Below are 109,991 nucleotides of genomic sequence, written 5' to 3'. Positions count from 1 at the left end.
CCGCGCCGTCATAGCGGGGCGCATATTTGTAGCGGTCGAGGTGGTGCTTGAACGGCCCGTCATTCACCGCAACCAGCTCTTCATCCACGCGACCGAGCCAGCTTTCCGGGTCATTCTGCTGCAAGGCCCAGCGCATGATGTCGAGGCTTTCCTCCAGCACCGTGCCATCCGAGAGAAGCAGAACCGGCACCGTTCCTTTCGGCGAGATTTCAAGCATATGCTGCGGCTTGTCGCGCAGCACGATCTCACGATGCTCATAGCTCGCGCCGCTCACCCGCAAGGCCAGCCGCGCGCGCATCGCATAGGGGCAGCGGCGGAAGCTGTAGAGGATCGGGTCAGCCATCGTCCTGTTCGGCGGCCGCCTTCCGCGCAGCCTCTTTCGCCGCCAGTTTCTCGGCGCGCCTGCGTTCCCTCAGGTCTTCATGGGAATCGCCGACATGCTGCTCCCCACGCTTCCTTGCCAGTCGCGCCTGCTTCTGCCGCTCGGCATAGCGGACGCGCTGCTCCGGGGTCCGGTCTGCAATGCAATGCGGGCAGGAGACGCCGTCCTCATATTCGGGCGATGCCAGCTCCTCCGGCCCCAGCGGATAGCGGCAGGCGCGGCACAGCACATAGGGGCCCTGCTTGAGGCCGTGGCCCACGCTCACCCGTTCATCGAAGACGAAGCATTCGCCGCGCCACAGGCTTTCCTCCTCGGGAATATCCTCGAGATATTTCAGGATGCCGCCCTTCAGGTGATAGACATCCTCGATCCCCTCGGCCTTCAAAAAGGCGGTCGATTTCTCGCAGCGAATGCCGCCGGTGCAATACATCGCGACCTTGGGCTTGTTGGTGCGCCCGAGCAGCTTCGCACGCTGCCCGCGGAACCAGGCGGGAAAGTCGCGGAAGCTGGGCGTTTCGGGATCGATGGCGCCTTCGAACTGGCCGATCGCCACTTCGTAATCGTTGCGCGTGTCGATCACGATCGTGTCGGGATCGGCGATCAGCGCGTTCCATTCCGCCGGATCGACATAGGTGCCGACATCCTGCGTCGGATCGACGCCCGGCTCGCCCAAGGTCACGATCTCCTTCTTCAGCCGCACCTTGAGACGGTAGAAGGGCATTTCCGCCGCGCCGGAGAACTTCACCTCGATATCGGCGCATCCGGGCAGGGCGCGGATATGCGCCAGCACTGCGTCGATAGCCTCAGGCGTCCCGGCGATGGTGCCGTTGATGCCTTCCTCCGCCAGCAGCAGCGTGCCGGCGATCCCCTGCGCCTCGCACAGCGCCAGAAGCGGCCCCCGGATCGCGGCGGGATCGTCGAAACGCGTGAACTTGTAGAGCGCGGCAACGCGGATGGGCAGGGCAGTCATGATGCCCGCGCCCTTAGCATGATAAGCGGCGATTCCCAGCCGGGCACTTCCTAGCGGCGGAAGACCCGCGCCAGGAAGCTGTCCACCATGGCCGTGCCCGCATAGTCGGGATCGCCCATGTCATGGTTGATCTGGCGATGGCCGCGCAATCCGCGTCCCGGCAGGTCGCGCACCTCCGCAGGTGTGCCGGCGCGGTTGAGGCCCTCGGCCAGTTCGTTGCTCTGCCGCCGCGCATCCTCGCGCTGGACATGCAAGATCAGGAAGGCGGGCGCATTGGGCGCGGCGGTGTGGAGATTGGGCGACAGGCGGCGCTGGCGCGCGGGATCGGTGCCGAAGGCCTGCTCGTAAGTCTTGCCCATCAATATGGCATTCTCGCCCATCTGGTCGGGCACGTTATAGGCCGCACCGTCGAGCGGGACCACGCCGACCACATCATCCATCGCCAGCCCCGCCGCGCGGAAATAGGCGGGATCGGTGCCGACAAGGGCTACCAGATGCGCGCCCGCGCTATGGCCGACCAGCGCGATCCGCTGCCGGTCGAAACCGAGCCGTGAGGCATTGTCGCGCAGCCATGCGACCGCATTGGCGACGTCGGCGCCTTGCTGCTCCACCGTATTGTCGGGGACGAGGCGGTAATCCACCGCTGCCACCGCATAGCCCAGCGCCTGCCAGTGCTCGAGCTTGCTGGAATCTCTCACCATTCGCTTGCTGCCGCGCTTCCACCCGCCGCCATGCACGAAAACCACCAGAGGCGCATCGCGGGTGGCGCCCGGCCAGAAGTCGAGCGTCTGCAGCCGGTCGCTGCCATAGGCATGGGTTTCGTATCCGCCACGCTGCTGTGCGGCGAGCGGGGCGGCCATGGGGAAGGTGGCCAGCGTGACGGGTGCGGCCAGCAGGGCCAGAGCGGCCAGGCGAACGGATCGGCGCATCGGAATACTCCTCATCTGAACCTTGCGACCCTGCATCCGCCTTCTTCCGACCATTTGCCAGTCGCGAATTGGCGCAAATTGTCACCTGCCGGTGCAATGATTGCGAGGTGGTGAACCGGCGCGGCAAGCGTGGTTCAGGCGATTGGCGGCGGTGACTTTCCTACAGCTGCCGGAAGGCGGCAGTGGTGCAGGGATGAACGCGCTGATTTCGCCTCTCTTTCCCCGTCAATCGGCCATCTCCCGGGCGTCCAGCGATTCTTGTATCAGGACAGTGTTCCATGTGTTCCATCGCCCCGCTTGACTCACCCGCCCACGCCGCTCTAACCCGCGCCGCGCAATCGGGAGCGCATGCGCACTCCCCCGTTCCCATCCCGGCGTCGAGTCCTGTCGAAGGACGCCTGCGGATCCGCCTGGCAGGTGGAGGAGTATACCCATGGCCAACGTAACCGTGATCGGCGCCCAGTGGGGCGATGAAGGCAAAGGCAAGATCGTCGACTGGCTTGCGAGCCGCGCCGATGTGGTCGTGCGATTCCAGGGCGGGCACAATGCCGGCCATACGCTGGTTGTGGGGGACAAGACCTACAAGCTGAGCCTGCTGCCTTCGGGCATCGTCACCGGCACGCTGTCGCTGATCGGCAATGGCGTGGTGCTCGACCCTTGGGCGCTGCGTGAGGAGATCGAGCGGATCGAGGGGCAGGGCGTCTCGATCAGCCCGGCGAACTTCGGTATTGCCGACAACTGCCCGCTGATCCTGCCGCTCCACCGCGAACTGGACGGCATGCGCGAGGCTGCGGCGGGCAAGGGCAAGATCGGCACCACCGGCCGCGGCATCGGCCCCGCCTATGAGGACAAGGTGGGCCGCCGCGCGATCCGCGTATGCGACCTTGCCCATCTCGACGAGCTGGAGCCGCAGTTGGACCGCCTGTGCGCGCATCACGATGCGCTGCGTGCGGGCTTTGGCGAGGAGCCGGTCGATCGCGCCGCGCTGCTGGAAGAACTGCGCGGCATCGCGCCCTTCGTGCAGCAATATGCCCAGCCCGTGTGGAAGCGCCTCAACGAACGCAAGAAGGCGGGTGACCGCATCCTGTTCGAAGGCGCGCAGGGCGTGCTTCTCGATGTCGATCACGGCACCTATCCCTTCGTCACCAGCTCCAACACGGTGAGCGGCACGGTCGCTTCGGGCTCGGGCCTCGGCCCCGGCTCGGCGGGCTTCGTGCTGGGGATCGTCAAGGCCTACACCACCCGCGTCGGCAGCGGCCCCTTCCCGACAGAGCTTGAGGACGAGGTCGGCCAGAAGCTGGGTGAGCGCGGCCATGAGTTCGGCACGGTGACTGCGCGCAAGCGCCGCTGCGGCTGGTTCGATGCCACGCTGGTGCGGCAGACCTGCGCCATCTCCGGCGTCACCGGTATTGCGCTCACCAAGATCGACGTGCTCGACGGGTTCGAGACGATCAGGATCTGCACCGGCTACACGCTCGATGGCGAACCGATCGACTACCTGCCCGCCAATGCGCAGGAGCAGGCGCGCTGCGTCCCCGTCTATGAAGAGATGGACGGCTGGGAAGGCACCACGGTCGGCGCACGCAGCTGGGCGGAGCTGCCCGCACAGGCGATCAAGTACATCCGCCGCATCGAGGAGCTGATCGAGTGCCCGGTGGCGAGCGTCTCGACCAGCCCCGAACGCGAGGACACGATCCTGGTGCGTGATCCCTTCGCGGATTGAGGCGGGCTAGAATCAGCTCATCGAGTATTGAATTCTTGACATAGTCCCTATTTGTTCTCATCCTGTTCGCATTCGAATCAGGAGTGGTTGGGGACATGGGGCACGTCGATTTCGCTTATGACACGCTGGCGGTTGCAGTGGGTGCTGCACCGTCGGTCTCGATCTTTGCCGATCGTGACGACTTGCGCGAACAGATGCGCGAGGATGCCGAAGCAGCAGGCATGATCCTGCGCGAGGCGGGCGACATGGAAACGTTGCTGGGCGACAATCCGCGCCCGCTCGGCGATGCGGTGTTGATCGATTGTCCTGCGCCCGATGGGGCAACGCTGGCGGCGCTCTCGCGGATTGACGAGCGGGCGGTGAATGCGGGCGCGCATCTGGTTGTATCGACCACCATGGGCGGGTTGGAGGAAGTGTTCGGCTGCCTGACGCAAAGCGATCCCCTGATCCTCGTTAACGCAAGCCGCGCGGACCGCGCAATCGCGATGGGCCAGATGCTGGCGCAAGTACCCAATATGCGCGTGCGCGAACTGTCCGACGAAGACCGGCTCTCGCTGTTGCGGCTGACCGAACAGGTGAACAGCCTTGCGGAGAAGCTGGAACGGCTGGGCGATGATGACGGGCAAGTGCGCAGCCCGGCCCTGGCCTTCCGTTTCGAGGAACAGGCTGGGGGAACGCTGCGCCAGCCGGGGGATCGGCTGGTCAAGTCGGCACGTCCGCCGCTGCCCGATCCGCGGCTCATTCGCCGGATCATCCACCAGCGCCAACTGCGCGCGCGCTTCTTCGATGGCGACCTGTTTGCCGATCCCGCGTGGGACATGCTGCTCGACCTGACTGCCGCGCAGGTGGAACATACGCGCGTATCGGTAACGTCGCTGTGTATCGCCTCGGGCGTTCCGCCCACCACCGCGCTGCGCTGGATCAGCCAGATGACCGATGCCGGCCTGTTGCAGCGCGTGGAGGACGAGACCGACCGCCGCCGCGCCTTCATCCAGCTCACCGACAAGGCGATGGATGCGATGGCGCGCTATTTCGACGAGATGGGCAAGAGCGCGGCCGCACTGGTGTAAGGCGCGCAGGTCTTGCCTCCGGCCGTCAGCCCTCTCCGTGGGAGGAGACGACGGCGGCCACGTCCTGCTTGACGCAGTGGGCGAGGTCCTTGTCGATCTCGCCGATCAGCCGGGCCTTGGTCTGGTTGCCGTAATATTTGCGCAGCGTGCCCAGCGTGCGGGGCGCGGCGGCGATGACGACATCCGATCCGGAACTGCCCGCCGCGCATTTCTCCAGCGCGCCTGCGGCCGCGCGGGCGAACTCGTCCTCCGCCTGCTGCTGCCAATCGGTTTCCTCATAGCTGCTGCGCCGTTCACCGGCGCTTGCCTGCGTCCGGCCCGGCGTATCGCTGCCCTGTTCGTGCGTGGCGAGCTTTTCGGCCTCGCCATGTTCCAGCACCTTCAGGTCCAGATCGTCGACGCCGCCATCATTGCGATAGACCAGCATCTTCGCACCATCGGCCACCAATATCAGGGTTCCGTTCTTGATCCTCATGTCCACGCTCCTTCTTGCTTGTCCTTTCTACCATGCTCCCGATCGCAAAGCATTGTTGTGATCCAGATCAAGAATCCCGCGCATATGAATGGTAAACTTTATTAATCGCGACTCCGGTGCCGGGTTTTCACTGGCAAGCTGATCTTGCCTCCCCGCGCCGGTGCTGGGAGACTGATCATGAGTACGACCGGACTCGAAGTATTCGACAAGACGCTGCACACCACCCATGTCTGGCTGGACGAGATAAACGGCAAGATCGGCCCCGACCGGGCCGTGGCCTGGAAGGTCCTGTCCGTCGTCCTCCACACACTGCGGGACAGGTTGCCCTTACAGGTCGCCGCGCATCTGGGCGCGCAATTGCCGCTGCTCGTGCGCGGCATCTATTACTACCAGTTCGAGCCGGAGAAGCTGCCGGGCGACATGCAACAGCCGGAGGAATTCATCCACGCGGTCCAGGCAGGCTTGCAGAACACAAGGACGGTCGATGCCAAGGATGCTATCGCCGCGGTATTCGGAGTGCTTTCCAACCACGTTTCCGATGGGCAGGTGGAGAAGGTCCGCCATGCCTTGCCCAAGAGTTTGCGGGCCCTCTGGCCTGAGGAGATCGGGGCCTGATCGCCAATGTGCGCCATTTCGCGCTTTCACTCGCCTGCGAAATCGTCTAGGCGCGCGCCCTCGCAATGCAGCTTGCAACGCATTGGGGCGGTTAGCTCAGTTGGTAGAGCATCTCGTTTACACCGAGAGGGTCGGCGGTTCGAGCCCGTCACCGCCCACCATTTTTCCGGCGCAGGCCATCTCACAGGCTGAGTGCGATCCGCCCGGTCCCGAAATAGCCGTTCGCGCCATTGTCGCTCAGCGCCAGCACCTGCATCGCGCGGACTTCCGCATCGCCATCGCGAAAGACGAAGTCACGCGCGATCGGCCAGCGCTCAAGATTGGCGAGACTGTCGCCATAGCGCGCATCGCTTTCATAGACCGCGCGACAGGCTTCCTCGGGAAATGCGAATTGGGAGGTGAGCAGGCTTTCCTCGCCCGATAGCGCCGCCTCCTCGCTGGCAAAGACCTCGAAATGGCAATGCGGGCTGCGGCCGCCATAGCAGCCGGGCAGGATGCTGGTGAAACGCACCATGCCTTCCGAATCGCTCACCTGCAGGCCGCGCAGATAGTTCACGTCGCGCCGGTTATAGAGCGAGTAATCGCCAGCGGCATCGTTCTGCCACAGATAGATCGCATGACCCGCGAGCGGCATGGAGCAATCGAAGCGCGCCTCGACCAGCTGCAATTCCAGTTCCAGCAGAACGCCTTCAGCTTCGCCTTCCATTCCCGCGAAGCACGGGCGGATATCGCGGCGAACAACGTCGCGGCTGGAGAGTACATTGATCCGGCGATCGCGCCCGCCGCGGCCATCGGCGGGGAAGGGGCCGTCGGTTTCCCACGGGCTCGCCCGGCAATTGGAATCCCCCGCAGCCTGCGCATCCGCCCGGCTGCCGCAACCTGCCAGCGCCAGCGATCCGATCCCTCCGGCCATGCCCAGCAGGAAGCGCCGCCGCGCCATATCGCGGGCGAATTGCGAGGGGAGGGGGTCAGCCATCTTCCTCTTCCAGCACCTCGCCCACCAGCGCACGCGCGTCATCGCTCGCCCAGTCATAGGCGCCGATCACGCGCCAGACTTCCTTGCCGTCCGCATCATAAAGTACGGTCAGCGGCAGGCCAGCCCCGCCGCCAAAGGCGAAGCCGAGCTCGTTTTCCGGGTCCATCCAGGCCGGCAGGTGGCGGAAATCATGCGCGGAGAAGAAAGGTACGACCTTCTCTGCGCCTTCCAGGTCCTCGCTCACGGTCAGCACGCGAACGTCATCGCCCAGTTCCCCGGCCAGTTCGTCGAGCAGCGGCATTTCGACCACGCAGGGCGCACACCATGTGGCCCAGAGGTTGAGCAGCACCGGTTTGTTGCCCGTCTCGCCCAGCCACAGCGTGATGCCCTGCGGATCGACCAGCCGTGCCTCGGGAATGTCCCCGCCGGCGAATTGCCGGTCCACGAAGCCGGTGAATTCGTGGGTTTCGGTTTCCGAAGAGACTTCTTCCCCGCCTTGCGCGGTGTCATCCGCGCCGGTATCGCACGCGGCGAGAGCGGCAGCCATGACGGCGGCCGCGAGGAAGGAACGGTAGGGCGGTTTGAGCAAGGGTAGTGCCTCCAACGCGATGTGGGGCGGGCGGTTCGCAGAAGGACCGTCTGCCATCATGCGCGAGATTAACGCATCGATCCCGTTCGACAAAGCCCTGTGGCGTCAGGATATTGCGGCTTCGCGCGCGCATGTGGCGATGCTGGCCGCCTGCGATATCGTGAGCGCCGGGGATGCCGAGGCTATCCTTGGCGGGCTCGAGACCATTGCCGCCGAGTATGAGAAGGACGGTGTGCCCGAGGACTGGGACCTCGAGGACATCCACATGACCACCGAAAGCCGCCTTGCCGAACTGATCGGCGCGGCGGCTGGCCGCCTCCACACGGCGCGCAGCCGCAATGACCAGGTGGCGACCGATTTCCGCCTGTGGGTGCGCGATGCGATCGACCAGACCGACGCCGGGCTGGAAGCGCTGCAGCACGCCCTCGTCACACAGGCAGACGCGCATGCCGGATCGATCATGCCCGGCTTCACCCATTTGCAGACCGCGCAGCCGGTGACGCTGGGCCACCACCTGATGGCCTATTACGAGATGGTCGCGCGCGACCGCTCGCGTTTCCATGATGCGCGGGAGCGGATGAACCTGTCCCCGCTGGGCAGCGCGGCGCTGGCCGGGACGGGGTTTCCGATCGACCGCAAGATGACCGCGCAGGCATTGGGTTTCGACGGGCCGACAAAGAACAGCCTCGATGCCGTGTCCGACCGCGACTTCGCGCTCGATTATTTGCAGGCGGCGGCGCAATGCTCGCTGCACCTCTCGCGCCTGGCCGAGGAATTCGTGATCTGGGCCAGCCAGCCCTTCGGCTTCGTGCGCATGGCGGACAGCCTTTCCACCGGCTCCTCCATCATGCCGCAGAAGAAGAACCCCGATGCCGCCGAACTGGTGCGCGGCCACTCGGGCCGCATCGTCGGCTGCCTCACCAGCCTGATGGTGACGATGAAAGGCCTGCCGCTCGCCTATTCGAAGGACATGCAGGACGACAAGCCGCCGGTGTTCGAAGCGGCGAACCTGCTCGGCCTTTCCATCGCCGCGATGACGGGCATGGTGGCGGACAGCACGTTCAAGACCGAACGCATGCGCGAGGCGGCCGAACTGGGCTATGCCACCGCGACCGACCTGGCCGACTGGCTGGTGCGGCAGGCGAACATCCCTTTCCGCGAGGCGCATCACATCACCGGCGCCGCCGTGAAGCTGGCCGAGAGCCGCGGTGTCGCGCTTGACGAATTGCCGCTGGCGGACCTGCAAGAGATCGACAGCCGGATCGACGAGCGCGTGTTCGAAGCACTCTCGGTCGAAGCCTCTGTTGCCGCGCGCTGCTCATTCGGGGGCACCGCGCCGGAGGAAGTGCGAAAACGCGTGGCCGAGGCTAAGGCGAGCCTGGATAGCGCGGCATGATGCGGCGTTCTGTCCCCCTTGCCCTGGCCTTGGCCCTGTCTCTGGCAGCTTGTGGGCGCGTGGGTGACCTCGAGCCTGCAGCCGGAGCCGGCCTGCCGCCTGCGCCCTATGGCGCGGACGATCCGCTGACCCCTGACGAGCTGCTGGAGACCGATCCGCTTGCCGCGCCAGAGCGCAGCGTGGAGCTGCGGCGCGAATCCGAAGAACGCGAGGACGATCCCTTCGATCTCCCGCCCGAAAGTTAGATTCGAAACACACTATGGACCATTTCCAACTCCGTAACGGCGAGCTTTACGCCGAAGACGTGCCCATGGCCCGCATTGCCGAGCAATATGGCACGCCAGTCTACATCTATTCGCGCGCGACGCTGGAACGCCACGCGCGCGTCTTCCGTGAGGCCTTGCAGCCGCTCGGCAAGATCCACCTGGCCTTTGCGGTCAAGTCGAACCCCAACCTTGCCGTGCTGCGCGTGATGCAGCGCGAAGGCTTCGGCGCGGACGTCGTTTCCGGCGGTGAGCTGGCACGTGCGATGGCGGCTGGCATGCCCGCTGAGGACATCGTCTTTTCGGGCGTCGGCAAGACTGCGCGCGAAATGATGCAGGGTCTCGATGCCGGGATCGGCCAGTTCAATATCGAGAGCGAGGAGGAAGGCGTCGAGCTCGCCCGCATCGCCGATGCCGCTGGCCGCACCGCCCATTGCGCGCTGCGCGTGAACCCGGACATCGATGCCGGCACGCATGAGAAGATCTCTACCGGCAAGAGCGACAACAAGTTCGGCGTGCCGATCGACCAGGCAGTGGCGATGTATATGCGCCTTGCCGAATTGCCCGGCCTCGATATGCGCGGCTTTGCCGTTCATATCGGCAGCCAGCTGTCCGACCTGAAGCCGCTCGAGCTTGCCTTCGAGAAGGTCGGCGCCATCGTGTCGCAGGTGCGCAGTCATGGCGGCACGGTGACGCATGTCGATCTCGGCGGCGGCCTTGGCGTGCCCTACAAGGCGGGCGAAAAGCTGCCGAGCCCGGCGGATTACGGCCATATGGTCGCGCGCGTAACCAAGGGCTGGGACGTGACCTTGATGTTTGAGCCGGGCCGCGTGATCGCGGGCAATGCCGGCGTGCTGCTGACCGAGGTGATCCGCGTGAAGCGCAATTCCAATCGTACCCCCTTCGTGGTGGTCGATGCGGCGATGAACGATCTGGCGCGCCCGGCACTTTATGGCGCGTGGCACGATTTCGATGCGGTGAAGCCCACGGGCGAAAAGATGACCGCCAATATCGTCGGCCCGATTTGCGAGACCGGTGACACCTTCGCCATGGAACGGAATATCGACGCGCTGGAAGCGGGCGACCTCGCCGTGTTCCGCACGGCCGGTGCCTATGGCGCGACCATGGCCAGCTCCTACAATTCGCGCGGCTTCGTGGCCGAGGTGATGGTGGACGGGGACAAGGTGGCGAGCGTTGCCGACCGCATCCTGCCCGAGGATATCTACGCCGCCGAACGCGTGCCCGAATGGCTCGACTGAGAAGCGCATGAAGTCACTCCCCCTCTTCCATCGCCTGGCCGGTCAACCCGTGATCGTACTGGGAGAGGGGGGCATGGCTGAGCCGAAGCGGCGGCTGATCGAGCGCGCCGGAGCGGAGGTGATCGCCGATTTGCAGGAGGGCGTCGACAAGGGCGCCCGGCTTGCCTTCATCGCGCATGAGGACGCGGCGATGTGCGAGGCCGACGCGATCCGCGCGCGCTGCGCCGGGCTGCTGGTCAATGTCGTCGACCGTCCGGACCTGTGCGATTTCACTACGCCCAGCATATTGGAGCGCGACCCGGTGCTGATCGCGATCGGCACCAGTGGCGCATCGGCGGGGCTGGCCAAGCAGGTGCGGCTGCGGCTGGAGCAATTGCTCCCCACCGATCTCGGCACTCTAGCGCAGCGCCTTTCCGACCTGCGCGACAAGGTGAAAGCTAAATGGCCTGCGATGGCCGACCGGCGACAGGCGCTTGATCGCGCGCTGTCGCCCGGCGGGCCGCTCGATCCGCTGGCGGAAGGCTCCGCCGACCGGATCGACGCATGGCTGGAAGGCGAGGGCGGAGATGCTGAGTCGGGGCGGATCGAACTTATTCTTGCCAGCAACGACCCGGAAGACCTCACTTTGCGGCAGGCGCGCCTGCTCGGCAGCGCGGATGTGGTGCTGCACGATCCGGCGGTGCCGCAGGCGATTCTCGATCGCTCCCGCGCCGACGCCTTGCGCTTTCCCTTGCCGTTCGAAGGCCGCGAGCCGGAGGGACTTGTGTTGGTAATCTCGCTCACAAGTCATTGATATAGAACACATTACAATCCTTTAATTTCTCCTCTCGCACACCTCTAGGCAGGTAGGCGGCAGCGGGGCGCGATGCCTCGCCTGCACAAGGAGAAAACTGGATGAAACTTCCCAAGATCGACCTGGCGAGCCTGCCCGATCTCAACACGCTGACCGGCATGTTCGGTTCCATGCGTACGCCCAATCCGGGGCATGACGACACCATCGTGGTGATCGCCACCATCGTCTATGAAACCCAGCCTCCGGGCAGCGGCATCATCTGACGGCCGGGTTGTAGCGATGCGTGTCGATCCATCCATCGCGGCGCTGCGGAGCGATCGTGCTCCGCAGCGCCAGGCCCAGGCCGCCATGGAAGCGGCGATGAATGCGTGGCGGGCGGAAACCGATGCCGCCAACGCGCTGGGCGAGTTCGAACGATTCGGCGAAGGGGCCGCGCTGGAGGATTGTCCTTCGCTCGAAGCGATCTTCACCGGGCAGGGGCAGGCAGAGGCGCTGATGCAGGCGCTGGTGCGGCATTTCTGCGCTGCCATCGCCGCCAACCCGCTGGGCCATCCGCCCTTCCGCAACAGTTTCGATGGCCGCGCTTCCACCTTGCAGCTGGCCAAGAGCGGGCGCGCGCAGATCCTGCTGCAATCGCGTGAGCCGGGACATTATGACTGTCCCACCGCCAGCTTCAGCGAGAACCTGCGCTACGACGCCCATCTTGCGGGTCACGCCAAGGGCCGCATCGTCCGGATCAGCGGTCCGCGTGAGCAGGTGCATTTCGGCGAGGAGGAAGTGGCGCTGCAAGGCGGCGCGCGCCTCGCCTTCGATTGCATGAGCGAGATGCTGCTGGTGGAGGAGGTGGAGACCCGCCTCGTCACATTGCGCCTGCTGCAAAGCGCCGAACGGCCGCAGCCGGTGCGCGAATATTGCCGCGATACGGGCAGACTGATCCATCAGGCTGCCGGCACACTGGCGAGTAGCCGCTGCGAGCTGATGGTGGCGATGCTCGGCCGCATGGATCGCGCCGATGCCGCGCCGGTGCTCGCCCAGGTGGCGCGGCGCGAGGGCGAGGATGGCCTCCGCTGGCAAGCCATGCGCGAATGCCTCGCGCTCGACACAGCAGAGGGCTTCGCTGCCCTGTGCGCAGTGGCGCGCGATCCCAACGATTCGCTGTCCGATACTGCCGGGGCGCTGCGCGCGCAGCTGGTCGAACAGCATCCGCAACTTGCCCGCTTGGAGAATGCCTGATGCCCCGCGTGATCGATTATCAGGACGATGCCGCCTGCTCGCTCGACGAATGCCTCTCGGCGCTGGAGCGCGACGGATTCAACCCGCTCGACGAAGACAGCCTGATGTCCGCCGCCCGCTGGCTGCGGCGGCTGCACAACAATCGCGGTTTCCTGGCCGATGTGATGATCGACCAGCTGAAGGATGCGGTCGATGGCGGCAGCGATGTCAGCGCCTACGGCGCGCAGGTCATCACCCTCTCGCCCATGGGCCGCGACCATTTCATGCGCGCCAATTTCTGGCCGGGCCGGGGCGACCACTCCTTCCGCGCCTCGGGCAATGCGGCCTTCAGCTACGAATTGCCGCATGACCACAATTTCGACTTCCTGACCGTCGGATATTTCGGGCCGGGCTACGCCTCGGACTATTACGAGTATGATTATGAGGCGGTCGACGGGGCGATTGGCGAGAAGGCGAATTTGCGTTTCGTCGAGCGCTCCACGCTCGATCCCGGCAAGCTGATGCATTACCGCGCGCATCGCGACGTGCATTCGCAATTGCCGCCCGAAAGCCTCTCCGTCTCGATCAACATCATGCATTCGAGCGGGGCGCAGGGCTGGCTCGACCAATATCGCTTCGATCCGGAGAAGGACGAGATTTCGGGCATCATCAGCGCCGGGGGGAGCGAGATCTTCCTGCGCGTGGCGGTGGGCCTCGATTGCCCCGAAGCGCATGACCTTGCCGAGAATTTCGCCCGGACTCATGTCAGCGAGCGGATGCGGCTGGTGGCGATGGAAGCGCAGGCGGGCGCGCTGGGGATCGAGGAGCGTGATGCGCTATGGCGGCGCGCGGAGAGTAATGGCAGCCGCCTTGTTGCCGGCGAAGCGAAGCGGCGGCGGGCGGAGCTTGAACTCGCCTAGAGAATCCCGCCAGCCAGCCGGTCGATCGCACCTTGCAGGATCACGGCGGCGGCATGGCTGTCGATCCGCTCGGCGCGTTTGCGGCGGCTGGTGTCCTGCGCAATCATGTCGCGTTCGGCGCTGGCGGTGGACCAGCGTTCGTCCCACAGCAGTACCGGCAGGCCCATCACGGCAAGATTGCGGGCAAAGGCGCGGCTTGCCTGCGCGCGCGGCCCCGCGGTTCCGTCCATGTTGAGTGGCAGGCCGATCACCACGCCCTTCACACTGCGTTCGGCGACCAGCGCCTCGATCGCGGCCTTGTCTTTGGAGAACTTCCCCTTGGGCAGCGTCTTGCCCGCCGTGGCGAAGCTCCAGCCCGCATCGCAGAAGGCGGTGCCGATGGTCTTGCTGCCGAGGTCGAGCCCGATCAGCGCGCCGCCCTCGGGCAGCGCGTCGCGGAATTCGCCCGCATTTTCGGTGATCAGTGGTTGGTCTGCCATGCGCTCACCCGGCGGACGACGTCCGCCTGCAAATTGGCCCAGAACAGGGGGATGTCGTAAACGTGGTAATTGTCTTGCGGCAGAACATGCGCGCCCATTTCGGGTGAATCGCCGATCAGCAGCAGGCCTTGCCCGTTGCAGCGCGCCGGCACCGCGCCGCGCACCAGTTCGCCGCTCGTCAAGTCCTCGTTCGGAACCAGTGTGCCGAGATTCGCTTCCATCGGGGCCGAGCCGCCTGCCGTGCCGGTCAGCGGATTGACGCAGAGGATCGGGCTATCGCCTCGCATTTCGCCGTCGAAGCCGTTGCTCTGCCGGTACTTCGTCAGCATCAGCGCGGGATCGCCATTGTCGGCAAAGCTCGCCCAGCTGACGATGCAGGCGGACTGGTCGGCTGCTTCGCAGGCGGGGAGGGGCAGGCCGGGCAGGTCGTGCTCGATCGAGATCGGCCAGCCTATCGGATAGGCCATGGCGATCCGCCCCTGCAGCTCTGTCCCCGCCACCTTCTCGCGCAGCAGGCGCAGCACGTGGAGCGCGCCCTGGCTGTGCCCGGCGAGCACGATCGGCGTATCGGCATCCACGGCGGCGAGGAAATAGTCGAAGGCAAGCGCGACATCGGCATAGGCCGCATCGCTCGCCTGCTGCGCTTCTTCCGATCCGGAAAGGAAAGCGCCGAAAGTCGCCTGGCGATAGCGCGGCGCCCAGATCTCGCTCGCCTGGTTGAAGGCGCTGCCGAGCCCCCTCACGAACAGGCGCGCAAATTCCTGCGATTCGCCGTCGTCGAGCGGCGCGTTCCAGCGCTGGCTGTCGAAGAAGCTGGTCGGGTGGACGAAGAACACCGCGAATTTGGGCGGCGCGGCGATGTCCGGCGTCGCCTGTGCCTCGGGTGTCTCGGCCCCCTCGACCTCGCGATAGGCCGGCTGCCAGCGTGCGGGATCGTTCGGCGCACCCATGCCGGGGCGCGAGAACCACATGGCGGGATCGGCATAGGCGCTGTCGGCCAGCTGCTCCTGCTCCACGAAAGCGGTGCTGGGCACCAGCGCGAGCTGCGTCAGCTCCTCGCTATAAAGCCGCATCGTGAAGAGCACGGCGGCCACCAGCAATATGCCGCCGACGATAATATAGAGGAACTTACGCATTGCCTGCCGCCGCGGCGGCCGCCTCCACTTCTTCGCGCGCGCGCCGGTCCGCTTCTTCCAGCGCGGCGCGATCGCCTGCCTCGTTCTGTTCGGAGCGCCGCTCCAGCGCGACCTTGATCATCGCCAGCAGCGGATCGGCCAGGAACAGGCCGAGTATGCCGAACAGTATGCCCATGATCAGCTGTGCGCCCAGCACCAGGGCGGGGGCGAGATCGACCGTCTTCTTGGCGATCATCGGGATCACGATATAGCCGTCGATATTCTGCACCAGCAGATAAACGATGATGGTGTAGATTCCCATCTCCGTGCCGCCGGAAAAGCCCACCATCACCATCAGCACGCCCGAAACCACCGCGCCGATATTGGGCACGAAGGCGAGCAGGCCGGTAAGGATGGCCAGCAATGCAGGCATCGGGATCGGATCGCCGGTCACCACGCCATAACCGATCAGCATGAAGTAGGTGAACACACCTTCCACCACCATGCCCACGATCCGCCCGGCCATCAGCCGGCGCATCGTATAGGCCATACGGACGGAGAGCAGGTGGAAATCGCGGCGCTTGCCCTTGGGCAGCATCCACGCGACGCCGCGTTCGTAGAGGCGCGGCTCGATCGCGATATAAACGCCGATAATGGTGATCAGCAACAGTGTGGTCAGCCCGCCCAGCAAGCCGCCCAGCGCGCGGGTAACGGTGCCGAAACCGCTGATCGCCTGGCTTATCATGCCCTGCAGGTCGGTAATCTCCACCGAAAACCCCAGGGAGCGCAGCCAGGCGAAGAACTTCGTTCCCTGTTCCTCGACGATTTCGGGCAATTGCGCAGCCTCGCGCGAAATCTGCGATCCGGCGAAATAGCCCAGCCAGACGAGGAACAGCACCGCACCGACCAGCACGATGGCGATCCGCCAGCCGCGCCCGATATTGAGCGCGCGTCCCAGCAGGCGCGCGCCGCCATCGATCATCGCGGCAAAGACCATGGCGCCGAAGATCACCAGCAGGCTCTGCGAGATATAAACGGCGAGCATGACCAGCCCGGCCATCGCGATCCAAACCGCCGCACGGTTCACCTCATGCCGCAATTCGGCGCTGGTGATGCGCGTGGGGCTGGCTGCCATCGACTCCATGTCGTCGGCGTCGGTCTCGCTATTCATCGGCGCTCTCTTCCCCTGTGCCGGCCCCGTCCAGCGGCGGCCTGAGGCTGGTCCATGCCCGATCAGGCCTGAGAGCGGGTATCCAAGTCAAGGGATTGAGCGTCGCCTGCCCGTCGAGCGAGAAGGTGATGAACTCCGCCCGGCCGCCGATATCGGCGATGGGAACCGGGCCGCCCAGGCCCTTACGGTCGACGGTGGCGCGGCTGTCCGCCGAATGGTCGCGATTGTCGCCCATCAGGAAGACATGGCCATCTGGCACCGTCAGCTCGTCGAAATTGTCGAGATACTGATCCATGTGGTCGATGATGAGGTAGCTCGCCCCATTGGGCAGCGTTTCGCGATAGGTGGGCGGTTCATATACCTCGCTGCCATCCTCCAGCCGCACGCGATAGGGTTCGAATACGTCGAGGCAGGGAGAGACGTAGAAGCCGTCATTGCTGCACATGTTCTGGTTTTCGGTCGGCAGCCGCACCGCCGGCTCGACGGCTTGCGGCACCGGCTCGCCATTGAGGATGATCTGCCCGTCGACCATCGCAATCCGGTCACCCGGCAGCGCGACCACGCGCTTGATGTAATCCTCCGCCCGGTTCGGCGGCACGGCAATGACGATATCGCCATATTCGGGCGTGGCAGGGGCAATCCGCCAGTCGTCGCGCGGCAGGATATGGAAGCTCGCGGAAACCCAGCTCCAGCCATAGGGATATTTGGAGACCACCAGCCGGTCTCCCACCATCAGTCCCGGAACCATGGAGCCCGAGGGGATGTAGAAGGGCTTGGCGATAAAGGTATGGAAGGCCAGCACCCCCAGCAGCATCAGCACCAGGCCGCGCGCTTCCGCCCACCAGTTGACGCCCTTCTTCTCGTTTCCGTCGTCCTCGCTCACAGCCGATGCGCCTCGATTATGACGAAGGCCTGCGCCCATGGGTGATCGTCGGTGAGGGTGAGATGAATGGTGACCCCATGGCCCTCAGGCGTCAGCTCCACCAGCCGCGCTGCCGCGCCGCCTTCAAGGCGGAGAGTCGGCGCGCCGGAGGGGGCGTTGATAACGCCAATATCCCGCATGAACACACCGCGCTTGAAGCCCGTGCCCACTGCCTTGCTGAACGCCTCCTTGGCGGCGAAGCGCTTGGCATAGGTGCCTGCGCGCGTATGCGGCCGACGCGCGGCCTTGGCATTCTCGATCTCGGTGAAGACGCGATTCGTGAACCGCTCACCGAAACGGTCGAGCGAATTCTGGATTCGCTCGATATTGCAGAGGTCGCTGCCCATGCCGATGATCATCGCGCGGCGTCCATCAGTTCGCGCATCCGCAGCACGGCAGCTTCCAGCCCGACGAACACCGCCTCGCCGACGAGGTAGTGGCCGATATTGAGCTCCGCCAGCTGGGGAATCGCCGCGATCGGCTGGACATTCTCATAGGTGAGGCCGTGCCCGGCATGCGGCTCGATCCCGTTCTTGGCGGCGAGCGCGGCCATATCCGCCACGCGCTTCAGCTCGCGTTCCATCCGTGCCGGATCACCGTCGAGATGGGCATGGGCATATTCGCCGGTGTGGAATTCCACCACCGGCGCGCCCAGGCGCAATGCGGCATCGAGCTGGCGCTCGCTCGCCTCGATGAACAGTGAGACGCGGATACCCGCGTCGGTGAGCCGGGTGACGATGGGCGCCAGCTGGTTGTCCTGGCCTGCCGCGTCGAGTCCGCCCTCGGTCGTGCGCTCCTCGCGCTTTTCGGGGACGATGCAGGCGGCATGCGGCTTATGGGCGAGGGCGATGGCCAGCATTTCCTCGGTCGCGGCCATTTCCAGGTTGAGCGGCAGGTCGGTCGCTTCCTGGATTCGCTTCAGGTCGTCGTCGCGGATATGGCGGCGATCCTCGCGCAGATGCGCCGTGATGCCGTCGCCGCCCACGCGGGCGACGATCTCCGCCGCGCGCACAGGATCGGGATGGTCCCCGCCGCGCGCATTACGGATGGTGGCGACGTGATCGATATTCACGCCCAGCCTGAGCTTTTCGGGGCGGAGAGTGCTGCTCATGTCACTTCTTTTCGGAGCGGCTGCCCGGCTTGGTGACGGGAATCGCGGCCAGATCTTCCGGCAATTCGTCCTCGGCATAGGTGGGGAAATTGATCGCCACCAGCGGGAAGAAGGGCACACCGAGATCGACCGATCCTGCTGAACGATCGACCAGCGCCGCCTCGGCGATCACCTCGCCGCCTTCGGCGCGCACGCATTCCATCGCCTCGCGGCTGGAAAGGCCGGTGGTCACCACGTCTTCCACCATCAGCACCTTGGCGCCTTCGGGAATCGCGAATCCCCGGCGCAGCTCGAAAGTGCCTGTGGGGCGTTCGACGAAAATGGCATCCTTGTTCAGCGCACGGCCCATTTCATGGCCGATGATGAGGCCACCCATGGCGGGCGACACGACAAGGTCGATCTTGCTCTTCACCTCGCGCGGGATCTTCTGCGCGATGGCGAGCGCCAGCCTGGAGGCACGCTCCGGATTCATCAGCACGCGCGCGCATTGCAGGTAATGCGCCGAGTGGCGGCCGGAGGAAAGTTTGAAGTGGCCTTCGAGCAGCGCCTGGCTGCTGCGGAATTCGGCAAGAACCTCGTCTTCGGTCATCGGTGTTCAACGGGCCTTTCGGTGATTTGTCGGGTGGCCGGACCTAAGCCCGCATCGCCAATCGTGAAAAATCTCCCTAGAAGCGCTTGAGGCATGGGGCAAGCGGGCGTATAGGCGCGCCCGGATTGCCCTTTTGAAGGGTTGATGGGCCATGTCTTGTGCCCGCAACAGAACGGAAAGCGTTGGACAGATGAATTTCGGCGAGATCGCCCGCAAGCGGCTGCATATCCTGACAATCCTTGCCGCGGCCTTCACCCTTGTGTTCGCTCCGCAAGCCGCCATGGCTCAGGATGCGGAATCGGCTGAAGCCGTGGTGGAAGAGGCTGCTGCAGAGGCGCCCGCATTCGAGCATTTTGGTGCCGACATGATCAAGGGCCAGCCCGAACCGGGCGGCCTGACCTTCCAGCAGCAATATTCGCCCAATGGCGAATATGCGCTGTGGATGCATGATGCGATCCTGATGCCGATCATCACCGTGATCAGCATCTTTGTGCTGTTCCTGCTGCTGTGGGTGGTGGTGCGTTATCGTCGTGGCGCCAATCCCGTTCCGTCCAAGACCAGCCACAACACGCTGATCGAAGTCGTCTGGACGGTGATTCCCGTGATCATCCTGCTGGTGATTGCCGTTCCCTCGATCCGCCTGCTGGCAGCGCAGTACGAAGCGCCGCCGGAAGATGCGATCACGATCAAGGCCAATGGCTACCAGTGGTACTGGACCTACGAATATGTCGACAATGGCGGGTTCGAGGTCATCTCGAACATGATGCCTGAGGCTGATGCGCTGGCAGCCAACCTGCCGGTCCAGCTTGCCGTGGACAACCGCATGGTCGTTCCGGTGAACACGCCGCTGCGCATCCAGACCTTCGGCGCGGATGTGATCCACGCCTTCGGCATCCCCTCGCTGTGGTTCAAGATGGACGCCGTTCCCGGCCGCATCAACGAGAAGATGCTGACCATCGAGGAAGAGGGCATCTATTACGGCCAGTGCATGGAACTGTGCGGCGCGCGTCACGGCTATATGCCGATCGCGATCGAGGCGCGGTCCATGGAAGACTACCAGGCATGGGTGCTGGCCCAGGGCGGCACCATCAGCGGCGAGGAAGAGCCCGCGGTCGAGGTTGAAGTGCCCGCCGAGGAAGCTGCCGAAACCGAAGAGGCTGCCGCGGAAGCCTGATTTCCGCCAGCGCAAGTGTAACGATACGAATTAGAGCAAGGTTGCGAGACGAACATGGCCACTACCGCAGAAGGTTTTGACGCCCACCACGACGAACACGCGCACGATCATGCCGATCACAAGCCCGGCTTCTTCGCGCGCTGGTTCATGTCGACCAACCACAAGGACATCGGTACGCTGTACCTGATCTTCGCGATTATCGCGGGTGTGATCGGCGGCGGCATTTCCGGCCTGATGCGCTGGGAACTGGCCGAACCGGGCCTGCAGATCATGGGTCAGATCGTCGAATTCCTCGGCGGTGAAGGCACGTTCGACCAGCAGGGCCACATGTGGAACGTGCTGATCACCGCGCACGGCCTGATCATGGTCTTCTTCATGGTCATGCCCGCCATGATCGGCGGTTTCGGCAACTGGTTCGTGCCGCTGATGATCGGCGCGCCGGACATGGCCTTCCCGCGCATGAACAACATCTCCTTCTGGCTGACCGTGGCCGGCTTCCTCTCGCTGATGTTCTCGGCCTTCGTGCCGGGCGGCGTGGGACTGGGCGCGGGCACGGGCTGGACGGTCTATGCGCCGCTGTCGACGACCGGGTCCGTGGGTCCCGCGGTCGACTTCGCGATCTTCTCGCTGCACCTTGCCGGTGCCGGCTCGATCCTGGGCGCGACAAACTTCATCACCACCATCTTCAACATGCGTGCCCCGGGCATGACGCTGCACAAAATGCCGCTGTTCGTGTGGTCGGTGCTGGTCACCGCATTCCTGCTGCTGCTGGCGCTGCCGGTGCTGGCTGCTGCCATCACCATGCTGCTGACGGACCGCAACTTCGGCACGACCTTCTTCGATCCGGCCGGTGGCGGTGATCCGGTGCTCTACCAGCACCTGTTCTGGTTCTTCGGCCATCCGGAAGTCTACATCATGATCCTGCCGGGCTTCGGCATGATCAGCCAGATCGTGGCGACCTTCTCCAAGAAGCCGGTCTTCGGCTATCTCGGCATGGCCTATGCCATGGTTGCGATCGGTGTGGTCGGCTTCATCGTCTGGGCACACCACATGTACACCGTGGGCCTCGACGTGAACACGAAGATGTACTTCACCGCGGCCACCATGGTCATCGCAGTGCCTACCGGCATCAAGATCTTCAGCTGGATCGCCACGATGTGGGGCGGTTCGATCGAGTTCAAGAGCCCGATGGTCTGGGCGATGGGCTTCATCTTCCTGTTCACCGTGGGCGGCGTGACCGGCGTGGTGCTGGCCAATGGCGGCATCGACGATAACCTGCACGACACCTATTACGTGGTGGCGCACTTCCACTACGTGCTGTCGCTCGGTGCGGTCACCTCGATGTTCGCGGGCTGGTACTACTGGTTCCCGAAGATGTTCGGCCGCATGCACAGCGAATTCCTGTCGCACCTGCAGTTCTGGATCTTCTTCATCGGCGTCAACATGGTCTTCTTCCCGATGCACTTCCTGGGCCTGCAGGGCATGGCGCGCCGCTATCCGGACTACACCCCGGCTTTCGAGCAGTGGAACCATGTTGCCAGCCTTGGCTATGTAATCACGCTCATCTCGGTCGCGGTGTTCTTCATCAACATCATCTACGCTTTCGTGGCCGGTAAGAAGGCTGCACCCAACTACTGGGGCGAAGGCGCGACGACGCTGGAATGGTCGCTGTCGAGCCCGCCGCCGTTCCACCAGTTCGAAACGCTGCCGGTGATCGAGGACCATCATTCGGCCGACGATCACATCAGCCCGGCCCCGGCCAAGGCCTGATGACAGCGCGCCCCGCACCTGCGGGGATGACAGTCAAGGGGTGGGGGCGCGCCGGCAACGGTTGCGCCCCTGCCACATGAACAGGATGGAAGACGAACAAGCCAGCATGGCCAGCACAGCTGCCCCAATTGCCACGATGCCCGCCGAATGGCGCGACTTCTACGCGCTGACCAAGCCGCGCGTGATGAGCCTGGTGGTCTTTACCGGCCTCGCCGGACTGCTCGCCGCGCCCGGCAGCATCCACCCGGTGATCGGTTTTACGGCCATTCTCTGCATCGCGCTGGGCGCGGGCGGAGCTGCTGCGCTCAACCAGTGGTGGGAAGCCGATATCGATGCCGGAATGAAGCGCACCGCCAAGCGTCCGCTGCCCATGGGCAAGCTGCGGCGCGAGGATGCACGCGATTTCGGCATGATCCTTTCGGGCGTCTCGGTGATGGTGATGGGGCTGGCCGTGCACTGGCTCGCCGCGATCATCCTTGCCGCCTCGATCATCTACTATGCGGTGATCTACACGATCTGGCTGAAGCCGCGCACGCCCCAGAACATCGTCATCGGTGGCGGCGCGGGTGCATTCCCGCCGCTGATCGGCTGGGTGGCGGTGACGGGCGAGATCACGCTGATGCCGGTGCTGCTCTTCGCCATCATCTTCATCTGGACCCCGCCGCACTTCTGGGCGCTCGCCCTGTTCGTGAAGACCGATTACGCCAAGGTCGGCATCCCGATGATGCCGGTGGTCGCGGGTGAGACGGCGACCCGCCGCCAGATTTTCGCCTATTCGATTGCCCTTCTGCTTATCAGCCTTGTCCCTTGGGCCATCGGCGGCACGGGCGCGATCTACGGCATTTCCGCGCTGTTGCTTTCTGGCTTGTTCCTGGCGCTGTCCGTCCCCGTCGCCTTTCGCGAGGCGGAGGAAGGCGATGCGATGAAGCCCGAAAAGCGCCTCTTCGCCTTCTCGGTCCTCTATCTCTTTGCCCTGTTTACTGCCCTCGTCGTGGATAGGATGGTGCTGTCATGACGCCCGAAGAGGAAAAGGAATTCACCCGCCGCCGCAAGGCACGTAACCTTGCGCTGGGCCTGCTGCTGCTGGGCTTTGTCGTGTTGTTCTACATGATCACGATCGTGCGGATGACCGACTGATGAGCGCCGCCACGCTGGACCATCGCAACCGCCGCACCATGCTGATCGCTTTCGGCATCGCGCTGGCAATGCTTGGTCTGGGCTATGCTGCGGTGCCGCTTTACGACCTCTTCTGCCGCGTCACCGGTTTTGGCGGCACCACGCAGGTGGCGACGGAGGCGGAAGCCGACCTCGCCGAACGGCTTGCGGCGAGCGCGGGCGGACGCAGCTTCTCGATCCGGTTCGACGCCAATACCGCCACCGACATGCCCTGGACCTTCCGTCCGGTGCAGGTGACCGACACGGTATCCATCGGACAGCGCGACATGGCGACCTATACCGCCCGCAACAATTCCAGCGTGCCCGTGACCGGGACCGCCACCTTCAATGTCGAGCCCGAACAGGCCGGCCGTTATTTCAACAAGATCCAGTGCTTCTGCTTCACCGAACAGACGCTCCAGCCGGGCCAGGAAGTCCGCATGCCGGTGCTCTATTACGTGGATCCGGCGGTGCTGGACGATCCCAATATGGAAGGCGTGGAACAGATCACCCTGTCCTATACCTTCCACCGTGCAAAACCCGAGTGATAGGCTCTGGACCCTTGGGGCATCGCGCTCTAAGGGCAGGGGCCTGAACGACTAACCAGGACTGAGACCATGGCTGGCGCCAAGAACCACGATTATCATATTCTCGATCCCGATATCTGGCCGATCATCGGCGCCTTCTCGGGCCTCACCTTCACCAGCGGCATGGTGCTGCTCATGCATGACATGGCCAGTGCGCACCTGGTACTGGGCCTCGGCATTGCCGGCCTGATCGCCACTTTCTTTGGCTGGTTCTCCAAGATCGTGAAAGAAGCGCAGCGCGGCGATCATACGCCGATCGTGCAGCTGCACATGCGCTACGGCATGATCCTGTTCATCGCCTCGGAAGTCATGTTCTTCGTCGGCTGGTTCTGGAGCTGGTTCGATTTCGCCCTGTTCCCCGCACCGCTGGAAGTGGTGGACGGGATCACCTTCAACCGCCTTGGCGCAGATGGCGAATCCGCGCTGCGGACCTTCCCGTCACAGGGCATCCACGTACTGGACGCCTTCGACCTGCCGTTGCTCAACACGCTGATCCTGCTGTGCTCGGGCACCACGGTCACCTGGGCGCATCACTCGCTGATCCATGGCGATCGCGAGGGCCTTAAGAAGGGCCTGTGGCTCACCGTCCTGCTGGGTGCGCTGTTCACCACCATCCAGGCCTATGAGTATGGCCATGCGCCGTTCCCCTTCGGCACCAATACCTACGGCTCGGCCTTCTACATGGCGACCGGCTTCCACGGCTTCCACGTGCTGGTCGGCACCATCTTCCTCGCCGTGTGCCTGTTCCGTACCTACAAGGGCCACTTCACGCCGAAGCAGCATTTCGGTTTCGAGGCGGCTGCCTGGTACTGGCACTTCGTCGACGTCGTGTGGCTGTTCCTCTTCGTCGTCGTCTATGTCTGGGGCGGCTGGGGCGCGCCGATCCATTGATCGCGTGACCGATAGTTCCGACACTTCAAAAGGGCAGCCTTCCTTCGCGGAGGCTGCCCTTTTCGGTCTCTGCCCCCGCTGCGGTGGGCGGACGCTGTTTATCGGTCCCGTGAAATTCGCCGACCGCTGCCGCGCCTGCGGGCTCGACTACGGGAAGTTCAATGTCGGTGACGGACCTGCGGCTTTCCTGACGCTGGGCATTGGCGCGCTTGTAGTGATCCTCGCGGTGTGGCTGGAGCTGGCGGTGGAACCGCCTTTCTGGGTGCATATCGTGTTGTGGCTGCCGCTGGTGGTGCTGGGCACTTTGGGCGGATTGCGGCTCGCAAAGGGCGCGCTGCTGGTGCGCGAATACACAGCGCGCGCCGAAGAGCATCGCCATGACGGGAGCGATTTGTCATGAGTGAGCGCAAAATCCCGCTCATCCCCACGATCATCGTCGCCGCGGCCATCGCGACCATGATCGGCCTCGGCATCTGGCAGCTTGGACGGCTGGAGGAGAAGGAGGCGCTGCTCGCCCGCTACGAGGCGGCGGCGAGCAATGCGCAGCCTCTCTATGAATTGCCGGAAGAGCCGCTCGATGCGCTCTATCGCCAAAGCGCCTTTACCTGCACCCAGCCGGGCGAATGGAACGCCATCGCGGGGCGCAATGATCGTGACCAGTCGGGCTATGTCCATATCATCTCCTGCCCCGGCGCGGATGTGGTGCTGGGCTGGGCGCGCGGACCGGACCGCGTGGAATGGGCAGGCGGCGAAGTCACCGGCATTATCGCCCCGGGCGGAGAGGCTGGTTGGCGGCTCGTCGCGGACCCGCCGCTGGCAGGCCTGCAGCCCAATGCCACTCCGGATCCGGCCGCCACGCCCAATAACCACCTCGCCTATGCCGGCCAGTGGTTCTTCTTCGCGCTGAGCGCTTTGGTGATCTACGTCCTCGCCTTGCGTCGGCGTTCGCGCGAGCAGGCCTGAACTATTTGTACAGGCCCTCGCGCAAGTTGATCCCGTGCTCGAGCCACGCCTTCATGGCCAGCAGCATGCCCGTCCAGCCCTCGCAATTGCCATAAGATCCGCGCAGTCCGCCGGGCGTTTCCTTCCAGCCTTCCTCGACGATCTGGACCAGCGTGCGGCCGTCATCGGTGGGCGTGAACAGTATGGTGACTGTGGTCTTGTAGTCAGCGCCACTCATCTTGGCACCGATTTCGCCACTTTCACCTTCATACGCATCCCATTGGAGAACGATCTTCTTGTTGGGGATCACCTCGACAACTTCGACCGGGAAGGCACCGGGGAAATCGTGGAAATCCCACATGACCGTTGCGCCCGTTTCCATGCGACCCTTGGCGCCGCCGGTAGTGAAGTAGCAGGACAGCTTGGCGGGATCGGCGACGGCTTCGAATACCTCTTCGACCGGTTTATCGATCCGGCCGGAAACGCGGAAATTGATCTCCATGAAACGCCTCCCTCTTGAGTCGCTCTCAATTATGTTATAAAAACATAACATGTCAAACGAAGATGATCTCGACCGTGTTTTCAAGGCGCTGGCCAACAAGCTGCGCCGTGCCATGTGCGATGAGTTGCGGCTGCGTCCACTGACGACGAAGCAGCTTTGCGAAGTGTTCCCCGAGATCGACCGCACCACGGTCATGATGCATTTGCGCGTGCTGGAAGAGGCGGGGCTGGTGGTCCCCGTGCGCAAGGGGAGGGAGCGCTTCAATCACCTCGACGCCATGCCAATACAGGCCATTCACGAACGCTGGATCGGCCCGCATGCGGCGCACGCGGCATCCGGGCTCCTCGCGCTCAAGCAGGAATTGGAAAGGGCGCCCGCAAAGGCGAAGCAACAGGACGCATAGCGCGCTTTGCTTGCCCTGCGGCACGGCTGCGGCTAACCGCGCTGGCCATGGAATATATCTCGACCAGGGGTGGCGCATCGGCGCTCGATTTCGAAGGTGTCACGCTGGCAGGGCTTGCCAGCGATGGCGGGCTCTACGTGCCGCGCGAGTGGCCGCGCTTTTCCGAAGCGGAGATCGCTGCGATGCGCGGGCTCTCCTATGTGGAGCTGGCGGTGCGGGTCATGCTGCCCTTCGTCACGCCCAGCCTGACCGAGGACGATCTGCGCGACCTGTGCACCCGCGCCTATGGCCGCTTCGCGCATGAGGGGGTGACGCCGCTGACGCAGTTCGACCAGCAGCAATGGCTGCTCGAGCTGTTCCACGGCCCCACACTAGCCTTCAAGGACGTGGCGTTGCAATTGCTGGGCCGGCTGTTCGAACACTTCCTGAAGCAACGCGACGATCACCTGACCATTGTCGGCGCGACCAGCGGCGATACTGGCTCTGCCGCCATCGACGCGGTGGCGGGGCGCGAGCGGGTGGACATCTTCATGCTCCACCCCAAGGGCCGCGTCTCCGACGTGCAGCGTCGGCAGATGACGACGGTGCGCGCGCCCAACGTGCACAATATCGCCATCGAGGGCAGCTTTGACGATGCGCAAGCGATGGTGAAGCGCATGTTCGTGGACGATGCCATGACCGGTCGCTTCCGCATCAGCGCGGTCAACTCCATCAACTGGGCGCGGCTGATGGCGCAGGTGGTCTATTACTTCGCCGCCGCGCTGCAGCTGGGCGCTCCGGAGCGCAAGGTCGCATTCAGCGTGCCGACGGGCAACTTCGGCGATGTCTTCGCAGGCTATGTCGCGGCAAAGATGGGCCTGCCCGTCGAACGGCTGATCGTCGCCACCAATGTGAACGACATCCTCCACCGTGCGCTCAGCACTGGCGACTATTCGGCGGGCACCGTCACGCCCACTGCCGCGCCGAGCATGGATATCCAGGTCTCGAGCAATTTCGAGCGGCTGCTGTTCGATTGCGGCGGACGCGACGGGTTGGCGCTGGCCGAACAGATGCACGGCTTCGAAGCAACCAAGGCGATGCAGCTGACCAATGCCCAGCGCGAGGGTGCTGCGGCGCTGTTCACCTCCGCGCGCGCCGATGCCGATGCGATGATCAATGCAATGAGCTGGGCGGCACAGAAATGTGGCGAAGTGATCGACCCGCATACGGCTATTGGCCTCCACGCCGCGCGTGAGGCAGGGATCGATCCTGCCGTTCCCGTCGTCACGCTCGCCACTGCCCATCCGGCCAAGTTCCCAGATGCGGTGGAACGCGCCACCGGTACCCGCCCGCCGTTGCCCAGCCGCGTAGGCGATTTGTTCCAGCGCGAGGAAAGCTATGCCGAGCTGCCCGGCGATTACGATGCCGTGGCGGCCTATGTGGCGGAGCATGCTACCGAGAGCGCCTGATGGCTGACCTCGCCCGCGAACCCGTCGTCATGGAAGGCGCGGCCTGGCCGGATTATGGCCTGGTCGATAGCGGGCATGGCCGCAAGCTGGAACGCTATGGCCCATACCGCTTCATCCGCCCCGAACCGCAGGCCATGTGGAGCCCGCGCATTGCCGACTGGGATGCGCATGGCGAATTCGTACCCGGCTCGGACGAGGATGGCGGCGGGCGTTGGCAGTTCACCGGCGATGTCCCGCAAGAGGGCTGGCCCCTGAGCTGGAATGAGGTGCGCTTCACCGCGCAATGCACGCCGTTCCGCCATCTCGGCTTCTTCCCCGACATGGCGCCGGTGTGGGAATGGATGCGCGCGCAGCTGGAAGGCAAGGCGGACGCGCAGACGATGAACCTGTTCGGCTATACGGGCGTCGGTAGCCTCGCGCTCAGCCAGTGCGGCCCGGTCACCCATGTCGATGCGAGCAAGAAGTCGGTCGCGCAGGCGCGCGAGAATGCGGCACTGTCCGACATGGAGGATCGTCCGATCCGCTGGATGATCGACGATGCGGCCAAGTTCACAGCGCGCGAAGTGCGGCGCGAGAAGCGCTATGATGGCATCATCCTTGACCCTCCCAAATTCGGGCGCGGGCCGAAGAACGAGACATGGCGGCTGGAAGAAAGCCTGCCTGGCCTGATCGGCGATTGTCGCCAGCTGCTCGATGCCGACAGCCGCTTCCTGTTCCTCACCGTCTATGCCGTGCGCATGTCATCGCTCGCCATTGGCGGCTTGCTGGCGGAGGCCTTTGCCGACTTGCCCGGCACGGTCGAACATGGCGAGCTCGCCGTGCGCGAGGAGGGCGAGGGCGGCAGGCTGCTTCCCACCGCGATCTTCGCCCGTTGGCGTAACGACTAGATACCGGATCTCTCACCGACGAATCCCGCTTTTCCCCGCATCGCGACTCGACTATATCGCTTGCACCAAACTTGGTGAGCGATGCATCCGGGCGCGCACGCTCCCTGCTTAAGGGGGTTTTGTCATGGGTTCGAAGTATCGCATTGTCGCGAGGGTTTCGCTCGCGTCCATTGCCGCCGTGCTGGCGATTGCGCCTGCCGTCTCGCAACAATCCGATCCGCCGATTGCACGTTACACGATGGATGCCGGGACCCTGTCGGGCATGGCTGCCATGGCTGGCGGCCGTGGCGGCGGGATCGGCGGGATCATGTCGATGATGAATGGCGGGGGTGGATCCGTGGCGCACGAGCTGGTGTTGCGGCTGGGCTCCAGCCGCACACCGGCTGGCGGCGATCCCGACGCCGATCATTTCATGCCGCAGGGCGCACGGCTGGGAACCTCGGTTCCGCTCACCTACCGGCGCACGCAGGGCAGGGAGGGGAGCGCTCCGCAGGGCGAGCTGCCGCGTGGCCGCCTGCTGCTGTTCTGGGGCTGTGGCGAACATGCCCCTGCAGGCCAGCCGGTCATCCTCGACTTCTCACGACTGGCGCGCGGCGAGATTCCGCCCGACCTCTATGCGCAGGGCCTCAACCTGCCCAGCGACTGGACCGTCCGGCCCGACAATTCAACGACCTATGGCGATTGGCCCAATAGCGAGGATGCGCAGGTCGTGCAGGGCAATGCCTCGCTGCTCGGCCAGCACCGCGTCGCGAGCAATTACGCGCCCGAGATCAGCTTCAACCTGGCGCAGGATTTCATGCCCGCGTTGCAGCCAACGGGCAGCGACCTGGCCAGCGGCGCGGTTGCGATGCGCTGGAACTCCATCGACGTGGCGACCGGATATTACGCCTGGGCCGTCGGCGCTGGCGGCAATGAGCGCGACATGGTGTGGTGGACCTCGGCCTCGACCCAGCAATTTGGCGGGCCATTTGCAGATTGGGTGTCCCCCGCCAGTGCGCGCCGTTACATCGAGGCGGGCACGGTGATGCCGCCGACGCAGACCAGCTGCACCATACCCGCCGAAGTGCGGGAGGCTGCGGGCGAGGGCATGATGAGCAGTCTTTATGCCTTCGGGCCGGAAGTCGATTTCGCCTATCCGCCGCGGCCGGAAGACAGCCGCACGCCATGGCGGCCCGAATGGATCGCGCGGGTCCGCTACCGCTCAATGGCGATGGTGATCCCGGGAATGGAAATGCCCGGCATGGATGGCAGCGACTTCGACAGCGCCGATTCCTCTGAGCCTGACGAGCCAGCCGGCCTTCCGCGGTGCCGTGGCGGCCTGCGCGGGATTGCCGAACGCGCCGCCGGACTTTGCAGCTGAAGCGTTAGATAGCCTGGCTCAGGCGGCCTGCAGGTCGGCGAGGAATTTGCGAATGCGGGCGGCGTTGTAGCCGAGGTCCGACACGCCCACACGGCTGACAGAGCGCATGTCTACGCGGCTCGAACCATCGGCAACCGGGGTCACCTCCACGACCACGTCGTCGCGGAAACGCAGGTAACCAGCATAGGCGGTTCCTTCGATATGGCCACGTTCGGTATCCACCAGCGCCACGTCCCAGCCGCGCTGTTCCATCAGCGCGCGGGCATCGCCCAGAACCTGCGCCGGGTCCTTGTCGACGATGATCGGCTGGACGTCGCCATAGGCTTCCGAATGGAAGGCGCGCCATTCCTCGATGGTGAAGGGGCCGGTGCTGGTGGTGGGGCGATCGAGCACGGCGAATTGCGGCGGATCGTCCATGTCGGTGGTGATGTCGTGGATCGGCGGCACCGATCCGCCGGGCAGCATCACCTGCGTATACATCACCAGCAGCAGGCCGAGCGAGAGGACCAGCGCGACAATGGCCTTCATCCGCCCCTTGGTCTTGCGCCAGAAGGTCAGCGCCAGCGCCAGTGCCGCGAGTAGCGCGATCACGGCGGCCGGCTGGAACATTCGCATGAAGGCCATGAAGCCGTCGATTTTCGCGATCACGTCGTAGCGAGCGAGTGTCAGTCCGCCCAAGGCGACCAGCACCGCGAGGATTGCCCCGCCAAGCGCGAAGTTGCTGAGCCATCCGATCCAGCGCGCTGCGGTCGCGCTCTCGGCAGATTCTGCTTCAGGTGTCGTCGCCATCGTCTTGCCTCCTCTTCGTGCGCGAAGTGGTCACAAACCGGCCCTCGCGTCAACACCGGCTATTGGCGGGGAAGGCGATGCTTGCTTGCCAAGCGGGCAGGGCTTTGCCAGTGGGGCGGGCATGGCAGACAGCCTCATTCTCGAACTGGCGGACTTCGTGCACGATATCCATACGGGTATCTATTCGGAGGAGACCGGCCAGCCGCAGCCCTTGCAGTTCACTGTCGAGGTGAAGCTGCGCGTGGAGGATCATTACGATCCCGACACGCCGCTTGATGCGTCCAAGAACTACATGGACCTCAAATTCGCCTGCTCGGAAGCGCTGGGGGACACGCATTACAAGCTGATCGAGGCGGTGGCCGATCACGTTTGCGAAACGCTGTTCCTGCAGGATGAGCGGGTGGAGCGGGTGAGCGTGAAGATCGTCAAGCTGGCGCTCAGCGAAGCGGATGAGAAGATCGGCATAACGCTGACGCGGGACCGGCGGTGATGGCGCAGGCGGTCTTCACGGTAGAGGGCCTGCCGGAAGCTCCGCTGGATGCAGCGGCCCATTTTCATGCAGAGATCGCTCCGAGACTGCGTGAGAATCTTGCCGAGGACATAGTCCTGCTCTTCGCACCCGCCGATCACACACATGACGGCTGGCGGCTCGCGGCGGTGCAGGAACTGGCGCGAGAGGCCGCCCCCGCGCGCGTCAATGCGGTGACGGGCGATGATCCCGACTCCATCGAGAAGCTGGTTACCTATCTGGCGCAGGCCCCCGGCGTGACCGGGCAAATCCTGCAAGCCAGTGCAATTCCAGCTGAAACGCACTAGATAGGCCGGCGCATGTCCTGTTCCGAACCCCTTGTCGACGCGTTCAACCGGCGCATTTCCTATCTCCGCCTGTCGGTGACCGACCGGTGCGACCTGCGCTGCAGCTATTGCATGCCGGAAATGATGACCTTCCTGCCCAAGAAGGACGTGCTGAGCCTGGAAGAGCTCCACAAGCTCAGCCTCGCCTTCATCGAACGCGGGATTACCAAGATCCGCTTGACGGGCGGCGAACCGCTGGTGCGGCGCGACGTGGTGGAGCTGATCGCGGCGCTTGGCCGCAAGCTGGGTGACGGGCTGGAAGAGCTGACGCTCACCACCAACGGCACGCAGCTGGAGAAATTCGCCGAGCCGATCGCGGCGGCGGGCGTGAAGCGGATCAATGTCAGCCTCGATACGATGGATGGCGAACTGTTCCAGCAACTCTCACGCCGTGACCGGCTGGTGCAGGTGCTGAAAGGCATTGCTGCCGCCAAGGATGCAGGGCTGAAGGTCAAGATCAACACCGTGGCGCTGAAGGGCGTCAATGAGGAGGAGATTCCCTTCCTCGTCGAATGGGCACATGCCAACGACCACGACATGACGCTGATCGAGGTGATGCCGCTAGGCGAGGTCGATGGCGAGCGTGTCGATCACTACCTCCCGCTCACCGCCATTCGCGACGAGCTGGAGCAGCGCTGGACGCTGGAGGAGAGCGATTATCGCACCGGCGGCCCCTCGCGCTATGTCACCGTGCGGGAGACGGGCGGGCGGCTCGGCTTCATTACGCCGCTTACGAACAATTTCTGCGCCAGCTGCAACCGCATCCGCGTTACCGCGACGGGTGAGCTCTATGCCTGCCTGGGCGGGGCGGAGAAGGTGGACCTGCGCGCCGCCTTGCGCTCCGATGCGCCCGACGCCAACCTCGCCGCCGCCTTGGACGAGGCGATGCGCATCAAGCCCGAGCGCCACCACTTCCGCATTGGCGAAGGTGAAGCGCCAGCGCAGCCGCGCCACATGTCGGTGACGGGAGGATAGGCGATGCCGATTACCGTCGTCTTCCTCGGCAAGCTGGCCGACCTTGCCGGGACGCCTGAGAAAGAGGTCGAAGCCCCGCTCGACTGGGAAGGGCTGCTGGACGAATTGCAGGGCCCGCTGGGCGATGCCGCCATGGCCGATCGCACGCGTGTGGCGGTGAATGGCGAGTTGCTGGCGGACAAGACCGCGCTTTCCGCACAGGATGGAGACGAAGTGGCGCTGCTGCCGCCCGTCAGCGGCGGATAGCATGGCGCGATTCGTCGAGCTGCTCACCGAACCGTTCAATCCCGGACAATTCGTCGGGCCCTTCACCAATGCCCATCCCGGCCTTGGCGGCGTGTGCACCTTCGTGGGCGAAGTGCGCTGCGACGCGGGGGTCGAGGCGCTGGAGCTGATCCATTACGAGCGTATGACTCTTAAAGGCATGCAGGAGCTTGCCGATACGGCCATCGCCCGTTTCGACCTGATGGGGCTGCTGGTCGTCCACCGTACGGGCGTGATGCGCGTGGGCGAGCCCATTGTGCTGGTCTCTGCCGCCGCGAAGCACAGGCGCGAGGCGATCGAGGCGGTCGACTTCGCCATGGACCACCTCAAATCCGACAGCTGGTTCTGGAAGCGCGAGAAGCGCGCCGATGGCTGGCACTGGATCGAACCGCGCGAGCGCGACCACAGCGATCTCGCCCGCTGGGCCTGACCTGACATACCTCGCCGCTTTTCCGCCGTTTTGACCTGCATCAAGGCGTCGCGGGGCGATTCGCACCATTCATGACCTCACTGGAATGGAGGTCCCGAAATGGTCGAGAAACTCAATCGCGAAACGATCGCCGCACAGGCAACCCTGCATGCAGAGGCGCCGGTCGCCCGCAAGCCGCATATTGTCGAGCGCACATTCGAGCTGCCGCCCGCGCTCTATGGCGCAACGGTTGCCTGCTATCTTGGCTTCCTTGCCATCACCGGGCTGGCCTTTGCCACGCCCGGCCTGATCCTGCCGATGGCGCTGTTTGCCTTCATCATCGTCGCCGGTTTCGCGCTGCCCACGATCTGGACCAGAATGGCTCCCGATGCGCCGATGAAGGCCAAGAGCTGGGCGAAGTTCCAGCGCGACGGAATCACCACCCTTACGGGACATAACTCCGCAGGCGGAGCAACAGTGCAGGTACTGATCCTCCCTGTACTGATCGTCGTCTGGGGTCTGGCGGTTGTGACCATTGCCGCCGTGGTGCGCTGAGGCTGGCCACGCGACCTGACTCTCACACATCACTGTCCCGTTTGCGCGGGGCCGGTCCAGGCCGGTCCCGCGCAATCCTTTTTCGGGAGAGCGCGGATCAGCTGCCGATCTGGCCGAGCAATTCGGCAATCAGCCGGTCTTCATCCGCAACCATCGCGGAGACATCCGACCGGGCCTGCTCCAGCTGCGCAACTTCCCCGCCGGAGACGGCCGCCTCGGCATAGAGGCTGTCGATTTCAGCCAAAGCCATGAGCGCTTCGCTGCGGACCGATTCCAGCGCGGCCACCTGCACCTGCGCCCGGGCCCAGCTATCAGATCCCACGGGCGATCCTGCAGCGGCGCGCACCGGGGCGCGGGCGTTGCCGGCTGCTTCCTGGAAGCGGGCATGGGCCGCGCGGGAATTGCCGACGAGCTCATCCAGCTGCGCCAAGGTCGCTGGGCTTGTTGGAGCGGGCGTGAAGATCGGCGCCGGCGGGGTGTCCATCGTCCCCGAAACACGCTCCGAATCGCGAATTGCGAGACTGGGATAGTCGTCCGGTGTTGCGCATCCGGCCAATGCGAGCATGCCTGACAAGGCGAGCGCAGTGAAACGTATGGGAGGCGGAAAAGCGCGCGGTTTCATGTTATGAGGCCTTAGCGATGGTTTTTCGCGCGTTCCAGCGCCAAAAAGGGTGCCGCGCTTGTTGACAGGGCGGGCGAGCTGGCTTATCGGGCGCCCCACTTGGCGGTGCCCTTGCTAGGGCGCCCTTTTTTGTCATTGCCGCGGGTTTTACCCTCGTCACTGGCACCATACGAAACGAAAAGAGAGCACCATGTTCGCAGTAGTGCGCACGGGCGGCAAGCAGTATCGCGTCGCCGAAGGAGACAAGATCGCAGTCGAGAAGCTGGCGGGTGACGCCGGTGAAACGATCGTGCTGGGCGATGTCCTGCTGGCAGGCGAAGGCGGCGATCTCGCCGACGCTTCGAAGGTCACCGTCTCGGCCGAAATCATCGCCCAGGCGAAGAGCGAGAAGGTCACGGTGTTCAAGAAGCGCCGTCGCCACAACTATCGCCGCAAGAACGGCCACCGCCAGCAGATGACCCTGCTGCGCATCGTGGGTGTTGGCGAGGGCAAGAAGGTTGCTGCCAAGAAGGCCGCTCCGGTGAAGGATACTTCCGAAGAGAAGGCCTCGCCTGACGTGCACAAGGCTGCCCCGGTGAAGGACGCTGCAGGCGAAAAGCCCGCGGCGAAGAAGCCGGCCGCGAAAAAGGCGGCAGCCAAGAAGCCCGCTGCCAAGAAGCCGGCAGCGAAGAAGGCAGCGGCCAAGAAGCCCGCCGCCAAGAAGACAGACAAGTAATCCGGCACGACCGGACGGATACGGAGTAAGACGAGATGGCACATAAGAAAGCTGGCGGTTCATCGCGTAACGGTCGCGACTCAGCTGGTCGTCGCCTCGGTGTGAAGAAGTTCGGCGGTCAGGAAGTGATCGGCGGCAACATTATCGTGCGTCAGCGCGGCACGAAGTTCTACCCGGGCACCAATGTGGGCATGGGCAAGGACCACACGCTGTTTGCGCTGGATGCCGGCCGCGTGCGTTTCCACGAGGGCAAGCTCGGCCGCAAATATGTATCGGTCGACGCCATGGCGGAAGCTGCCGAATAACCGGATGACTCGGTAAAGGGGTCATCCACCGGGATGGCCCCACCGGTCGCTACAGTACCGGAGCGTGGAAGGAGATGGGGCCGCCCCGTCTCCTTTTTTTGTTCTCCTTCGCAATACCACCGTCACGCGCCGCAGCTACGAAGCGGCTGGGGACGGGGGGTGGAGGAGAGATCCCATGTTCATGCGTACCGAACGCCTGTTTCTCAGGCCATCATTCCCCGAAGACTGGCGCGAGATCTATCGCGGCATCAACGATGCGGGTGTGGTGCGCATGCTGGCGAGCGCGCCCTGGCCCTATCGCGAGGAAGATGCGCAGGCCTTCTGCTCGGCCCGGCGTGATCCGCTGGACGTGCGGTTGGGAATCGCCTTGCCCGGCGCCGATGGCGCGCCGCTGATCGGCCAGATCGGCATGGATGCGACCGCGGACGTGCCGGAAGTCGGCTACTGGATCGCGCGCGGCTATCGCGGCAAGGGCTATGCCGCGGAAGCCTTGCGCGGGCTGGTCGATATCGCCCGCATGCTGGGCGTGAAGCGGCTGCAGGCCGGGCACTATCTCGACAATCCGGCAAGCGGCGGAGTGCTGCGGAAGGTAGGCTTTCGCGCGACTGGTGAGGTTACACCCACCCACGCCCTTGGCCGCGGCGGGCAGATGGTGCTGGGGCGCCGCTATGCGCTCGACCTCGGGGGTTCGGATGGCGAAAGCTGCTGCGACATGCGCGCCGACAATGGCTACAAGCCTGCCTGACAGGCAGGGAAGGGCAAGCCCGGTAACCCCCGCCGGGCTTGCCCGCCCGCCCTTCCGGCGATAATCCGCTGCCCCGAGGCGTTCGACGCCACAAAAATCGGCCGGGGAGACTGCCGAACATGGTTACGAGGAAGAGGCTCTCGCCTGAAGAGAGCCGGGCCGCTGCGCTTGCCGCAGCGCGCGTGTTGCTGATGGAAGCTGGACCGCAAGCGGTGACGCTGAAGGCGGTCGCCAGCAGGATCGGTCGGACGCATGCGAACCTGCTCCATCACTTCGGCTCCGCCGCCGGGCTGCAAAAGGCACTGGCGGGCCATCTTGCCGGAACGGTCTGCGATGCGATCGGCGATGCGGTGCTGGCTGCGCGCGCGGGAACGGCGACGCCGCGTGACGTGGTCAACATGACTTTCGATTCCTTCGACGAGCAAGGCGGTGGTGCGCTCGCCAGCTGGATGCTCGCTTCGGGGAATGAGGATGCGCTCGATCCCATCGTCGGGGCGATCCAGGAACTGATGGTCGATCTCCACCCGCACAAGCGCAAGCCTGGGGTGGAGAAGCTGATGCATGAAGCGACCTATTCGCTCGTCCTGCTGGCGCTGGGCGATGCGCTGATGGGGCCGCCTCTGGCGGAATCATTGGGCGTGGAACGGCGCACCGCGCGCGATGCGGCGACCGAGATCGTCGCCGCCTCCTTCCTGAAACCCGAGCGCTGAGCGCAGGCGGTCAGTCCGCCGGGTTTTCGCTCAGCTCCATCCAGTCAGGGATGAGATCGGCAGGAATGTCGTCTACCCGCAGGTGATCCACCGCATTGCCCAGCGCGGGATAGGCAACGCGCTGGCGCTTGGGATCGGATTGCTCGATCGGGACGACGACCAGCCGCCGGTTGACCTTCTGCCGCCAGTTCATCCGCGCGGTGTTTTCCTGCCCGACATAGCAGCCCTTGGTGAAGCTGACGCCGTTCAGTTCCGCAGCATTGGTCTCCAGCCACAGGATATCGCCCAGTTCCGCGCGCCCCTCGGGCACGCCCAGCGCCAAGCGATGCGCCAGCCAGGCGTCGTCCACGGCAGGCAGGTCCTCGCAACCCGAAGTCTCCACCGCGCGATGGCCGAGCGCGGATAGGCGCGGGTCATTGCCTTCCTCACCATCGGGCGCGGACCAGGTGACGCAGCAATCCGGATCCACCGCAATGTCGATCTTGCGGCGAAGGCGATAGAGCGAAAGGCGCTTCACCAACTCCTCCGCCACCTCGGCCTCGCAATCGAGCAGCAGCGAATCGCCATCGCGCCACACGATCATGTCGAACAGCGCCTTGCCCTGTGCGCTCAGCAGCGCGGCATAGGCGGGCAGGTCGCCGGTCACGTTGTTGGTCAGCAAGCCCTGCAGGAAGTCGGCAACGTCCTCGCCAGCCTCGCGGGGGGAGATGCGCACCACGGCGCGACTAGCCAGTCGTCCTTTAACCATGGGTGACAGATAGGTGCAGGCGCGGCATAGGCAATCCCATGACGACAACGCTTACGATTCCGCGCCCTGATGACTGGCACCTGCACTTGCGTGACGGGGCCATGCTCGAAGGCGTGACGCGCTATACCGCCCGCCAGTTCGCCCGCGCCATCGTGATGCCCAACCTCACCCCGCCGGTGACCACGGTCGATGCCGCGCGGGCCTATCGCGAGCGAATCCTGGCCGCCGTGCCGGAGGGGATGGACTTCACCCCGCTGATGACCGCCTATCTCACCGACAATTCCGATCCGGCGGAGCTGGTGCGCGGGCATGAAGAAGGCGTGTTCACCGCCGCCAAGCTCTATCCCGCGGGCGCCACCACCAATTCGGATAGCGGCGTGACTGATGTGGCCAATATCATGGGCGCGCTGGAGGCGATGGCGGAGGCCGGCATGCCGCTTTGCGTGCATGGCGAAGTGACCAGCGCCGATGTCGATATCTTCGACCGCGAGGCGGTGTTCATCGAACGCATCCTCGCCCCGCTGATCGACCGCTTGCCAGAATTGAAAGTGATCTTCGAGCATCTCACCAGTGCGGAGGGCGTGCAATTCGTGACCGGTGCGGGCGACAATGTTGCCGCCACGATCACACCGCAGCACCTCCACATCAACCGCAATGCCATGCTGGTGGGCGGGATGCGTCCGCATGCCTATTGCCTGCCTGTCGCCAAGCGCGAAAAGCACCGGCTGGCGCTGCGCCGCGCGGCGACGTCAGGCAGCGACAGGTTCTTCCTCGGCACCGACAGCGCCCCGCATGCGCGTGAAGCGAAGGAGAGCGCTTGCGGCTGTGCGGGCATTTTCAACGCGCCTTATGCGCTGGAAAGCTATCTCGCCGTGTTCGATGCGGAAGGCGCGCTCGACAAGTTCGAAGGCTTTGCATCGCGCCATGGCCCGGCCTTCTATGGCCTGCCGGTCAATGAGCAGACGATCACGCTGGAAAAGAAGCCTTGCACGGTGCCCGATGAAATCGATGTCGGTGCTGCCAGGCTGGTGCCTTTCCACGCGGGAGAGACGCTGGAGTGGTCGCTGGCAGGTTAGTCGCCCGCGCCGCGTGAGGCCGCTTCATCGGCAGGAGCGGGCTTTTCTCCGCGAAACAGGCCCCAGGTGAACAAGCTCGCCGCAGCCCAGATCGCCACGAAACAGGCGAGCTGCGCGGGCTTCAGCTCCTGTCCGAAAATGAACAGCCCCATCAGGAAAACGATGGTGGGCGAGATGAACTGCAGGAAGCCGATCACCGTATAGGGCATGCGCCGCGCGGCGGTGGCGAACAGCAGCAAAGGCACTGCGGTCATCGGCCCGCTACCCGCGACGGCAAGTGATGTGCCGAGGCTCTGCGCCATGGCGGTGCCTTGGGGGCCACTCCAGAACCAGCCGACGATCCCCAGCGCCACCGGCAGCAGGATCATCGATTCGACCGTCAGCCCCACCAGCGGCCCGGCGGCGACGGTTTTGCGCAGCAGGCCGTAAATGCCGAAAGTCGTCGCCATGGAAAGGCTCAGCCACATGGTGGTGAGCGCGCCCGCCGCCAGCGCCGATACGCCCACGCTTGCCAGTGCCACCGCGCCCCATTGCAGCCGCGTCAGCCGTTCCTTCAGGAAGACGAGGCCGAGCAGCATCATCGTCAGCGGCAGGATGTAATAGCCGAGGCTGGCGGCATAGACGTTGCCCGACTGGATCGCGAAGACATAGAGATACCAGTTGATGCCGATCATCGCCGAACTGCCGAGCAGCGTGAGCATGGCGCGGCCGTCCCGCAGCACGGTGCCGAGCTCGGCAAAGCTCGACCGCCAGGCGATGATGGCAAGGCACAGGGGCAGGGTGAAGACCAGCCGCCAGGCGACAAATTCCAGCGCCGGGACGCTGTGAACCAATATCAGGTAAAGCGGCATCGAGCCCCAAACGGCGTGCGCGCCAAGTGCATGGGCGAGGCCGCTGCCCCAGATCCCCTGCGTGGATGTCTCCCCATTCATCCCGTCACAGCTACGCGTTGTGGTGCTTCACGGCAAACCTTTCGGCGCGATTGTGCGTCATTCGTTAATTTCCCTTTACAGACAATGACATCGGATCAAGAGAGCCGACATCTCCAATTTCACGATTCGTGCCGGTCACCCCTGTTGGACCGGCAACGACGCGTGGCCCTCGGGTCGTATCCAGAAATGGGTCGCGCCAAGGCGTCCGGATGGCTCTGCTGTCCGGACGCCTTGAAGCCTTGCGGCACCGGATCGGCGGGGTGCATGATGGGGAAAATATTCACCCTTTCGTTAAACCGTCTTTGCGCGTCAGCACGCTATGCCTCGCCCCATGATCCACCTCCCGCGCCCTCTCCTGCACCACCCGGCAATGCTGTGCGTCAGCGCGGTGTTGCTGGCATCCTGCGCGGACCAGTCGTCCGAACAGCTGCCGGTGCAGCGTAATGCCGGCGATCCGGTGATGGATGCGGCATTGGCGGACCAGATCATGGTCGATCCCGACATGGTCAATCGCAACGGCGCGAACCAGCTGGCGAGCTATGGGACCATGAGCGGAGCGCTGCCGCAGACCGATCGCGGTGCGCAAGCCGCCCGCGCCGCGCGTGATGAGGCGTTGGCCCTGGTCGGCGGCACAGGTGCCATGCGCCGCGCGCCGCAGCCGCAGCGCATGGATGGTGAATTGCCGCCCGAGGCACGCCTGAGCGTCGCGGCGCGCGCTGCCTCTGCCGGAGAAGGGTCGGGTGATTGCGCCGCCAGCGCGCAATTCTCCGCCACATGGGCTGCGCGCCTGCCGCAAGCCTTTCCCGTCTATCCGCGCGGCGCGGTGCAGGAAGCGGCGGGAAGCGATGCGGGGGGGTGCTCGCTGCGAGTCGTCAATTTCACCACGCCGGTGGCGCTGGGTGACGTGATGGACTTCTACTACACCCGTGCCACGGTCGAGGGCTTCGAGGTGGAACGCATCCACCAGGATGGCGAGGATATCCTTGGCGGGACCAATGCGGGGCGCAGCTTCATGGTCTTCGCCCGCCTGCTCGATGACGGCATGACCTCAGTCGACCTGGTGACGACCGGCGGCGTCTGAGCCGCCAGCGCGCCGCTCTATCAGTTGTCCTTGAAACCCACACCCACGCTGGCGCGCGGCTGCTCCATCTCGGTGCTGGTGACCGGATAGGCGCAATAGTCTGCAGCATAGAAGGCCGCCGGGCGGTGATTGCCCGACAGGCCGATGCCGCCAAAGGGCGCGGCGGAAGAGGCGCCATTGGTGGGCCGGTTCCAGTTGACGATTCCGGCGCGGATATTGGCCCAGAAGCGGTTGTAATCCGCAGGCGTTCCGCCCACCAGCGATGCGGACAGGCCGAAGCGTGTATTGTTCGCCTCGGCAATCGCTTCGTCCAGCTCGTCCACCTTGACCACCTGCAGCAGCGGGCCGAACAGCTCGACATCGGGCCTCTCTTCCATCGCGGTGACATCGACGATGCCCGGCGTCAGGAAGGGCTTCGTATCGTCCGGCCTGCTCATATGCATGATCGGCTTGCCGCCATGCGAGAGGAAATAGAGGAAGCTCTCGGTCAGCTGGTCGGCGGCGGCATTGTCGATCACCGGGCCCATGAAGGGCTGCGGATCGTCGAACGGGCTGCCGATGATGATGCGCTTCGCCAGCGCCTTCACCTCGTTCACCACATCGTCATAGAGGTCCGACTTCACGATCAGCCGCCGCGCGGCGGTGCAGCGCTGGCCGGCTGTGGTAAAAGCGGACTGGATCACCAGCGCGGCGGCATCGCGGATCTTGGGTGTATTCCACACGACCAGCGGGTTGTTCCCGCCCATTTCCAGCGCGAGGATCTTGCCCGGATCGGTGGCGAGCTTCTTGTTGATGGCGATGCCGACCTGCGCCGAACCGGTGAACAGCACGCCGTCGATGCCGGGATGGGCGACCAGCGCCTTGCCTTCGTCGGGTCCGCCGATCAGCAGCTGGACCAGGTCTGCCGGGATGCCCGCGCGCTTGAGATACTCCAGCAGCCTTTCGCCCACGGCAGGAGTCTTTTCGCTGGGCTTGAGGATGATGGCGTTGCCCGCGATCAGTGCAGGGATGATATGGCCATTGGGCAGGTGCGCGGGGAAGTTGTACGGTCCCAGCACAGCCATCACGCCATGCGGCTTGTGCCGCAGCGAGGCGGAGCCCTGCAGCGCGCTGTCCAGCTTGCGCTGCCCGGTCCGCTCCGCATAGGCGCGGATGGAGATTTCGACCTTGGCGATGACAGCTTCGACCTCGGTCCGGGCTTCCCACAGGGGCTTGCCCGTCTCGCGCGAGATCAGCTCGGCGAATTCGTCCTGCTCCTTGCGCACTTCATTGGCGAAGCGGCGCACCAGTTCCATGCGATTGGCGAGCGGCTTGGCCGCCCATTGCGGCCAGGCAGCGCGTGCGCGGGCGACGATCCCGTCCACGTCACCGTGCTCGCCGCGCCACAATTCCTCGCCGCTGGCCGGTTCAAAGGATACCAGTTCAGATTTGCTCAAGGAATGCAGCCTTTTGATCGATCGATTTTGCGCGCCAGGCGCCTTGCGCGTCCCTTACGCGCAGATGCCGTTATTGCCAAATGCGGTTACGTGAGAAACCGCTCCCTCTCGGCACTGACAATAGAGTGTCCCGCATCCCTTCGCGGTGAACGGATATGGTAAATTTCTTATCTTTTCCGCCTAATAGCTTCAGGCGCGATCAGCTGCAATCGCCAGTGCGTTCCCCGCTGATGGTGGCGCTCATCTGCATCGAACCCATCGGTCCTTCCATCTGCATTTCCATGTTCATGTTCATGGTCATGTTATAGGTCGTGTCGGTGTAGGTCCCGGACATGGCCATATCCATCATGCCCTGCCCGGTATCGCACTGTGCCACCGCGTCCAGCTTTCCGCCGGACATATCGAACTGCGAATATTCGCATTGCCCGCCGGTCTGGTCGAACATCTGCTGCGGCGCATTGTCGATATCGGCCTGGGTCAGACAGGTGGTTGCTCTCTGCACGTTCTGCCCCATCTGCGTGCGGATCATGTCGGCAATTTCGGGCTGCAAGTTGCCCGGCAGCTGGATATCGGTGACGCGCATGTTCGATTGCCATTCGCCCGGCTCGATAGCGGCGGCGGCGCTGGCAGTGGCAAGGGCGATGACGGAACAGATCGCGATACGGCGCATGTTTTCCTCCCTGTGGTTCGGCGGGGAAGGTAACGCAGGCTGGCCGCTACGTCACCCTCCGCTTCCCAGCCCCGCAGGCGCGGGCGCCGGGCCGAGCGCCTCGCTCATATTGCGCAGTGCGGAGACCTTGGTCTGGAGGACGGACCAGTCGTCCTTCTTGTCGATCGCGTCCCAGATCGCCTCGACCTCCTCGATCAGCATGCTTTCGGGCTCCTCGCGGTCCCAGTAATCATGCGGGTCGCCAGCGGGCTGGTAACCTTCCAGAGCCTCTGCCAGCGCACCGGTGGCGTTGCGCCCAAAGCGGTAGGCGTGGAAGAAGGCGTCCGGCCCGATCCCACCTTCGCGCATCGTCACTTCGGCAGCGGCGATAAGCGCACCGTCGTTCTCCACCCCGCGGCTTTCGACGCCCAGCCGCCAGCAGAAGCGGCGCACCATGTTCGCCTCGTAGCACGGGCCATAGCGGTCGAGCGCGGCGATCAGCGGTTCGGCCTCCACCAGCGGGCGCAATGCGATGGCAAGCTGGCCGAGGTTCCAGCGCAGCGCCTCCGGCTGTCGGCCGAAGGCGTAGAGGCCGCTCTCGTCGAAATAGGCGGCGGTGAAGGAGGGATCCCAGTGCGGCAGCCAGCGCCACGGGCCGTAATCGAAGCTCTCCCCGCTCACATTCATGTTGTCGGTATTGAGCACGCCGTGGACGAAGCCCGCGACCATGTAGCTGGCGGCAAGGTCCGCCAGCCGCTCGACCACGAGGTGCATCAGCCGGATGGCAGGTTCGTCGCGCCCGGGCGCATCCTCGGGCGGCGGCGGGCCGGGAAATTGGGTGAGGGTGTAGTCCACCAGCGCGGCCAGCTGCTCATGCTCTCCCAAAGCGGCGAGGCGCTGGAAGCTGCCGATACGGATATGGCCGTGCGAGAGGCGCGTCAGCACGGCGGAGCGGGTCGGCGATGGCTCGTCATTGCGCCACAGTTCCTCGCCCGTTTCCACGACGCTGAAGGTCTTGGAGGTATAGACGCCCTGCGCCTCCAGCATCTCGGTGGCGAGGATCTCGCGCACAGCGCCTTTCAGCGTCAGCCGCCCGTCGGCCGTGCGGCTATAGGGCGTGGTGCCGCTGCCCTTGGTGCCGAGGTCGAGCAGGCGGTCCTCCCCGTCGCGCAATTGGGCGAAGAGGAAGCCGCGTCCGTCGCCAATCTCCGGATTGTACACGCGGAACTGGTGGCCGTGATATTTGAGCGCGAGCGGTTGCGGGAGATTGTCCGGTAACGGCTCGAACGCACCGAAATGGCGGGTCCAGTCCGCATCGGACAGGTCGTTCAGCCCCACCGCCTTGGCCCAGCGGTCATTGCGAAAGCGCAATTGCTGGCGCGGGAAACCGGCCGGCTCCACCGCATCGCCGATCCATTCGGCAATAGCGGTGATTTGCGGGTCGGGGCGATAGGCTGCTGCTTGCGGTTCGGCGCGCATCTGGCATTAGTGGCGATCGAAACGGCGCCGCGCAAGGCGGTGTCCGGCCAGCCACGCATAAAGCTCGAAGGGGCGCAATGACCGATCAGCCATGGCAGGACGGCAGCTGGGAAAGCGCCGACGGGCTTTCGCTGCACTACCGCGACTATCCCGGCGATGCCGCGCGCCCGGCGATATTGTGCCTTCCGGGCCTCACCCGCAATGCCCGCGATTTTGAGCCGGTGGCAGAGGGCTTCGCAGGCAAGCATCGCGTAATCTGCGCGGAGTTCCGCGGGCGCGGGGAAAGCGATTATTCGAAGGAACCCGCCACCTATATCCCCGCGCAATATGTGGCGGACATGCTGGCCTTTTTCGACCAGGTGCAGCCGGGCCGCGTGGTGGTGCTTGGCACATCGCTCGGTGGCATCGTTGCTACCTTGCTGGCGGCACAAACGCCCGAGCATTTTGCCGCGATCGGCATCAACGATATCGGCCCGGTGATCGATCCTGCGGGCCTCGCGCGCATTCGCGACCAGGTCGGGCAGGGGCGCAGCTATCCGACATGGATGCATGCCGCTCGCGCGCTGCGGGAGAGCATGGGCATGATCTATCCCGACTTCACCATTTCCGAGTGGCTGCGGCTGACCAAGCGGTTGATGGTATTGGGGCAGAGTGGACGCATCGCCTACGACTACGACATGCGCATTGCCGAGCCTTTCGACGAGGCCGGGGACGATCCTGCGGGCGATCTGTGGCCGGCCTTCCGCGCCCTGCCGCCCGTGCCCAAGCTGGTGTTGCGCGGCGAATTGTCGGACATCCTCTCCACCGCCACTCTGGGCGAGATGGAGCGCGAGATCGACGGCCTCGAGGCCGTGACCATTGCCCGCACGGGACATACGCCGACGCTCGACGAAGCCGAATCGCAGGCCGCCATCGCCCGCCTTCTGGAGCGCGCCGGATGAGCCGCTCCAAGCCGCGCATACTGCACCTGCATTCGACCTTCGATCCGGGCGGCAAGGAAGTACGCTCGGTCCGGCTGATGAATGTCTGGGGCAAGGATGCCGAGCATGCGATCGTCTCCGGCGACCTTGAGCGGCGCGGCGCGGCGAAGCTGATCGCGCCGCAGGTCAAGGTGAGCTGGCCCAAATTCCCGCCGCTTTCCGGGAAGCCCACGCCGGGCAGGCTGAAGCGGCTGGCGGCGGCGATGGCGGGTTACGACCTCATCTGCACCTATAATTGGGGCGCGATCGATGCGGTGATGGCGCACACCCTCTTCGCCGATGTCTTCGCCGTCCCTCCGCTCGTCCATCATGAAGACGGGTTCAACGAGGATGAAGCGAAGCGATTGAAAATGCGGCGCAACTGGTACCGCCGTATCGCGCTCGGCCGCACGGCCGCGCTTGTGGTGCCGTCGAAGAAGCTGGAGACGATTGCGCTCGATACCTGGGGGCAGCCGCGCAGCCGCGTGCGCCGGATCGCCAACGGCATCGACACGCGCGCCTTCTCCGCCTCGCCGAAGCGCGACTTCCTGCCCGGCCTTATCAAGCGCAAGGACGAATACTGGATCGGCACGCTTGCCGGCCTGCGCGCGGTGAAGAACCTGCCCGTGCTGGTTCGCGCGATGCAGAAGCTGGGAGACGACTGGCAGCTGGTGATTGCGGGCGAGGGGCCGGAGCGTGCCGCGCTGGAGCAGCTGGCGATCGATCTGGGTGTGGAGGACCGGGTCCACCTGCCCGGCTTTATCGAGAACCCTGAGAAGATCATGGGCCTGTTCGATATTTTCGCGCTCTCCAGCCATTCGGAGCAATTCCCGATCTCGGTGGTCGAGGCGATGGCGGCGGGCCTGCCGGTGGTGGCGCCGCGTGTGGGCGACATCCCAGAGATGGTCTCTACCGATAACGGCCCATGGCTCACCGCGCCAGGAGACGAGGAGGCGCTGGTGGACGCGCTGTGGCATCTCACGGCCAAGCCGGAGGATCGCAAGCGCATCGGCAAGGCCAATCGCGATCGCGCGCGCGCCGAATATGACGCGCGGGCCATGACCGACCGCTATCGCGCGCTCTATTGGGGCCTGATGGACCGCAATCGCCCGGACTGAGGGGCGCAGCAGCACTTCATCCAGCATTCACCCATTGGGGGACAGGCTGAATCAAACAATTGAATTGGTCAGCCCCAACGCCTAACAGCGCGGGCTCAACGGTTAACGCAATCCAGCAGACGAACGTGGCAACTACACCCAACGATCCCGACAAGAAGCGCGATCTTGAGCAGGAAATGCTCATGCGCGAAGTGGACGAAGCAGTCCGCACCGACGATGTCACCAATGCCGTGCGCCGTTTCGGCCTGCCCGTCGGCATCGCGCTGGTGCTGGGGCTTGCAGCCTTTGGCGGCTGGCTGTGGTGGGATCGCCAACAGGAAGGCGCGCTGGAAGGCCAGTCCGAACTGATCATCCAGGCGATGGACGAATTGCAGGGCGGCAATCTCTCCCAGGCGGATGAGGAACTGGCCATGGTGGATGGCGAGACCAGCCCCGGCGCGCTCGCTTCCGCCAACATGATCCGCGCCGCCATCGCGCTCGACGAAGGGCGTACGGATGATGCCGTGGCTTTCTACGAGCAGGTCGTGCGCAATGAAGGCGCGCCGCCGCCGATGCGCGATGCAGCGCTGGTGCGGCTGGTGGGCGCCAATTATGACAATATGGACCCGCAGGAAGTGATCGACCGCCTGGGCCCGCTTGCGGTTGCCGGCAATCCGTGGTTCGGCAGTGCGGGCGAGCTTGTCGTCCATGCCTATCTGGATCAGGACAAGGTGGACCAGGCCGGTCCGCTGATGATCGAAATCGCCCAGAACGAAGACGTGCCCGCCACGATCGCCGCGCGTATCCGCCAGCTCGCAGGCCGCTATGGCTTCGACGCTATCGACGATGTCGAAGAACTGCTGGCTGCGACTGCCTATACCGGCGCGGCAGAAGGCGCCGCTGCGGCGCAATGACACAGGAAAACCGCATGACCCGTTCCGTCCTTTCCCGCCGTCCGGCTGCATGGATGATTGCCGGCCTTGCCGCGCTTGCCCTCGGCGGCTGCAGCATTATTGGCGGTGGCGGCGATGACGAGCCGGATACGCCGACCATCGGCAACCGCACGCCGATCCTCTCGCGCATTGCGACCGAGATCGTGGCCGATCCTGCGCTGGCAGGCGTTTCCGTGGTTCTGCCTGCTGCGGAGGCCAATGCCGACTGGCCGCAGGGCGGCCGCAATGCCGCCAAGGTCACCGGCCATGTGACGCTGGGCAATGCGCCCGCGCGCGCCTGGACCGCTGCGATTGCCGGCACCACCAAGACCCGCCGTCTCGCTGCCGCGCCTGTGATCGGTGGCGGCATGCTGTTCGCGGTCGATGGCGAGGGTGTGATCCATGCTTTCGACGCGACGACAGGCGCGCGCCGCTGGACGCACCGAATCCAGGTGTCGGGCGATCTGCGCGATGCCACTTTCGGTGGCGGAGCAACCTACGATTCGGGCAATATCTATGCCACCAGCGGCACGGGTGACGTGGTGGCGCTCAATGCCGAGACCGGAGCCGAGCGGTGGCGCAAGAAGCCCGCCGGGCCGCTGCGCGGTTCGCCCACGGTGGCCTTCAATGCCGTCTACGTGATGACGCAGGACAACCAGATCCACGCGCTCAATTCCGCCAATGGCGAGCCGGTATGGCAGGATGCCGCAGCCTCCGGCCAGCAGGGCGTCTTCGGTGTGGCCGCTCCCGCCGTTGGGCAGGGTTCGGTGATTGCCGGCTATTCCTCCGGCGAAGTCGTCGCCTATCGTTATGAGAACGGCCGCGTGCTGTGGTCCGACGCCTTGGCGCGCACCTCGATCTCGACCGCGGTCGGGTCGCTGACGGACGTCGATGCCGATCCGATCATTGCCAATGGCCAGGTCTTCGCGCTGGGGCAGGGCGGGCGCATGGCCGCTTACGAACTGACCACCGGCCAGCGCATCTGGGAGCTGACGCTTGCCGGCATTTCCACTCCGGCGCTGTCGGGCGAATGGGTCTTCACCCTGACCGACGATGCGCGCCTGCTGGCCATCCAGCGCGGCACCGGCCGCGTGCGCTGGGTGACGCAGCTGGAAGCATTCCGCGATCCCGAGGATCGTGAAGGTCCGATCTTCTGGACCGGCCCGGTGCTCGCCAGCAACCGCCTGTGGGTCGCCAGCAGCGAAGGCGAGGTGCACTCGGTCGACGTGATGACCGGCGTCAACACGCTGTTCACCGAGCTTAGCGACGGCGTTTCGCTGCCGCCGGTGGTGGCGGGCAATACGCTCTATATCCTCGATGACGGGGGTCGGATCACCGCCTTCCGCTGAGTCAGGCTCGCGCCGGGCGTTAAGCCTTGCGCGAGTGCCTGTCCTGAATCGGGAAGCGGTAAATCCGTTGCCAGCGCCTTAACCTCTGTCACGCTAGGCAGCGGCGCATGAGCGCGACTTCGTCCCCATCGCCAACCACTTTGCGACTGCCCGCCAGCGACGTTTCACCGTGGGTCGGATTTGTCGGCCTGGCGGTGCTGCTGGCCTATATCCTTGTCTGCCGCAGCTGGCCGGAGATCGTGGCGACGCTCGGCATGCCCGGTCCGCAAATGCGCCTGTCCGGCCCCTTCTCCGCGCTTGCTGCCATGGCGTTGACCGGGCTGGCGATGGCCGCATGGTCCCTCTTTGTCGACAAGGTGCATCGCAATCCCTCGACCGGGATCGACTGGGACAATCGCCGCCCCGTGCGCGAGATCATCGATATCTCCGCCACCAAGCTTGCCGGGCTATGGGCGACATGGGCGATCATCGGCGGGCTCTATTGCATCGGTCGCTGGTACTGGGACGGGCAATATCTCTTCGCCATGGAAGTGATCGGCACGGCGGCCGTGCCGATGTTCCTGCTCTCCGTCCCCTATGTCATCTGGCTTGACCGGGTGATGGAGCGCCCGCGCGATGCCAGCTGGCATTTCGGCGCGCTGCTGCTGGGCCGTGAGGCCTGGGACATGGAGCAGGTGAAGAAGCACTGGCGCAGCTGGATCATCAAGGGCTTCTTCTCCGCCTTTATGATCTCCATCCTGCCCGCCGGTTTCCGCGGTATCGTGGAAGCGGACTTGGCCCAGATCGCGGGCAATCCGGTGGCCGTGGGCATGCATCTGTTCGAGCTGCTGTTCGTGGTGGACGTGCAGATCGGAACGGTCGGCTACCTCCTCACCTTCCGCCCGCTCGATTCGCATATCCGCAGCGGCAATCCCTTCCTCGCAGGCTGGCTGGCGGCGCTGATCTGCTATCCGCCGGTGGTCTATGGTTTCATGGGCAATGGCGGGATCATCCAGTACGAATACAACACCGCCGGGTGGAACCACTGGCTGGCAGGCTCCGACCTCGTGCTGTGGATATGGGCTGGCTGGCTGGCCTTCCTCACCGCTATCTATGCCTGGGCGACGGTGGCTTTCGGCATCCGCTTTTCGAACCTCACCTATCGCGGCGTCCTGACCAACGGGCCGTATCGCTTCACGCGGCACCCGGCTTACCTGTCGAAGAACCTGTTCTGGTGGTGCTCGGCCATGCCGTTCCTCGTCACCAGTGGCAGCCTGGTGGATGTGATCCGCAACACCTTCTTCCTGGGCGTGGTGAGCGCGATCTATTATTGGCGCGCGCGGACCGAGGAAGCGCACCTCTTGGGCGAAGATGAGAAGTACCGCGCCTATTACGACTGGATGCAGGAGAACGGAGCGATCACGTCCCGGCTGGCGAAGCTGATTCGCCGCTTCAACCCGCGTCCCGCGAGTCCGGCAACGCTTCAACCCGCCGAATAACCCTAGGCATTCCCCACCACGAAACAGGCCGCGGCGACCAGCGCGCCAGCCCAGCGGTTGGAACGGAAACGTTCGAGCGGGTTCGCCCCGTCCGCCGGATCGAGCGTTCCCACTTGCCATGCGAAATGCAGCGTGACGGGGATCAGCGCCAGTAGCGCGATCCAGTCTGCCCGCAGCAGCCAGAAGGCGAGGGCGAAACAGGCAATGGCGGCGGTGTAGAACAGGCCCACGCCCGCCTTCACACTCTCGCCCAGCCGCAGGGCGGAGGACTTGATGCCCACCAGCGCATCGTCCTCGCGGTCCTGCAGCGCGTAGATCGTGTCATAGGCCATGCACCAGAAGAAGGCCCCGGCGTAGAGGGCCAGCATCACGCCGAGGAGGTCGTCGCGCATCGCGATCCAGCCCACCGGCGCTCCCCATGTGAAGACGAGGCCGAGCCAAGCCTGCGGCCACCACGTGATCCGCTTCATGAAGGGATAGGCGGCCACCAGCAGCAGGCTCGCCAGCGCCACCAGCTGCGCTTCAAGCCGCAACTGGAACAGCACCAGCAGCCCCACGCCGCACAGGGCGAACAGCCAGATCCACGCGGCCTTCAGGCTTACCCTTCCACTCGCCACGGGACGAACGGCGGTGCGCGCCACCTGCCGGTCGAGATCGGCATCGACGATATCGTTATAGACGCAGCCCGCGCCGCGCATGGCGATGGAACCCAGCAGCAGCCACAGCACCAGCTGCCATTGCACGCCGGAACCGCTGAGCCACACGCCCCATGCACAGGGCCAGAACAGCAGCCACCAGCCGATCGGCCGATCGAATCGGGCCAGCAGGGCGAAATCGCGCAGCGAGGCGGGCAGCAGGCCCACAAACCCGCGATGTTCGCTGTCGGGCGTGATCTGGTCGCTCGTCATGGCTTGCCTCCTAGCGTGCAGCACAGCTAGTGCCTAGCCATGCCCGCTACTCCTGCATGGCCGCCGCGAAGCGCACCCCGTCTCTTCGTCGAGGCTCCCCTGGCCGAGGGCCAGGCGGTCGCGCTCGACGGGCCGCAGGCGCACTATCTCTCGCGCGTCATGCGCGTAAGCGAAGGCGATGCGGTGATCCTGTGCGACAATGTCACTGGCGAATGGGCCGCTAAGGTGGCTGAGGCAGGCAAGCGTAACTGTGTTCTCGAACCGGTCGAATTGCTCCGCAAGCGTGAGGAGGTGCCGGATTTCTGGCTCTGCCCCGCCTTGCTGAAGAAGGACCGTTTCGACATGGTGCTGGAAAAGGCGAGCGAGCTGGGCGTGCGCCGCATCGTCCCCGTGCTCACCCGCCGCTGCGTGGCCGACAAGCTCAATCCCGACCGGGCACGCACCATTGTGACCGAGGCGGCGGAACAGTGCGCGCGCACCGCGTTGCCCGAACTGGCCGAGGTGACGAAGCTCGATGTCCTGCTGCGCGAATGGCCGGCTGACCGTGCGCTGTTCTTCGCCGACGAACTGGGCGGGGAAAGCGCAGCGCATGCGCTGGCCAACCATCGCGGGCCGACCGGCTTCGTAATTGGCCCGGAAGGTGGCTTCGACGATGGCGAGCGCGAAGCGATCCGCGCCCATCCACAGGCACGTCCGATTTCTCTCGGTCCACGCATCCTGCGGGGGGAAACGGCGGCGCTTGCGGCCACCGCATTGTGGATGGCGATTGCCGGCGATTGGAGTGATGCAAATTGACGCAAATTGGCACTGGCGCGCAGGCCGTTAACATCCTAACGGCCTTGCCATGAGCACGCGCAAGGCGTCCGAGGGGGAAGAGCGGCCGATTGAGGGCCGCGATGCGCTGGTCGCGCCGATGCAGGCCGGCGAGAAGGCCCCTGACGCATGGAAGATCGGCACCGAGCACGAAAAGCTCGTCTTCAACAAGCAGGACAAGCACGCCCCGTCTTATGACGAGCCCGGCGGCATCCGCGACATATTGATGGCCATGCGCCAGTTCGGCTGGGAGCCGGTGGAGGAGAACGGCAAGGTCATCGCCATGAGCGGCGATGACGGCACGATCAGCCTCGAACCCGCCGGCCAGTTCGAACTGTCGGGCGCGCCTCTCGACAATCTCCACCAGACCTGCGCCGAAACCGGCCGCCACCTGAAGCAATGCAAGATCGTGGGCGAGGAATGCGGCGTCGGCTTCCTCGGCCTCGGCATGTGGCCGGACAAGACGCGCGAAGAACTGCCGGTCATGCCCAAGGGCCGCTATGATATCATGATGCGGCACATGCCGCGCGTGGGCGATCTGGGCCTCGACATGATGCTGCGGACCTGCACGATCCAGGTGAATCTCGACTATGCGAGCGAGTCTTGCATGGCGCAGAAGTTCCGCACCTCGCTGGCGCTGCAACCGCTGGCGACCGCGCTCTTTGCAAATTCGCCTTTCACCGAGGGCAAGCCTAACGGCTTCCTCTCCTTCCGCAGCCATATCTGGAGCGATACCGACCCGCATCGCACCGGCATGCTGCCCTTCGTGTTCGAGGACGGCTTTGGGTACGAACGCTATGTCGACTACATGCTCGACGTGCCGATGTATTTCGTCTTCCGCGACGGGAAATATATCGACGCCGCGGGGCAGAGCTTCCGCGACTTCCTGAAAGGCGAGCTGCCCGCGCTGCCCGGCGAATTGCCGACGGCGAGCGACTGGACCGACCACCTTTCCACCGCCTTCCCCGAAGTACGGCTGAAGAGCTTCCTCGAAATGCGCGGCGCCGATGGCGGCCCGTGGAACCGCATCTGCGCGCTGCCGGCGCTGTGGGTGGGCATTCTTTATGGCGAGGGCGGCGCGCTCGATGCCGCATGGGACCTCGTCAAGGACTGGTCGATGGAAGAGCGTGAGGCGTTGCGCAATGCGGTGCCGAAGCAAGCGCTCGACGCACCGATCCCCGGCGGCCGCAAGCTGCGCGACCTTGCCGGGGAAGTGCTGGATATCGCCCATGCGGGCCTCGCCGCCCGCGCGCGCCACGATGCCAGCGGTAATGACGAGACCGGCTTCCTCGAACCGCTGCGCGAGATCGTCGATAGCGGCAAGGTTCCCGCCCAGCTGCTGCTGGAGAAGTTCCATGGCGAATGGGGCGGGGATATCGGCCGGGTCTACGAAGAGGCGTTCTAGGCCAACCCAAGATCATCGTTATTGCGAGCGTAGCGCGGCAATCCACGGTGGCTTGGTGCGGCCTTGGATTGCCGCGCCGGCTTCGCCTCCTCGCAATGACGATCGGGAGGCCGGGCAAAGCGCTCCTCCGGCCTGCGCATCGGTTCAAACATAGCTCACCACTTCGAACTCGATGCCGTCCCAGTCGAAGAAGTAGAAACGGCGGCCGGGCTCGTAATCGTCATGGCCCCACGGCTCCAGCCCGTGTTCCATCACCACGCGTTCCGCCGCGTCGAGATCGTCGACCAGCAGACCGACATGGTTCATCGGCTTGCCCTTCTGCTGGCCCGCATGATCCTTGCGGTCGGTGTAGAGCGCCAGATAGGTCGCATCCTCGCCGACATGGATGGTCTCCCCACCATTCATCGCCTCTCCACGCCAGCGCTGGTGCCAGCCGAGCAGCTGTTCGAAGAAGGCGGCCGATCGCTCGATATCGGTCACGGTCAGGTTCACATGTTCGATACGTCCTTTGGTCATGTCACAAATCCTTGCGGTAAATCGTTGAAACGAAACCGTCATCACGCAGTCCGATGAGGGCGGTGCGAATCAGGATTTGCGCAATCTGCAACCTCAAGCTAAGTTGAGGTCAAGTATTTGGGGATAATTTTTCGTGGCAGCTACTCGCTTCATCACCATCGGCCAGCTGGCCAAGCGCACGGGCGTGGCCGTATCGGCCATCCGTTTTTACGAGGAGAAGGGGCTGCTCCATGCCCTGCGCACCAGCGGCAATCAGCGGCGCTTCATGAACGGCGATATCCGCCGCGTCAGCTTCATCCTGATCGCCCAGCGCCTCGGCCTGTCGCTGGAGGATATCGAGAAACAGCTCGCCGGCCTTCCAGAAGGCCGCAATCCCACGCTGGCGGACTGGCAGAAGATCAGCCGTTCGATGCGCGCGCAAATCGATGAGCGCATCCGCCTGCTCACCCGCACGCGCAGCCAGCTGGACCAGTGCATCGGCTGCGGCTGCCTCAGCCTGACAAGGTGCGAGCTTTACAACAAGGATGACCGGCTGGGCCTGAAGGGCTCGGGACCGAGGGCTGTGCTGGATTAGGCGGGCGATCCTGCTGGCCATGCGCAGGCGCAAGGTGCATATGGCCGCGCATGATACCCCTTGAACATCTGGCAAGTGCGCGCGTCCCCGGCGGCGAGGAATTGCGGCTGATGCGGCGCGGCGCGGATTTCATGATCGTGCTCGACCGCAACGAGCTGATGAACAGCCGGATGAGCGGTTCGGAAGAGGCGCTGGCGGAGCTTACTGCCGCGCGGCTGGGTGACCGGCCCAAACAGCGTTGGCTGATCGGCGGCTATGGCATGGGCTTCACCCTGCGCAAGGCTTTGGCCGTGCTCGGACCCGAGGCGCAGGTGGAGATTGCCGAGCTGGTGCCCGAAATCATCGAATGGGCGCGCGGCCCGATGGCGGAACTGACCGCCGGGTGCCTCGACGATCCGCGCGTCACCTTGCGGCAGAGCGATGTGGCATTCCCCATCGTGCGGGCGCGCGGCAGCTACGATGCGATCCTGCTCGATGTCGATAATGGCCCCGACGGGCTGGTGCGGGCGGACAATAACCGCCTCTATTCTCGCGAAGGCCTCGCCGCGGCGCGCAATGCGCTGACGCCCGGCGGCGTGCTGGCGATCTGGTCGGCCGCGCCCGATCCGGTCTTTGCCGGGCGGCTGCGCAAGGCAGGCTTCACGGTTGACGAGGTGGTGGTGCGGGCGCGCAGCAACGGCAAGGGGCCGCGCCACGTGATCTGGTTCGCCACGCGCCGCTGAGCGAGCGCGCTACTATTCCGCCGCCAGCGCTTCCGCTTCGCCAAGGTCCACGCTGACGAGGCGCGAGACGCCCTTTTCGACCATGGTCACGCCGAACAGGCGGTGCATGCGGCTCATGGTCACGGCGTTGTGGGTGACGATCAGGTAGCGGGTGTTCGTCTCGCGGACCATGGAGTCCAGCAGATCGCAGAAACGGTCGATATTGGCATCGTCGAGCGGCGCGTCGACCTCGTCCAACACGCAGATCGGCGCCGGATTGGTGAGGAAGAGCGCGAAGATCAGCGCGGTGGCGGTCAGCGCCTGTTCGCCGCCCGACAGCAGGCTCAATGATTGCAAGCGCTTGCCTGGCGGCTGGGCGTAGATCTCAAGGCCCGCTTCGAGCGGATCGTCGCTGTCCACCAGCGCGAGGTGGGCCTGACCGCCTTCGAACAAGCGGCTGAACAGCACGCGGAAATGGCCGTCCACCGCTTCGAATGCGGCGCGCAACCGTTCGCGTCCCTCGCGGTTGAGATTGCCGATGGAGCCGCGCAGCCTGCTGACCGCTTCGCGCAGTTCCTCCTGCTCGGCGGCATTGCTGCCATGCTCTTCCTCGATCCGCGACAGTTCATCGGCGGCGACGAGGTTGACCGGGCCGATGCGGTCGCGGCTGGCAGTGAGGCGGTCCATCTCCTCGCTCTCGGCGCCGGAGTCCTTCACCTGCGCTTCTTCGAAGGCGAACTTGCCGGCCAGCATGCGCGGCGGGCACTGGAAGCGCTCGCCCGAAATGCGCGCCATTTCCTCGCGCCGCTGCTCTTCATTCTCGGCGCGGGTGGCAAGGGTGGCGCGGTTTTCGCGCGCGGTTGAAAGCGCTTCGTTTGCCGTGTGCAAAGCGGTTTCGGCCTCGCGCATCTCTTCGTTGGCGGCATTGACCGCCGCTTCGGCCTTGGCGAGTTCTGCGGTGAGGCGTTCGCGCACCTGCTCGCCGCCCTCGATCTCCTTCATCAGCCCTTCGGGCTTGGCGGCGGTGACGGCGCGTTCCTGCTCGATTTCCTCGAAACGGGCGGACATGCCGGCAAGGCGCTGCGCTGCTTCGCCCGCGCGCGCTTGCCAGTTCGCCTTGTCCGAGCGCTGGGACGCGACGCGCTCGCGCGCCACGGCCAGCGCCTGGTCATGCGCGGCGAGCGTGGCCATCGCCGCCTGCGCCCCGTCGCGCGCCGCCTCGTTCTTCGCCCGCGCGGCATCGAGCTTCGCGCGCCCGCTTTCGGGATCCGGCAGGGCGGAGCGCTTGTCCTCGGCGGCTTTCACTTCGGCTTCGGCTGCCTTGCGCTGGTCGGCGAGGTCCTTTTCGCTTTCGTCCAGCTCGGCAAGGCGGGTGGCGAGGCGTTCGCGCCGGGCTTCGGCCTGGTCGAGTGCGCGCAGGGCCTGCCGCTCATCTTCCGCCGCCTCGTTCACTTCGCGCTCGGTGGCGATGAGGTTGCGCTGGAGATCGGAAGCTTCGGTGGAGAGGCGATCGTGCTGGCCTTGCGCGCTGGACACCGCATCTCGCAGGGCTGGAAGCTGGCTTTCGAGTTCTGCAAAGCGGTTGTCGGCTTCCAGCCGCGCGGCTTCCGCCGCCCCTTCGCCGCGTGCGACGAACCCGTCCCAGCGGCGCAGGAAACCGTCCTTGGTCACCAGCCATTCGCCGGGGCCGAGGTCGCGGCCATCATCGGCATCGGCGACATGCACCAGGGCGAGGCGGGCGGCGAGTTCGTCCGGGCATTTGGTGACATGGTCGGCGAGGCTGTCCGCCACCTTCTGGGGAGCTTTCGCGCCGGTCCAGTAGCGGCCATCTGCTCCCGCGGCAGGTGTGCCGAGTGGCGATTTGCCGTCGCGCCCCAGCACTGCGGCGAGCGCGCGCTCATAGCCCTTTTCCGCCGCCAGCCGGTCGAGCGCGGCAGGCATCCCGCCCCGGCTCTGCGCCTGCTTGGCGCGCGCATCGCGATCGCGCTGCATGGCGGTGAATTCGCGTTCCACGCCGGTCAGTTCGGCGCGGGCGGAGGAGAGGGCGCTTGCCGCCTGGTCCCGCGCGGTGGTGAGCTCGTCCTTGCGCGCGCGGCTGGCTTCCAGCTTCTCGCGCAATTCCTCGCGGGCGGTGGCGGCCTGTTCGGCGGCGGCCTTGGCTTCTGCCACCGCAGCATCCGGATCGCCTTCGCCGGTCAGGCTCTCGCGTTGCTGGACAAGGCGCGCGGCTTCATTCGCCAGCCTTTCAAGCCGCGACTTTGCCTGCGCCACCTCGGCCTCGGCCACGCGCCACTCGGCCTCGACGCCCGCATGGTCGGCGGTCGCCTTGGCCAATGCCAGCTCGGCTGCGCGGCCCGCGCGTTCCGCATCCTCGCTCTTGGCGACGAGGGTGGGGCGCTTGGCCTCATCCTCTTCCAGCGCCTTCGCCGCCGTGGTGAGCGACTTTTCGAGATCCTTCATCGCCTGCGCTGCATCGCGCGTCATGCGGTCGGCTTCGAACTTGTCCTCTTCCAGCCGCGCCTTCTGCCGGTCGAGATCGGCAAGGCGCTGCTGCGCTGCTTCGAGCTGGCTGGCGAGCGCGGCCATGCGGTGGCCATGGGCGCTGGCATCGTCGCGCCGGTCGGCCAGCTCGTCACGCAATTCGGCCAGCTTTTCGGCCAGCGCGTGCTGCGCCTTTTGGGCCGCCTTTGCCGCCTCCTGAGCCGTCGTCACCCTCTCGTCGGCCTGCTTTGCCTGCCCTCGGGCCGCTTCCGCCGCCTCCGCCGCATCGCGCCAGCGGGCGAAGAGCAGCCGCGCCTCGGCGACGTGGATCTTGTCGGTGAGTTCCTTGTAGCGCTCCGCCTGCTTCGCCTGCCGCCTGAGCGAAGCGATCTGGCCGTCGAGGCTGGACATGATGTCTTCCAGCCGCTCGAGGTTCTTTTCGGTCGAGCGCAGCTTGCTCTCGGCATCCCGGCGGCGGACGTGGAGGCCAGCGATACCCGCTGCCTCTTCCAGCATCATGCGCCGTTCGGCGGGCTTGGCGGCGATCACCTGTGCGATCTTGCCCTGGCTGACGAGCGCGGGCGAATGCGCGCCGGTAGCGGCATCGGCGAAGGTCAGCGCCACGTCTTTGGCGCGCACGTCATTGCCGTTTACGCGATAGGCGCTGCCCGCGCCGCGCTCGATCCTTCGGGTGACGTCGAGCGCCTCGCCCTCGTCATCGGCGGCGTGAAGCACGACCTCGGCAAAATCGCGCGGCGGGCGGCTGGCCGTGCCCGCGAAGATCACGTCCTCCATCCCGCCCGATCGCATGCTCTTGGGCGAGTTTTCGCCCATAACCCAGCGGATCGCTTCGAGAAGGTTGGACTTGCCGCAGCCATTGGGGCCGACGACGCCCGTCAGCCCCGGCTCGATCCTCAATTCCGCAGGCTCGACGAAGCTCTTGAAGCCCGACAGCTTGAGCTTCCTGATCTCCATCGTGCGAGCCTGACCCGCCGTGCCCTAGCGGGCGCCGGCGCCCTGCAGCGCGGTTTCCACCACGCTCCAGCTGGTGCCATCGAGGCGACGGTCGTTGAGGAAGAAGGTCGGCGTGCCGGTCACGCCCAACTCGTCGGACTGGGTTTGCGAATTCGAGATGATCGTATCGACCGCTTCGCTATCGGCGAGGCAGGCCAGGCCCTGGTCGCGGCTGATCCCGCGCGAGGAGAACCAGTCGAGCAGACCGGTCACTTCGCCAATCGCCTGCATGCGCGTTTCCGGCGGCTGGCTGGAAGCGGCCTGGAATGCCGCCTGGTCACCCAGCGCGCGGTCGCGAATGGCGTTGAGATCGGCCCATCCCTGCTTTGCCAGCGGAACGCCGGTGGCCGGATCGCCGCAACGCACCAGCGTGGCGAAGGTCAGGTCGAGCGGGTCATGTACCTGGTTGCGCAGCTCGAAGCTCACCACGCCCGAGGCGACATATTCGTCAAGCGCGCTGCCCGCCTGGTTGGCGAAATTGGCGCAGGCGGGGCAGGTGTGGCTGGCATATTCCACCAGCTTGAGCGGGGCATCGGGATTGCCCATCAGGATGCCGCCCATCTCGGTCATCGTGGCGGTCTGCGTCCAGCTTGTCCCTTCGGGCGCGGCGATCGGGTCGATCGGCTCACCGTTCAGCGACCCGCCGTCTTCTCCGGAAGCGCATGCGGCCAGCCCCAGCGCGAGCGGGGCTGCGAGGGCGGCAAGGGCGAGGCGGTTGATCTGTCTCATCACGAAAATCCTGTCTTTGATCGAGTGGAAGGCTAGCCCAAGGGGCTTGGGGGTGCAAAACGCGTCGACCACTAGGGGTGGTGTTTTTGCACAGGGATATACCCGGTTATTGTCCAGCGGTTGCGAGTCTCGGCCGCAGGCTGGCCCAGTCATGGACGCCCTCCTGCAAGGTGCCATTGACCACGAAGCTTGGCGTGCCGGAGATTGCCCACTGCTCTCTGTCGGCTTCCATCTGCGCCACCAAGGCGCGCGCCGTCGTCTCGTCGTTCAGGCACCGGTCGAGTTCGGGGCGCGAATAGCCGCGCCTTTCCAGAAGGTCGTAGAAATCGAGGTCGGAGGCGATGGCGCGCATCCGGCTGCCAAAAGTGCCGGTGGTCCAGCGCGCCCTCTGAGCAGGGGAGGCGTTGACCGCCACTTCCATCCACTCCTCCTGCGCGCGCAGCAGGGCGCGGTGATTGCCCCAGAAGCGATTTTCCGGACCGCATTGGGCAGCAAGCGCGGCGGCAATGTCCAGCGGATTACGGATCACGTTGCGCACTTCCATGTTGACCGTGCCGGGCTGGATATATTGTAGCCGCAGGGGCGCGTCCGACTGGACTTCGAATTGCGCGCAATGCGGACAGGAATAGCTGACGAAAGCGATCAGCTTCGTCGCCGCATCGGGATTGCCGAGCCGGTGGCCGGTCGGCGTTTCGACAAAGGTGGCGTCCCAGTTTTGTGCTGCCAGCCCTGCCAATGGTGCAACGGCGAGCAAGAACCCCGCCATCAGCGCCTTTCTCATTTTGTCTCGTCCTCTCTTGAACCCAGTGAACGGGCCAGCTTTTCCAGCACCGTGCGCAATTCCGGATCACCAATATCGCGCAGGCTTTCGCCAAGCTCCATCGGAATGGGCTTGAGCGAAGGCGGCGCGGTCCGCTCTACCTTGGCTGCATCCGGCTTAACCGCGCCTTGCCGCATCTTCACGCGAGCGACGGCCTTGTAGCCGAAGAAGCGGTTCACCCGCTCCATGATTTCGGGGATCACATGCTGGATCAGCGGGGCATGGGCGGGCAGCACCACCAGCTGGAGGATACCCTCGCTCTTCTCCCCCGGCGGGAAGCGGATCGATTCAGGCTGGCAGACCTTGGCATGCGCCTCACCCACGATTTCCGGCCAGCGGGTGACCACGCTCGCCTGCACGAAGCCGAATCGGCGGAAGGCCGCGCGGCCGATTTGCGGCACCAGGTCCGCCACCGGACGCGCCTCGCCCCCGCGCGGACGCTCATATGGCTTCGCTTTGGGGGCGGATTTGCGCTTGGCCGTGGAAGGCTTGCGTCTCTGGTCGTCATCGCGTGGCATTGCGCGGCGGGCTATGCCATGGGCAGACGGTAATGGATAGGGTCGCTGCTCTCCTTCTCGATTGGTATGATGGCCATGCGCGCAGCCTTCCATGGCGGGTGAGAGATGGCGCACGTCCCGATCCCTATCGCGTGTGGCTGTCCGAAGTGATGCTGCAGCAGACCACCACTGCCGCCGTCGCCCCCTATTTCGCGAAGTTTACCGAGACCTGGCCCACGGTCGAAGCGCTCGCCGCCGCGCCGGAGGAGGAGGTGATGGCCGCCTGGGCGGGGCTGGGCTATTACTCGCGGGCGCGCAACCTGGTGAAATGCGCGAAGCAAGTCGTGGAAATGGGCGGCTTTCCAGAGGCTGAGGCGGAGCTGCGCGAGCTGCCGGGGCTGGGTGATTACACTGCCGCCGCCATTGCAGCGATCGCCTTTGGCCAGCGCGCTGTGGTCATTGATGCCAATGTCGAGCGGGTCGTCGCGCGGCTCTTCGCCATCGAGGACCCGCTGCCGGGCGCGCGCCGCTTGATCCGCGCGCATGCGGACCGGATCACGCCTGACGAACGCGCGGGAGACTTCGCGCAGGCGATGATGGATCTGGGCGCCACTATCTGCACAGCGCGCAGTGCCAGCTGCCTGCTTTGCCCGGTGCAAGGCTTGTGCGAGGGGCGGGCGAGCGGCGATCCTTTGCGCCTGCCGGTAAAGGCGGAGAAAAAGGCCAAGCCGCGCCGCACCGGCACCGCCTTCTGGATCGCGCGCGAGGATGCGGTGTGGCTGGTCACGCGGCCGGGTAAGGGCATGCTGGGCGGCATGCGCGCGCTTCCCGACGATGACTGGTCATCGAAAGCGGACGGCCATGGCGAACCGCCGGTCAAGGGCGCATGGAAGGCTGCGGGCGTGGTGCGCCACTCCTTCACCCATTTCGACCTGGAGCTGGGCGTGGTGGTTCATGCGGGCGATGATCCCGTCGCGCTGGAAGGCGGCGAGTGGTGGCCGCTCGAACGGCTGGCGGATGCGGGATTGCCCACCCTTTTCGCCAAGGCGGCCGAACGCGTGCTGGCGGGGCGTTAGATTCCGCCCAGAAGTGTCAGCCTGAGCAGCGCGATCACGAAGATAACCAGGCACAAATTGCGCCCGGTATCCTTGCTCGACAGTGCGCCCAACACGATGCCCACCACTACCAGCGGCAGGGCAAAGATATTGGCCCAGCCGAGGAAAGGGATCTGCGCCGGAATAACGATGACCAGCGAGAGCAGGCCGATGAGGATGGAAGCGATGTTCAACATGTGTATTACATAGGTAATGCACCTGCGGTCTGCAAGACCCCGCACCGCCCCAGCGCGCACTTGAAGGTCGGTTGCGTCCTGCTACTCTCCGCGCCGTTCTTGGTGGGAGACGATGCGTGCGTTCCAGCGAATACCGGGCCAGCGAATATCGCGGCCTTGCCTTCAACCGTCGCCAGCTGCTGGGAGGCGGGGCTGCTGCGCTCGGCATGCTGTCCATGCCCATGGCGCTGCGTGCGCAGGGCGCTGCATCCGCGCATCCGGACTGGCCGGGTGTCTCCCGCTTCATCTCCGGTTTCGTCGATAGCGGGCAGGTGGCCAACATGGTCGCCACGCTCGGCTATGGGGAGGCGGAGGCCGCCGTGCTGGCGCGCGGCACCACCAGCTTCACCAGTTCCACCTCCGCGGATGCCGATACGCTCTACCGGATCTATTCGATGACCAAGCCCGTCACCGGCATGGCGACGGTGATTTGCATCGATGATGGCCTCATCTCCCTCGACCAGCCGATTGCCGAGATCCTGCCCGCCTTCGCCAAGATGCAGGTGCAAAGGGAATATGACGGCGCGATCACGCCCGGCAATCTGGAACCGGCGGTGCGGCCGATCACCATCCGCCATTGCCTGACGCATACGGCGGGGCTGGGCTATTCGATCGTCCAGCAGGGCCCGATCTCCACGGCCTATGCAGAAGCCGGGCTGGTGCCGGGGCAAGTCACGCGGCTGGATGTGCCGGGCGCGCTCAATGGCAAGCCGGTGAACAGCCTGGAGCTGTTCGCCGACAGGCTCGCCACCATGCCGCTGGTCTACCAGCCGGGCACCAAGTGGTCCTATTCGGTCGGGCTCGACCTGCTGGGCCGGGTGATCGAAGTGGTCACGGGCAAGAGCTTCGATGCTTTCCTGAAGGAGCGGATATTCGATCCGGTGGGTATGTCCTCCACCTGGTTCCGTGTGCCGCACGAAGAGGCGCATCGCTTAACCGCCAATTACTTCCTCGCCGATGGCACCTTGTTGCCGGTCGACCTGCCCGACAGCTCGATCTATCTTGATGAGCCGCCCTTTCCCTTCGGCGGGGCGGGCCTTGTCTCCAGCTCGCGCGATTATGACCGCTTCCTGCAGATGATCGCCAATTACGGCGAGATCGACGGGGTGCGGGTGATGAGCGAACCGGCGGTGCGCCTCGCCACCTCCGACCTTTTCGCCGATACCGTTCCCTATGAAGGGCGCTTCCAGTTCGGCGAGCGCCCATTGGGCTATGGCGCGGGCGGGCTGGTCGGTTCGGGCGATGCGGCGGGCCTGTTCGGCTGGTTCGGTGCGGCGGGTACATGCGGCCTCGTCAATATGAGGCGGAGCCTGCGGCATAATCTGATGACGCAATATATGCCCAGCACCGCCTATCCGGTGCAGAATGAATTTCCCGTGGTGGTTGAGGTCGACGCGCTGGCGCAGGACGCACGCGGCTGATGGCCAGCCTTGCCTTTACCGGGCACGGCATCGACCGTGCCGACCATGTGCGCGCCGATCCCGAACGGCTGGCGGAGTGCCGCGCTTCTCCGCAGGCGCTCGTGCTCGATAGCGACGGGCTGGCCCCCAAGCTTGGCAAGGATCGCCACCTCCTCTGGCGCAGCCTCGATGGACTAGGCGAAAAAGCGGAACTGGTCTTCCTCGGCATCCGCGAAGGCGCGCCGCTTTTCGCCGAAGTGCCGACTTCGGGCGACGATCGTCCCGCCTACCAGCAGCGCCCCGTCTGGCGCGAGATCGCGCTGCTGCCTGCACAGGACCTCGCCATCTATGGCGGCGCGCGCAGCCTGATGGACTGGCATGCGCGCCACCGTTTCTGTTCTCGCTGCGGTAAACCGACGCAGATCGCCAAGGGTGGCTGGCAGCGCAATTGCCCTGCTTGCGAGGCGCAGCATTTCCCGCGCACCGATCCCGTCACCATCATGCTGGTCGAGCACGAGGACGCACTATTGCTCGGTCGCGGCCTCAACTTTCCCGAGCGCCGCTATTCCGCGCTGGCCGGTTTCGTCGAGCCGGGGGAGAGCATGGAGGAAGCCGTCGTGCGCGAGGTGCTGGAGGAGGCGGGCGTCACGGTGCGCGATGTCTCCTATATCGCCAGCCAGCCATGGCCCTTTCCCAGCCAGCTGATGATCGGCTGCCACGCCATGGCCGAGGGTCGCGAACTGACGGTCGACACGACCGAACTCGCCGATGCCGACTGGTTCAGTCGCGCGGAAGTCGCCGCCGCCATGGGGGGAGACGAGAAGGACGAAAGCCTGCGTTTCCTTCCGCCGCCCGAAACGGCTATTGCCCACCACCTCTTGAAATGGTGGCTGGAACGAGGACGAGACTGATGGCGGATGAATTGCAGGTCGATGTGTGGTCGGACATTGTCTGTCCCTGGTGCGCGATCGGCATCACCCAGTTCCTGAAGGCGCGCGAGCAGCTGAAGGGGGAGGTCGACTTGACGATCCGCTTCATGCCGTTCGAGCTCAACCCCGACATGGGCCCCGAAGGCCACAACCAGATCGATCTGCTTGCCAAGGCATACAACAAGACGCCCGCAGACGTGCTCGAAATGCGCCGCACGGTGGAAGCGACAGGCGCGGATGTCGGCTTTCCGATGACATGGCAGGGCGAGGGCGAGGAGCCGGTGCTGATGGTGTGGAACACGCACAAGGCGCATATGCTGCTGCGCTGGGTGCTGACCGTTTCCGACACCGAAGCGCAATTGCGGCTGAAGCTCGCTTTTCTGCGCGCCTATTTCCAGCTGCGGCAAAATGTCTCGGACGACGCGGTGCTGCTTGATATCGCCGAGGCCGAGGGCTTCGATCGGGCCGGGGCAGAGGCCGCGCTCAAGGACGAGGCGCTCTCCACCGCGATCACAATGGAAGAACAGCGCGCCCGCCAGAACAATATTTCCAGCGTTCCGACTTTCGTGGTCGCGGGCAAATATATCCTGCAAGGTGCTGCAAAGCCTGAGGAATATTCGGCCGCGCTGGTGAAGCTCGCCAGCATGGAGGCGATGGCCTGACGCTCGTTGCGCCGGGTCAATGCGCGGCGTGCCGCCTGCGTCCACATAGTGTATGAGCGACAGAGCGGAGGCCTGAGGGTTTCGCACTGTCTCCCGCTATGCAGGATCGGGAGTTCCGGTCATGGCTGAAGGTAAAGGCACAGGAGGGATTTCGCGCCGCGCCGTCGTGATCGGCGGGGCCGGTGTCGCGGCCGCGCTGGGCGGTGTGGCGGCGGTCAGCTTCCTCACAACCGGTTCGGCCGAAGACTATGACCGCGCCATGCAGGCGCTGCGCGCCCCGCTTCCCTCGGGTGCCACCCGCCGCGACCTGGTGCGTTTTGCCACGCTCGCCGCCAACAGCCACAACACGCAGCCATGGCGCTTTCGGCTCGGTGAGGGGATGATATCGGTCGCCCCCGACTGGACGCGCCGCACCCCCGTCGTCGATCCCGATGACCACCACCTCTATGCCAGCCTCGGCTGCGCGGCGGAGAACCTGGCGATCGCGGCGGCATCGGCGGGCCTGCCCGGTGAGCTGCAGCATGACAGGCAGGATGGCACGCTGGCTTTCGTCCATTCGCAAGGGGAGCCGCTGCGCTCGCCCTTGCTCGATGCGATCCCGCGCCGCCAGACCACCCGAGCGCCTTTCAACGGCGCTCCCGTTTCGGCGGAGGACCTTGCCTTGCTGGAAGAGGCGGCACGGATCGAAGGGGTGAACCTCGCGCTCCTCACCGAAAGACGCGATATCGACCGGGTTCGCGACCTCGTGATCGCGGGCAATACGGCGCAGGTGGAGGACGAAGCCTTCGTGCGCGAATTGCGTGACTGGATTCGCTTCAATCCGAAGGAGGCGCTGGAACGTGGCGATGGCCTGCCTGCGGCCGCCAACGGCAACCCGGCCATTCCGCGTTGGTTCGGCAGGACGATCTTCGACATGGTCTTCACCGCCGAGGCCGAGAACGCCAAATATCTCGAGCAGATGGATACAAGCGCGGGCGTGGCCGTCTTCGCAGCAGACCGCGCCAATCCGTCGCACTGGGTGAGGGCGGGGCGCGCGTGCCAGCGCTTTGCGCTGCAGGCGACCGCGCTGGGCATCAAGACCTCCTTCATCAACCAGCCGATCGAGGTGGCAGAGTTTCGCGGAGAACTGGCAGGTATCGCGGGCTTTGGAGCGCTGCGGCCCGATATCGTGATGCGGTTCGGCTATGGCGATCCCATGCCCATGTCCCCACGCCGCCCGGTGGAGGCGGTGATCGACGTCTAGGCGTCAGACGAGGCCCAGCTTGGAGAGCTCGCTTACCAGCTTGCCGGGCATCGCATCGCCCGCGACTTCGCCTTCTTCGAGGTCCTTCGGCGCATCCTCGTCCTTCAGGTAACGCCAGCCCTGATGCGCCCGCTTGGCCTTGGGGTGGACGAGGTGGAGGCGGTTCTCAAGCAGGATATCCCAATGCCCGTCTGGCCGCTGCTCGAAGCCGAGAATGGCGGCGCGGGCGACCATCGCATGCTCATGAATCCAGTAGAGCGAGCCGCCTGTCATCTCCTCATGCCGCTTGGGCAGATACCGCGTGCGCAGGCGCCTCTCCGGCGACTTGCCGTCGAACCAGTCCTGCAATTCGCGCAAGCTGGAGGCGCGATAGGCGATCTTGGTCATGTGCAGCGGCATGGCGATAATGTAGGTCCTCGGACGGGGATTGCGAAGGAGGGGGATCATGCATTTGTGGAAACGCGCCTGGACGCTGGCGGCATTGGCGCTGGCAGTCGTGGCCAGCCTGCCGGCGCGCGCGCAGGTTCCGGAGATCGAGCAATTCCTCGAAACGGCGCTGCCGCAATCCGGCGCTCCGGGCGTGGCCTATGCCGTGGTCGAACAGGGCGCGATCCGCTCCGGCGCGCGGGGGGAGGCGCTGAAGGGCAGCGGGCGCGAGGTGACGCCGGATACGCCTTTTCTGCTGGGATCGATTTCCAAGAGCTTCACTGCGCTCGGCATCATGCAATTGGTGGAAGCGGGCGAGGTCGAACTCGATGCGCCCGCCTCCCGCTATCTCGGCGAATACAGTGACCGACCCTCGGGCGCGGTGACGATCCGCCAATTGCTGACCCATACCAGCGGCTATTCGACCAATCAGGGCAATCGCAGGCATGTCGATGCGGAGGGAGATTCGAGCGAGGTCGAACGCGACCTTGAGGAAGGACCGTCCTTCGCCCCCGGCACCATGTTTGACTACTCCAACGCCAATTACCGCATCCTCGGCCGCGTGATCGAGGCGGTGAGCGGCAGCGATTACCCGACTTTCATCGAGACGCGCATTCTCCAGCCGCTGGGCATGGAGAGCAGCTTCGTCTCCGATGGCGAAACCTATCCGCAGATGGCGGTGGGACACCGGCCGTGGTTCCTCACCAAGCGCCCGTGGGAGCCGGGCCGCACGCACCGGGTCAACGCACCGGCGGGCGGGATCGTCGCCAGCGCCAATGACGTAGCGCTCTACCTCGCCATGATGATGAACGGGGAGGACGATATCCTCAGCGCCGAGGGCAAGACCGCGATGATGCGCGCCTCGAGCGAGGCCGCGCCCGGCTACGGCTTTGGCTGGAACCTCGTGAACGGTGGCGAGACGGTCTATCACACCGGCACCACTCCCGGCGTGGAGACACAGGCGACGCTGATCCCGGAAGAGGGGATCGCCGCCGTGGTGCTGGTCAATGCGGGCAGCGGCATGGGGTTCGGCGAGACCGGAGCGCTGATCGGCGGTGTGACTGCGAGGGCCCTGGGCTACGAGCACCAGCCGGCGAGTGGCAGCCTGTTGCGCCAGTCGATGATGGCCCTGGTGGTGCTCTCGCCTGTCCTGTTTGTGATCTGCATCCTCTGGGCCTGGAAACACCGCGAGGTGCTGCGCGCCAAGTCCGGCGTGGCGGGTAGCTTCAGCCTGTGGTTCCCGCTGGTGATGACGCTGGTGCTGGCATGGTCGCTGCTGTGGCTGGTGCCCTATCTGTTCGGCACGAGCTTCACGACGCTCCACCTCTACCTGCCCGACATGGTGATCGCGATGATCGCCAGCTCCGTTACGGGCGTGACATGGGCCGTGCTCAGACTGGCGATTGCCTTTGGCGGCAAGCGGGGCGGAGCCTGATCAGCCCACCAGCCCGGTTGCGACGGCAAGGCCGAGGAAGGCGAAGAAGCCCATCGAATCGGTGATCATGGTCACGAATACGCTGCTGGCGACCGCCGGGTCCTGGTCCAGCCGGTCGAAGACCACCGGCACCAATACGCCTGCCATTCCCGACACGATGATGTTGATCACCATGGCTGCGGCAATCACCCCGCCCAGCTGCGGCGTGAAGATCAGCGCGGTCGCGATGCCGATGAGCACGGCGATGGTCGCCCCGTTCATCATCGCCACCTTCAGCTCACGCAGCACGAGCCGCCTGGTGTTCGAACGGGTGAGCTGGTTCATCGCAATTGCGCGCACCGTCACCGCCATGGTCTGGGTGCCCGCATTGCCGCCGATGCTGGCGACGATCGGCATCAGCACGGCCAGGGCCACAAGCTGTTCGATGGCGGCGCCGAACATCGCGATGATCGCACTGGCGACCACGGCAGTGCCGAGATTGGCGACCAGCCAGCGCACGCGCGCCGAATAGGCATCGCGCAGCGGCTCGTTGATGTCGCCTTCGCCGGCGCCCGACATCAGCAGCGCGTCCTCGCCCGCTTCTTCCTGGATGATGTGGACGATGTCGTCGACGGTCAGCTGGCCGACCAGCCGCCCGCTTTCGTCCACCACGGCGGCGGAGATCAGCGCGTATTTCTGGAAGCGAAGGGCGACTTCCTCCTGGTCCATGTCGACCGGGATCAGCGTCTGGTCGCGCTTCATCACGTCGAGCAGCGGGATATGGCGCGGGCAGCGCAGGATCCACGAAAGCTGGCAAGTGCCGATCGGATGGTGGCGGTGATCGACGATGAAGACTTCCCAGAACTCCGTGGTCATGTCGTCATTGTCGCGCAGGTAGTCGATCAGGTCGCCGACCGTCATGTTTTCCGGCACGGCGACCAGCTCGCGCTGCATCAGGCGGCCGGCGGTCTCTTCCGGATAGGAGAGCGCGCTTTCGATAATGGCGCGGTCATCCGCGTCCATTTCGGCAAGGATGGCCTTCTGGTCCTCGTCGTCCAGATCCTCGATCAGCTGGACGGCATCATCGGTGTCAAGCTGTTCGGCGATTTCCGCCACGGCGGCGGCGGGCAGTGCCTCGACCATGCTTTCGCGGACATAGTCGTTGAGCTCGGCGATCACCTCGCTCGTCATCAGGTCGGAGATGGCGGCGGCCAGCTCGCGCCGTTCCGTCTCGCTCAGCAGTTCGAGCAGGTCGGCAATGTCCGCCGGGTGCAGCGGCTCGACCAGCTCATAAGCGCGCGAATCGTCTTCGGCTTCCAGCGCCTCGCGGACCGAATCGACGAAGGCCGGTTTGAGCCGGTTGTCCTCGTCGAACTCCTCGCCCTCCTCGCGGACGGCGTCCTCATCCTCGCGGGGCTGGAGTTCGGTTTCGGCCATGGGGAGGGGTCTATTGTGCTGCGGCGCAAAAGCAAGCGGCGGGTGACATTGCCGCCAATCCGCTTATATCCGCCACACATTATTCAAAGGAGAACGATCCATGGCCGACGAAAAGCTGACCTTCACTCTCGACACCGGAAACGGGGAAGGCGGCGATGTCGTCATCAAGCTGCGCCCGGACCTCGCGCCCGGCCATGTCGAGCGGATCAAGGAACTGGTCGGCGAAGGCTTCTATGACGGCGTGGTGTTCCACCGCGTGATCCCCGGCTTCATGGCGCAGGGCGGCGACCCGACGGGCACCGGCATGGGCGGTTCGGACAAGCCGGACCTGAAGGCCGAATTCAACGACCAGCCGCATGTGCGCGGCGTGTGCTCCATGGCCCGCACGCAGGTGCCGGACAGCGCCAACTCGCAGTTCTTCATCTGCTTCGACGATGCCCGTTTCCTCGATCGCCAGTACACCGTCTGGGGCGAGGTCGAGAGCGGCATGGAGCTGATCGACGCGCTGCCCAAGGGCGAGCCGCCGGCAGAGCCGGGCAAGATCGTGAAAGCGACCGTCTCCTGATGAAGCGGCTGCGCCCCTTGTTGGGTGCGGCAATGCTGGCGGCATGCGCGCTGGGCGGGGTGACCGCCTGCGCACTGCCGCCAGATGCGCCCACGGTGCTTGCCAGCGCCAATGGGACCGGGCCGGGCGATGCCTATGTCGTTTACAGCCCGCAGCAGCGCGACGAGGTGTTCGCGCTGCTCGGCCTCGCGAGTGCGGGGCGCGAACTGCATGTGATCGACGGGCGGGCCTTCGATGTGCTGCGCGCGGTCGATCCAGAAACGAAAGAAGCGCGAGAGGTCTGGTTCGACATCTCGCGCTTCTTCAATCGCTCCTAGGCGGAGACAGGCTTAGTCGGGCGTCACGTCCCGGCTGCGGATCAGCCAGCTGCCGTCCGTCTGTTTCACCACCATGTCGCGGCCGCGGCCCTGTGCCAGCAGGACAGGCGTTGCCGCGCCGGGCGATCCGCCGGAAACGGTCTGCCAGTAATAGTTCACCACCGCCACGCTGGGCGAGAGGAACGAGATGTTCTGGTTGGACATCACGTGGAACAGCTCGGGCGATTCGTCATTCCGGTTGGCGGCGAGGTCCACCACCATCTGGCGCAGATTGTCGCGGCCCTGCGTGCCCAGGAACGATCCGTCCTCGGTAAAGACGGCTGCATAGGCATCGGGGTTCCAGCCGTCGATGGCGCGGACATAGCGCCACATCAGGTCCTCGATCTGCGCGCGGTCATGCGCTTCCTGCAGCGTCTTGTTGACGTCCAGCGCCTGTGACGGAACGGCGGTGGGCAGCGTGGCCGGGTCCCAGTGCTCGTCGGCCTTGCCGTCCACGAAGCGCCAGGTGTCGAACCAGGTAGTGGTGTAGGTCTGCGTCGGATCGTCGGCATAGGGCACGATGCGGCGGGTGAGGATGGTGACATAGTCGCCTTCCGCCATCACCGCGACCACGCCGTTCCCGTCTTCCGCGCTCAGCGCCGGGCAGGGATTGAGCGGCTGCACATTGGCAATCTGCGTGAAGTAGTAGATCACGCCTTCCAGCCCCGATGCGGCGACCGGGTTGTGCTGGATATAGGCGTCTGTCAGCCAGTTGCCGGCATCGGCCCAGTGCCCGCATTTGAGCAGGTCACGCTGGATGCGGAGCGCTGCCTGTTTGTTGCGATGAAGCACCGGGTCAGAGCTGGTGAACAGGCTCTCCGGGTCCGGATGCGGCACCACGGGATCGCTCAGCGCGCGCATTTGCGCCTGCGCGGCACCGGGCATGGCAAGGGCGGTGGTGGCCACCAGCGCGGCGGCCAGTGCGGTCTTGGCGAATTTCATATCTCTCCCCTCGAGTATCGAATGATTCCTCGGGGAAGGGTTCTGCCGCAATTGCCGCAGGTTGGCTAGAGTCGGAACCCTAAAGCCCGGCGGAGACCAGCCAGTCATGGAAGATGCGCACCGGCCGCGCTTCCAGGTCCACCGGCTTGCACAGGAACCAGTAGCTATAGGGGCTCTCCACCGTCACATCGAACAACTTGGCAAGGCGCGGATCATTGTTCCGGTCCATGTGATCGTCATGCATGATGGCGATGCCGAGGCCCTGCGCGGCCGCTTCCAGGATCAGCTGGCCCGAATCGTAATGGTCCACCGCCTGCGGCTGCAGCTTCTCAAAGCCCAGCGCCTTCTTCCACGCCTCGTAGCTCAGCTGCATGTCGGTGTGGACGAGGAAGGTCTGCTTCTCCAGCTCCTCGATCCCCGGATCGGGGCCGAGCTTTTCCGCCACGTCCTTGCTGCAGATTGCGTGCACCGTGTTCTGGTCCAGCTGCACCGCGTGGAAGCTGGGATCGGGCTGGGTTGTCAGCGTGATCGCCGCATCCAGCGTATCGCCCACCCGGTCGATCAGATGCGGGCCGGTATCGATGTCGAGATGCAGGCGCGGATGCAGCTGGCGCAGTTCGGGCAGCTTGGGGAACAGGCGCTGCGTGCCGAATAACGGCATCACGCCCAGCCGCAGGCGCAGCAGCTGCAGGTTCTCGCTCTGCGCTTCGACAGCGGCGGCCAGGGCTTCAAGGTGCGGGGCCACCGCATCGTAGAAGTTGCGCCCCTCGTCGGTCAGCTTCATCGCCTGTCCGGAGCGGGAGAACAGCTTGCGGCCGGTGAATTCCTCGAGATTGGTGATGCGCCGAGACAGGGCCGAAGGGCTAAGGCCGAGCTCATGCGCAGCTGAGCGCGCGGAGCCGAGGCGCACCACGCGGACAAAGGCCTCGAGGGCCCGTAATGGAGGTAACCGCCGCATCCCGCGCCCATGTTCACAAATTTGCAACTGCTGTCGAGTGGCATTTTTTACCTATCGGCAGAAAAATGCTGCATTGCGGGATCAGCCGTCCTCGCCCTCGTTCTTTTCGGGCTGCGGAGCATGCAGGCGCAGGCGCGTGACATGCGTTTCATCTCCGGCAGTTACTTCGATCCGCCAGCCGCTGGGGTGAGTAAGGACGCGGCCCGGCTCGGGAACTTCCTCTGCCAGCACGAAAGCGAGGCCGCCGAGAGTATCCACGGATTCCTCGACCTCGGCGATGCGCGAATCACCGATGATTTTGGCCACATCGTCCAGCTCGGCGCGGGCATCGGCATCCCACATGCCCTCGCCCATGGAGACCACCAGCTCGACCGGGGCCTCGTCATGCTCGTCCTCGATCTCGCCGACGATTTCCTCGACCAGGTCCTCGATGGTGATGATCCCGTCAGTGCCGGAGAACTCGTCGAGCACGATGGCCAGGTGCGTGCGATTGGCGCGCATATCGGCCAGCACGTCCAGCGCACCGCGCGCCTGCGGCACATAGAGCGGCTGGCGGATCAGCGTGGTCCAGTCCCCGGGCGGGTCCTTCTTCCCGGCGAGGAAGGCGAACACGTCCTTGATGTGCATCATGCCGATCACATCGTCGAGCTGGTCGCGATAGACCGGCATGCGCGAATGGCCGTGTTCGGCGAACAAGGCGACCATTTCGTCCCAGCTCGCGGAAGCATCTATCGCGACGATCTCGCCGCGCGGGATCGCCACGTCATCGGCATCGTGCTCGCTGAAATGCAGAAGGTTGCGGAGCATGGTGAGCTCCACCGCCGAAAGATCGCCTTCCTTGCGCTCTTCCCCGTCATCGCCGGAGGATTGCTCATCCTCGTGCTCGTCAATCGCCTCTTCCAGCTGCTCGCGCAGCGAAGGCCCCTCATTGTCATTGAAAAGAGCGCGAATTGCGTTCCACAATCCGCCGCTACTGTCCGCGTCTCCCGATTGGGTTTCGCCGTTCCTGCTATTGTCGGGCATCGCCCTCTTGCCTGCTCCTGTTCAAGCGCTTGAACCCTCATATGGGTCTGCAATTCCCAATTGTGCAAGCGCCTTTACTTCCAGCGCCTCCATCTTTTCGGCTTCTTCCGTAGAGATTTCGTGGTCGAAACCGGCGAGATGGAGCAGTCCGTGCAGCACCAGATGCGCCGCATGATCCTCTATCGAAACGCCTTTTTCCGCCGCTTCGCGCGCGCATGTTTCGTGGGCGAGGGCAATGTCGCCCAGAAAGACGGGGGGCATCTCGGGTGGTCCGTCTTGCGCTAGCTCCAGCAAGTCTTCGCGTTCCAGCATTGGGAAGGAGAGCACGTTGGTCGGCTTGTCGCGCCCGCGCCATTCGCGGTTCAGTGCATGCACCTCGGCATCGGACGTGAACAACGCGCTGGCGGTCAGGCGCGTATGGCCGAGTTCGGGAGCGACCTTGGCTGCGGCGTCGGCCACGCGCATGACCAGCGCCTCCCAGCCCGCAGCGGGCCAGGGCTCCTCGATTTCGATATCGAGTTCCATGTCAGCCGGCGCGCGGCTTCACGCCATCTTCCAGCAGCAGCTTTTCGGTGACGTCGTAAGTGTTCTGGTCGTCCACATCGACGGCGAAGCGGCCGCGATCGGTGATCTGCAGGCGGATCTTCTTGCCGAAGCGGCGCGAAACGCGATCGAGCATGGTCTTCGTCTTGAGCACCCCCAGGCGATAGCCGATGAGGTTGAGCACGCCGAAAGCACCGACGAAGCGCTTGGGGAATTTCAGGAACTGCCCGCCGCCGCGGAATATCTCGCCTACCGACAGTGCGTCGGCATCGCGGGCGAAGAAGGTGTTGCAGTTGGAATATTCGCCATCGGCAAACTTCCAGAAGCGTGATTGGCCGGTGGGATGTTCGGCCAGCACGTCTTCCTTATGCGCCATCATGGCGGCGACATCGGCCTCCTGCTCCAGCGCGGAGGCGTAGAAGTTGCGGTAGGCTTCGGCGGTGACCAGCACGTTGTCGCCCGTGGTCATCAGCAGCGGGTAGCTTGCGCCGCCGGCCGCGGCGAGCACGCTTTCGAGCAGGTTCTTGGCCGAGGGTACGATAGTCATCCGTCCAGCCTCGATGAAAGGCTGCGCCTCGGGCTCAGCCTCCAGCGCGGTGGGATCGTTGATCGAAACGATGATGCGGGCATCGGGGAAAGCCGCATTCACCGCATCGAAGACATAGCCGATCAGCGGGCGGCCCAGCATGGGGACCAGGCACTTGTGCTCGCGCTCATATTTGGCGGAAAGCGGATCGATCTTGCCAAGGCGCTGCCCGGCAAGGATGAGAATGGTGGGTGTTGGATGTGTCATGACTGCGGGCGCTCATCCTCGCATTGCGCGGATTTCGCAAGTGCGAAAGCTATTCCCCCTTGCCCTCGTAAGCTTCGACGATGCGGCCCACGATCGGGTGACGCACCACATCGGCGCTGGTGAAGCGCGTGATGCCGATGCCTTCCACGCCCTCCAGCCTTCCGACCGCATCGGCCAGCCCGCTCATGGAATCGCCGCCGGGAATGTCGACCTGCTTGGGGTCGCCACAGATGACCATCCGGGAATTCTGGCCGAAGCGGGTGAGGAACATCTTCATCTGCTCGCGCGTGGTGTTCTGCGCCTCGTCGAGGATCACGAAGGCATCGCTGAGCGTGCGGCCGCGCATGAAGGCGATCGGCGCGATCTCGATCTCGCCCGAGGCGAGGCGGCGCTCCACCTGCTCTGGCGGCATGCAATCGAACAGCGCGTCGTAGAGAGGGCGGAGATAGGGGTCGACCTTCTCCTTCATGTCGCCGGGCAGGAAGCCCAGCTTCTCGCCCGCTTCCACGGCGGGGCGGGAAAGGATCAGGCGCTGCACGCTGCCTGTGATCAGCTGGCTGACCGCCTGCGCGACGGCGACATAGGTCTTGCCGGTACCGGCGGGACCCAGCGCGAAGATCATGTCGCGGCTGGCGAGGAGGCGCATATAGTCCGCCTGGCGCGCGCTGCGCGGGGTGATGGTCTTGCGGCGCGTGCGGATCATGATCGGCGGGGCCTTGGTCTCCCCGGTTACGATGCCGTCCAGCGTGGGTTCGTTCGACATGGCGATCACCGCTTCGATGGCGCCGCTATCGATCTCCTCGCCTGTCAGCAGCTTTTCGTGGAGGGCCTGCAGCACCTGCCGGGCGCGGGCGACGTCATCTTCCGTCCCTTCGATCACCACCTTGTTGCCACGCGCGCCGATATAGACGCCGAGGCGGTTCTCTATGAGGACGAGATTGGCGTCGAATTCGCCAAACAGCGCACCGAGCATCGCCTGTTCGGCAAATTCCACTTCCACCCTGGCGCGACGGGCATGGTCGCGACGATCTTCCGGGTGGGCGATTGCGCCTGTATCTTCGGCGCTGTGTGCTTTGCGGGCCATGTGCTCCTTTCGCAAGCAAGTACGAGTCGGAAATGTAGGCCTCGCCGGGCTGTAGGCAAGTCAGGCCATGCGATGACTGGGGAAAGTCATGCAATTGCCATCCGGCCGGTCTTACGGTGCGACCGGCTCCAGCACCCGCCCCTTGAGCGAATTGGGCCCCGCATCGGCGAGTTCGACCCGCACCATGTCGCCGATAGCCGCTTCGCCTTCGAAGAACACCGATTGCAGCCACGGGCTCTTACCCAGCCACTGGCCGGGCAGCTTGCCCTTGCGCTCCACCAGCACCTCGCAGGTCCGGCCCACCGAGCCCTCGTTGAAGGCCAGCTGGTCGCGGTTGATCGCGGCTTGCAGGCGCTGCAACCGCTCGTCCATCACTTCCTTCGCAACCTGGTCCTCGAAGCTCGCGGCGGGCGTACCGGGGCGGGGCGAGTATTTGAAGCTGAAGGCCTGTGCGTAACCGACCTTGTCCACCAGCTGCAGCGTCTCCTCGAACTCGGGTTCGGTCTCGCCCGGGAAGCCGACGATGAAGTCACCCGACAGCGCGATGTCGGGCCGCGCGGCGCGGAAGCGTTCGAGCAGCTTGAGGTAGCTTTCCGCCGTGTGGCTGCGGTTCATCGCCTTCAGCACACGGTCGCTGCCACTCTGCACCGGCAGGTGGAGATAGGGCATCAGCTTCTCGACCTCGCCATGCATGGCGATCATGCCCTCGGTCACGTCGTTGGGATGGCTGGTGGTATAGCGGATGCGCTGCACGTCGGGCAGGGCGGCAATCGCCTTTACCAGCCCGTCGAAGCCGATCGAACGGCCCGCATCGTCCTCGCCTGTCCAGGCGTTGACGTTCTGCCCCAGCAGCGTGATCTCGCGCGCGCCGCTTTCGCACAACGTCTCCGCCTCGCGCAGCAAGTCCGCGAAGGGACGCGAGATCTCCGCGCCGCGCGTATAGGGCACCACGCAATAGGTGCAGAACTTGTCGCAGCCTTCCTGGATGGTGAGGAAGGCAGAGGGGCCGACCTTGCGGCGCTTGGGCAGGGCAGCGAACTTCGCGTCTTCGGGCATGTCGGTATCGGTCGCCCGTTCACCGGCAACCGCCTTGTCAATCATGTCGGGCAGGCGGTGATAGGCTTGCGGGCCCACGACCATGGAGACCGCCGGCGCGCGCGCCATGATCTCCTCGCCCTCTGCCTGGGCAACGCATCCGGCGACGGCGATCAGCGGCTTCCTGCCCGCTTCCTCGCCCGCCTTCACCAGCCGCCCGATATCCGAATAGACCTTCTCCGCCGCCTTCTCGCGAATGTGGCAGGTATTGAGCACGACGAGGTCCGCCTCCTCGCCCTCGGGCGCGGGCGTGATGCCTTTCGCAGCGAGCATTTCGGCCATGCGCTCACCGTCATAGACGTTCATCTGGCAGCCGAAGCTCTTGACCCTATAGGTCCTGGGGGGAGTGCTCTGTCGCATGGTGGCGGGCCTGTAATGCATTTGGCGCGGGCGTTCAAATGGAACGCGGGAACGCCATGTCGCGACTGTGACCTTCGGTGCTTGCCGTCCGTAAACCGCGGCAATCGCGCAATTGGAGTGTGACCTTTCGCGAACGGGCTGTGACAGGGTGTGAAACAGGGCCATCGCGCACCCCTGCCATCCGCCCGCGCCTGTAGGAAAGCGAGCGCCCACTCAAGGCATCGTCCGGTCCATCTCCTCCTCGCCGCCGATGGGCAGCACGTCGGCAATCTCCCGCTGGGCGACCGCCGCCATGATCTTGCGATTCTCCATCGCCTCGCTCGTCAATGGCGCGAGGAAATGGATGGTCAGCTCGATCGCCCGCATGCGCCCCATGATCCTGGCGAAGTTCTCCAGCCCCGGCTCATCGCCCACCCAGCACATTCCCGGTGCGTTCTCATATTCGAGCGCGACGGGCTGCACCACGACATCGCGCGGCAGGCGCTCCACCGCCGAAAGCAGCGAGGAACGAAAGGGCAGAAGGCGCGTGCCGTCGCTGGTGGTCGCTTCGGGAAAGATGGTCAGCCGCCCGTGGCCCAGCCGGTCCTGCACCTGGCCCACCTGTTCGGCTACCGATTGCCGCTTGTCGCGAGTAATGAATACAGTGCCGTTCTGGCGGCACAGCCAGGCGAGCGCGGCATTGTCCGCCAGCCCGCTATGCGCGACGAAAGCGGTGCGGCTGACACCCGCCAGCGCGAGGATATCGATCCAGCTGATATGGTTGGCGAGCAGCAGCGCATGGCGCTGCGGCCGCCCCTTCACCCGGATGCGCACACCGGCAATCCACGCCAATGCGCCAAGGAAGCGCGGCGGCACGATGTCGCGCCGGCCGAACAGCGTCAGCAGCAAATGGGGAATGACGATCGCGGCAAAGACCAGCACCCAGGCCAGTACCCGCGCAATCACGAGCAGCCAGCGCCAGCCGAGGCCCACGCCGCCTACTCCTCGCGGTCGATACGGACGCCGTAGAGCTCCATCCGGTGGTCGACCAGGCGATAGCCGAGCTTTTCGGCGATGACCTTCTGCAAGGCTTCCAGCTCCGGATCGACGAATTCGACGACCTTGCCCGTTTCCACGTCGATCAAATGGTCGTGATGCGCCTCGGGCGCAGCTTCGTAGCGGGCGCGGCCATCGCCGAAATCGTGGCGGTCGAGGATGCCTGCTTCCTCGAACAGGCGGACCGTGCGGTAGACGGTGGCGATGGAGATCTTGGGGTCGATGGCAGATGCACGCGCATGCAGCGCCTCGACATCGGGATGGTCGCTGCTTTCGGACAGCACCTTGGCGATCACGCGCCGCTGTTCGGTAATGCGCAATCCGCGCTCTGCGCAAAGTGCTTCAAGGTCGATCGGTGCTTGCGTCAAGGGGTTGATCCTGCTGCCGAAATGAAAAACGCCCTGCCACTATGAGAGCGGCAGGGCGCATTTTCAACTGGCTTGGGCATTTTCCCCCAGCCTCGCCAGTACGACAAAACGTGCCGTCAGCTCGCTTTCTTGCGGCGGCCGCGGCGCTGGCCGGGCTTGCGGCCGAGGCCGATCTTCTTGGCCAGTTCGCGGCGCTTTTCCGCATAGTCGGGCGCGACCATGGGATAATCGGCGGGCAGGTTGAAGCGCGCACGATAATCTTCGATCGACAGTCCGTGATCCGTGGTGAGGTGGCGCTTCAGCATCTTCATCTTCTTGCCGCATTCCAGGCAAACGATGTGATCGGGCTTGACCGAAGCGCGAAGAGAAACCGCCGGTTCGGGCGCCGCCTCGACTGCGTTCTGGGCCCCAAGCCCGGCCAGCGCGCCATAAACGCTTTCAATAAGCGGTGGTAAATCAGACACTTCCACGCTGTTGTTCGCGACATGTGCGGTGACGATATCCGCGGTTAGCGTGATCAACATCTCGCTCATGTCATTTTCGGGATTTTCCATCGACGTCCTCTATTTTTCTTTAGCGACCGAGTTATTTGGCGGTGCTGATTTCTCCACCCCATCCGCCGCGTACGCCCTGCACCATGTAAATACAGGTGACAAGGGGGACTTTTCCCGTACTGCAGGAAATTTCCTGCGCTTTTACTTTAGTCGATAGCTCTTGAAAAGGTTACCGCGTCGAACGGTCCTTCGCTGCCCGAACGGTAATAATCGCGTCGACGGCCCACCGGGAGGAAGCCGTGGTGCTCGTACAGAGCGTAGGCGGGATTGCCGTCGCGCATTTCCAGGAACAGGCGGTTGACCCCGCGTTCCCCGGCGCAGGCAATAAAGCGTCGCATCAATGCGGCGCCCACGCCCCGGCCGCGAGCATTTGGCGCGACCGCGATCAATAGTAATTCCTCTTCATCGGCCGCCTGGCGTGACATGGTGAAGCCCACCGCGTCCTCGGGCAGGGCGGGATTGGCGCCCTTGGCGTTCGCCAGCAGGTAGCGCGTATGCGGCATGGCCAGCGCATCGCTGACCTGGCGCCGGTTCCACGCCTCGCCATAGGCCGGGTCGAAAGCTGCCTCCATCACCTGCATGATCGCATCGACGTGATCCATCATGCGCTAACGCCTCCCGGAAGCTTGGCATCGGGGCCGCGGCCATAGATGGGGGAGAGGTCGGTGAGCAGCTGCGTCTCATGGAGGAGGTGGGCTTGCCTTGCGTCGGGCAGCAGGTCCAGCGCCAGCCGGTCATCGCCGAGCAGTTCGGCCAGTTCCTTCGCCCGGTTCCCGGCGATGGTGCCATGGCGGCAGGCCGCTGCGGCATCGGCGGGGGAGAGCGAGCGTACCTTGTCCTCCGCCTGCATGCTGTTGGCGAAGTTCTGCACGAACCATTCGCCATGCCCGCCATTCATGCACACGGTCACGGGGCGCGGGTCCGGCTGCCATGTGCGTGCGGCGACCAGCGAGAGGGTGGGATAGCCCAGCACTTCCGCGCCCCAGGCGATACCCAGCGCGCGAGCGGCGGCCAGCCCGATGCGCACGCCGGTGAAGCTTCCAGGGCCGAGCGAGACCACGATGCGATCCGCACGCCCCTTGTCCGGCAGTTCGGCGATCATCGGGACCAGCCGTTCGGCATGGCCGCGGCCGAGTATCTCGAAACGCCCTTCGACTAGTTGAGAACCGTCGAACAGGGCGGCCGAACAGGCTTCGGTCGCACAATCGATGGCCAGCATGCGCATGGGAAAACTCGTAAAGGTCAGATCAGGCGGTTGAACAGCGCGAAGCCGGGGCGGGGCGAGCGCGGAAAGAGCTTCGACCCGTCGCCATAGCCTACAGAGCAGATGAAATTGCTCCTCCACTTCGGCTCGTCAGCGAAGAAATCGGCATCGACGGCAGCGTTGTCGAAGCCCGACATTGGCCCGCAATCGAGGCCCAGCGCGCGTGCTGCGAGGATCAGGTAAGCGCCCTGCAAAGAGGAATTGCGCATGGCGCTGACCTTGCGGCCTTCCTCATTGCCTTCGAACCAGCTCTTCGCATCGGTATGCGGGAAGAGCTGCGGAAGGTGTTCGTGAAAGTCGATATCCATGCCCACGATCACGCAGACAGGGGCATTGCGGACCTTGTCCTTGTTGCCTTCCGCCGCATGGGTGGCGAGGCGCTCCTTGGCCTCCGCACTCTTGCACCAGATCAGGCGTGCGGGCAGCTGGTTGGCCGAAGTCGGCCCCATCTTCAGCAGCTCCCAGATCGCCTCGATCTGCTCGTCGCTCACTTCCTTGTCGAGGAAGCTGGAGTAGGAGCGCGCCTCGCGAAACAGCTGGTCGAGCGCGGCGTCGGACAGGATATCACTCATGGAAAGGGGCTCCGTCGCTGGGGGATCAGGCGGCGCGGACTTCGGTCACCTCGGGTACGTAATGCTTCAGCAGGCCTTCGATGCCGTGCTTGAGCGTCGCGGTGGAGCTGGGGCAGCCCGAACAGGCGCCCTGCATCTGGAGGTAGACCACGCCTTCGCGGAAACCGCGATAGCGGATGTCCCCGCCATCGCTCGCCACGGCGGGGCGTACGCGGGTTTCGAGCAGTTCCTGGATCTGCGCGACGATATCGGCATGGGCCGGATCGTCCTCGAACATCAGCTCGTCATCCTCGGGCGGCACGGCAATGCCGCTGGCGTCGCCGCCTGCAAACAGAGGCGCCTGGCTAACGAAATGGTCGAGCAGCACCGCCACCACCTGCGGCTTCAGCACGCCCCAGTCGGCGCCCGGTCCGGCGGTGACGGAAACGAAATTGCCGCCGAAGAACACGCCCGTTACCTCGCCCGTATCGAACAGCGCCTGCGCCAGCGGGGAAGCCTCGGCATCCTCGGGCGAGGCGAAGTCGCGGGTGCCCGAAGGCATCACCTGCTGTCCCGGCAGGAACTTGAGCGTGGCGGGGTTGGGCGTGGTTTCCGTCTCGATATACATGGTGGCCGATGTAGGAGCCTCGGCACCGCACCACAAGGCGGCAAAACTGCGGTGCCGACAAGCGGGGCTTGGCACGCTATGGTGATGTATTCACCAAGCCTTCATCCCTGACAGGCCTATTGCGCCCATGAATATCGTCTCGCGCGCCCTGCGCTTCCTGCTCCCCGCCACCCTGCTGCTGCCGGTTCCCGCTCTGGCGCAGGAATTCTGCACCGTCGGCATCGCCGGCGAGAACGATGTCCCGCAATATGCCCGGCCCGACGATCCGTGGATCTATCGCGGCACCGATATCCCGGTGGACGACCAGTGGCTGTTCGGAGAGCTGCCCAACGGCCTGCGCTATGCGGTCCGGCAGAATGGCGTGCCGCCCTGCCAGGTCTCCATCCGCGTGCGCATCGATGCCGGATCGCTGCACGAAGAGGATGACGAGCTCGGCTATGCCCACCTCATCGAGCATTTGCTGTTCCGCGAATCGCGCGATTTCGGGCCTGGAGAAGCGATCCCGCATTTCCAACGCATGGGCGCCGCGCTCGGCTTCGACACCAATGCGCTGACCAGCGCGACGCAGACGGTGTACCAGCTCAATCTGCCCAATGCCTCGCGCCAAAGGCTGGAGGACAGCGTGCGGCTGTTTTCCGGCATGATCCGCGAGCCTGCGCTTTCTGACGAGAATCTCGCCGCCGACGTGCCCGTGGTTCTGGCCGAACGGCGCGAGCGGTTGAGCCCCGCCATGCGCATCGCCATTGCCACGCGCGAGCTGTTCTATGACGGCCAGCGCCTCGCCAATCGTGCGCCGATGGGCACGGTGGAAGCCTTGCAGGCGGCGACGTCCGGGGATGTGCGTGCTTTCCACACGCGCTGGTATCGCCCGGAGAATACCGTCGTGGTGATGGCAGGCGATGCCGCGCCGCAAGTCCTCGCCGCTCTGGTGGAACGCCATTTCGGCGACTGGCAAGTGCCGGGCGAAGTCACCCCCGAACCCGATTTCGGCGATCCGGTGGTCCCTCCCGGCCTCGATCCCGCCAACCCGGTGGGCGAAACCGCGGTGCTGGTCGAACCCGGCCAGCCGCGCAGCGTCACCTATGCCGTTCTGCGCCCGTGGGAGCAGGTGGTCGACAACCTTGAATATAATCGCGGACTGCTGATCGATGCGGTGGCGCAGGCGATCGTCAACCGGCGGCTGGAGGAACAGGCCCGCGCTGGCGGCCATTACCTCTATGCGGTGGTCGAGCAGGAGGATGTCAGCCGCAGCGCGGATGCGACCTTTGTCTCCTTCGCGCCGCTGACCGAGGATTGGGAAAGCGCGATGACCGAAGTACGCGCGGTGATCGCCAACGCCCTTGTCCAGCCGCCCAGCGAGGCGGAGATTGAACAGGCCGTCGCCCAGTTCGACGTCGTCTTCCAGGACATGGTGGGGCAGGAGCGCATTCAGGCAGGCTCCGTGCTGGCGGACAATATGGTCAATGCAGTCGATATCCGCGAAGCCGTCGCCGCGCCCGAGACCTTCCTCTCCGTATTCCGCGGCATGCGCGACCGCTTCACGCCCGAGGCGATCCTCGAGCATACGCAGCGCCTTTTCGAAGGCCAGGTGATCCGCGGCCTGCTGCTGACGCCCGAGTTGGGCGAGGCCACGGCCGATGAATTGCACGCCGCGCTGGCCGCTCCTGTCGACGGCACGGCGATCGAGCGCGACGATGGCGAAGCGGCCGACTTCGCCGATCTGCCGCCCATCGGTGAAGCTGCCGCACCGGTGACCCGCGAGCCGCTCGGTCCCGGCATCGTGCAATCGACCGAGAAGCTGACCTTCGCGAATGGCGTGAACGCGCTGATCCGCGATAGCGAGAACGAGCCGGGCCGTGTGACCGTGCGCGTGCGCTTCGGCGCGGGCTGGCGCGGCTTTGCCGATGACGAGGCGGTCTATGCCCTTCTGGGCGAGCGGGCGCTGGTCGGATCCGGCCTCGGCCCGCTGGGCCAGAACGAGATCGACCGGCTGGTCGCCGGCCGCAAGATCGGTTTCGATTTCGGTATCGGCGAAGGCGTGTTCCAGTTCGAGGCGATGACCCGGGCGGAAGACCTTGCCGACCAGCTCTATCTCTTCGCCGCCAAGCTGGCGATGCCGCGCTGGGACGTCGCACCGGTCGAGCGCGCCAAGGCGAGCGCGCTGCTGACCTATGACTCGCTGGGCGGCGATCCGATGAGCGTGCTTAACCGCGACCTGCAATTCCTGCTGCGTGATCGCGATCCGCGTTTTGCCACACCCACGCCGGAGCAACTGCGCGCGGCGACGGCGAGCAAGTTCCGCGAAGTCTGGGCGCGCCAGCTGGCGCAGGGGCCGGTGGAAGTCTCCGTCTTCGGCGATATCGACCCGGAGGCGACCATCGACGCGCTCTCGCGCACTTTTGGCGCCTTGCCCGAACGCCAGCCTCTGCCGGCGGAAGTCGCGGCGCGCACGCTGCAGTTCCCCGCCGCCAATGCGCAGCCCATCGTGCTGCGCCATGATGGCGATGCAGACCAGGCTGCGGCGATCATCGCCTGGCCCACGGGCGGCGGCTCTGCCGGCCTTCCGCAATCGCGCAAGCTGGAACTGCTGGCCTCGCTGTTCGGCAACCGCCTGCTCGATGCCATGCGCGAGCGGGAAGGGGCGACCTATACGCCTTTTTCTACCTCCAACTGGCCGGTGGACGTCGAGGATGGCGGCTACATGCTGGCACTGGTGCAGGTGCGGCCGGAGGATGTGGACACCTTCTTCGCCCTTTCGCAGCAGATTGCCGAGGACCTGGCGACCACCGGTCCGACGCAGGACGAACTGGCGCGGGTGGTGGAGCCCGTGCAGCAGAACATCTTCCGTGCGCAGACCGGCCACACATTCTGGCTCAACCGCGTGGCGGGCGGCAGTTTCGATCCGCTACGGGTGGCCAATCTGCCCTCGCTGGCGGTTGATTACCTTGCCACCAGCGGCCTGGAGATCCAGGCGCTGGCGCAGCGTTACCTGCTGGGCCATGGCGGGCTGAAGGTCGTCGTGCTGCCGCAGGATGCGCCGCCACGCTGAAGTTCCTGTAGCTGCAGGCACTTTCCGCGGTCTGGTTAGGCGGCGCAACTATATACAATGTAACCTTTGCACCCGCGCCGACTCGGGCGTAGAGGCGAGGTTCGCCCACAGGTGAATCGCGAAATTCCGGCATTCCGGAAAACGCGCACTATATGGAAACTTGCAAGTAGAAGTCTGGAAACGAGAGTACAGTGGCACAGAATTGGACACCCGATAGCTGGAAGCAGGACAAATTCGTCGCAAAGCACCTGCCCCACTATGAAGACGCAGGCGAATTGCAGGCGGCAGAGGACATCCTCGCCGGCTTCCCGCCGCTCGTCTTCGCGGGTGAAGCGCGCGCGCTGAAGGGTAAGCTCGCGGACGTTACCGCAGGCAAGGCCTTCCTGCTGCAGGGCGGCGATTGTGCCGAAAGCTTCGCCGAATTCAGCTCCAACAATATTCGCGATACTTTGCGCGTGATCCTGCAGATGGCGGCCACGCTGACCTTTGCCAGCAAGATGCCGGTAGTGAAGGTGGCCCGCATGGCCGGCCAGTTCGCCAAGCCGCGCAGCGCGCCGACCGAAGTGCATGACGGGCAGGAACTGCCGAGCTATTTCGGGGATATCATCAACGGCATCGACTTCGGCCCGGAATCGCGCCGCAACGATCCGCAGCGGATGCTGCGCGCCTACAGCCAGGCCTCGGCCACGCTGAACCTGCTGCGCGCCTTCACCACGGGTGGCTATGCGAACCTGCGCCAGGTGCACCAGTGGACGCTCGATTTCATGGGGCGCAGCGCCTGGGCCGAGAAGTACCAATCGATCGCCGACCGCATCGGTGAATCGCTCGACTTCATGGAAGCCTGCGGCATCGACATCGAGGACCAGCCGCAGCTGAAGATGGCCAGCCTCTACACCAGCCACGAAGCGCTGCTGCTCCCTTACGAGGAAGCGCTGACGCGGCAGGATTCGCTGACCGGCGAATGGTATGACTGTTCGGCCCACATGCTGTGGATCGGCGACCGCACTCGCTTCGAGGATTCGGCGCATGTCGAATTCATGCGCGGCATCAACAACCCCATCGGCATGAAGTGCGGCCCGAGCCTTGAGCCAGACGCGCTGCTGAGGATGCTCGATATCCTCAACCCCTCGCGCGATCCGGGGCGGATGACGCTGATCGCCCGCTTCGGGCACGAGAAGGTCGAAGCCGGCCTGCCGCCGCTGGTGCGCGCCGTGAAGCGCGAAGGGCACCCGGTGGTGTGGAGCTGCGACCCGATGCACGGCAACGTCATCAAGGCGGATAGCGGCTACAAGACGCGGCCGTTCGACCGGATCATGGCCGAGGTAAAAGGCTTCTTCGCCGTCCACCGTGCCGAAGGCACCCATGCCGGCGGCATCCATGTGGAGATGACCGGGCAGGACGTGACCGAATGCACGGGCGGCGCTGTGGCCATCACCGATGCGGGCCTCGCAGATCGCTATCACACGCATTGCGATCCGCGCCTCAACGCCGCGCAGTCGCTGGAGCTCGCCTTCACGCTTGCCGAAATGCTCAACCTGGAGCTGAGCGAGCGGCAGGCGGACGCGGCCTGACGCTCGATCGAGGTTGCTGGCGCGCTGTGCGGACGCTCAGCGCGGCTACCTAGTCGCGACGTTCTCTATCCTTAAGGCGCGGGTAATAGTCTTGCCCGCGTGAGCGAGAATACCATACCGCGGGGTCGCTTCGATCCCTTTATCGCACCCGTAATTACGGGTGCGATCTGGTATGTCGCGGCTCTGGGCTCGATCTATTTGCGCGATACTCACGGCGCCGTGCTGATCCTGTGGCTGCCCGCCGCAGTGGGCGTGGCGGCGCTCTATGCCCATGACGTGCGGAAGTGGCCGGCGCATTTGCTGGCGATATTCGCGGCAGAGATGCTGGTCGCCGCCGCGATTCCCGTCCCGGTCGAAAGCGGCGTGGTCTTCGCCATCGCCACCGTGGCCGAGGCGCTGGTGTGCGCGCGTATCGGCATTTCGGTGCTGGGAGGGCGTGGCGAAATACCGCGCAGCCTGGCCCAGATTGCCGGCCTGTTTCTGGCTGCCGTCGTGGGCTCGGCCGCTGGCGCGCTGATTTCCTTTCCCTTCCGCACCATCCCCACGCTGCCGGAACTGGCCTGGTGGTTCCTCGCCAGCGTGCTGGGCATATTGGCGGGCACGCCGGTTCTTCTGTTCCTGCGCCAGCGGCTGGGTTTCGGCGACCAGGGCGTGAAGCTGCGTGGTGACAACTGGCCCGGTGGCATAGGCCTTGCGATCGCGCTGCTGGCACTGCTCGCCTTCCTGGTCCTGTCATTCCCGCTATTGCCGTTCACCGCGTTGCTGATGGTCGGCATGGCCGCTGTGGCGGTACGCTATGGCCAGCTGGGTGCGGCCTTTGCCCTCATCGCCTATGGCCTGGTGGGGACGGGATTGAGCGTAGGCGGGAACAGTCCCGTCGCCAATCTCGACATGTCGCCCCGCAATGCGGGCCTCTATCTGCAGGCGCTGCTAATGGTGATGCTGGCCGCGACCCTGCCGCTGGCCGCGCTGCTGATGTCGCGCGATGCGCTGGAAGGCAAGCTGCGCGGGCGCAACAAGGCGCTGCAGCAGAGCCTTGCGATCTTCGACCTGGCGGAAAGCGTCGCCGGGATCGGCCGCTGGCGGTACGACTTGCGCACGGGGGCGCAGGAGTGGTCGCCGCGCATGCTGGAACTGAACGGCCTTCCGCCCAGCCTTGCGCCTGATCCGGGCTATATTCGCGACCTGATGCCCGATGGCGGTTCCGAACTGTTCGGACAGATCGCCGTGCATCGCGGCGAACGCGAACCCTACGGCTTCACCTATCGCGTTGCCCCCTATGGTGAGGAGGAGGAGCGGATCCTGCACATCTCCGTCCTCAACGAATTCGACGATGCGGGAGAGCGTATTGCCCTCTTCGCCGTAGCAATGGACGTGACCGAACAGGCGCGGCGCGAAGAGGCATTGGAGGAAGCGCGCGGGCGCGCGGTGCAGCTGGCGGCCGAAGCGCAGAAGCTGGCCAATACCGATCCGTTAACCGGTCTCGCCAACCGCCGCTGTTCGATCAACCGGCTGCGCAGGCTGGTGGACGAGACGCGCGGTCAGGAGCAACCGCTGACCGTGGTGATGTTCGATATCGACCACTTCAAGCTGGTCAATGACGGCTATGGCCACCAGACCGGCGATGACGTGCTGGTCCATGTCGCCGAAATCGCTCGCGAGCAGGTGCGCGAAAGGGACCTTGTCGGCCGCATTGGCGGGGAGGAATTCGTGTGGCTCCTGCCCGGCATGAGCGCGGGACGAGCGACCCAATTGGCCGAGCGGCTGCGCTGCGCGATCGAAAAGCGCAGCGGCGATTCCAACCTGCCGCCCGTCACCGCATCGGTGGGCCTTGCCACATTGCGTGCCGGAGAGGATGCGGAAGGCGTGCTGGCCCGCGCCGACCGGGCGCTCTATCTCGCCAAGGATGCCGGCCGGAACCAGGTGCGCATGGCCGCGTGATCCGTGACCCCTATGTGGCCATCCGGCGCGCGATTGGTCTCACGCGGAACTTTCCGCTACTCTATTCCTTAAGCTTGGTAACGTTCGCCGCCTTTTGATCGAAAGGTGACGGGCAACCGGCAAGGGAGGGGTAATTGCCCGAAGCGCAGACCCGCACGTCCACTGGCGATAAAGCATCGCTAGCCACCCGCTTTGCCGAAACGCGCGCATTGACGGAGGCGCTGTGCGCGCCGCTCTCCGAGGCCGATGCCACGATCCAGTCGATGGAGGATGCCAGCCCCGCCAAATGGCACCTGGCCCATGTCACCTGGTTCTGGGAGACATTCCTGCTGCGCGACCATGCGCCCGGCTACACGCTTTATGACGAGGCGTGGCCCTTCCTGTTCAACTCCTATTACGAAGCCGAGGGCGACCGCATCTTGCGCAAGCGGCGCGGCATGCTCTCGCGGCCGACGCTGGCACAGGTGCTCGACTGGCGCGCTTGTGTCGACGACGCCATGGCGCCGCTTCTGGATCGCCCGGAGCTGGCCGACCTGATCGCGCTGGGCATCGCGCATGAGCAGCAGCATATCGAATTGCTGCTGACCGACATCAAGCACGCTTTCTCGAAGAACCCGCTCGGCCCGGCGATCTGGAGCGAGCCGCCGGAAGCCTCCTCGCAGCAGCAGGAGGGCTGGTACGACCATCCCGGCGGCATCGCCATGGTCGGCCATCAGGGCAGCACCTTTGCCTTCGACAATGAAGGCCCGGCGCATCGCGTGCTGCTGGAACCCTTTGCCCTTTCGCGCCGCCTCGTCACCAATGGCGAGTGGGCCGATTTCATTGCCGATGGCGGCTATTCCACGGCCTCGCTATGGCTTTCGGACGGCTGGGCCTGGGTCAACCGCATGGGCATTTCCGCGCCGCTCTACTGGCGAGATGGCGAGCAGTTTACCCATGCCGGCTGGCAGGCTCGTGATCCGGACGCGCCGGTGACGCATATCTCCTATTATGAGGCGGATGCCTTCGCTTCGTGGGCCGGTGCGCGGCTGCCTTCCGAATTCGAGTGGGAGGTGATCGGGCAGGGGCACGATGCGGCTGCGGGCAACCAGCTCGATACAGCAGGCCCTGTCGCCCCGCGCGGTACGGGCGAGCTGTTCGGCGATGTCTGGCAATTCACCCGCTCGGGATACCTCCCCTATCCGCGGTTCCAGCCTGCCGCAGGCGCGGTGGGCGAATATAATGGCAAGTTCATGTCCGGCCAATGGGTGCTGAAGGGCGCCAGCTGCGCCACCATGCGCGGCCATTCGCGCGCTTCCTACCGCAATTTCTTCTACCCGCAGCAGCGCTGGCAATTCACCGGCCTCAGGCTTGCGAAGGACAGCTGATGACGAAGACCGCTTCCATCCGCCTCGTCGACCTGGACGAGGATGGCGTTGACCGCGCTTTCCGCGCCGATGTGCTGGCGGGCCTCTCGCAGCAGCAGAAGGCGGTGCCCGCGCGCTGGTTCTATGACGATGCCGGATCGCAATTGTTCGAGGATATCACAAAGCTTCCCGAATATTACCCGACGCGTGCCGAAAAGCAGATACTTTCCTCGCGCGGGGAGGAATTCGCCAAGCTGATCGGGCCGGGACGCGCAGTGGTGGAATTCGGCTCCGGCTCCTCGGTCAAGACGCCGCTGCTGCTGGAGGCGATTGATCCGGCCGCCTATGTCCCGCTCGATATCGCCGGCGATTTCTTGCGCGCCGCCGCCGCCGACCTGTCGGCCAAGTTCCCTGGCCTGCCGGTGCATCCGGTGGAGGCCGATTTCACCAAGCGGGTAGTGCTGCCGCCTGAGGTGCGGGACACGCCGAAGCTGGGTTTCTTCCCCGGCTCCACCATCGGCAACATGGTGCCCTGGACCGCCGCCGACCTGCTGCGTTCGATGCGCGAGACCTTGGGCGAGGGGGCAATGCTTCTGATCGGCATGGACCTTGTCAAATCGAAGGACATGCTGATCGCCGCCTATGACGATGCGGCGGGTGTGACGGCCGAATTCAACCTCAACCTCGCGCGCCGGATCAATCGCGAGCTGGACGGCAGCATCCCGGTCGAGAAACTGCGCCACAAGGCCGTGTGGAACGACGTCTTCTCCCGCATCGAGATGCATCTGGAGGCCATGGAAGATATCGCCTTCACCGTGTCGGGTAGGCGCTTTGCCATGGCGAAGGGCGAGACGATCCACACCGAAAACAGCCACAAGTTCCGCCGCCGCAGCGGCAATTTGCTGTTGCAGGCAGGTGGCTGGACGCCGGTGAAGCGCTGGCTCGACAAGCAGCGGCGCTTCTCGTTGATCCTGGCCGAGGCGCAGGTGCAGCGCATGGCTCCCTGAGCGCGCGACGCAATGATACACTGCGTGCATTGACGCGGGGCCAGCCGCCCGCCACTCTGCTCCATCAGGATCACACCCTGGGGAGGGGACCATATGGCCGCAAGTGCCGCCGCGGATGGACGTTTCGACGTTGCCGCTTTCATCGATGACAGGCCAATCGGCGCGCGTGAGATCTTCACGCTGATCGTATGTTCGATCGTCCTCTTCATGGACGGCTTCGACATGTATTTCCTCGGCAAGATCCTGCCCGCCATTGCCGAGGGGCTGGGCGGGGAATCGGTCGATATGCGCCCCGTGGTAACGAACCAGCAATGGGGCATGCTGGTGGGCGCGATCATCATCCCGCCTTTGGCCGACCGGATCGGGAGGAAGCCCGTGCTGGCGCTGTGCCTCGCCATGTTCGGCACGCTCACCCTGTGGGCCGCATGGTCGACCGGCTTCACCATGCTGGCGGTGTTGCGCGGCATTGCCGGCATCTTCTTCTCCGCCATGCTGCCCGTGGGCCTGGCGATCATATCCGAGGCGACGCCAAGGCGGCGGCGCGCGCTGTTCATGTCGATCGCGCTAGTGTGCTTTTCGGGCGGCAATCTGGGCAGCGGCTTCATGGTCACGCTGCTGCTTGAGGATCACGGCTGGGAGATCTTCTTCATCATCGGCGGCATCGTGCCGCTGGCGGCTATGCTGCTGCTACTCGTGATACCCGAAAGCCTGGCCTTTCGTGTCAACCGCAACCCTGCCGATCCGCGCATTCCCATGATGCTGCGGCGGCTCGATCCGCAGCTGCAGCTGACGGGGAGTGAGCTGTTCCACATGGGCGACCAGGAAGAGGTCGAGCGTCTCGGCCCGCTCGCCATGTTCGGCCCGCGCTTCCGTTTGCAGACGATCCTGCTGTTCGCGATCTGCTTCTTCTCGCTCGGCAATATCGCGCTGCTGGCCAATTGGCTGGCGACCTTCATGCTGGAACTGCGCGACGTGCCGCTGACCGATTTCGCCTTCTACATGATCATCGGCTATTTCGGCGGCGCGGCAGGCACCTTGTGCATGGGCTGGCTGATGGACCGCATCAATCCCTACAAGGTGCTGGCGGTCTATTTCGTGGTCGATGCCATCGCCATTGCGATGATCGGACAGGTCGATACGCAGGTCGCCATCGTGCTGATCGCCGCGCTGGTGGTGTGGAACTTCTGCCAGGTCGGCGGGCAGACCGGGATCAACAATCTCGCCACGCTCGGCTACCCGCCCGAAATGCGATCGAGCGGGATCGGCTGGGCAGGCGCGATGGGCCGTTTCGGCGGGGTGATCTTCCCGGCCCTGGGCGGCATGGCGCTGGCCGCCTCGCTCTCGCTGGAGACGATCATGTTCGCCGCGGCTGTGCCTGCCATCCTGATCGCGATCCTGATCACCGTGCTGGGCGTTGTGAACAAGGGACGTATCAGCGCCACCGAAGTGCCGCGCGGCGCATCGCCCCAACCCGCGGAATAATCGGGCCTGCAGAATAAAATCAGGCGGGCCGGTTGTCCCGACCCGCCTGATTCCCCCTCCCAAGCCCGGGTGGACCGGTTGCCTTCAAGCCTTGAGGGTGATGGCAGCGGTCCTGAACTGCTATTCGTTCCAGTCGTAGCGATCCGGGAACATGCGCGGTTCGAAACCATAACTGCGGGCATTGGGATCGAACAGCATGTCAGCATTCCATTCGGCATGCGCCTGCTTCAACTCGGCGAACAATTCGGGCATCCTGTCCTTCAAATTGCCGCGTTCGAGCGGGTCGGCGACCACGTCGAACAGGAACTCGTTACTGCCCATCTTGAGATATTTGTGCCGCCCGCGCCGCACGGCCTTCTGGTCCTTGTTCCAATAGCGCCAGAACAGCGTGCGTTCGGGCATGGCGCGGCCAGCCAGGGCAGGACGGAAGTCGATCCCGTCGAACGGCGTGGCCGAAGGCGCGCTACCGCCCGCCGCCGCCAGGAAGGTGGGCAGGAAGTCCATCGACATGGCAGGCGCCTCGCTCGTCGATCCCGGCGCGGTAAGGCCCGGCCACTTGACGATGAAGGGCACGCGGATGCCGCCTTCCAGCAATTCGGTCTTGCGGCCGGAGAAGGGCCAGGTGTCGCTGAAACGCTCCCCGCCATTGTCGGAGGTGAACACGACCACCGTGTCCTGCTCCATCCCCAGCTCCGCCACGCGATTGAGGATGCGGCCGATATTCATGTCCATGCTGGTGACCATGCCGGCATAGGTTTCCTGCGTGCCGCCATCGAAATGCACGATGTCGAGATCGCTGCCTGAGGGCAATTCGGCCAGCCGCGCGCTTTCGCTGCGGCCCAGCGCGTCATTGGCTTCCCACGGCCAGTGCGGCGCGGTGAAATGCAGTGAGAGGAGCCAGGGCTTGTCCGGCTGTGCCGCGCGGTCTTCCAGGTAACGGATCGAGCGATCGGCAAGCAGGTCCGTGTAATAGCCAACTTCCTCGATCTGCACTTCGCCGTCCCACAGGTCCTCATTCCCGCCCACGCGGTGGGTGTAATAGTCGACCCCGCCGCCGCGATTGCCCCAGAATTCGTCATAGCCGCTCTTGAGCGGGCCGAAATTGGGCAGGCGGCCGAGGTGCCACTTGCCGACCAGAGCGGTGTGGTAGCCCTGCGCTTTCAGCAGAGAGGGCAGGGTGGGCAAGCCGGGCTCCAACCCAAGGTCGGGATTCTCCAGCGGCTCTTCCAGCCCGACAGGCAGGCGATATTGGTAACGGCCGGTGATCAGCCCCACGCGAGTGGAGGAGCATACGGCCGAATTGGCATAGCCATGGGTGAACTTCATGCCCTGCGCGGCAAGGCTGTCCAGTACCGGCGTGGTGTAGTCGCGCCGCCCGTAACAGGACAGGTCGGCATAGCCGAGATCGTCGGCCATGATGAACAGGAAGTTGGGCTTGCGGCCGGGCGTATGCGCCAGTCCCGGTACGGCAAAGGCCATGGCGGCGGTGCCCAGTGCCCCAGCCATGGCGTCGCGGCGGGTGATCCCGGTAAAAGTCTTCTTGTCAGTCACGGAAAAGCGATCCCTTGTCTTGGAAACCGAAGGGCAGGGCCGGCGCGTTGGTGGTGGGACACCGGCCCTGCCAAGTGGCACGGCTGAGGATGCCGTGCAACGGAGCGTTTCGGACTACACAGGGATATTCCGCTCCCCGTTCAGTCCAATATTTCCTCCTACCACTTGAGCCGCACGCCGAGCGTGTAGCGGCGGCCCAGCACGTCGTGCAGCGCCGTGTTGGTCTGCGTCGCCGCTGCAGTGAAGAAGCCGTAGCCGGGGATCACGGGCGGGTCCTTGTCGAACAAATTGTTGACCGACAGGTAGACCTGCGCATCGGAGCCGGCGAGTTCGAAGTCGTAATTGAAGCGGGCGTCCATGTAGAACACCGCCGGGATCTCGTTATCCGCCAGCGGATAGGTCGGCAGCGGCGTGATATCGAGGTTGTTGACCTGACTGCTGCCGATCACCCGGCCCGAGAAGTTCACGTTGAGCGGGCCATTGGTGTAATTGACCAGGCCCGTCGCGCGGAATTTCGGGAAGGAACCGAACCCGTCGAAACGCGTCACGGTCGGGTCGAAGTCGTTGCCCGCCGTGGCCGCACCGGTGTTCGAACGTTCGAGCAGCCAGGTGGCGAAGCCGCGGATCGACAGCCGCTCTTCCCCGCCGCCGAAGATGTTGATGTCGGTATTGTAGCCAATTTCGAGGTCGACGCCTTCGACATTGGACTGTTCGACGTTCACATACTGGTCGCCCGCGAGAACGATCAGCGGATAGCCGCCAGCCGGAGTGGTGTCCGACGGGCTTTCCGTGATGAGGCCGCAGAAGATCGGGTCCGCATCCTCGTAGCAACGGCGGGCCACTTCGGCGAGGCCGACCTGGCCGATCGCGCCGTCGATGGAGACCTTGAACCAGTCGAGCGACAGCTGGAAGCCGGGTAAGAATTCCGGCTGGAACACGAAGCCCGCAGTGAAGGTATCGGCCTCTTCGGGGTTCACATTGGGGTTGCCGCCCGAGAAGGTCGTCACCTGGTAAGTGTTGGTGCAGTTGACGCTGGTCGGGGCCGGGTTGGCCGCCTCGCAGGCGTCGATATCGGCATCGGTGATGCGCGGATCGACCACATTGCCAAGGCCGCCGGTCTTGTTGAACCGCTCGTTGAGGTTGGCGGCACGAACGTCGCGCGAATAGGTACCGCGCAGGCGCAGGCCGTCGAACAGCGAGAGGTCGACGCTGCCCTTGTAGGACCAGATTTCGCCCGAGCCTTCATAATCGGCCCAGCGTGCGGCGAGGTTGATGCCCATCTGCTGGCCGCGCTTCGTATCGAAGACCGGGATCAGCGTTTCGGCGAAGAGTTCCTTCACGTCAGCGCCGCCCTGGATGTTGGAGACCTTCGAATACTGGGTCGCCACCGTATTGGCGCACTCGTTACCGGGCACGCCGCGCAGGCCGGGCGATTCACCCGAACAGAGGACCGGATGGCCGTCCTCGTGATCGGAGGCCGGGTTCGCCGGGTCGCGATTGACCTGGTAGATCGAATCCTTGCGGTAGGAACCGCCGAAGGCCACCGCCAGCGGGCCTGCCGGCAGGTCGAACACATTACCCGCAAAGCTCAGCTCGGCGAAATGCTGCTCGAACGTGGTGATCGCGCGCTTGCCGGGGGTCGAGGTGTAGCTATCGGTGATACCCAGGTCGAAGCCGGTGTCGGCGAAGAACAGCGGCGTGGTGATCTGCTGGCCCGGATCCATGCCGGTTACGTAATCCACCGCTGCCGCGCTGGCATTGCCGCGACCGAACAGGTTGATCGGGGTACAGCCCGGGAAATCGGTGCTGCCCGCTGCCGTCACGCGGCAGATGATGTTGCCATTGGGCGCGCCGCCATTGAATTCGCCCTCATCCACCGCGTCGATGGCGGCGTGGATGCGGTCTACGCGCAGGCCGAACTGGTCCCACTTCTTCTTCGAATGGGCATACTGGTAATAACCGTCGACCTGCCAGCCGTCGAACCAGCCGCCGCCATTGTCGATTTCCGCTTCGAAACCGGCGGTGCCGATATTCTGCGTGCTCCATTCCTCGTAGTAGAGGTTGCCGCAGTCCTCGACCGAACACATGCGGCGCAGCGAGAAGGAGGCGATGCCTTCGTCCACCATCGCCTGGCGGACTTCGTCCGGCAGGAAGGCGTTGCTCTGGAAGATCGTCAGCGTCGTCGGGAAACCCACGAAGGACCCGCGCGGCGTCGCATTCTCATACAGGTGGCTGTAGCCGCGCATATATTGCGCAAAGACCGTGACATTGTCGGTCAGCTCGTAATCGGCATAGGCGAAGATCGAGTAGCGATCCGTGTCGGGCCAAACATTGCAGACCTCGCCGCAGCCGATGTCGTCACCGCTGCCGCCCGAGGTCCGGGCATCGAAGCCGCCCACCGCGCCGTTGGAGACCGAGCCCAGCTGGTAGGGGGCATAGCCGCCGCTGGGATCGAACTGGTATCCGTTGAGCGAGAAGCCCGGCGCGCTGATGATGCCATCGAAGCTCACGCGCGACGAACGCACGTCTGCGACCGCTTCGAACAGACCATCTCCATCGGTATCGATCGGACCGAAGGCCTGGTACCAGTCGCGGCCTTCATAGTTGAAGATCGGCTCCATGCCGTTCACTTCGCCGGCGACCAGGAAGTGTCCGCGGCTGCCGATCTTTGTGCCATAGGCGAGGCTGGCTTCGTAATTCTCGCCATCGCCGCGTTCGGTAATGCCGCCCTGCAGCTGCACTTCGAGGCCGGTGAAATTGGTATCGAGCAGGAAGTTGGTCACACCTGCGACCGCGTCCGTACCATAGGCTGCCGATGCGCCGCCGGTGACGTTCTCCACGCCGCGCAGCATGGCTGACGGGATCAGGTTGACGTCGGCGCCGCCGAATGCGGTGGTCGGCGCCACGCGGCGGCCGTTGAGCAGCGTCAGCGTGCGGTTTACGCCCAGGCCGCGTAGGTTGAGGTTGCCGGTGCCCGAACGGGCGAAGAAGCCGGCATTGCTGTTCGGCGTGTCGTTGTTGATGAAGATCGGCAGCGTGTTCATCGCCTGGATCAGCGTGCCCGGATCGAGATTGTCGATCTCCGCCTCGTCGATTGAGGTCACCGGCGTGGCGCTTTCCATGCCGGACGGGATCGCCAGGCGCGAACCGGTGATGACGATGCGGTCGTCTTCATCGTCGCTGATTTCGACCGCGTCCTGTGCCTGGACGCTGCCGGCGCCCAAAACCAGCGCCATCGCGCTCGCCCCGCAGGCGAGCAGGTTGCGCGAAAAGCGCACCGGACGGCGCGCGCGATTATTGCCAAGAGACATGCTTGGTATTCCTCCCCATTTATACTCCCGGGGACTGAAATGCCGCGCAAAGCCGCGTGATAGCAATGCATGGCAAAGTGATGACAATATATTGACGTGAGGTTATGGGTTTGCGAAAGACCCATAATGCCAAACCTGCCATTCACCTTGCGGCAGCTGGAAGTGTTCACCAGCCTCAGCGCGACGCGCAGCTTTCGCCGAACGGCGGAATTGATGGGGATTTCACAGGCTTCGGTCAGCAACCAGATCAAGACGCTGGAGGAGCAGCTGGGCGTCTCGCTATTCGACCGCAAGCCGGGCCGGCGGCCCACCTTGCGTTCCGAAGGCCTCGCATTCCTCGACGATGTGCGCGAGTTCAATCGCTCCGCCGAAGCGCTGGCCAGCCACCGCGTGGCCGACCCGTCTGAAGGCGGCCGGGTGCAGCGATACCGCGTGCTGGTGGGGCAGGGCATGTTCGATGCCTATGTCCGCCGCAAGCTGGACAGCTTCTTCGCCCAGAACCCCAATGTGGAGCTGGAGTTCGAAGCGCAATTGCCCTTCGGCCAGCTGATCCGCGCGGTCGAAAGCGGCTCCTTCGACTTCGCCTTGATCAACCAGCGCGCCGATTTCCCGGTGCATGAGGAATTCCGCGAACTGGCGATGGTGCGCGGCGGCGTTTACGGCCATCGCAAATATGCCGCCGGGCGGACCTTGCCGCTGACGCCGGACGAGCTGAACATGCTGCCCTTCATCCTCCCCAAGGCGACCAGCCGACAGGAACGCGAGGTGATGCGCAATTATGAGCTGCATGGCATCCGCCCGCGCAATGTGATCGGCCACACGCAATATTACGACGTGATGGCCGCCATGCTGGAACGCGGGCTGGGCGTGGCGAGCTTTTCTGAAGCGATCCTGCCGCCTTCGATGCGCGAAGAGGTGATCCAGCTGGTGTCGCTGGAAGATTGGCGCCTGCTGTTCTTCCGCAAGGACCATGGCATCGACGCGCGCTATGACATTGTGGCCGATTTCCTCGTCAACAGCGTGCTCGACGATCCGAATTATCCCGCGATCAGCCGCCCGCCTGCACCAGCTCGATCTCATGCCCCTGCGGGGAAGTGAGCAGGCAGACGCGGATGCCGGGGGCTACCTCGGTGATGTCCATCGTCTTGGTTCCGCCCGCTGCCAGCGCGCTTTCCAGCGTGGTGACGATATCGCTGCAGGTAAGACCGATGGGGCCGTGCCCGCCGCCCCCACTCATGTCCATTGCCGCCTTGGGCTTCACCAGCATCAGGCTCGGCCCCTCCGGCTGGTCGGGCAGGTTCATGATATGCTCGAGGAAAGTCGGCTCGTCATAGGTCTGGCGCACTTCGAAGCCGAAGGCGCTGCGCCAGAAGGCCAGCGCGCCCTCCATGTCCTCCACATTGAGCTTGATGAAAGCCAGGCGGATGCTGTTGTCGCTCACAATAATCTCCCTCTCCTCGCGCCTAGACCTACCGCAGCACTGCGCTTTTGCAATTGCGCGTTTTCTGGGGCAGGTGGCGGTGCATGATACGGCGCGCCCTTACCAATACCGGCTGGCTGATGGGTGCGCGCGGCGTGAATGCGGTGCTGAGCCTCGTCTACCTGGCGCTGGCGACGCGGGCGCTGGGGCTGGCGGGTTTCGGCCAGTTCATTCTCTGCGTCACCTTCGCGCAGGCGCTGGTCGGCTTTACCAGTTTCCAGACCTGGCAGGGCATCGTGCGCTGGGGGCAGACCAAGGAGGAGCTGCCCGATGCAACCGGCTTTGCGCTGGCGCTGGACGGGCTGACGATCATCGCGGGCACGGTGATCGCCGCGCTGATTCTCGCCTTTGCGGGAGACTGGCTGCCGCTGCCCGGCGAATTGCGGCTGGCGACATTCGCGCTGACGGTGATCTCGCTCCTCTCCATCCGCTCGACGCCGACCGGCATATTGCGCCTGCACGACCGCTATGCCCGTGCGGCGACGGCGGATTCGATCACCTCCATCGTTCGCGTGATCGGCGCAGTGCTGGTGTTTGCCATCGCCCCGTCGATCATCGCATTCCTCGCCGTGTGGGCCGCGGCCGAAGTGGCGACGGCGGCGCTCTACTGGCTCTTTGCGCGACAGACCCAGCCGCTGTTCCTCAAGCATGTCAGCCTGACGCGCATCCCCGCGCGCGAAGACAGGGCGTGGAGCTTCGTTTTCGGCACGGCGTTCTCCGCCATGGTCGTCATCGCCTCACGGCAATTGCTGGTGCTGCTGGTCGGGGCGTTGGGAGGCGCGGCACTGGCGGGCATCTACCGCGTCGCCATGCAAATTGGCGAGGGGCTGCTCAAGCTCGCACAGGCGCTGCTGAAAGCGACCTACCCGGAGCTGGTCCGCTCGCCCGAACTGGCGAAGCAGATCGCCGGGCGCATCACCCGCATCGCCTTGATCACCGGCATCGGCGCGGTGCTGCTGGCGCTGGTCGCGGGCCGCTGGCTGATCGGCGTGATCGCGGGCGAGGACTTCCAGCCCGCCTACACCCCGATGATCCTCCTCTCCGCAGCCGCCGCCTTCGAACTGGTCGGCGCAAGCCTGGAGGCGCTGCTGGTCGCAAGGGGCAAGGCGATCACCAATTTCCTGCTGCGGCTGGTTCCGACGCTCGTGGCGCTGGCAGCGCTGGGCTGGCTGATCGCGGAGCACGGCGCGGCGGGTGCGGGCATGGCCGTGCTGGGCGCGAGCGTGGTGACCGTGGCAGGCCTCTACTTCGCCAACAAGCGGATGGATGCCAAGGCTGATTGAGAAGGCCAACAGACCCACAGGGTTCGCAAGGCCGAAGGCCGCCCGCAGGTGCCCCGCAGCGAAGCGGAGGGAGCAGCACCGAGGACGCTCGCCCGGATGGGCGAGCGAAACGCAAAAAGGAAACAGATTGGCTGGGGCGGCAGGATACTCACCTGGATTTCCTATAATTAATTGATAATGAACGAATTTCTGCCCTCTGGGCTGTGTGTTGACCACGGCCCGATATCATGAAGGGGGCCAGTTGAATGAGCCGCATACAAAATGTCAGTCGCAAGGACGGGACCTACTACTTTCGCCGTGTTATCCGTTTAGGCAACGATAACCCTTTCCGCATACGTCTTTCGCTCAAGACTATGATCCATGCTCGTGCCAAAGTCATGGCGCCGGCTCTGAGTGTCGTAAGCGAGGCAATACGGTTGCGCATGACGCAGAATATTGGACGCGATGGCCTAAGCGCTTCCCAGCGCGCGGAAATCTTCAAGCGACAAATGTTGCGTGAGCGAGACCGGTTGGAAATGGGGCACGCCGAACTCCAGCTCGTCGATCAGCAGCAAGAGTTGCCGGAGGAGGCACTTCGCCTTAAGCTCGATGCCTGTGAGGCCGTCAGTTTAGATCGAGCCAAAAACGGGGAAATCGACCACCTCCTCGTGGTACGCATTCCTCCTGCGGATCCAGCTTCCTCGCAAGAGCCGCCGCTCGAAATCGTCACTTGGGAAGAATTTGAAAACCCGTTCGCCGCTTATGACGCCAAGGAAGTGGCGCGGGAGCATCTAGTGTCGCTCGGCATCTCTCCTTCGAAGCTCGCTCTACAGATGGCCACGAAGGTTGTGCATCAAGCTCGTGTTGAAGCTGTCCGCGAGTATCGGGACAATCTCGAAGATCCGGGTGCGGCCTTCCCAAGAGTGCCCGTGGCGGAATTCAGCAATGGGCTTTCAGCTACCGCTGAAGTTCGAATGCCCCTATTGGAAACAGCTGCTTCGTCCACATCGGGAGTTTGTTCACCTTGGAGCAGTATGACTCCATCCGAAGCCGCGCTAAAGTTCATTGAGTTCAATCCCCGTACGGGCGGCGAAGACGGCAAAGCCAGAAGACATGGTCCCAGTTGGACAAGCAAGACACGGGACCAGTTCAAGCTTCCAGCTCTGCTGCTCGGACAGGTCATGGAAGGCAGGCCGCTGGCGGCTGTGACTCAAGGGGAGTTGGTCCGCCTAAACGATTGTTTCAATCGCCTCCACGGGCCGAGTTTCAGAAAGTCTGAGCGCCAGCGTGGAATGACCATCCTTGAGATTGTTTCAGAAACTGAGACGCGGGTGAAGAAGGGGGAGCTTTCGTCCGCAGATACAGGACTTGGCATTGGGACCACGAACCGTCACTGGGGCTTCCTTCGGCAGCTGACCACTTGGTTCCAAAGACATCAATCTATTGCAGATCTCGATTATTCGGCCTTCATCGTTGATGATGATCGTGATCCGCGAACTCTGAGGGACAGTTATTCAGTTCAGGAAGGTCGATCACTCTTTTCCCTTGCTCCCTGGACAGGCTCGAAATCCCTGAGAAAACGGATGGAGTCTGGGAATTCAATTGTTCATGATGCCTGCTACTTCGTGCCGCTCATAGCTTGGTACACAGGACTTCGACGCGGGGAAATTTGCGGGCTGGAGTTGGCTGACCTAGTGGAAGATGGCGGGGAGTGGCATTTCAACGTTCGTGATAACTCCGTTCGAAAGCTGAAGACGAGGGCCTCCCAACGTCTTGTCCCTTTGGCGCCTGAATTGGTTCGCCTCGGCTTGCCGGGTTATGCGGATGCCTTGCGGAACGAAGGCGAGACATTGATGTTTCCGGAGCTTGTGTCGGAAAGCGGCAGAGGCTCAATGGGCGATGCCTTCTACAAGAGGTGGTGGACCAAGCTGGCTGTCCATCTAGACTTTCTTGAACCTGGTCAGGCGATGCATTCCTTTCGCCATACTCTGACCGATGAGCTCAAGGCGAAGTCAGTGTTTGAAGAGGTGCGCGCCGACTTGGTCGGGCATAGGATTCAGTCGGAAACCGGGGGGCGGTATTCCAAAGCGGCTCGCTTGACAGAACTTCGCAAAGCAGTCGCAGAGGTGCCAGAAGTCACAACGCACCTACAGGCAGCGCCGCTCGCAATTCTTCCAGCTAGTCTGAGGAGGCCGCGCCGCGCTTGCACCATTCGCAAGAGGTGATGCTCAACCGCAAGAAGACCCAGAGGACATACAAGGAGGAAGGGTTGGCGGTCACCAATGTCCTTGCATCCACAGTGGCACGTCCCAATGCGAGATATCGAACGTGAAGTCTGCACTTATGTGTCTTCTGCTTCTCGAGCGACCTAATTTACGCGTTCCGCGACAAGGAACTCGTTGGCTGATCGAGGAGATGGCAGCTTCACTTTGTGTAAATCACCGATGTCCCTCGCAAATCCGTATGCTAGTCCAAAACACAGCAGCCAGGCGCGCTTGCGCATAATGTTGTCAATCTGCGCGTATCGATTTTCGATGAGCCAGCGATGGCAAATGTTCCAGCACGCATCCGCTTTTTCCTTTGCTGTCCTAGCGCCAACAAATTCGTCGTAGAGTTCCTCATATCCGAACGCTGCAAGATCTGGTGAGGGAGGCAAGTTGCATTGGTCGAAGTCTTTCTTCGTCTCACCTGTTTCTACAAACTGCATCGCTTTGATTTCGAACTCAGGTGTTGAGACTAAAATCGTTGTCCATGGATTATGCTTGTTCGGAAGACCGTCCGAAGGAGCCAAGCTTGCTTTTTGCTTAGCAGAATCGCCTGAGTTGAACGAGGCAGAGCCCATCAGCCGTCTGATCTTTTTGACGCTGATGTTTCTGGCCATCGCACCAGTGAGACCCGCCAATTCAAATTTGCGGAGCAGTTCCTCTTTGTATTGCTCGATCGGTTCTCGCTCCAAGGTAACCAGCAGTAGATCTGTTTTTGCCCGCTCTACCTGAATCTCGAGCTTGCGCAGTTCCTCAAGCACAAGATCGCTGATTTCCTGCATACCTTCCCGTACGGCCGATAAGCTCGCTAGCTTGTTTGCGGCTTCGAATTGGCGTTGTGGGAGTGGGGAATTCGGCGCTGACGCCTTTGTTGGCGCTTGCCCATGCGCCTCTATTTCTGCCAACGCCCGCCCGATAATTGCCGACAACTTTTCTAGGGTGGGTCTCTCAGTCCTAAGTGCGGATGTTGCGTCGGCGAGCAATGGGTATTCAGCCTCCAGCGCGCGCCTCGCCGCGTCTGCTGATGCAGCACGTGATGCGTTGGTCTTACGACCTACGTTTGACATGTGTCATCTCTGCATCCTCCTCATGGCGACAAATCAATAGTACATAAAATCCGAAGTGCGTCGAGCAATTTCGAATTTTGGGTATTCATCTATGCGCATCCCAAAAGGCATTGTGATCGCAATGTCGCGACACTGGATGCACCCCCAACGCGGTGTAGGAGTTACGGCAAATGGATTTTGTCCAAAAAGCACAGGCGCTGAGCGCCAAACGGTGTCCAGTTCGAAATGTAGTCTCGGAGGAATGGTCTGACATTCAGGCAGCGAGAGCGGCCGGAGTTTCGCTAAATGCAATCTTTCGCCAGCTCAAGGTTGACGGGAAGGAAGTTGGCAAGGGGTATTCAAGCTTCCGGAATGCCGTGAGGTACCTAGACGAGAACTCGCCTGAGGTAGCCGAAACAGCGGTGTCGATTGAATCGAACCAGGGTGTCCCGTCACCAGTTACTCCAGAGCGGGGGCAGTTCGTTGACGATCGCTTCCAAAGCGACTTCTGAGGGGAGAGGAGCAATGAACGCAGCACAGAAACTCTATTTCATCCTCATAGTCAGCAATGCGGGCGGTGAGGGCAAGACGCTCATCGCGGAAGTGATCAAGGCGCTCTTCCAGTTGTCCGGCGAACGTGTATCGTTGCTTGATGCTGATGCTGGGAACGGCGCGGCAAGAGTTTCAGACAGCTCAGCACGGAGCGTTGGATGGGGTGTAGGAGCTATCACAGCTCCGAACATTCTCGACGCCTGCAGGGAACAGAATGTCATCCTTGATTTGGGAGCGAACAGCCTCGCTAGCCAGCGAGAAATCGTTGAGCTGATACCGGCTCTGAGGGATGGGTTCGTGTCCGCTGGCTATAACGCGCTGGCTCTTCTGCCCATCACCCCTCTCAAGCTTGGTGCAGCAGACGCGATCCTTAACCTCGCGGCAAAAATTGATGGCTTCGAGAAGGTCTTCATCCGCAATGATCGCAACAACACAAGACAGTTTGACGAGCGGTTCTATAGAACTAACGCGGCTCAGTTGGGCTATCTTCAGCCAGGGTTTATCGCGTATCTGCGTGGTCGTGACAGCTCAATGTCGGAGGCCGTTCTTGCTCCTTCACAAAACTATCGCTTGGCAGCGCATTGCATCGCTGCATGGATGCGCGACTTTGCAGAGGAGCCCGCCTTGAAAGGGATGTTCGAGCCTGCACTAACCCGTTTAAAGAGTCTTCCTCCTCCCCCGTCTCCGTTGGCCTACAGTATCAATAGTCTTACCTCGGCAACGGACGATGCCTTGGAGTCGAACGTAACGAAAACGCGCATTCTTGCGTCTATCGACGAGCACGGTTGGCATCCTGCTGGACTGCGGAAGGTTGCCGATGAGCTAACAAGGGCTGCAAGCTGATTTGGTTAAATTGGTAGGAGGGGGCCGGTCGACTGTAAGTCGACCGGCCCCCTTTTTGCATCCGCATTGGGAAAACATTTGCGGTACAACGCCAGCACATTGACAATGCAGCTCAGGACAACCGCTCACCAAGCGATATTAGCATTACCAAGACTAACCCTCAAACAGTGGAAATATAGTGTTTTCAGGCGCAATACCGCTAACCTGGCGAGGGCCAGGTTAGCTTGCTTCTTCGAGCTTGAGCGCAGCGACCAAACTAAGGGATCCAAACGAACCCTGTTCCGCCCGCGCTACCCTTAACTCCCAAGACGCGAAGCATGAATTTGACTCTCGGCCTCACCCGAATTCCCGACGGTTGGATTTGCATAAAATCCCTGAAAACACCGATCAAACCGCAATTTGTGCCAATCCGGCAGGCCAATCTAGAATGTCGTACGGAGGTAACGATGCCGACCAATCGACAGATGGAGAGCCGCGACGATTTCGAGGCTTCCCGTATCAGAATAAAGCTCATCAAGGATGGCATCCTTGATGATATTTCCAGAACGTCGAGCAAAGCGGGACGACACTCGCGGCGATCTAACAGTGCGAATGCGCAGGCCAATGCAGCAAGCAAAGTGCCTCGCTTCAATATCCCCGCTGCGCGGAGTTATCGCTTTTCAAATGCTGAGGGTGTCACGACATTTCATTTCGCACACAAAGCCATAGCCAAAGTTACCTTCGACACTTGCCGCGACGGCGTCCGCAACAAGCCTGGCGCAGCGCGCGGTCACGCCCGTTATATCGAACGCGAATGCGCTGTGGCGGACATCGCAAGTGACGTAGTGCCGTCACAAGAGCACACTGCCGTTGATGACGCGTTCGTACTGCAGGCTGCTTCAACCGTACCAAAGGTTGTTGAGCAGGATCGCTATGTGATCCGCTCTTCTGCGGTTGCGATGCAAACCGACGGCAATCGCGCTCTTCTCACGAATATCGACCCTGACGACGATGCTCGCGCCGAGTTCTGGTCGCTTGTCGAACAACACGAGAGAAACCCTACTCCCGACAAGATGAGCATGCGGTTCGCGGATCATCCTGAGTTCTGGTCGCAGGTCGCAAGCGACCCGAATTGCCCGAGAGAGTTGAAAGAGAAAATCCTAGGACCTGATCGGGATAAGGAAGCTCCGTTCCAGATCGGAAATGGGAAAAAGGTTCGGGCGTTCCTCTCCGGTCAGGAAGGCTGGGTCGGTCCAAGAACCAAAGAGCAGAACGCTAGCGCTAACTTCCCAATGGCGAAGTTTGCCGACGGGCGAGGTGGACGCACGCAATACCGCATCGAGTTTGAATTGCCTGCAGAACTCACTGCCAGGCAGAGGTTCGCACTGGTTCGGGATTTCGCAAAGGAGTTTGAGGGAAAAGACATTCCGTTTGTCGCCGTGATGCATGAGCCGGATCACCACAATCACAGCGCCAATTGGCATGCCCACTTCATATATTACGATCGGCCCTGCCGAAGGATCGATCAGAACGATATTCAGCGGCTGAAGAGGGAAGGGTTCGATACCGCATCACTCAGACCAGGAATGTGGGACTTCACCGTAGCGCTCGCTAAGCCAGGTAGACGCGGTCGAACTTCCTTTCCGCTCCGCCGAAAAAAGGTCGCAGTGGTGTCGCGAACTCGCATTTGGCCCAAAACGCTCCGCAAGAAGTTGGCAGAGGTAACGAACAACCATCTCGCGCTTGCCGGACGTACGCGAAGGGTCAGTCCTGACACCTTTCAAAGGATCGGGATAACAGCAGATCCCCAGGAGCATCTCGGATCTGCTCAGAACGCGGCGGAAACCAATGGAGAAGCCACCGCACTGGGCATTGCCAACGAGCGCAAACAGTGGCTCGCAATACAGGCTCAGGCTGAAGCTGACTATCGAAGTGCCCTCGAGATTTGTTCCGATCGAGTCAGAAAGTTTGTTGGCAAGGATGCCAACGCAGCCGAAAAAAGCGAGGACTGTGAAAAGCTGGAAAGTTGTCTCGTCGAGGCAGCTTATCATCGCAAGACGGCTTTCCTGATCCTGCAGGAAATGGAGCGCGCTGCATCCAGGGCGCTACTGATCCACGAAAGGAATAGTAAGCGCCTGAAGGCGTTTGAGGCCCAACCAGGCCATGGCCGTGACAATGAAATTGTTCGCTCCGCCCAGCTTGTGGAGAAATCCGCCGAATTCCTCGAACACCTTGATTCACGCCAGGCAGACGAACGCGTCTTGGTGGCCAATCGCTTGGCAAAGGCGGTGCAGTGTGAAGCCACTGCTCGAACAATAGAACGGGCCGAACGCTCTTTCGCGTCAGGGTCGGCGCAGTTGGCAGCGCGAGAGACCATGCCGGAGAAGTCGGCAGCGGCTGTCTCTACACCAGTTGTGACAAATATGACGTCCCCCACCCGAGGGGCCGCTTCTCAGCAGGACCAATTGGTGCCCAAAGAACCGCAGGTGCTGAAAGAATGGCGTGAAGCTGAGGAAACCCTGCACTTGGCCAAGCTTGAAGCCAGTTCATCGCGCGAAATTTCGCGTCATAAGGCTATGCGAGATCAGCGCGCTTGGATGCTTAGGAAGGCGCTCCGGCAACACCAAATCGATCCATCCTTGATCGATCCGAGACAATTGAAGCGGATCAAGGAGCAGGCCGCTGATCGCGACCTCTTCCTCCAGCAACAAAACGCGATGAGTTTAGGCATGGGGCGATAGTCTTGTTGACGGCACGGAATCAGGGCGGACTTTGCAAGCCATGAGCGAGGAGCGTCTTGTTCGCTCTTTGCAGACTGCGTTGGCAGTCACTTCTGATCCCTTTGGCGTGGATCAACACTAGGAAAAGCCAGAGCGTCAGCGCGACGAGGGTCTTGGAAGGGGTCTAGGCACTGCTCGCGTGGCGATGTCTCGCAAAAGATTTGGAAATTCCTTGATCAGTGAAATCGGTGAAGAGGGAGGAAAAGAGCTTTGCGCTCGGCTCCGACCTCGCCGGTTTCCTGAACAAGGAGAAACCGAATGAAAACTGGAAGCAGTGTTGCCGCGAGCGAGAAGCTCGCGCGGCAGTTGGAACGTGAACCTCGATACCGCGTCCTCCGCGCGGTTCCGGCGGCGCAATTCGCGATGCCGCCCGGACCGCCACCGGAAGGCCGGTGCATCGCTCTGGTCGATGTCGAAACGACTGGCCTCGATGTCGATGAGCACAAGCTAATCGAACTCGCCATTCTGCCCGCCTGGGTTGATGGGGATGGAGAGGTCATCGCCCACTACAAGCCTATCTCCTGGCTGGAGGATCCGCACGAACCGCTCGATCTGAAGATCCGCCAGCTCACCGGGCTTGTGGACCACGATCTGCAGGGCAAGTCGATCGACGACAACCTGGCTTGCGCGCTGCTCGAACGTGCCGACCTGCTGATCGCCCACAATGCCAGCTTCGACAGGAAATGGATCGATCGCCGATATCCGTCGCTCTCGTCCAAGGCCTGGGCTTGTTCGGCCTCCGAGATCGACTGGCTGGGCCTTGGCTTCGATGGTCGCGCCCAGCAGCATCTACTCGCCCAACATGGCTGGTTTGCGAATGCGCACCGCGCCGGCGACGATGTCTGGTCACTGATGCACCTGCTGCGGCAGGAAAGGCCGGTTCCGGGAAGCGGGGAGCAACGCTCGCATCTCGCACGCCTGATCGAGGCAAGCTCCCGGCCGACCGAACTCGTTGAGGCCGTAGGAGCGCCGTTTGCGAAGAAAGACCGGCTGAAGGCCCGTGGCTACCGCTGGAACGCCAGAGGCCGTGTCTGGTCCACCGAGCTCGATCCCGGCGATCTCGCTGCCGAGAGAGCCTGGTTCGTCCATCAGGGCCTGCCGCCCTTTGTCACGAAACAGCTGACCGCCTGCGAGCGGCATCGCTGATCCAACTATCACTGGCCCATCAAGGTCCGCCCATCCCGGCGGGCCTTTTCATTTTTGGAGAATACACATGACCGATCAATCCATGGCCTTCGAGACATCGCTCGAAGCCCAGGCCCGCCTGTTCTGCGAACGCAATGCCGGTTCCGAGCAGAAGGCGAAGCGCTTTCTCGTCCTCGACCTGGAGTACGAGTACGACAGGTCCCGCTACGATGCGTACTACGTGGCAGAAGGGAGGGGTGCCGAGGACAGCATCCGCTGGGCATTCCACCGCGTACGGGCCGCATCCTGGCTGCCGATCACGTTTCAGGCAGGCAAGGCCGAAGTCGAGTTCGGAAAGTCGGTCACCCTGACTGCCGACGACCACCACGAGACCGAGATCGTTGAGGCCGTGTTCGCGCAGCTTGATGCGCTGCCCGATGCCGCGGTGGTGACATGGGGAGGGGAGTGCAAGGACATCCCGGTCCTGCGCCGTACCGCTGCCGAGTTCGGGCTCGTCCTGCCGACCAGCCTCAGAGACCTGCATCCCTTCGCGCGGTCACGCATCGATCTCTGCAACGAGGTCGCCGGGCGCGCCGCCAATGTCCATCTTCCGGAATATGCCGCCGCGACGTCGATCCCGGCGAAGCCTTCGCCATCGAAGGATATCGGAGAGCTGGTTTGCCAGGGCAAATGGGACTTGGTTGAGGAGCAGTGCAGGGCGGACGTGCTGACGACCGCAATTATCCTCTTACGGCATTTGCAGAGCCGGGCGGAAATCGAGGTGAACATGGCTCAGGCATTGGAGGCTCTGATCGCCGCGGCGAGCGAAGCAGCTCCCCAGAGTTCGTTTGTGGATCGGACCCTTCGGCTTTGGGTGAAGGGGATTGTGGCCCGCTCCAAGCTTCGCGGCCTTGTGCCTCAGATGGCGGCTTGAGCTTGTTCTGAGGCCTCAAGTCGGAGCGCGCTTCGTTGCTGGACGAAGCGCGCTCCAACCTCGTTCTGAGCGGCTCTGGATGGCGTGATAAAGCTTTCTCCGACAGCACCATCTGGTAGAGTTTTGCAGGAGCGCTCTTGAGCAGTTGGGAAGCGAACATGCCAAAGAAACTGAACGGTCGCGATTTTCCTGGCGTGGGGCGCCAGGCCATCGCAGGCAACCCGCTGACAGACGATGAGGTCGCCATGTTTGAAATGTTCGAGCGGGAAGGCTGGTCTCACGAAAAGCGGAGGGCATACATTCTCGAGCAGATCGCGCGAGAGGTCAAAGACCAAGAGCGCTCCTGACTTTCAAGCGAGGGATTGATGGGATCAGGATTCAAGATTTGTACGTGGGCAAGATTCCGAACCATTGGTTGCCGCGCTCGGCCTACACCAGCCGGGAAAACCGTCCGAGATGCGTCTCACCGCCGCACCCACGGCTCCTCGGTCCGATCGATGGCGAGTTCGCCATCGTATGGGCGACACAGTCCAAACGCCTCCTCCGCCGTACTTCCCATATATGTCTCCCTGTCGGCCCCTGAGACGATGACCGGCATCCGGTCGTGGAAGGGCGTGATGGCTTCGTTCGCATCCGCCATGATCATGGAATAAACTGGCCCCCACTCGGCACTATCCCGCCACAATCCGGCGCAAGTCAGCACGCCATCTCCTGGCATTGAGAACCACGTGCGGGTCTTGCTGCCCTTTGGCCCCTCGGCCTCTGCGAATGCCTCAATTGGGATCAGGCAGCGCCTGTCGCGAAAACTCGCG

114 protein-coding genes and 1 tRNA gene (2 of these 115 only partly in view) are annotated in these 109,991 nt (G+C 64.1%); 66 read left to right on the top strand and 49 right to left on the bottom strand.

Annotated features, from left to right (window positions below; translation table 11 throughout):
* The 3 genes in view from E5222_RS10050 to E5222_RS10040 are tightly spaced (at most 50 nt apart) and all read right to left on the bottom strand, a layout consistent with a single transcriptional unit that may run on beyond the window.
* Positions 1 to 343 carry the 5' portion of a glutathione S-transferase gene (locus tag E5222_RS10050; RefSeq protein ID WP_136693615.1) on the bottom strand. The gene continues 266 nt to the left of window position 1, outside the view, so the window shows 343 of its 609 coding nt (coding positions 1-343); it begins with the start codon at positions 341 to 343; its stop codon lies beyond the left edge, outside the window.
* Positions 336 to 1,352 (bottom strand): oxygen-dependent tRNA uridine(34) hydroxylase TrhO, encoded by a 1,017-nt coding sequence (trhO, locus tag E5222_RS10045; protein ID WP_136693614.1) that lies wholly within the window; start codon positions 1,350 to 1,352, stop codon positions 336 to 338. The genes E5222_RS10050 and trhO overlap by 8 nt, the downstream gene beginning before the upstream one ends.
* Positions 1,353 to 1,402: 50 nt before the next feature.
* Entirely contained in the window at positions 1,403 to 2,281 is an 879-nt protein-coding gene (locus tag E5222_RS10040) for an alpha/beta hydrolase (protein WP_136693613.1), read from the bottom strand.
* Positions 2,282 to 2,714: 433 nt separating this feature from the next.
* Between E5222_RS10040 and E5222_RS10035 the strand changes: the two genes are divergently transcribed.
* Together E5222_RS10035 and E5222_RS10030 are read left to right on the top strand one after the other, a co-directional pair.
* Positions 2,715 to 4,004: an adenylosuccinate synthase gene (locus E5222_RS10035; RefSeq protein WP_136693612.1), complete on the top strand. Its 1,290-nt coding sequence runs from the start codon at positions 2,715 to 2,717 to the stop codon at positions 4,002 to 4,004.
* A gap of 95 nt (positions 4,005 to 4,099) precedes the next feature.
* Positions 4,100 to 5,074 carry a winged helix DNA-binding protein gene (locus E5222_RS10030; RefSeq protein ID WP_136693611.1) on the top strand — a complete coding sequence of 325 codons (975 nt, stop codon included), beginning with the start codon at positions 4,100 to 4,102 and terminating at the stop codon, positions 5,072 to 5,074.
* A 25-nt stretch (positions 5,075 to 5,099) separates the two neighbouring features.
* On the opposite strand, the gene E5222_RS10025 is transcribed toward E5222_RS10030, so the two are convergent.
* Positions 5,100 to 5,549 carry a baeRF12 domain-containing protein gene (locus E5222_RS10025; RefSeq protein ID WP_136693610.1) on the bottom strand — a complete coding sequence of 150 codons (450 nt, stop codon included), beginning with the start codon at positions 5,547 to 5,549 and terminating at the stop codon, positions 5,100 to 5,102.
* Positions 5,550 to 5,726: 177 nt separating this feature from the next.
* On the opposite strand from E5222_RS10025, the gene E5222_RS10020 reads away from it, so the two are divergent.
* Entirely contained in the window at positions 5,727 to 6,164 is a 438-nt protein-coding gene (locus E5222_RS10020; protein WP_136693609.1) for a DUF2267 domain-containing protein, read from the top strand.
* 85 nt (positions 6,165 to 6,249) lie between these two features.
* Positions 6,250 to 6,325 (top strand) — tRNA-Val (locus E5222_RS10015).
* A 20-nt stretch (positions 6,326 to 6,345) separates the two neighbouring features.
* On the opposite strand, the gene E5222_RS10010 is transcribed toward E5222_RS10015, so the two are convergent.
* Together E5222_RS10010 and E5222_RS10005 are read right to left on the bottom strand one after the other, a co-directional pair.
* On the bottom strand, positions 6,346 to 7,140 hold the full coding sequence (locus tag E5222_RS10010) for a dioxygenase family protein (RefSeq protein ID WP_169053546.1): 795 nt from the start codon (positions 7,138 to 7,140) through the stop codon (positions 6,346 to 6,348).
* The gene (locus tag E5222_RS10005; protein ID WP_246021664.1) at positions 7,133 to 7,729 is read right to left on the bottom strand and encodes a TlpA family protein disulfide reductase; all 597 of its coding nucleotides are present in this window, start codon (positions 7,727 to 7,729) and stop codon (positions 7,133 to 7,135) included. The genes E5222_RS10010 and E5222_RS10005 overlap by 8 nt, the downstream gene beginning before the upstream one ends.
* 19 nt (positions 7,730 to 7,748) lie before the next feature.
* On the opposite strand from E5222_RS10005, the gene argH reads away from it, so the two are divergent.
* The 7 genes from argH to E5222_RS09975 all read left to right on the top strand — a co-directional run bounded on the left by argH (position 7,749) and on the right by E5222_RS09975 (position 13,572).
* Positions 7,749 to 9,125, top strand: a complete 1,377-nt coding sequence (gene argH, locus E5222_RS10000) for an argininosuccinate lyase (protein ID WP_136693817.1) — start codon at positions 7,749 to 7,751, stop codon at positions 9,123 to 9,125.
* 59 nt (positions 9,126 to 9,184) lie between these two features.
* Positions 9,185 to 9,370 carry a hypothetical protein gene (locus E5222_RS09995; RefSeq protein WP_342773176.1) on the top strand — a complete coding sequence of 62 codons (186 nt, stop codon included), beginning with the start codon at positions 9,185 to 9,187 and terminating at the stop codon, positions 9,368 to 9,370.
* A 14-nt stretch (positions 9,371 to 9,384) separates the two neighbouring features.
* On the top strand, positions 9,385 to 10,647 hold the full coding sequence (gene lysA / locus E5222_RS09990; protein ID WP_136693606.1) for a diaminopimelate decarboxylase: 1,263 nt from the start codon (positions 9,385 to 9,387) through the stop codon (positions 10,645 to 10,647).
* Between the two features lie 7 nt (positions 10,648 to 10,654).
* A complete protein-coding gene (locus E5222_RS09985; RefSeq protein WP_136693605.1) occupies positions 10,655 to 11,440 on the top strand; it encodes a precorrin-2 dehydrogenase/sirohydrochlorin ferrochelatase family protein in 786 nt (261 codons plus the stop codon).
* Between the two features lie 101 nt (positions 11,441 to 11,541).
* On the top strand, positions 11,542 to 11,703 hold the full coding sequence (locus tag E5222_RS16530) for a hypothetical protein (RefSeq protein ID WP_169053545.1): 162 nt from the start codon (positions 11,542 to 11,544) through the stop codon (positions 11,701 to 11,703).
* A gap of 16 nt (positions 11,704 to 11,719) precedes the next feature.
* Entirely contained in the window at positions 11,720 to 12,673 is a 954-nt protein-coding gene (locus E5222_RS09980) for a hypothetical protein (protein ID WP_136693604.1), read from the top strand.
* On the top strand, positions 12,673 to 13,572 hold the full coding sequence (locus tag E5222_RS09975; protein WP_211196125.1) for a transposase: 900 nt from the start codon (positions 12,673 to 12,675) through the stop codon (positions 13,570 to 13,572). Before E5222_RS09980 ends, E5222_RS09975 begins: the two co-directional genes overlap by 1 nt.
* Here the strand turns inward: E5222_RS09975 and ruvX are convergent.
* From ruvX to pyrE, 7 genes are read right to left on the bottom strand one after another with little or no spacing between them, the layout of a single operon-like run.
* Positions 13,569 to 14,051, bottom strand: a complete 483-nt coding sequence (gene ruvX / locus E5222_RS09970) for a Holliday junction resolvase RuvX (RefSeq protein WP_136693603.1) — start codon at positions 14,049 to 14,051, stop codon at positions 13,569 to 13,571. The genes E5222_RS09975 and ruvX overlap by 4 nt on opposite strands.
* Positions 14,033 to 15,187, bottom strand: a complete 1,155-nt coding sequence (locus E5222_RS09965) for a DUF3089 domain-containing protein (RefSeq protein ID WP_136693602.1) — start codon at positions 15,185 to 15,187, stop codon at positions 14,033 to 14,035. The genes ruvX and E5222_RS09965 overlap by 19 nt, the downstream gene beginning before the upstream one ends.
* Complete coding sequence (locus E5222_RS09960; RefSeq protein ID WP_136693601.1) at positions 15,180 to 16,337, bottom strand: AI-2E family transporter; 1,158 nt, start codon at positions 16,335 to 16,337, stop codon at positions 15,180 to 15,182. The genes E5222_RS09965 and E5222_RS09960 overlap by 8 nt, the downstream gene beginning before the upstream one ends.
* Complete coding sequence (gene lepB / locus E5222_RS09955) at positions 16,330 to 17,259, bottom strand: signal peptidase I (RefSeq protein ID WP_136693600.1); 930 nt, start codon at positions 17,257 to 17,259, stop codon at positions 16,330 to 16,332. The genes E5222_RS09960 and lepB overlap by 8 nt, the downstream gene beginning before the upstream one ends.
* Positions 17,217 to 17,618: a holo-ACP synthase gene (acpS, locus tag E5222_RS09950; RefSeq protein ID WP_136693599.1), complete on the bottom strand. Its 402-nt coding sequence runs from the start codon at positions 17,616 to 17,618 to the stop codon at positions 17,217 to 17,219. The genes lepB and acpS overlap by 43 nt, the downstream gene beginning before the upstream one ends.
* The gene (locus tag E5222_RS09945) at positions 17,615 to 18,370 is read right to left on the bottom strand and encodes a pyridoxine 5'-phosphate synthase (protein WP_136693598.1); all 756 of its coding nucleotides are present in this window, start codon (positions 18,368 to 18,370) and stop codon (positions 17,615 to 17,617) included. Before E5222_RS09945 ends, acpS begins: the two co-directional genes overlap by 4 nt.
* Position 18,371: 1 nt before the next feature.
* Positions 18,372 to 18,959: an orotate phosphoribosyltransferase gene (gene pyrE / locus E5222_RS09940; protein ID WP_136693597.1), complete on the bottom strand. Its 588-nt coding sequence runs from the start codon at positions 18,957 to 18,959 to the stop codon at positions 18,372 to 18,374.
* A 190-nt stretch (positions 18,960 to 19,149) separates the two neighbouring features.
* Between pyrE and coxB the strand changes: the two genes are divergently transcribed.
* From coxB to E5222_RS09905, 8 genes are all read left to right on the top strand, one after another.
* A complete protein-coding gene (coxB, locus tag E5222_RS09935) occupies positions 19,150 to 20,133 on the top strand; it encodes a cytochrome c oxidase subunit II (RefSeq protein WP_136693596.1) in 984 nt (327 codons plus the stop codon).
* Positions 20,134 to 20,187: 54 nt separating this feature from the next.
* On the top strand, positions 20,188 to 21,903 hold the full coding sequence (gene ctaD / locus E5222_RS09930) for a cytochrome c oxidase subunit I (protein WP_136693595.1): 1,716 nt from the start codon (positions 20,188 to 20,190) through the stop codon (positions 21,901 to 21,903).
* 76 nt (positions 21,904 to 21,979) lie between these two features.
* Positions 21,980 to 22,918, top strand: a complete 939-nt coding sequence (locus E5222_RS09925) for a heme o synthase (RefSeq protein ID WP_169053544.1) — start codon at positions 21,980 to 21,982, stop codon at positions 22,916 to 22,918.
* On the top strand, positions 22,915 to 23,040 hold the full coding sequence (locus tag E5222_RS16830) for a hypothetical protein (protein ID WP_281276760.1): 126 nt from the start codon (positions 22,915 to 22,917) through the stop codon (positions 23,038 to 23,040). The genes E5222_RS09925 and E5222_RS16830 overlap by 4 nt, the downstream gene beginning before the upstream one ends.
* Positions 23,040 to 23,606 (top strand): cytochrome c oxidase assembly protein, encoded by a 567-nt coding sequence (locus E5222_RS09920; protein ID WP_136693594.1) that lies wholly within the window; start codon positions 23,040 to 23,042, stop codon positions 23,604 to 23,606. The genes E5222_RS16830 and E5222_RS09920 overlap by 1 nt, the downstream gene beginning before the upstream one ends.
* 69 nt (positions 23,607 to 23,675) lie before the next feature.
* Positions 23,676 to 24,536: a cytochrome c oxidase subunit 3 gene (locus E5222_RS09915; protein ID WP_136693593.1), complete on the top strand. Its 861-nt coding sequence runs from the start codon at positions 23,676 to 23,678 to the stop codon at positions 24,534 to 24,536.
* A 4-nt stretch (positions 24,537 to 24,540) separates the two neighbouring features.
* Complete coding sequence (locus tag E5222_RS09910; RefSeq protein ID WP_425456245.1) at positions 24,541 to 24,936, top strand: DUF983 domain-containing protein; 396 nt, start codon at positions 24,541 to 24,543, stop codon at positions 24,934 to 24,936.
* Positions 24,933 to 25,499 carry an SURF1 family protein gene (locus E5222_RS09905; protein WP_136693591.1) on the top strand — a complete coding sequence of 189 codons (567 nt, stop codon included), beginning with the start codon at positions 24,933 to 24,935 and terminating at the stop codon, positions 25,497 to 25,499. Before E5222_RS09910 ends, E5222_RS09905 begins: the two co-directional genes overlap by 4 nt.
* A gap of 1 nt (position 25,500) precedes the next feature.
* Here E5222_RS09905 and E5222_RS09900 read toward each other — a convergent pair whose 3' ends face one another.
* Positions 25,501 to 25,980, bottom strand: coding sequence for an SRPBCC family protein (locus E5222_RS09900; protein WP_136693590.1), 480 nt, complete (start codon positions 25,978 to 25,980; stop codon positions 25,501 to 25,503).
* A 49-nt stretch (positions 25,981 to 26,029) separates the two neighbouring features.
* Between E5222_RS09900 and E5222_RS09895 the strand changes: the two genes are divergently transcribed.
* From E5222_RS09895 to E5222_RS09880, 4 genes are all read left to right on the top strand, one after another.
* Positions 26,030 to 26,383: an ArsR/SmtB family transcription factor gene (locus E5222_RS09895; RefSeq protein ID WP_136693589.1), complete on the top strand. Its 354-nt coding sequence runs from the start codon at positions 26,030 to 26,032 to the stop codon at positions 26,381 to 26,383.
* Positions 26,384 to 26,430: 47 nt separating this feature from the next.
* Positions 26,431 to 27,831, top strand: a complete 1,401-nt coding sequence (thrC, locus tag E5222_RS09890; RefSeq protein WP_136693588.1) for a threonine synthase — start codon at positions 26,431 to 26,433, stop codon at positions 27,829 to 27,831.
* Positions 27,831 to 28,718, top strand: a complete 888-nt coding sequence (locus E5222_RS09885) for a class I SAM-dependent methyltransferase (protein ID WP_136693587.1) — start codon at positions 27,831 to 27,833, stop codon at positions 28,716 to 28,718. Before thrC ends, E5222_RS09885 begins: the two co-directional genes overlap by 1 nt.
* A gap of 124 nt (positions 28,719 to 28,842) precedes the next feature.
* Positions 28,843 to 30,078 carry a hypothetical protein gene (locus tag E5222_RS09880; protein ID WP_136693586.1) on the top strand — a complete coding sequence of 412 codons (1,236 nt, stop codon included), beginning with the start codon at positions 28,843 to 28,845 and terminating at the stop codon, positions 30,076 to 30,078.
* 18 nt (positions 30,079 to 30,096) lie between these two features.
* On the opposite strand, the gene E5222_RS09875 is transcribed toward E5222_RS09880, so the two are convergent.
* Positions 30,097 to 30,867 carry a DUF1499 domain-containing protein gene (locus tag E5222_RS09875; RefSeq protein ID WP_136693585.1) on the bottom strand — a complete coding sequence of 257 codons (771 nt, stop codon included), beginning with the start codon at positions 30,865 to 30,867 and terminating at the stop codon, positions 30,097 to 30,099.
* Positions 30,868 to 30,988: 121 nt separating this feature from the next.
* On the opposite strand from E5222_RS09875, the gene E5222_RS09870 reads away from it, so the two are divergent.
* The 6 genes from E5222_RS09870 to E5222_RS09845 all read left to right on the top strand — a co-directional run bounded on the left by E5222_RS09870 (position 30,989) and on the right by E5222_RS09845 (position 33,925).
* Positions 30,989 to 31,357 (top strand): dihydroneopterin aldolase, encoded by a 369-nt coding sequence (locus E5222_RS09870; protein WP_136693584.1) that lies wholly within the window; start codon positions 30,989 to 30,991, stop codon positions 31,355 to 31,357.
* Positions 31,357 to 31,683 carry a Rossmann fold domain-containing protein gene (locus E5222_RS09865; RefSeq protein WP_136693583.1) on the top strand — a complete coding sequence of 109 codons (327 nt, stop codon included), beginning with the start codon at positions 31,357 to 31,359 and terminating at the stop codon, positions 31,681 to 31,683. The genes E5222_RS09870 and E5222_RS09865 overlap by 1 nt, the downstream gene beginning before the upstream one ends.
* Before the next feature lie 12 nt (positions 31,684 to 31,695).
* Entirely contained in the window at positions 31,696 to 32,697 is a 1,002-nt protein-coding gene (gene moaA, locus E5222_RS09860) for a GTP 3',8-cyclase MoaA (protein WP_136693582.1), read from the top strand.
* A 3-nt stretch (positions 32,698 to 32,700) separates the two neighbouring features.
* On the top strand, positions 32,701 to 32,943 hold the full coding sequence (locus E5222_RS09855; protein WP_136693581.1) for a MoaD/ThiS family protein: 243 nt from the start codon (positions 32,701 to 32,703) through the stop codon (positions 32,941 to 32,943).
* 1 nt (position 32,944) lies between these two features.
* A complete protein-coding gene (locus E5222_RS09850) occupies positions 32,945 to 33,391 on the top strand; it encodes a molybdenum cofactor biosynthesis protein MoaE (RefSeq protein WP_136693580.1) in 447 nt (148 codons plus the stop codon).
* Positions 33,392 to 33,490: 99 nt separating this feature from the next.
* Positions 33,491 to 33,925 carry a hypothetical protein gene (locus tag E5222_RS09845; RefSeq protein WP_136693579.1) on the top strand — a complete coding sequence of 145 codons (435 nt, stop codon included), beginning with the start codon at positions 33,491 to 33,493 and terminating at the stop codon, positions 33,923 to 33,925.
* A gap of 97 nt (positions 33,926 to 34,022) precedes the next feature.
* Here the strand turns inward: E5222_RS09845 and E5222_RS09840 are convergent, their stop codons facing one another.
* The gene (locus E5222_RS09840; protein WP_136693578.1) at positions 34,023 to 34,409 is read right to left on the bottom strand and encodes a hypothetical protein; all 387 of its coding nucleotides are present in this window, start codon (positions 34,407 to 34,409) and stop codon (positions 34,023 to 34,025) included.
* 328 nt (positions 34,410 to 34,737) lie between these two features.
* On the opposite strand from E5222_RS09840, the gene rplU reads away from it, so the two are divergent.
* The 4 genes from rplU to E5222_RS09820 all read left to right on the top strand — a co-directional run bounded on the left by rplU (position 34,738) and on the right by E5222_RS09820 (position 37,022).
* Positions 34,738 to 35,262 (top strand): 50S ribosomal protein L21, encoded by a 525-nt coding sequence (rplU, locus tag E5222_RS09835; protein ID WP_136693577.1) that lies wholly within the window; start codon positions 34,738 to 34,740, stop codon positions 35,260 to 35,262.
* 35 nt (positions 35,263 to 35,297) lie between these two features.
* Positions 35,298 to 35,567 carry a 50S ribosomal protein L27 gene (rpmA, locus tag E5222_RS09830; RefSeq protein WP_136693576.1) on the top strand — a complete coding sequence of 90 codons (270 nt, stop codon included), beginning with the start codon at positions 35,298 to 35,300 and terminating at the stop codon, positions 35,565 to 35,567.
* Positions 35,568 to 35,742: 175 nt separating this feature from the next.
* A complete protein-coding gene (locus E5222_RS09825; RefSeq protein ID WP_136693575.1) occupies positions 35,743 to 36,312 on the top strand; it encodes a GNAT family N-acetyltransferase in 570 nt (189 codons plus the stop codon).
* Between the two features lie 119 nt (positions 36,313 to 36,431).
* Positions 36,432 to 37,022 carry a TetR/AcrR family transcriptional regulator gene (locus tag E5222_RS09820; RefSeq protein ID WP_136693574.1) on the top strand — a complete coding sequence of 197 codons (591 nt, stop codon included), beginning with the start codon at positions 36,432 to 36,434 and terminating at the stop codon, positions 37,020 to 37,022.
* A 10-nt stretch (positions 37,023 to 37,032) separates the two neighbouring features.
* Here the strand turns inward: E5222_RS09820 and ygfZ are convergent, their stop codons facing one another.
* Entirely contained in the window at positions 37,033 to 37,770 is a 738-nt protein-coding gene (ygfZ, locus tag E5222_RS09815; protein ID WP_136693573.1) for a CAF17-like 4Fe-4S cluster assembly/insertion protein YgfZ, read from the bottom strand.
* A 38-nt stretch (positions 37,771 to 37,808) separates the two neighbouring features.
* Between ygfZ and pyrC the strand changes: the two genes are divergently transcribed.
* The gene (pyrC, locus tag E5222_RS09810; RefSeq protein ID WP_136693572.1) at positions 37,809 to 38,846 is read left to right on the top strand and encodes a dihydroorotase; all 1,038 of its coding nucleotides are present in this window, start codon (positions 37,809 to 37,811) and stop codon (positions 38,844 to 38,846) included.
* On the opposite strand, the gene rarD is transcribed toward pyrC, so the two are convergent.
* Complete coding sequence (rarD, locus tag E5222_RS09805; RefSeq protein ID WP_136693571.1) at positions 38,843 to 39,778, bottom strand: EamA family transporter RarD; 936 nt, start codon at positions 39,776 to 39,778, stop codon at positions 38,843 to 38,845. The two genes, pyrC and rarD, sit on opposite strands and share 4 nt — an antisense overlap.
* Before the next feature lie 331 nt (positions 39,779 to 40,109).
* On the opposite strand from rarD, the gene E5222_RS09800 reads away from it, so the two are divergent.
* Entirely contained in the window at positions 40,110 to 40,859 is a 750-nt protein-coding gene (locus tag E5222_RS09800) for a hypothetical protein (protein ID WP_136693570.1), read from the top strand.
* A 20-nt stretch (positions 40,860 to 40,879) separates the two neighbouring features.
* Here the strand turns inward: E5222_RS09800 and astD are convergent, their stop codons facing one another.
* The 3 genes from astD to E5222_RS09785 form a co-directional block, all read right to left on the bottom strand.
* Positions 40,880 to 42,295 carry a succinylglutamate-semialdehyde dehydrogenase gene (astD, locus tag E5222_RS09795; protein WP_136693569.1) on the bottom strand — a complete coding sequence of 472 codons (1,416 nt, stop codon included), beginning with the start codon at positions 42,293 to 42,295 and terminating at the stop codon, positions 40,880 to 40,882.
* A gap of 199 nt (positions 42,296 to 42,494) precedes the next feature.
* The gene (locus E5222_RS09790) at positions 42,495 to 42,965 is read right to left on the bottom strand and encodes a DUF3617 domain-containing protein (protein WP_136693568.1); all 471 of its coding nucleotides are present in this window, start codon (positions 42,963 to 42,965) and stop codon (positions 42,495 to 42,497) included.
* 51 nt (positions 42,966 to 43,016) lie between these two features.
* Positions 43,017 to 44,423: a protein adenylyltransferase SelO family protein gene (locus E5222_RS09785; RefSeq protein WP_136693567.1), complete on the bottom strand. Its 1,407-nt coding sequence runs from the start codon at positions 44,421 to 44,423 to the stop codon at positions 43,017 to 43,019.
* A 77-nt stretch (positions 44,424 to 44,500) separates the two neighbouring features.
* Here E5222_RS09785 and E5222_RS09780 point away from each other — a divergent pair, with 77 nt between their 5' ends.
* The 5 genes from E5222_RS09780 (at position 44,501) to E5222_RS09760 (ending at position 50,238) form a co-directional block, all read left to right on the top strand.
* On the top strand, positions 44,501 to 45,364 hold the full coding sequence (locus tag E5222_RS09780; RefSeq protein ID WP_136693566.1) for an alpha/beta fold hydrolase: 864 nt from the start codon (positions 44,501 to 44,503) through the stop codon (positions 45,362 to 45,364).
* Complete coding sequence (locus E5222_RS09775; protein ID WP_136693565.1) at positions 45,361 to 46,500, top strand: glycosyltransferase; 1,140 nt, start codon at positions 45,361 to 45,363, stop codon at positions 46,498 to 46,500. The genes E5222_RS09780 and E5222_RS09775 overlap by 4 nt, the downstream gene beginning before the upstream one ends.
* Before the next feature lie 125 nt (positions 46,501 to 46,625).
* Entirely contained in the window at positions 46,626 to 47,393 is a 768-nt protein-coding gene (locus E5222_RS09770) for a tetratricopeptide repeat protein (protein WP_136693564.1), read from the top strand.
* 14 nt (positions 47,394 to 47,407) lie between these two features.
* Positions 47,408 to 48,760: an outer membrane protein assembly factor BamB family protein gene (locus tag E5222_RS09765; protein WP_136693563.1), complete on the top strand. Its 1,353-nt coding sequence runs from the start codon at positions 47,408 to 47,410 to the stop codon at positions 48,758 to 48,760.
* A 107-nt stretch (positions 48,761 to 48,867) separates the two neighbouring features.
* Positions 48,868 to 50,238 carry a methyltransferase family protein gene (locus E5222_RS09760; protein ID WP_136693562.1) on the top strand — a complete coding sequence of 457 codons (1,371 nt, stop codon included), beginning with the start codon at positions 48,868 to 48,870 and terminating at the stop codon, positions 50,236 to 50,238.
* Positions 50,239 to 50,240: 2 nt separating this feature from the next.
* Here E5222_RS09760 and ubiA read toward each other — a convergent pair whose 3' ends face one another.
* On the bottom strand, positions 50,241 to 51,146 hold the full coding sequence (gene ubiA, locus E5222_RS09755) for a 4-hydroxybenzoate octaprenyltransferase (RefSeq protein ID WP_136693561.1): 906 nt from the start codon (positions 51,144 to 51,146) through the stop codon (positions 50,241 to 50,243).
* A gap of 39 nt (positions 51,147 to 51,185) precedes the next feature.
* On the opposite strand from ubiA, the gene E5222_RS09750 reads away from it, so the two are divergent.
* Both E5222_RS09750 and E5222_RS09745 read left to right on the top strand, forming a co-directional pair.
* Complete coding sequence (locus tag E5222_RS09750) at positions 51,186 to 51,941, top strand: 16S rRNA (uracil(1498)-N(3))-methyltransferase (protein ID WP_136693560.1); 756 nt, start codon at positions 51,186 to 51,188, stop codon at positions 51,939 to 51,941.
* Between the two features lie 49 nt (positions 51,942 to 51,990).
* Entirely contained in the window at positions 51,991 to 53,364 is a 1,374-nt protein-coding gene (locus E5222_RS09745; protein WP_136693559.1) for a glutamate--cysteine ligase, read from the top strand.
* A 144-nt stretch (positions 53,365 to 53,508) separates the two neighbouring features.
* Here the strand turns inward: E5222_RS09745 and E5222_RS09740 are convergent, their stop codons facing one another.
* Positions 53,509 to 53,880, bottom strand: coding sequence for a VOC family protein (locus tag E5222_RS09740; RefSeq protein ID WP_136693558.1), 372 nt, complete (start codon positions 53,878 to 53,880; stop codon positions 53,509 to 53,511).
* 133 nt (positions 53,881 to 54,013) lie between these two features.
* Between E5222_RS09740 and soxR the strand changes: the two genes are divergently transcribed.
* Positions 54,014 to 54,454 (top strand): redox-sensitive transcriptional activator SoxR, encoded by a 441-nt coding sequence (gene soxR, locus E5222_RS09735; RefSeq protein ID WP_136693557.1) that lies wholly within the window; start codon positions 54,014 to 54,016, stop codon positions 54,452 to 54,454.
* Positions 54,455 to 54,504: 50 nt separating this feature from the next.
* A complete protein-coding gene (locus E5222_RS09730; protein ID WP_136693556.1) occupies positions 54,505 to 55,176 on the top strand; it encodes a spermidine synthase in 672 nt (223 codons plus the stop codon).
* Positions 55,177 to 55,188: 12 nt separating this feature from the next.
* On the opposite strand, the gene smc is transcribed toward E5222_RS09730, so the two are convergent.
* The 4 genes from smc to E5222_RS09710 form a co-directional block, all read right to left on the bottom strand.
* Positions 55,189 to 58,611: a chromosome segregation protein SMC gene (smc, locus tag E5222_RS09725; RefSeq protein WP_136693555.1), complete on the bottom strand. Its 3,423-nt coding sequence runs from the start codon at positions 58,609 to 58,611 to the stop codon at positions 55,189 to 55,191.
* A gap of 24 nt (positions 58,612 to 58,635) precedes the next feature.
* Entirely contained in the window at positions 58,636 to 59,379 is a 744-nt protein-coding gene (locus E5222_RS09720) for a thioredoxin domain-containing protein (RefSeq protein ID WP_136693554.1), read from the bottom strand.
* A gap of 106 nt (positions 59,380 to 59,485) precedes the next feature.
* Positions 59,486 to 60,160, bottom strand: a complete 675-nt coding sequence (locus E5222_RS09715; RefSeq protein WP_136693553.1) for a thioredoxin domain-containing protein — start codon at positions 60,158 to 60,160, stop codon at positions 59,486 to 59,488.
* The gene (locus E5222_RS09710; protein ID WP_136693552.1) at positions 60,157 to 60,717 is read right to left on the bottom strand and encodes a DUF721 domain-containing protein; all 561 of its coding nucleotides are present in this window, start codon (positions 60,715 to 60,717) and stop codon (positions 60,157 to 60,159) included. Before E5222_RS09710 ends, E5222_RS09715 begins: the two co-directional genes overlap by 4 nt.
* Before the next feature lie 32 nt (positions 60,718 to 60,749).
* On the opposite strand from E5222_RS09710, the gene E5222_RS09705 reads away from it, so the two are divergent.
* A complete protein-coding gene (locus tag E5222_RS09705; RefSeq protein WP_136693551.1) occupies positions 60,750 to 61,772 on the top strand; it encodes an A/G-specific adenine glycosylase in 1,023 nt (340 codons plus the stop codon).
* On the opposite strand, the gene E5222_RS09700 is transcribed toward E5222_RS09705, so the two are convergent.
* Positions 61,769 to 61,987 carry a hypothetical protein gene (locus E5222_RS09700; protein WP_136693550.1) on the bottom strand — a complete coding sequence of 73 codons (219 nt, stop codon included), beginning with the start codon at positions 61,985 to 61,987 and terminating at the stop codon, positions 61,769 to 61,771. The two genes, E5222_RS09705 and E5222_RS09700, sit on opposite strands and share 4 nt — an antisense overlap.
* A gap of 116 nt (positions 61,988 to 62,103) precedes the next feature.
* Here E5222_RS09700 and E5222_RS09695 point away from each other — a divergent pair, with 116 nt between their 5' ends.
* The 4 genes from E5222_RS09695 to E5222_RS09680 all read left to right on the top strand — a co-directional run bounded on the left by E5222_RS09695 (position 62,104) and on the right by E5222_RS09680 (position 66,260).
* Positions 62,104 to 63,447: a serine hydrolase domain-containing protein gene (locus tag E5222_RS09695; protein ID WP_246021661.1), complete on the top strand. Its 1,344-nt coding sequence runs from the start codon at positions 62,104 to 62,106 to the stop codon at positions 63,445 to 63,447.
* The gene (gene nudC, locus E5222_RS09690; RefSeq protein WP_136693549.1) at positions 63,447 to 64,337 is read left to right on the top strand and encodes an NAD(+) diphosphatase; all 891 of its coding nucleotides are present in this window, start codon (positions 63,447 to 63,449) and stop codon (positions 64,335 to 64,337) included. The genes E5222_RS09695 and nudC overlap by 1 nt, the downstream gene beginning before the upstream one ends.
* Entirely contained in the window at positions 64,337 to 65,017 is a 681-nt protein-coding gene (locus E5222_RS09685; protein WP_169053543.1) for a DsbA family oxidoreductase, read from the top strand. Before nudC ends, E5222_RS09685 begins: the two co-directional genes overlap by 1 nt.
* A gap of 121 nt (positions 65,018 to 65,138) precedes the next feature.
* Entirely contained in the window at positions 65,139 to 66,260 is a 1,122-nt protein-coding gene (locus E5222_RS09680; protein WP_246021659.1) for an Acg family FMN-binding oxidoreductase, read from the top strand.
* Positions 66,261 to 66,263: 3 nt separating this feature from the next.
* Here E5222_RS09680 and E5222_RS09675 read toward each other — a convergent pair whose 3' ends face one another.
* A complete protein-coding gene (locus E5222_RS09675) occupies positions 66,264 to 66,659 on the bottom strand; it encodes a DUF1489 family protein (RefSeq protein ID WP_136693813.1) in 396 nt (131 codons plus the stop codon).
* 46 nt (positions 66,660 to 66,705) lie between these two features.
* On the opposite strand from E5222_RS09675, the gene E5222_RS09670 reads away from it, so the two are divergent.
* Positions 66,706 to 68,121, top strand: coding sequence for a serine hydrolase domain-containing protein (locus tag E5222_RS09670; protein ID WP_136693547.1), 1,416 nt, complete (start codon positions 66,706 to 66,708; stop codon positions 68,119 to 68,121).
* Here E5222_RS09670 and mgtE read toward each other — a convergent pair whose 3' ends face one another.
* Positions 68,122 to 69,537, bottom strand: a complete 1,416-nt coding sequence (gene mgtE / locus E5222_RS09665) for a magnesium transporter (protein ID WP_136693546.1) — start codon at positions 69,535 to 69,537, stop codon at positions 68,122 to 68,124.
* A 100-nt stretch (positions 69,538 to 69,637) separates the two neighbouring features.
* Here mgtE and E5222_RS09660 point away from each other — a divergent pair, with 100 nt between their 5' ends.
* Both E5222_RS09660 and E5222_RS09655 read left to right on the top strand, forming a co-directional pair.
* Entirely contained in the window at positions 69,638 to 70,102 is a 465-nt protein-coding gene (locus E5222_RS09660) for a peptidylprolyl isomerase (protein WP_136693545.1), read from the top strand.
* Positions 70,102 to 70,419, top strand: coding sequence for a hypothetical protein (locus E5222_RS09655; protein ID WP_136693544.1), 318 nt, complete (start codon positions 70,102 to 70,104; stop codon positions 70,417 to 70,419). The genes E5222_RS09660 and E5222_RS09655 overlap by 1 nt, the downstream gene beginning before the upstream one ends.
* A 12-nt stretch (positions 70,420 to 70,431) precedes the next feature.
* Here E5222_RS09655 and E5222_RS09650 read toward each other — a convergent pair whose 3' ends face one another.
* The 14 genes from E5222_RS09650 to E5222_RS09590 form a co-directional block, all read right to left on the bottom strand.
* A complete protein-coding gene (locus E5222_RS09650) occupies positions 70,432 to 71,400 on the bottom strand; it encodes an SgcJ/EcaC family oxidoreductase (protein WP_136693543.1) in 969 nt (322 codons plus the stop codon).
* 79 nt (positions 71,401 to 71,479) lie between these two features.
* A complete protein-coding gene (locus E5222_RS09645; RefSeq protein ID WP_136693542.1) occupies positions 71,480 to 72,358 on the bottom strand; it encodes a LysR family transcriptional regulator in 879 nt (292 codons plus the stop codon).
* An 81-nt stretch (positions 72,359 to 72,439) separates the two neighbouring features.
* Positions 72,440 to 73,381 carry a hemolysin family protein gene (locus tag E5222_RS09640; RefSeq protein WP_136693541.1) on the bottom strand — a complete coding sequence of 314 codons (942 nt, stop codon included), beginning with the start codon at positions 73,379 to 73,381 and terminating at the stop codon, positions 72,440 to 72,442.
* Between the two features lie 21 nt (positions 73,382 to 73,402).
* Entirely contained in the window at positions 73,403 to 73,906 is a 504-nt protein-coding gene (gene ybeY / locus E5222_RS09635; protein WP_136693540.1) for an rRNA maturation RNase YbeY, read from the bottom strand.
* A gap of 1 nt (position 73,907) precedes the next feature.
* On the bottom strand, positions 73,908 to 74,717 hold the full coding sequence (locus E5222_RS09630) for a nucleotidyltransferase family protein (protein WP_136693539.1): 810 nt from the start codon (positions 74,715 to 74,717) through the stop codon (positions 73,908 to 73,910).
* 49 nt (positions 74,718 to 74,766) lie between these two features.
* Complete coding sequence (locus E5222_RS09625) at positions 74,767 to 75,801, bottom strand: PhoH family protein (RefSeq protein WP_136693538.1); 1,035 nt, start codon at positions 75,799 to 75,801, stop codon at positions 74,767 to 74,769.
* A gap of 111 nt (positions 75,802 to 75,912) precedes the next feature.
* Entirely contained in the window at positions 75,913 to 77,256 is a 1,344-nt protein-coding gene (miaB, locus tag E5222_RS09620) for a tRNA (N6-isopentenyl adenosine(37)-C2)-methylthiotransferase MiaB (RefSeq protein ID WP_136693537.1), read from the bottom strand.
* A gap of 213 nt (positions 77,257 to 77,469) precedes the next feature.
* Positions 77,470 to 78,228, bottom strand: a complete 759-nt coding sequence (locus E5222_RS09615; RefSeq protein WP_169053542.1) for a lysophospholipid acyltransferase family protein — start codon at positions 78,226 to 78,228, stop codon at positions 77,470 to 77,472.
* A 5-nt stretch (positions 78,229 to 78,233) separates the two neighbouring features.
* The gene (locus tag E5222_RS16525) at positions 78,234 to 78,659 is read right to left on the bottom strand and encodes a Fur family transcriptional regulator (protein WP_169053541.1); all 426 of its coding nucleotides are present in this window, start codon (positions 78,657 to 78,659) and stop codon (positions 78,234 to 78,236) included.
* 116 nt (positions 78,660 to 78,775) lie between these two features.
* Positions 78,776 to 79,213 carry a Ros/MucR family transcriptional regulator gene (locus E5222_RS09610; protein WP_136693535.1) on the bottom strand — a complete coding sequence of 146 codons (438 nt, stop codon included), beginning with the start codon at positions 79,211 to 79,213 and terminating at the stop codon, positions 78,776 to 78,778.
* Positions 79,214 to 79,359: 146 nt separating this feature from the next.
* Complete coding sequence (gene rimI, locus E5222_RS09605; protein ID WP_136693534.1) at positions 79,360 to 79,818, bottom strand: ribosomal protein S18-alanine N-acetyltransferase; 459 nt, start codon at positions 79,816 to 79,818, stop codon at positions 79,360 to 79,362.
* Complete coding sequence (tsaB, locus tag E5222_RS09600) at positions 79,815 to 80,438, bottom strand: tRNA (adenosine(37)-N6)-threonylcarbamoyltransferase complex dimerization subunit type 1 TsaB (RefSeq protein ID WP_136693533.1); 624 nt, start codon at positions 80,436 to 80,438, stop codon at positions 79,815 to 79,817. Before tsaB ends, rimI begins: the two co-directional genes overlap by 4 nt.
* Positions 80,439 to 80,455: 17 nt before the next feature.
* Entirely contained in the window at positions 80,456 to 81,049 is a 594-nt protein-coding gene (locus E5222_RS09595) for a malonic semialdehyde reductase (protein WP_136693532.1), read from the bottom strand.
* Positions 81,050 to 81,074: 25 nt separating this feature from the next.
* Positions 81,075 to 81,656, bottom strand: coding sequence for a NifU family protein (locus tag E5222_RS09590; RefSeq protein ID WP_136693531.1), 582 nt, complete (start codon positions 81,654 to 81,656; stop codon positions 81,075 to 81,077).
* Between the two features lie 127 nt (positions 81,657 to 81,783).
* Here E5222_RS09590 and E5222_RS09585 point away from each other — a divergent pair, with 127 nt between their 5' ends.
* The 6 genes from E5222_RS09585 (at position 81,784) to E5222_RS09560 (ending at position 92,052) form a co-directional block, all read left to right on the top strand.
* A complete protein-coding gene (locus E5222_RS09585; RefSeq protein WP_136693530.1) occupies positions 81,784 to 84,705 on the top strand; it encodes a M16 family metallopeptidase in 2,922 nt (973 codons plus the stop codon).
* A 191-nt stretch (positions 84,706 to 84,896) separates the two neighbouring features.
* Positions 84,897 to 86,276 carry a class II 3-deoxy-7-phosphoheptulonate synthase gene (locus tag E5222_RS09580; protein ID WP_136693529.1) on the top strand — a complete coding sequence of 460 codons (1,380 nt, stop codon included), beginning with the start codon at positions 84,897 to 84,899 and terminating at the stop codon, positions 86,274 to 86,276.
* A 99-nt stretch (positions 86,277 to 86,375) separates the two neighbouring features.
* Positions 86,376 to 88,217 (top strand): sensor domain-containing diguanylate cyclase, encoded by a 1,842-nt coding sequence (locus tag E5222_RS09575; RefSeq protein ID WP_136693528.1) that lies wholly within the window; start codon positions 86,376 to 86,378, stop codon positions 88,215 to 88,217.
* A gap of 134 nt (positions 88,218 to 88,351) precedes the next feature.
* The gene (egtB, locus tag E5222_RS09570; protein ID WP_136693527.1) at positions 88,352 to 89,584 is read left to right on the top strand and encodes an ergothioneine biosynthesis protein EgtB; all 1,233 of its coding nucleotides are present in this window, start codon (positions 88,352 to 88,354) and stop codon (positions 89,582 to 89,584) included.
* Positions 89,584 to 90,570, top strand: coding sequence for an L-histidine N(alpha)-methyltransferase (egtD, locus tag E5222_RS09565; RefSeq protein WP_136693526.1), 987 nt, complete (start codon positions 89,584 to 89,586; stop codon positions 90,568 to 90,570). Before egtB ends, egtD begins: the two co-directional genes overlap by 1 nt.
* A 93-nt stretch (positions 90,571 to 90,663) precedes the next feature.
* The gene (locus E5222_RS09560; RefSeq protein ID WP_136693525.1) at positions 90,664 to 92,052 is read left to right on the top strand and encodes an MFS transporter; all 1,389 of its coding nucleotides are present in this window, start codon (positions 90,664 to 90,666) and stop codon (positions 92,050 to 92,052) included.
* A gap of 120 nt (positions 92,053 to 92,172) precedes the next feature.
* Here E5222_RS09560 and E5222_RS09555 read toward each other — a convergent pair whose 3' ends face one another.
* Positions 92,173 to 93,603 carry a sulfatase-like hydrolase/transferase gene (locus E5222_RS09555; protein WP_246021657.1) on the bottom strand — a complete coding sequence of 477 codons (1,431 nt, stop codon included), beginning with the start codon at positions 93,601 to 93,603 and terminating at the stop codon, positions 92,173 to 92,175.
* Between the two features lie 158 nt (positions 93,604 to 93,761).
* Entirely contained in the window at positions 93,762 to 96,914 is a 3,153-nt protein-coding gene (locus E5222_RS09550; protein ID WP_136693524.1) for a TonB-dependent receptor domain-containing protein, read from the bottom strand.
* Positions 96,915 to 97,040: 126 nt separating this feature from the next.
* Between E5222_RS09550 and E5222_RS09545 the strand changes: the two genes are divergently transcribed.
* Positions 97,041 to 98,012 carry a LysR family transcriptional regulator gene (locus E5222_RS09545; RefSeq protein ID WP_136693523.1) on the top strand — a complete coding sequence of 324 codons (972 nt, stop codon included), beginning with the start codon at positions 97,041 to 97,043 and terminating at the stop codon, positions 98,010 to 98,012.
* Here E5222_RS09545 and E5222_RS09540 read toward each other — a convergent pair.
* Complete coding sequence (locus tag E5222_RS09540; protein WP_136693522.1) at positions 97,963 to 98,355, bottom strand: VOC family protein; 393 nt, start codon at positions 98,353 to 98,355, stop codon at positions 97,963 to 97,965. The two genes, E5222_RS09545 and E5222_RS09540, sit on opposite strands and share 50 nt — an antisense overlap.
* Positions 98,356 to 98,438: 83 nt before the next feature.
* On the opposite strand from E5222_RS09540, the gene E5222_RS09535 reads away from it, so the two are divergent.
* Positions 98,439 to 99,677: a lipopolysaccharide biosynthesis protein gene (locus E5222_RS09535; RefSeq protein ID WP_136693521.1), complete on the top strand. Its 1,239-nt coding sequence runs from the start codon at positions 98,439 to 98,441 to the stop codon at positions 99,675 to 99,677.
* A gap of 245 nt (positions 99,678 to 99,922) precedes the next feature.
* Positions 99,923 to 101,881, top strand: a complete 1,959-nt coding sequence (locus E5222_RS09530) for a site-specific integrase (RefSeq protein WP_136693520.1) — start codon at positions 99,923 to 99,925, stop codon at positions 101,879 to 101,881.
* Positions 101,882 to 102,024: 143 nt separating this feature from the next.
* On the opposite strand, the gene E5222_RS09525 is transcribed toward E5222_RS09530, so the two are convergent.
* Complete coding sequence (locus tag E5222_RS09525; RefSeq protein ID WP_136693519.1) at positions 102,025 to 102,987, bottom strand: hypothetical protein; 963 nt, start codon at positions 102,985 to 102,987, stop codon at positions 102,025 to 102,027.
* Between the two features lie 504 nt (positions 102,988 to 103,491).
* Here E5222_RS09525 and E5222_RS09520 point away from each other — a divergent pair.
* The 5 genes from E5222_RS09520 (at position 103,492) to E5222_RS09500 (ending at position 109,526) form a co-directional block, all read left to right on the top strand.
* Entirely contained in the window at positions 103,492 to 104,361 is an 870-nt protein-coding gene (locus E5222_RS09520) for a hypothetical protein (protein ID WP_136693518.1), read from the top strand.
* Positions 104,362 to 104,678: 317 nt separating this feature from the next.
* Positions 104,679 to 107,081, top strand: a complete 2,403-nt coding sequence (locus tag E5222_RS09515) for a MobA/MobL family protein (RefSeq protein ID WP_136693517.1) — start codon at positions 104,679 to 104,681, stop codon at positions 107,079 to 107,081.
* A 297-nt stretch (positions 107,082 to 107,378) separates the two neighbouring features.
* Positions 107,379 to 108,266 carry a 3'-5' exonuclease gene (locus E5222_RS09510; protein ID WP_136693516.1) on the top strand — a complete coding sequence of 296 codons (888 nt, stop codon included), beginning with the start codon at positions 107,379 to 107,381 and terminating at the stop codon, positions 108,264 to 108,266.
* A 67-nt stretch (positions 108,267 to 108,333) separates the two neighbouring features.
* Positions 108,334 to 109,179 (top strand): 3'-5' exonuclease family protein, encoded by an 846-nt coding sequence (locus E5222_RS09505; protein WP_136693515.1) that lies wholly within the window; start codon positions 108,334 to 108,336, stop codon positions 109,177 to 109,179.
* A 137-nt stretch (positions 109,180 to 109,316) separates the two neighbouring features.
* Entirely contained in the window at positions 109,317 to 109,526 is a 210-nt protein-coding gene (locus E5222_RS09500) for a hypothetical protein (protein ID WP_136693514.1), read from the top strand.
* 116 nt (positions 109,527 to 109,642) lie between these two features.
* Here E5222_RS09500 and E5222_RS09495 read toward each other — a convergent pair whose 3' ends face one another.
* Positions 109,643 to 109,991: the 3' portion of an SOS response-associated peptidase gene (locus E5222_RS09495; RefSeq protein ID WP_136693513.1), read on the bottom strand. 251 nt of this gene lie beyond the right edge of the window; 349 of the gene's 600 nt are visible here — the last part of the coding sequence; the start codon falls outside the window, past its right edge; the stop codon is at positions 109,643 to 109,645.

This window comes from Alteraurantiacibacter aquimixticola (genome assembly GCF_004965515.1).
Lineage (GTDB): Bacteria > Pseudomonadota > Alphaproteobacteria > Sphingomonadales > Sphingomonadaceae > Alteraurantiacibacter > Alteraurantiacibacter aquimixticola.
This window is presented reverse-complemented; position numbering and strand designations above follow the sequence as displayed.

Excerpts from the sequence above, each read along its gene's own strand:
- trhO (WP_136693614.1), bottom strand. The coding sequence starts at position 1,352 with ATGACTGCCCTGCCCATCCGCGTTGCCGCGCTCTACAAGTTCACGCGT.
- E5222_RS10040 (WP_136693613.1), bottom strand. The coding sequence starts at position 2,281 with ATGCGCCGATCCGTTCGCCTGGCCGCTCTGGCCCTGCTGGCCGCACCC.
- E5222_RS10035 (WP_136693612.1), top strand. The coding sequence starts at position 2,715 with ATGGCCAACGTAACCGTGATCGGCGCCCAGTGGGGCGATGAAGGCAAA.
- E5222_RS10030 (WP_136693611.1), top strand. The coding sequence starts at position 4,100 with ATGGGGCACGTCGATTTCGCTTATGACACGCTGGCGGTTGCAGTGGGT.
- E5222_RS10025 (WP_136693610.1), bottom strand. The coding sequence starts at position 5,549 with ATGAGGATCAAGAACGGAACCCTGATATTGGTGGCCGATGGTGCGAAG.
- E5222_RS10020 (WP_136693609.1), top strand. The coding sequence starts at position 5,727 with ATGAGTACGACCGGACTCGAAGTATTCGACAAGACGCTGCACACCACC.
- E5222_RS10010 (WP_169053546.1), bottom strand. The coding sequence starts at position 7,140 with ATGGCTGACCCCCTCCCCTCGCAATTCGCCCGCGATATGGCGCGGCGG.
- argH (WP_136693817.1), top strand. The coding sequence starts at position 7,749 with ATGTGGGGCGGGCGGTTCGCAGAAGGACCGTCTGCCATCATGCGCGAG.
- lysA (WP_136693606.1), top strand. The coding sequence starts at position 9,385 with ATGGACCATTTCCAACTCCGTAACGGCGAGCTTTACGCCGAAGACGTG.
- E5222_RS09985 (WP_136693605.1), top strand. The coding sequence starts at position 10,655 with ATGAAGTCACTCCCCCTCTTCCATCGCCTGGCCGGTCAACCCGTGATC.
- E5222_RS16530 (WP_169053545.1), top strand. The coding sequence starts at position 11,542 with ATGAAACTTCCCAAGATCGACCTGGCGAGCCTGCCCGATCTCAACACG.
- E5222_RS09980 (WP_136693604.1), top strand. The coding sequence starts at position 11,720 with ATGCGTGTCGATCCATCCATCGCGGCGCTGCGGAGCGATCGTGCTCCG.
- E5222_RS09975 (WP_211196125.1), top strand. The coding sequence starts at position 12,673 with ATGCCCCGCGTGATCGATTATCAGGACGATGCCGCCTGCTCGCTCGAC.
- ruvX (WP_136693603.1), bottom strand. The coding sequence starts at position 14,051 with ATGGCAGACCAACCACTGATCACCGAAAATGCGGGCGAATTCCGCGAC.
- E5222_RS09965 (WP_136693602.1), bottom strand. The coding sequence starts at position 15,187 with ATGCGTAAGTTCCTCTATATTATCGTCGGCGGCATATTGCTGGTGGCC.
- E5222_RS09960 (WP_136693601.1), bottom strand. The coding sequence starts at position 16,337 with ATGAATAGCGAGACCGACGCCGACGACATGGAGTCGATGGCAGCCAGC.
- lepB (WP_136693600.1), bottom strand. The coding sequence starts at position 17,259 with ATGGGCGCAGGCCTTCGTCATAATCGAGGCGCATCGGCTGTGAGCGAG.
- acpS (WP_136693599.1), bottom strand. The coding sequence starts at position 17,618 with ATGATCATCGGCATGGGCAGCGACCTCTGCAATATCGAGCGAATCCAG.
- E5222_RS09945 (WP_136693598.1), bottom strand. The coding sequence starts at position 18,370 with ATGAGCAGCACTCTCCGCCCCGAAAAGCTCAGGCTGGGCGTGAATATC.
- pyrE (WP_136693597.1), bottom strand. The coding sequence starts at position 18,959 with ATGACCGAAGACGAGGTTCTTGCCGAATTCCGCAGCAGCCAGGCGCTG.
- coxB (WP_136693596.1), top strand. The coding sequence starts at position 19,150 with ATGAATTTCGGCGAGATCGCCCGCAAGCGGCTGCATATCCTGACAATC.
- ctaD (WP_136693595.1), top strand. The coding sequence starts at position 20,188 with ATGGCCACTACCGCAGAAGGTTTTGACGCCCACCACGACGAACACGCG.
- E5222_RS09925 (WP_169053544.1), top strand. The coding sequence starts at position 21,980 with ATGAACAGGATGGAAGACGAACAAGCCAGCATGGCCAGCACAGCTGCC.
- E5222_RS16830 (WP_281276760.1), top strand. The coding sequence starts at position 22,915 with ATGACGCCCGAAGAGGAAAAGGAATTCACCCGCCGCCGCAAGGCACGT.
- E5222_RS09920 (WP_136693594.1), top strand. The coding sequence starts at position 23,040 with ATGAGCGCCGCCACGCTGGACCATCGCAACCGCCGCACCATGCTGATC.
- E5222_RS09915 (WP_136693593.1), top strand. The coding sequence starts at position 23,676 with ATGGCTGGCGCCAAGAACCACGATTATCATATTCTCGATCCCGATATC.
- E5222_RS09905 (WP_136693591.1), top strand. The coding sequence starts at position 24,933 with ATGAGTGAGCGCAAAATCCCGCTCATCCCCACGATCATCGTCGCCGCG.
- E5222_RS09900 (WP_136693590.1), bottom strand. The coding sequence starts at position 25,980 with ATGGAGATCAATTTCCGCGTTTCCGGCCGGATCGATAAACCGGTCGAA.
- E5222_RS09895 (WP_136693589.1), top strand. The coding sequence starts at position 26,030 with ATGTCAAACGAAGATGATCTCGACCGTGTTTTCAAGGCGCTGGCCAAC.
- thrC (WP_136693588.1), top strand. The coding sequence starts at position 26,431 with ATGGAATATATCTCGACCAGGGGTGGCGCATCGGCGCTCGATTTCGAA.
- E5222_RS09885 (WP_136693587.1), top strand. The coding sequence starts at position 27,831 with ATGGCTGACCTCGCCCGCGAACCCGTCGTCATGGAAGGCGCGGCCTGG.
- E5222_RS09880 (WP_136693586.1), top strand. The coding sequence starts at position 28,843 with ATGGGTTCGAAGTATCGCATTGTCGCGAGGGTTTCGCTCGCGTCCATT.
- E5222_RS09875 (WP_136693585.1), bottom strand. The coding sequence starts at position 30,867 with ATGGCGACGACACCTGAAGCAGAATCTGCCGAGAGCGCGACCGCAGCG.
- E5222_RS09870 (WP_136693584.1), top strand. The coding sequence starts at position 30,989 with ATGGCAGACAGCCTCATTCTCGAACTGGCGGACTTCGTGCACGATATC.
- E5222_RS09865 (WP_136693583.1), top strand. The coding sequence starts at position 31,357 with ATGGCGCAGGCGGTCTTCACGGTAGAGGGCCTGCCGGAAGCTCCGCTG.
- moaA (WP_136693582.1), top strand. The coding sequence starts at position 31,696 with ATGTCCTGTTCCGAACCCCTTGTCGACGCGTTCAACCGGCGCATTTCC.
- E5222_RS09855 (WP_136693581.1), top strand. The coding sequence starts at position 32,701 with ATGCCGATTACCGTCGTCTTCCTCGGCAAGCTGGCCGACCTTGCCGGG.
- E5222_RS09850 (WP_136693580.1), top strand. The coding sequence starts at position 32,945 with ATGGCGCGATTCGTCGAGCTGCTCACCGAACCGTTCAATCCCGGACAA.
- E5222_RS09845 (WP_136693579.1), top strand. The coding sequence starts at position 33,491 with ATGGTCGAGAAACTCAATCGCGAAACGATCGCCGCACAGGCAACCCTG.
- E5222_RS09840 (WP_136693578.1), bottom strand. The coding sequence starts at position 34,409 with ATGGACACCCCGCCGGCGCCGATCTTCACGCCCGCTCCAACAAGCCCA.
- rplU (WP_136693577.1), top strand. The coding sequence starts at position 34,738 with ATGTTCGCAGTAGTGCGCACGGGCGGCAAGCAGTATCGCGTCGCCGAA.
- rpmA (WP_136693576.1), top strand. The coding sequence starts at position 35,298 with ATGGCACATAAGAAAGCTGGCGGTTCATCGCGTAACGGTCGCGACTCA.
- E5222_RS09825 (WP_136693575.1), top strand. The coding sequence starts at position 35,743 with ATGTTCATGCGTACCGAACGCCTGTTTCTCAGGCCATCATTCCCCGAA.
- E5222_RS09820 (WP_136693574.1), top strand. The coding sequence starts at position 36,432 with ATGGTTACGAGGAAGAGGCTCTCGCCTGAAGAGAGCCGGGCCGCTGCG.
- ygfZ (WP_136693573.1), bottom strand. The coding sequence starts at position 37,770 with ATGGTTAAAGGACGACTGGCTAGTCGCGCCGTGGTGCGCATCTCCCCC.
- pyrC (WP_136693572.1), top strand. The coding sequence starts at position 37,809 with ATGACGACAACGCTTACGATTCCGCGCCCTGATGACTGGCACCTGCAC.
- rarD (WP_136693571.1), bottom strand. The coding sequence starts at position 39,778 with ATGAATGGGGAGACATCCACGCAGGGGATCTGGGGCAGCGGCCTCGCC.
- E5222_RS09800 (WP_136693570.1), top strand. The coding sequence starts at position 40,110 with ATGATCCACCTCCCGCGCCCTCTCCTGCACCACCCGGCAATGCTGTGC.
- E5222_RS09790 (WP_136693568.1), bottom strand. The coding sequence starts at position 42,965 with ATGCGCCGTATCGCGATCTGTTCCGTCATCGCCCTTGCCACTGCCAGC.
- E5222_RS09785 (WP_136693567.1), bottom strand. The coding sequence starts at position 44,423 with ATGCGCGCCGAACCGCAAGCAGCAGCCTATCGCCCCGACCCGCAAATC.
- E5222_RS09780 (WP_136693566.1), top strand. The coding sequence starts at position 44,501 with ATGACCGATCAGCCATGGCAGGACGGCAGCTGGGAAAGCGCCGACGGG.
- E5222_RS09775 (WP_136693565.1), top strand. The coding sequence starts at position 45,361 with ATGAGCCGCTCCAAGCCGCGCATACTGCACCTGCATTCGACCTTCGAT.
- E5222_RS09765 (WP_136693563.1), top strand. The coding sequence starts at position 47,408 with ATGACCCGTTCCGTCCTTTCCCGCCGTCCGGCTGCATGGATGATTGCC.
- E5222_RS09760 (WP_136693562.1), top strand. The coding sequence starts at position 48,868 with ATGAGCGCGACTTCGTCCCCATCGCCAACCACTTTGCGACTGCCCGCC.
- ubiA (WP_136693561.1), bottom strand. The coding sequence starts at position 51,146 with ATGACGAGCGACCAGATCACGCCCGACAGCGAACATCGCGGGTTTGTG.
- E5222_RS09750 (WP_136693560.1), top strand. The coding sequence starts at position 51,186 with ATGCCCGCTACTCCTGCATGGCCGCCGCGAAGCGCACCCCGTCTCTTC.
- E5222_RS09745 (WP_136693559.1), top strand. The coding sequence starts at position 51,991 with ATGAGCACGCGCAAGGCGTCCGAGGGGGAAGAGCGGCCGATTGAGGGC.
- E5222_RS09740 (WP_136693558.1), bottom strand. The coding sequence starts at position 53,880 with ATGACCAAAGGACGTATCGAACATGTGAACCTGACCGTGACCGATATC.
- E5222_RS09730 (WP_136693556.1), top strand. The coding sequence starts at position 54,505 with ATGATACCCCTTGAACATCTGGCAAGTGCGCGCGTCCCCGGCGGCGAG.
- smc (WP_136693555.1), bottom strand. The coding sequence starts at position 58,611 with ATGGAGATCAGGAAGCTCAAGCTGTCGGGCTTCAAGAGCTTCGTCGAG.
- E5222_RS09720 (WP_136693554.1), bottom strand. The coding sequence starts at position 59,379 with ATGAGACAGATCAACCGCCTCGCCCTTGCCGCCCTCGCAGCCCCGCTC.
- E5222_RS09715 (WP_136693553.1), bottom strand. The coding sequence starts at position 60,160 with ATGAGAAAGGCGCTGATGGCGGGGTTCTTGCTCGCCGTTGCACCATTG.
- E5222_RS09710 (WP_136693552.1), bottom strand. The coding sequence starts at position 60,717 with ATGCCACGCGATGACGACCAGAGACGCAAGCCTTCCACGGCCAAGCGC.
- E5222_RS09705 (WP_136693551.1), top strand. The coding sequence starts at position 60,750 with ATGGATAGGGTCGCTGCTCTCCTTCTCGATTGGTATGATGGCCATGCG.
- E5222_RS09700 (WP_136693550.1), bottom strand. The coding sequence starts at position 61,987 with ATGTTGAACATCGCTTCCATCCTCATCGGCCTGCTCTCGCTGGTCATC.
- nudC (WP_136693549.1), top strand. The coding sequence starts at position 63,447 with ATGGCCAGCCTTGCCTTTACCGGGCACGGCATCGACCGTGCCGACCAT.
- E5222_RS09685 (WP_169053543.1), top strand. The coding sequence starts at position 64,337 with ATGGCGGATGAATTGCAGGTCGATGTGTGGTCGGACATTGTCTGTCCC.
- E5222_RS09680 (WP_246021659.1), top strand. The coding sequence starts at position 65,139 with ATGGCTGAAGGTAAAGGCACAGGAGGGATTTCGCGCCGCGCCGTCGTG.
- E5222_RS09675 (WP_136693813.1), bottom strand. The coding sequence starts at position 66,659 with ATGCCGCTGCACATGACCAAGATCGCCTATCGCGCCTCCAGCTTGCGC.
- E5222_RS09670 (WP_136693547.1), top strand. The coding sequence starts at position 66,706 with ATGCATTTGTGGAAACGCGCCTGGACGCTGGCGGCATTGGCGCTGGCA.
- mgtE (WP_136693546.1), bottom strand. The coding sequence starts at position 69,537 with ATGGCCGAAACCGAACTCCAGCCCCGCGAGGATGAGGACGCCGTCCGC.
- E5222_RS09660 (WP_136693545.1), top strand. The coding sequence starts at position 69,638 with ATGGCCGACGAAAAGCTGACCTTCACTCTCGACACCGGAAACGGGGAA.
- E5222_RS09655 (WP_136693544.1), top strand. The coding sequence starts at position 70,102 with ATGAAGCGGCTGCGCCCCTTGTTGGGTGCGGCAATGCTGGCGGCATGC.
- E5222_RS09650 (WP_136693543.1), bottom strand. The coding sequence starts at position 71,400 with ATGAAATTCGCCAAGACCGCACTGGCCGCCGCGCTGGTGGCCACCACC.
- E5222_RS09645 (WP_136693542.1), bottom strand. The coding sequence starts at position 72,358 with ATGCGGCGGTTACCTCCATTACGGGCCCTCGAGGCCTTTGTCCGCGTG.
- E5222_RS09640 (WP_136693541.1), bottom strand. The coding sequence starts at position 73,381 with ATGCCCGACAATAGCAGGAACGGCGAAACCCAATCGGGAGACGCGGAC.
- ybeY (WP_136693540.1), bottom strand. The coding sequence starts at position 73,906 with ATGGAACTCGATATCGAAATCGAGGAGCCCTGGCCCGCTGCGGGCTGG.
- E5222_RS09630 (WP_136693539.1), bottom strand. The coding sequence starts at position 74,717 with ATGACACATCCAACACCCACCATTCTCATCCTTGCCGGGCAGCGCCTT.
- E5222_RS09625 (WP_136693538.1), bottom strand. The coding sequence starts at position 75,801 with ATGGCCCGCAAAGCACACAGCGCCGAAGATACAGGCGCAATCGCCCAC.
- miaB (WP_136693537.1), bottom strand. The coding sequence starts at position 77,256 with ATGCGACAGAGCACTCCCCCCAGGACCTATAGGGTCAAGAGCTTCGGC.
- E5222_RS09610 (WP_136693535.1), bottom strand. The coding sequence starts at position 79,213 with ATGGAAAATCCCGAAAATGACATGAGCGAGATGTTGATCACGCTAACC.
- rimI (WP_136693534.1), bottom strand. The coding sequence starts at position 79,818 with ATGATGGATCACGTCGATGCGATCATGCAGGTGATGGAGGCAGCTTTC.
- tsaB (WP_136693533.1), bottom strand. The coding sequence starts at position 80,438 with ATGCGCATGCTGGCCATCGATTGTGCGACCGAAGCCTGTTCGGCCGCC.
- E5222_RS09595 (WP_136693532.1), bottom strand. The coding sequence starts at position 81,049 with ATGAGTGATATCCTGTCCGACGCCGCGCTCGACCAGCTGTTTCGCGAG.
- E5222_RS09590 (WP_136693531.1), bottom strand. The coding sequence starts at position 81,656 with ATGTATATCGAGACGGAAACCACGCCCAACCCCGCCACGCTCAAGTTC.
- E5222_RS09585 (WP_136693530.1), top strand. The coding sequence starts at position 81,784 with ATGAATATCGTCTCGCGCGCCCTGCGCTTCCTGCTCCCCGCCACCCTG.
- egtD (WP_136693526.1), top strand. The coding sequence starts at position 89,584 with ATGACGAAGACCGCTTCCATCCGCCTCGTCGACCTGGACGAGGATGGC.
- E5222_RS09560 (WP_136693525.1), top strand. The coding sequence starts at position 90,664 with ATGGCCGCAAGTGCCGCCGCGGATGGACGTTTCGACGTTGCCGCTTTC.
- E5222_RS09550 (WP_136693524.1), bottom strand. The coding sequence starts at position 96,914 with ATGTCTCTTGGCAATAATCGCGCGCGCCGTCCGGTGCGCTTTTCGCGC.
- E5222_RS09545 (WP_136693523.1), top strand. The coding sequence starts at position 97,041 with ATGCCAAACCTGCCATTCACCTTGCGGCAGCTGGAAGTGTTCACCAGC.
- E5222_RS09535 (WP_136693521.1), top strand. The coding sequence starts at position 98,439 with ATGATACGGCGCGCCCTTACCAATACCGGCTGGCTGATGGGTGCGCGC.
- E5222_RS09530 (WP_136693520.1), top strand. The coding sequence starts at position 99,923 with ATGAGCCGCATACAAAATGTCAGTCGCAAGGACGGGACCTACTACTTT.
- E5222_RS09525 (WP_136693519.1), bottom strand. The coding sequence starts at position 102,987 with ATGTCAAACGTAGGTCGTAAGACCAACGCATCACGTGCTGCATCAGCA.
- E5222_RS09520 (WP_136693518.1), top strand. The coding sequence starts at position 103,492 with ATGAACGCAGCACAGAAACTCTATTTCATCCTCATAGTCAGCAATGCG.
- E5222_RS09515 (WP_136693517.1), top strand. The coding sequence starts at position 104,679 with ATGAATTTGACTCTCGGCCTCACCCGAATTCCCGACGGTTGGATTTGC.
- E5222_RS09510 (WP_136693516.1), top strand. The coding sequence starts at position 107,379 with ATGAAAACTGGAAGCAGTGTTGCCGCGAGCGAGAAGCTCGCGCGGCAG.
- E5222_RS09505 (WP_136693515.1), top strand. The coding sequence starts at position 108,334 with ATGACCGATCAATCCATGGCCTTCGAGACATCGCTCGAAGCCCAGGCC.